Raw genomic sequence first — 115,343 nt, forward strand, 5'->3', positions numbered from 1 at the left:
TTCGAGGGTCTGCTGGAGAGAGCGGGCCAATCGCTCAGCCGCCGCGTACGGCAGGTTGTCGTACTGGACTGTCTCGGCCAGCTGATCAAAGCGTGGCTGGAGGCCCGTGCACAGGACGGCAGCCCGGGCATGGAGTGGGGGCAGCGGCGCCCCCCAGGCGACAGCGAGGCGGCCAACGCTACTGCGCCCGCTCCCGGGTTCCGGCTGCCACCACGTCGCCCCTGCACCGAGACGGGCGAGCTCCAAGTAGACCCCGGTCTCATGCTCTGTACTGCGCCACTCGGCGCCGCGCCGCACCTGAACGAGACGGGACCAGTCGGCCCCGCGCCAGCGGTACAGCCCATCCTGATTGTAGGACTCCGCGGGCTCATACTGCCTTTGCGCGGGGTTGTACCGTTCGACGGTGTGGGCGTTGCCCGGGGCTGGCGGCGCCGCTAGGGAGCCCTCGAAGAGCTCAGGCAGGAGCGAGAATGCTTGGAGGGCGGCGCACGGGGTGAAAGCGCACTCCAGCATGGCGGCAGCTTCCGGGAGGTCTTCGAAGGTGTCGTACTGGAAGAGCAGCGAGTCAGGCACCGGGATGTCCCCGTCGGCGGTCTCGTTCTCGACCCGGATGATTTCGGCCCATTCCCCGGCCGCCGCATCAACGGCCCTGTCGAACGCAGCGGTTCTGCGTCCAGCGATCAGGGCCAGGCCGTCGGAAAAGGGCAGTCTGGTGAGTACGGGGGTAGCGGCGGACCACTGCCCGCGCCGCCAGTCCACATCGAGGTGGCCGAGGGCTGAGACATCTCGTACCCATCGGCCTTCCGCGCCTCCTCGCAGCGCGAGGCCGCGGCCGCGGGCGGTGCTCAGGATCCCGGCGCGCAGGTCCGCGACTTTGCCTCCGCCGACCTCGCTGGTCCAACGGAGGAGGAGGTCCCCGATTCCGGTCACGGTCCCACCTCCTGGGCGAGGCTCACGTAGGAGTGCCAGAGCGGGTCAGCACAGGCATCGGCGGCGTCCAAGACAGCGCGGGCCCACGGCTTGTGCCGGGCAGTCGGGTGGAAGGACAGTTCAGAGGGGTAAGCGGCCTCCGCGGTCCACTTGCCGCGCCGCTTCTGCAAGATCCAGCCATCAATTCCGCGCAGCTCCACCTCGAAGCGGTAGTCCGACGGTTTCACAGGAAGGCGGGACCACCAGGACGGCGAGTCCGGTACGGCCACCTCCCAGGCCCGGCCGTCCGAGGAAACGAAGATTGTCGTCTCCGCGCCGCGTCGACACAGCACGACGCGCGGTATGGCGCCCGTTCCAGCCTCACCAAAATGCGCACCAGTGACTACCGGCGCGCCCGCTCGCTGCGCAGCAGGGTAGGCCGCGCCCTTACCTCGGGCGAGGGGGAATCCGACGACGGTGTCCGGCGTGGCGAGGCTCGGGGCGTCCTCTGCGGTGGTGAACTCGACCACCGACTCCTCGGCCTCGATCCGGTGCTTTCCCTCGGGCATCTCCCGGATCCAGAGAGGGATCGGGACTCCTCGGGCCTTGAAGGGTGGGTCCTGCGCCTGACCGTCGAGTTTGGCCTCTCCGGAAGCGCCGTCCGGGAGGACAAGGTTCGGCTCGCCCCCGACGAGGTACAGGCGCTGGTCGAGGTCGGGGGCGATCCGGAGCCCGCCCTGCAGGTACATCTTGTACTGCGGGGCCGGCTGCACTGCGAGCACGGCGCCTTGCACGCTGCGGATGGCCTGCTTGAGGGTCACAGGGTCGTCGAAGACGACCCCGTTGTACAAGGTCCATCCCTCCGGCATCCACGAGAGCCGCCCAGCCTCCTTCCGCCGTCCCGGGGAGGCAGCACGGTCGAGTACGGCCTCGACATCGGCTGCCGCCTCCGGAGCCGCAATGATCATGTGCTCCTCGCCGGGGACGAACCGGTCGACACTCGTCCGGCAGTCGAGGGAGTCGTCCTGTCGGAATACGACCAGCGACGACGCCGGACGGCTGACGACGATCCCCTCGCCTATGAGTTGGAAACCTGCACGAAGAGAGCGGTCCTCGGGCAGCTTCAGCCCGCCGACCGAGTAATAGCTCGTGTCGCCCAACTGCTGCAGCTGCACTCCGCCAGAGAGCTGGTAATCCCGTTCGCCGAACCGCGGTAGCCGTGCCAGCCACCCGAGCCGCCGGTTTTCGAAGCGCACGAGCAACTCCGCCCTGGGCGTTCCGGGCTGGACATATTCCTCCGACCCGTCCCAGACGTTCGCAAGGTTCCCAAGGAGCCGCTCGGCGATGGGACAGATCTCGGGGTCGTCGATTGCCCGCCGGAATCCGGTAGAGAACTTGTCGCCCTGGTCCCAGAGCTTGGCCCCCCGAACGAGGACAGCGCCGGGCAGGGGCCAGGCCGTGCTGTTCCGCTGGCTCATGACGTGGAAGAACTTAGGGAGGAGCATGCGGTCTGTGCCGCGCAGTACGGCCTGCGAGAGGGCGTAGCCGATGCGTGCCTGATGCTGGGGGAGGTCTTCAGGCGAAGGGATGGTGCACAGCCCTCGGTACGCACCCCACTGAAGCTGCCAGGAAGCGAGCCGCTGCCACATCCACGCGATCGGCAGGTACTTTGCCGAGGTCAGCACCCCATCCCGGCCAGTCAGGAGCTGGGAAAGGTGGTCGTGGTAGTTGTTGGCACGCCGCTGGCCGTCGTTCGCCATGCGGGTCGCAGCGATCACTGAGCAGGCAAGCAGGGGGAGAACAGCGGGGGCGCCGTCAGCGGACCTCTTCGACTCTTCGTACTTCTCGATAGCGGCATAGGGATGGGACTCGCCTGGGTCCACTCCCCGACTCACCGCATCAACGAGCGAGACGTCCAGGGCAAACCGCTTCTGCAGGGAGGCGACTTCCGCGTCATCGACGTACATCACGACCGGGTGGCCATCCCATTCCGGACTGAAAAATGCCTCCTCAAGGGCCTCCTGCCAGGCCTCATATGCTGCGAAGTCCACGTGGTATCCAGGCTCCTGCGTCTGATCCAGTCCAGTGGCACACGTCACTGGAGCCGCGTGACAGCACGGTACTCGCTGCCATAACTGCCCGTTAAGGACTATCACTGACATCGCATGGTTGTGCAGATCAAACCTGGAATTTCATGACAGGGCAGCCGACTTGGCTTCCAGGTCGAGCCACCGCTTCCCAACGATGTGAGATTCCCCAGCCGGATTGGCGAGGAGGGTCAGAGACCTACTCCGTCCCGCACAACGGTGAGCGGAAGGTCTCGTCGAGGGAGATGCATCCAGCCCTCGACCGCGGCCATGGCATGCTCCTCCTCAGTGGTCGGCGAATGGGTCATCCCACACGCTGCGGCCCGTGCGACGACCGCCGAGATCAGGGCGTCCAGGTCGTGGTCGCTGGCCACACACCGGACACGAACCCGGTCGGACAGGTCCAGGTCTAGGCCGGCCTCGAGACCGGCAAGAATCCGGGACCGCGCAGCCGTGGCGTCCTTGCCCTTATAGGTCCCCTCCGGGGCGAGTCCCCACTGGATCAGCGCGAACGCCGGGTAGACCTCGACAACTGGACCCGAGCCGTCGCGCGGTATCGCCGGACCGCCCTCGGCCAGCCGAGCCAGCAGGCCGACCGCGCGCATGGCGACGATGCCGAGCTTGTCGGCCGACACCGACAGCGGACGCTGCTTGCCCGCCCCAGTGCGCTTCCACGCCACGTCATCGGTCAGCCGGTGAGTGAAGGTATTGCCGAGTCCGGGGCGACCGTCGGCGCACGCTGCGTGGTTAGCGAGCGCAGGTAGCTCGACACCGGTCCGGTGCGCAGTGAGCAGGGCTGTGAAGGCAACCGGCCAGCCCAGGGGCGAGTCCAGCCCCGTCATGTCCGCAGACCGCATCGCTGCCAACAGGTCGTCGTCGTGCTTCGCGGGAAGCAGTTCAGCCGTAGGTCGCCGACCCCACGTCATGCGGCACACGCCTGTGGTTCCGGTGCGCCCGGCCAGATCAACGCCCACCGTCACCATGGCGCCGTCCTCCACTACATCGTCAGCCTGCGCTATCACGGGCTTCACCTGCATTTGGAACTCCCCTCCGTGTCCTGTCCGGGTTGTGCACGGATCAGTCACAGTGGCGCTGCCCCATGGCGGTGGTCGCAGCGGCACAGAGTCCGACTCGGCCTACAACGGCAGGAACGGACTAGGCCTGCCGTGCCAGGAGATGCGCAGCGCATCGCGGGCTCGGGTGGTGGCGACGAAGAGTTGGTTGCGGCTCTTCTTGAGTTCGCGTTCGTACCGTTTGGGGTCAGTCGCCTCGTATTTCTCGACGACAGCAGTGCGCGGGAGGATGCCGTCGCTCGCGCCGATAACCGCGAGCTTCTGGTACTCAAGTCCCTTGAATCGGTGCATCGTTCCGATGTGGACCTCGCCGCCACCTTGCGGCCCCTCCTTGGTGAGGGTCGCAGTGGTGATGCCATGCTTCGTCTCCAAATCGGCTGCGACGCGGCCGGCCATATCGCCGTCGGCGACGCAGACGGCCATGGTGCCGCTGGGGTCGCGTACAGTGCCGTCCTCGGTGGGCTGGGTGATGTCCGCGCGCCACTGCTTGAGGGCTGCGGCTAGCTGAGTGATCTCGTCGGTCCAGTCTGCGCAGGCGACGTACTCGGGGGCGGGGCCGTGCAGCAGGGAATGGTAGCCGTCGAGGGTGTCCGTGCCGTCATCGAGGTCGTCGTAGGTGCCCCCGCGGACGACCTTGGCGGCCTGGTCGAGGATCTCCTGGGTGGTGCGGTAGCTCAGCGTCAGTTTCGAGGAGCGGCCACCGCGGATGTTGATGCCGACGGTGGAAAGGGTGACTTGCCGGTCGTAGATCCGCTGGTGGGTGTCGCTGGCGATGAACAGGTCGCCAGGGCCGGAGGCGACCATGGCGCGCAGCATTTTCCAGTGGGCGGGGCTGAGGTCCTGGGCCTCGTCGACGACGATGTGACGGTAGCGGTGACGCAGGTAGCGCATCGCGGAGCTGTTGTCGTCGAGGTGGGCCAGGTCGCCGCCGCCGATGTCGGCCTTGCGCTCGGCCCGCGTCTGGATCTTGCGGGCGCGTTCCATCTCGTACCGCGCCGCGCGCTCGGCGGCCTGGGCCCAGGTCTCCCGGCCCATGCCGTTGAGGCGCAGGGCGAACTGTTCGAGCAGTTTCCAGACGACTGCGCGTTCGGGGCGGTTGAGGGCGCGGCCCATGCCGGCGCGACGGGCCTTGAAGTAGTCCTGGCGGGTGCCGAGGGACTGGCCTAGGACGATCTGCTCCCATTCGTCGAAGAGGAATTCGGCGTCCCAGCGCTGCTCGTCGTGTTCGAAGAGGACCTCGCGCAGCACGTCCAGCGCCCGGTCGTCTGTGATCAGGCTGCGCTGTGCGCCGGGCGCGGTGTTCTCGTTGAGGACGCTCTGGGCGAGCTGGTCGATGTGCTTGATGTCGACGCGGCCGAGCAGCGCCGGGTCCATGAGCGAGGTGAGCCGGGAGCGCAGGTCGGCGGTGAGGTTCTTGGTGTACGTGGTCAGCAGGATCGGCTTGCCGTGGCCTGGCGGCAGAGCCGCGGCGAGGCGGGCGACCCGGTGCAGGGCGACGATGGTCTTGCCGGTGCCGGGGCCGCCGCTGACCCGGCCGGGGCCGCTGTAGTTCCGTTCGACGATCTTGCGCTGGGTGGGGTGGAGGTAGACCTTCCAGGCCCGGAAGTCGCCCTCGGCCAGCACATTGCGGATGTCGTCGTCGACCGTAGTGACCGCGGTACGGGTGAGGGCCGCCGCCATGTCGTCCTCGAAGCCCGGTTCGAGCTCGGCGGAGGCAGGCTCGGTGATCTCACGCTCGACCTCGTCGACGGACATGCCGGAGCCGAGGCCCGTGAGGACCTCAGCGGTCAGGCGGGGGGCGCCGGCGATGAGCTGGTCGAATTCCTCGTCGGTCGTGACGGCGAGGGCCGGGCCGATGAGGGCGTCGGCGACACCAAGCCGGCGCAGGTCCTCGGGGGTGCAGCCGACGAGGAGCGGTTCGGCGGGGGCAGCCGGTTGTGGCGTCACGACGGGGGCGGGCGTGGGCTCGGCCGGTGCGGTGTGCTCGTCCTGGGCCGGCGTGAGTTGGAGTCCCGCGCGCTGGAGGACGCTCTGACCGACGACGCCGAGGTCGACGAACTCGATCTCGCCCGTAATCCGGTTGATGGCGACGGTGAGTTCTTCGTAGACGTCCTTGCGGTGGCGGACGGCGACGATCAGCCACTGCTGGACACCGTCGGCGCCGACCCCCGCCCGGGCCAGCAGCGCCCGGTACGAACGGTCGATCTTAGCGCGGAAGATCCGGCCGTCACCCTTGAGGGGCTTGAGGTCGAGGCTGGGGTGATCGGGGTCAAGACGGAACTGATGGCAGAAGTCGTAGAACTTCGTCTTGACCGACGAGTCCATCTTGTAGAGCTCGTTCTCGGCCTTCTGGTAGAGGCTCAGACGTGCGGTCATCGGGCGGCACTCTGTTCTTCGGAGTCGGGACGGGCGGTGGCGTCGGGGAGCACGCTCAACAGAGCATCGAGATCGGCGAGCCAGTCGTCGGCCGAGCGGATGGTGAACCCGGCGTCGCGATAAGCGCTCCAGGTCTTGTCGCTTTCCTCGTCCTCCTGGTCGTACGGATCGGCCATGACGGCGATCTGCGGGGTGCCGTGGTCCCAGACGAAGTCGGCGAGCCAACCGCGTTCGCCGAGCTCGTAGCCGTAAGCGGGGGCCTTCTTGCCGCCGTCGGCCAAGACATGGGCGAGGCGGGTGAGGGGAGCGTCGGGTTCGTCCTCGTCGAGGTATTCGAGGATCTCCTGGTCCCACAGCAGATCCCGCACCGCTGCTTCGAGAGGAGTCTCGTTGGAGGCCTCTGCGGGTACGGGCTGCGGCGCGGGTGTGCCGGTGCCGTACCGCACGACGAGGGATTCGAGTTCACCAAGGCCGCCGAAGGCTTTGAGGACCGAGATGTCGAAGCGCGCCGCGGTGGCTGTGGTGAGTTGAATGCCATCGCCGCCGTCGTGGGCGAGGAATTGCAGGATGTTGGACCACTGGAGCCAGGAGCGCCAGCGCGCCTTGTGTTCGGGCGTGCCGAGCTGGTCGTGTGCGGTGTCGTCAAGGCAGGCCAGTGCTGACCAGTGGCCGGTGGCCGCATCGACGAGGAAGGCGACGGGGAGACCGGACTGGTCGCTGGTCTGGAACAGGTTGAGCGTGCCAGTGCCCTGCACGGGGGCCGGGTCGATGCCGTCGGTGCGGCCCCAGGCGTCGAGGAGACCGCTGAGCGTCTGACGCGTCTGGTCGGGTGTGCCGTTGCCGACGAGGATCTCCTGGCCGGTCCCGAGGAGCCCGCCGACCATGGCTGATGCCCGCTTGCCCCAGGCCGCGTCGTCCGGGCTGCGCAGGTAGGCGAGGAGCATGGTCATCGGGTCGGTGAAGGCGGTGGCCACGAGGTCGTCGCCGCCACGGTCGGCGTAGAGCTGCTTGGCGAGGTCCTGGGCACTGCGCGGGTACGGCGGCCACACCGGCTCGGCCGTCTCGCGCCCCGCGCCGGACTCCGCCGTGTTCGTCTGCCGCTCGAAGGCGTCGAGGTCGTGCCAGGTGAGCTGGAAGACGATTCTCCCCTCGGCCCGGAGCCGGTTGCGTTTGTCGGCGTCGCCTGCGAGCCGGTTGTTCCGGCGAGAGGCGTGAAAGCGGTGTCCGTCGAGGTAGACGGTGATCTTCTGCTTGGGGCCGTCGACACGTTCGAAGGTGAAGTCGGTACGGGTGTAACCCTCGTTTCGTTGCGCCGTCAGACGCCAGCCGTGCACGGTGCCGATCTCGTCCAGACGCAGATAGGCGCTGTTGTCGCCGCTCTCCTCCAGCACGGCGTCACCGCGCTGTCCGGCCCACCCACGCAGGGCCTTGAGGAAGCGTGCCTCCAGATCGGACTCGACCTGTCCGTCGAGACCGATCTGATCGGTGTTGCCGACCTTCTTGGTGTTCCAGGCGTCGGTGTCGGTGCCCAGGAGTTCGTCGAGGATCTCCAAGGCGGCCTGGCGGGACACGCGCTCGATGTACTGCTCGTCGGCGTAGAGGTACAGACAGCGGTGGCAGGCCGGTCCGCCCTCCTCGTTGCAGGGGCACTCCACGAGCAGCCGGCGCGCGCCCTCCAGCACCTGACGGAAGGCCGCGGGGTCGGTGAGCCGGTCGAGATAGCCGGTGCCGTGCGGGAGGCGGTCGTAGAGGACCAGGAAGTGCCGTGTCTCCGCGGTGTCGCGGTCCGGCATGGTGGCGAGGGTGGTGGCGAGGTGTTGAGGGTCGCCGCCGAAGGCGCCGTCCACGCCCAGGCGCAGGGCCGCCTGGAAGGAGTGGACCTTCTCCTCGACGAGGACGGTCGCGGCCGGCAGCAGGATGCGCAGGGCCTCGGTCTCCAACTCGTGGGCGAGCAGGACCGGTTCCTGGGGTACGCCCTTCTTACCGCGCCGCAGCGGGCACCAGGGAGTGTGGTGCTTGAGCTCGCGCTGGCGGTTGGCGGAGTTGTCGACGGCGTCCCTGTCGTCGTCGAAGACCGGTCGTCCGTCGGCGCTCGCGGCTCCGCAGGCAGTACACACGTGGAAGGGGGCGATGCGCACCGGCTTCCCGGCGAGTTGCTCGTTCTCCTGGGCGCCGATGCTAAGCGGTCCAGCGTTAATACGGCGGATGACGGCACGGCGGGTGTAGTCGACGCCGAAGACCTCTTTGGTGTGCCGCCAGGACTTGCCCTTGGCGAAGTGGTCGGGGTGGATGTCGACCATGTCGACGACGGTGTAGAAGCGGCGGTCGCGGTCGTCGCTCTCGTCGCCGATCCTGGCGTCCTCCCGCTTGTCACGGGCCGTCACGACGCTGGGCTGGACGATCTGCCACAGGCTGCCCGAGTCGGCGATGCCCGCCTCCCCGCAGCGCGGGCAGGGCGTGATGTCGTTCTCGGCGTTCTCGGTGCGGACATAGCCGCACGAGGGACAGAAGCGCCAGTGGCGCCAGTCCTGGTCCCGGCCGGTGACGATATCGATACCGGTGATCCGGTGCTTGTAGCCCTCTGCGTAGAAGGTGTTCCCGGGGGCGAGTTCGGACAGGGCGAAGCCACGCGGACGCCCGTGGGAGAACGACTTCGACTTGTAGCGGGGCCGGCCTTCGGGTGTGGTGCCCTCGGGCCAGAAGACGGTGGCGTCGAGGGTGGTCGTGGCGTCGATGAGGGCGTAGTTGGGCAGCAGGCCGAGGTCGCACAGCACTGTCTGGGCGGGCTGACGCTGCCGTGTGGCGCCTTGCTTGGAGATGGCTCCGAGTTCGGCCTCCAACTCCGCCTTTGTGCTCGCCTGTTCATCGTCGCCGTCCTTGAGCTCGTCGATCGCGGAGCGGATCGTACGGATGCGGGTGCGCAGCTTCTGGTTCTCGCGCTCCCACTCCCGTTCGGCCTTCTCGATCGCGCTGCGGATGCCGCGGACCGCGTACTTCTCCAGCTCCGCCTTGGCGGTGTCGCTCACGCCGGTCGGGAACAGGGCGAGGAAGCGGGCGACGAGTTCCTCGCCGTGGGCGAGGGCGGCGTCGGTGAAGTCGGCGAGATAGCCGGAGGGACCGAAGAGCTCGTCGACTCGGCGCGACAGCGCGGCCAGCGGCCTGCCGTCCTCGCGCAGCAGCCGGCCGCGCGCCGCGAGATCGAGGAGGTGGGCGGTGTACTGGCGGCGCAGGATCTCGATGGCCGACAGATACGAGCCCGGCGGCACGATCCGTCCGTCGATCATGTCCCGTGGCCGGTCGAGGAAGTACAGGTCGCGGCGCTTGCGGTCGGGAATGGTCAGCAGGAAGGCGTTGCCGGTACGGCGTCCAGCCCGGCCCGCCTGCTGGGCGTAGTTGGCCGGACGGCGCGGCAGGGCGCCGAGGACGACGGCGGACAGGTCGCCGATGTCGATGCCCATCTCCAGGGTAGGCGTGCAGGACAGCACATTGGGGTCGTTGAACCCTTCGCCGTTGCGGAAGGCGTCCTCGACGCGTTCGCGCTTGCCGCGGGACAGCAGACCGGTGTGCTCGGCGGTGATGACCTGGTAGGTGCCCGCTCGCCGGTACAGGCGGCGATAGTAGTCATCGCGGTAGTCGCGGTCCCGGTCGTGCCGGTCAACGGTCTCCAGCCACCTATCACCAGCGACCAGCCGCCCCTTCGCACAGCGATACGCCTGGCAGGGCTGCCCGTGGTACTGGACCAGCAGCGAGGGATGGACGGTCTGCTCCCAGAAGCACTTCGGGCAGCGCACATACGCCTCGTTGACCTGGGCGTCGGTCAGCAACTGCAGGCGGATGGCACCCGGCTGAAGGCCGTACAGGCGGGCGGCCGTGTCGCTCGGGGTGCGCGCCGAGAGCAGCCCGGCGTCGGTGAGCCGGGGCAGCAGCCGCACCCAGAACTCGTCGGCCTGCTCACGGGTCATGTCGAGGCAACGCTGGGCCCAGGTCTGGTACCAGGACAGACGTCCGGCGGCGAAGTCGAACTCGCTGCTCGGCTTGGGCCGCGCCAGCAGGAAACTCGGTGCGGAGACCCCCTTGGGGAAGGCCTTCATACCGCGCGGGCGGCCTCCCCAGATGAAGTAGCGGCTGGTGCCCGCCTCGTCGAGAAACTTCTCCAGCCACCGGTGCCCAACCGCTCCACGCGTACGCAGCCGCTCCAACAGGCCGCGCAGGAAGGCCAGATAGCGGGCGTCATCGTGTTCGGTGAACGTCAACCCGCGGAGGGCGGCCTCCTCATGAGCGGCGCGTACGAGCGCCACGGCCGCCTGCTCGTCGGGGATGTCCACCCAGGCGGCTGAGGTACGGGTCAGTTCGAGGGTACGGCCGTTGCGGGAGCGGTGGCCGAACTCCATGACGGCCTCGAACGCGAACCGTTCACCGATCAGGTCCCAGGTCTTCTTGTCCCCGCCTCGTCCTTGGCCGGACAGCAGGCGTGCTACGCCCGTGTCGTCGTGGAGGTCCGGCGGGACTACGGCGGCGAGTGTCTCACGGTCAGTGGTGGCCGCGACGACGTCGGCGACGAGGTCGTTGAGCGCGCTGGGCCGCTGCTCGCTCAGGTGCTTGGTGAACAGGGCCCTCAAGGAGAAGGTGTACGAGCGGGAGGCGACGAAACCGGCCCGGTGCGCGGCGTCCTGCACCGAGTCGTTGAACATCAGCGTCTTCGTCTCACGCTGCTTCTTGTCCATCTCCCCGCCGGTGAACAGCTGGGTGACGGAAGCGGCGGCGAGCGCGGCAGCACCCGTACCGACGAAGCGGATCGCGTTGTGCGTGCCGCAGGCAGGGCACCAGTCGTCCTTGGCGGCGCGTTCCGCGGTGTCGCCGAGCTGTACGAGGACGAAGGCGGAGTCGGGACCGGCAGGAGCCGGGTTGCCCTCGTCGTCGTAGTCGCCCTGGGGGTCGGGCAGCCGCAGGCGCTGGGACAGGCCGTCGAGCACCATGAGCACGCCCGCGCCGCCGGTGGTCAGCGACCTCTGCGCCGCCGGGTCCATGACGGTACGGCCGTTGCCCTCGCGGGCCTCGTTGTCGGTGGCCGCCACTAGGGTGCGCACCTTGGCCTTCTCAGCGGTGACGGTGGCCCGGCGGATCTTGTGGGCCTCGAAGTTCAGCTCCTCGAAGTCCGACTCGGGGGCGAGGACCGACCAGCCGGAACGCCCGCACTCTCGGCAGTACACCGCGGGCAGAAAGATCTTGGTGTCGCGGGAGGTGGTGGTGTCCGGCGTCGTACGCGACTGGCTCTGCGCCCCGGCCGTGTCCCACGCGAACTCGGCCTTCGGCCACGGCAGTACGCCCCGCAGCATGCGGGTGACGGACCGCGCCCACTGGTGCACCTCGACCTGGACGAAGGGGCGGCTGATCGCGTCCGGCGCGTCAGGGTCACGCGCCACGGACAGCAGCGCGACGAAGCGGGCGAGTGCCAGCGCAGCGATCTGGGGCCGCGTCGTGATCGCCTCGTCCCAGCTCTTCGCCCCACTGCGGCGCATCACGTCAAGCACCTCGTCGTAGGTGCGCACCGTGCCGTCGAAGGCGTTCAGGACGGCGTAGGTGAGCCGGTTGCGCTTGAGCGCGGCGCCAAGGGCGACCGGGTCGATGATCCGGCTTCCGGTGACGGCCTCGGCGAGGTCCGCGAGTTCTTCGGGGCCGGACGCCGGATCCGGCAGGGCGGTGAGGGTCTCAGGGGGCGTGGCCTGGCCGGGGAGGAATCGCGCGTCCGGGATCGACTCGTCCTCGCCCAGGATGAACTCGTCGACCGTCAGCCGGTCCTCACCGACGATCGCGTCCTCGGTGAACTCCGCGCCGAAGACGTTGGTGGCCACGGAGAGGAGTTGGCGTACCCCGTCCTCATCAGTGCCGGAGGCGAGGGTCGCGGAGGTGGCGACGGGGGTGATCGAGCCCAGCGGCATGCCAGGCCGGTTGGCATCGACGGCGATGGCAAGACGGCGCAGCAGCATGGCGACGTCGGTGCCCTGCGCGCCGTCGTAGGTGTGGAACTCGTCGACAACCACGTAGCGGATGTCGCTGCCGTCCCACAGCGGTGCGTCGGCAGCCCGCTGGAGCAGCAGGTCGAGCATCTTGTAGTTGGTGATCAAGATGTCCGGCGGGGACAGCTGCATGTCCTGGCGGCGGGTGTAGACCCGGTCGTAGTGCGTCGCCGCCTTCTCCCCGATGTACAGGCCGGCGCGGACACCGCTCAACTCGTCGTAATCGGTGAGCAGATCGTTGATCCGGGCCGCCTGGTCGGTGGCCAGCGCGTTCATCGGGTAGAGGAAGACCGCCTTGACCCCGTTGTTCCCGGCCGCGCGTTCGCGCGCGCAGTGATCGAGCACGGGGTACAGGAACGACTCGGTCTTGCCGGAACCTGTGCCTGTGGTGACGAGGGTGGGCTGGGGTGTGTGGCCGTCCTTGGAGGTGAGCCGGGCGAAGGCGCGGGCCTGGTGGGCGTACGGCGTCCAGCCGTCAGTACGGACCCAATCCAGGTGCTGCTGCCAGCCGTCGTTCGCCGGGGTGAAGGGCGTACGCAGGCGGAGGTACGGTCCGCGGAACATGCCCGTCGTCTCGTCCCCGAGGAAGGCGTTCAGGGCCTTTCGAGCGCCCTCGTCCGCGAGGCCGTACGTCGTGGACAGGTACTGGAGCAGGCTCTCCTTGAGTCCCTGTGCTTCGAGGGTCGGCCTCACGGGGTCGGGACCTCCATTTTCTCCAGGTCCCACAGACCCTTGGCTACGGCTTCGTCGAGGCGCTGCTTGAAGTAGGCGTGGGCCCGGCGCATTTCGCGTTCGCGGTTCGCCTTGTAGAAGGGGGCGGTGTAGCCGTCGGGAGGTGTGGCGTCAGGGAGTGTGGCGTCGGGGTCGGCCGGGAGCACACCTTCGGGAGAAGGTTCACCGACCGCCTCGCGGTAGGCCTCGAACTGGGTCCAGGTCTCCTTGGTCTGACGTTGGCCGATGGTTCGGGCATTACTCGCCAGCTTCCACCCCTCGGCGTCGAACCAACTTGCCGCCTCGTACTTCTGAAGCACGGGGAATCGCCCCTTGTACGCGGCGATCAGGGCGTCCGCATCCATACCGAGCCAGACGGCGACCAAGGCGTCGATCTCGACGAGTGCGGCGCGACGGGCGTACTCGGTACGGAGGGGGGTATCCCGCTGCCAGGTCGGGGTCACGGAGTGAAGTTCCGTGTTCATGCCTGGCCAGTTGATGGCCCAGGGTTCGTACGCCGACCAGGTGGGGTCGTAGAGGTCCTGCCAGAGATCGGCGTAAGCGGAGGTGAGGCAGTTGAGGCGGAGGGTACGGAGGAGGAGAGCGGGGGCGAGGGGGTGAGCCGGTGCGGGTGCAGGAAGGGCACCCGCACGACCGACGTCGAGATGGCCCGTGCCCGTGATGCGTAGGAGGTAGTCGATCGGCACGGAGGACCACAGTCCCGAAGTGAGCACAGACAGGTGGTTGTTACGCAAGGCTGCGCTGCGAACCACGTTGGTGTGAGCGGTACCCGGGGGGACCACAGCGGGGTAGAGACTCCGCTCCGTGTTAGGAGCGATCATTTCTCGCCAAGCCACCCGATAGAACGCGGTATACCGTCGCCGCGCCCGTCCAACAAGTAGCGCGTCAACGCTTTTCGGATCGGCATCCTGGGGAGCGTTTCCCATCGCCTCGGCCACCTGAGCCCGCGCACGGGCCACAGCCTTGTCACTCACCCGAAGGCGTTCGAGCGCATGGTGGTCGATCCAGCGATCCTGAGCCTTGAGGTACTCCTGCGCACGGCCCGGCACCCTCACGTACTCCGTGTCCGGTACGAAGTCCGAAGGCAGCGAGACCAGGTCGGCGCCGAAGGGCGCGTTGGAGTTGGCGTCATGCCGCTTGAACACCGGTGTGGCAACACTGATTTGCGTGCCCTTGAGGATCACGTGGCGCCACCGGTCGGGTTCGTACGGCTCGCCCGTCTTCGGGTCCGGCCGGTTGTAGTCGATCAGGCGATCCTTCTTGGCCCCGCTCTCGTGGTAGCCGGGCGTAATCTGCGGCTTGAAAGCTGAGAGGCGCAGTGGATAGTTCGCCAGGGCCTCAATAGCGGACGCCTCGGCCGTGCTCACGGGAAACAACAGGCGCGCCTCCTCCACCGGACCCGTGTCACCGAACAGCCGCTGCCAGACCGTGAGCAGCTCCCTGTTGACGCGCACCACACGCGTCCGGTGCGGGCGCTCGTCGAACTCCCCGTTCTGATAGCGGATTCCCGGGGCCTCTCCCGAACCGTCATGGTTCGCCGACAAGCGCAGGGCATCGGCGGAGACCAGCCAGGAGAGGTGGTCGAAGTTGATCTCCTGAGGATGACCGTAGACATTCACACCGAAGTGAGTGGAGTGGCCCACGGGAAGAGGGAAGAACCGTTGCCCGGCGTTCACGAAATCCCCGTGGATCCGCAGCCTCCGATACGCCGCCCCCCGCAGCGCACCTTCCTTGTCCCCGGTGAAGTGTGTGTCCGAGTGCAGGAATCCGGTAGTGCCCCGCACAGACGCGTGGTCCCACACCTGGCACATGAAGGCCCGGTAGAGATCGGGCTGGGTTCCTCCCAACAACGGATACACCTGCGGCGCCCCGTAGAACGCGACCTGTCCGGCGTTGTCCGTGATCTCGCCCAGCACATAGGTGGCCGCGGCCGGCGCCTTCAGCAGGTCGTCCCGGCGCTCCGCCTTCACCGACGTGGAGACCCGCTCTTCCAGCTCGAACCACGGCTCGCGTTCCGCCAGCACCAGGGACTCGTTCCAGCGCGGCCGCACCCACGGCGGGTTCCCCACCTGAAGGTCAAAGCCTCCAGCCTCACTGGCGAACACGCCCGCGAAGTCCAACTCCCAGTGCAGGAAACCCTGTTCCTTCGCGATGTCGCGCACGGCACGCATCCACGGATAGCGGCTCTCGACCGCCTTTCGGGCATCGTCCATGTCCATCTCGGGCTGGGTCTGGATCAGGTCCTCAAGCTGCTTCAGCTTCTCAAGGGACTCGACGGACGACACGATGGTGCCCTGCTTCACGTCCTTGGTGCCGAGCATGGACTCGAGAAAGTCGAGCCAGTCATCGAGGGCGGCCAGCGGCACGATGTCGCGGCGTCGGGTCGGCCCCCCGCGCTTCTTCGCCCCGGCCTCGGTCACTCGCGTCTTCGTGATCTCCCGCTTCTCGACAAGGTCGCCGTCGCCTGAATCGTCACCGAAGGACAGCTGGTCACCTTCGAGGGCGAACAGCAGCCCGTTCTCGACGAAACGCGGTACGGGTTCGGGCTCCTCCTGTGACGTCCCGACCTCGCCGACGACTCCCGCCGACAACAGAGCGTCCATCGACACGATCGGCGCGGTCTCGTACTCCGCGTCCGTGCCATCCAGCAGCCCGACCTTGTCCAGCGGCCAGAACCACAGCGCGCACCATGCGTCCATGATCTGCTTGAGGCGCCAGTACGGCGACCCCTCCGCCTCGAACAGGTCCTTGAAGACCTGTTCCTTGGTCAGCGGCAGGTCGTTGTCTCCGGCGCTCTCCTTGTCACGGCGCAGGAACGCGTATTCCTCCGCGTCCTCCTCCCGGCCCGTGCCCCACACGTCGATGGTGCGGGCGATCTCGCGCTCGCTCAGTTCCATACGCTTGGCGACGAGCTGCCACAGGAACTCGACTCTTCTGGCCGCAGCCTGAAGTCGGGCCAGCTGGCTGTTCTTGCCGCCCGTCGTCCTGGGTTTGGCCTTGATGCTGTTCTTCCACGCCTTCAGCTGCTCGACCTGCGGCCCTGCAAGCTGCTCGGCAAGTTTCTTGGCGTCACCGCTCGCCCCCGCGACCGCACCCCAGCCTGGCGTCGGCAGCAGGAACTGGTGCACAGCGCCGTCCGGCAGCGGCTGCTCCACGCCGCTGCCCTTGTCCCGGAACGGCAACTTCGTCGGCGTCTGTGTGCCGATGGTCCGCTCTTTCTTGATGCGCTCGGCCTCGTATACCCAACGGCGCGCTCCGATCAGGGAGTTACCGCGTCGCAGATGCAGCCCGAACCATGGTGCCCGCATGCCGGGGTGCATGGTGTTGAGCCACAGTGACACCTCCGCCAGCTCCACGCCCGTCGCGTTGAGATCAATCCCGTACGCGTTGTGGAGGGCGATGTACGCCTTCACCTTCTGCTTGGCGTCGAGCGTCTTCGACGTGTCCAGAGAGACGCCGAGTTCTGCCTGGCGGCGCTTGAGGTACTCCTCCGCGACCTGGTTGATCGCTTCGTTGAGGAACGCGCCCGACCCCAGGGCTGGTTCGCAGATCGTGTAGCGCAGCAGCTCGCTCGCCCGCGTCTGGTCGGTGATGCGGTGCTTGAGTGCCAGCTCGACCGTCACCTTGGTGAGCGACTCCGGCGTGTAGTACGACGCCGACGTCTCCCTGTCCCGCCCCGCCAGGCGGTACACGAACGTACCTTCAGGGTATTTCTTCGGGCCGCGCAGGCCGTACTGTTCGGCGTCCTGAGACGAGTACACGACGTGCGTGTTCTCCGGGTAGGCCCGCAGCCGGTCGGCGGGGATGAGCCAGGAGCCCTTCTCGGGGTCGCCGTACTGCTTGTCGCCCTTCTTCGCGCCGGGCTTGGCGACCTCGGCAAGTTCCTCATCGGCGATGATGCCGGTGTAGGACATCAGCCCCTCGTAGACGGCGCCGAGCTGGTTGATACCAAGGTTGCGGTAGGAGATGAAGCCGCCCTGTCGGCCCTTCTGACCGGCCTCTTTCATGGTCAGCAGACGCAGCACCTGGTGCAGGGCCTCGTTGCGCAGCCGCAGGTCCAGCCAGCGCGGCTGCTCGTCGCCGTCCTCGTCCCAGTGGGGGTGGAGGAGGCGCCGGCCGATGAGATTGATCGCCTTCGGGTCGAACAGCTCGCTGCGCAGCGCCTCGAAGCGCAGGCCGCGGCCCTCGCTGCGTTCGTCGACCGGCTTGTGGTCGTCGGCTTCGGTGCCGTGCGGGCGGTGACCGTAGTTGACCTTGTTGAAGAGAACGTCGAGTGAGGAGTAGAGGTGGAGTCCGATGCGGCTGTCCTCATCGACCAGCTTCCGCTCCCGTGCGACCAGTTCACGCAGCCGGGCGATCGAGTACCCGGTCTGGTACGTCGAGTCGTCGGCGGGGAGGATGCCCAGCTCGGGGCGGGCCTCCGCGTAGAGGAGGAAGAGGATGCGGTAGAGATAGCGCAGCGATTCGCGGGTGAGTTGCTTGGCGAACGGGCCCTTCTTGAGGTCCTCAATCTCCCGCGGCTCGACCTCCGCCTCGCGCAGGCGGGCGAGCACCTCGTTCGCGATGATCTCGACCGAGTGCTGGAGTCCCTTGCGCAGCTCGGAGTTGACACCGACGGCGTTGTCACGGGAGGCCTTGAGCAAGTCGTCGAGGCGTCGGCCCTTGCCGTCGGGGCGGGGCGCGAGCATGTCATGGGAGAAGAGGACGGCGAGGAGGGCGAGTTCGCCGGCCTTCGCCGTGTCATTGCGGGCGAGGGCCGCGTCCAGGCTGGCGGCGAGATAGCGGCCTTCAGCCCAGGCTCCCCGGTCGGCGAGGATGAGCACGCCGCCGCAGAGCAGCAGGATAAAGCGGGGCGCGTCGCCGCCCGGCTCGTGCAGTTCGCTCTGGAAGAGCCAGCCCGCCAGCTTCTCGCCGACTTCGAGGAGGCCGTCGGCGGTCTTGAGGGGGTGGAGGAGCTGTCCGGCCTCATCGGGGTCGAGGGCGTCGTCGAGCTTGGCGGTCCAGCCGCAGTCGACGGCGAGGATGCCGTCTCCGTGCCAGGCGACCTGGAGTTCGTACTCCTTGCCCGCGTTGTGCACAGTGATCGGCTCGGGCCGGTCACCGCCGTAACCGAGGGCCTTGAGGACGGCGGTGTGCCAGGTGGTGAGGTGCTCGGCCCACTCGCCCGTGGGGTCGTCGTAGGTGCTGCCGAGTTCTTCCTGCTGGGCGCGGGAGGCCAGGAAGGGCCGCACGGTGGCCAGGTACTCACCTCGGAGCCGAGGGAGGAGTTCGCGCGGGGTGGGCTGCGGGTCGTGAGGGTCGGTCTCGCGGCTGGTCCACAGGGTGAACAGGCCCTCGTCGCCCGCCTTGCTCTTCTTGAGGGTGTTCTCCAGCTCCTCGCTGAAGTAGTGGGCCGAGAGATACTCGCCGCGGTTGGCGAAGGAGTCGTAGGTGTAGCTCATCGTGCGGACTCCTCGGCGTGTGCGGTGGAAATAGTGGTGGGGTGGAGGGGTTCGAGGACGGCGAGGACCCGCAGCATCGGGTCGCCGTCGGTCCGCAGACGGCGTACGAGGGCGCGGCGGCGCTTGGCGGTGTCGTACACCTGCTTGCGGCGACGCTCCTGGTTGCCGACGGCGATCAGGGCACCCTGCTCCCAGACCTGCACCCGGTCCTCGTACGGCGCCAGGTAGGAGTCGACCTGCTTGTCGTAGTCGGCGCGGCGCTCGCGCAGGTGGGTCTCGGCCGCATCGACGGCCGCGGGGACGAGTTCCTGGAGGAGGTCGCGGTCGACGGGCTGGGCGCGGCCGGGCATGTCAGGGCCCACGCCGCAAGCGGCGAGGAACGCCGAGTCCATGCGCCACACGCGAGGAGTGGCCTCGGCGAGGCCGGTGACGGCCATCCACTCCACGACCGTCGGCTTGCCCGCCTCGTTGGAGTAAACGCCCTGGAGGAGATAAACCGGGCCGGTCAGGGCCGAAGGCAGAGCAGCGTCGATCCGTTCGGCCTTGGCGGTGTCCGGCTGGTAGGCGAGGACGAACGCCTCGTCGTACTTGAGCTTGGCGAGGACCTTGTCCGTCACCCAGTCGAGCACGGGGTGGATGTCGGAGACGTAGGAGACATTGGGCCACTGGGACGTGGGCTCGTCGGTCTTGCCCTGCCTGGCGTTGCGGGCTGCTTCCAGCCGGTCGGCGGCGTACTGCTTGTCGAAGGTGATGCGCAGCGTGCCGTCGTACTTGGGCGTCGTGAGGATCTTCTCCTGCTCCAGATACGACTTCGGCAGCTCCCGGAAGCGGTACTGCAGGTCGTCGGGCGGGGTGAACTCGATGCGGCCGCCGGCCGTCTCGGGCTTCCAGTCGAGGGCCTCGCGCTCAGCCTGGGGGTAGATGAGGTCCACGGCGGTGTGGAAGTACGCCTTGGTGTCGGCGAAGACGTGGGGTACGTCGGCTTCGGGCACGGCAGCCGTGCCGAGGGTGGCCGGAGCGGCCGTCGGGTCGGCGAGCCGGGCGTTGGCACCGGCGAGGAGCCCCGCGAGGACGCCGCCGGACTCCTGCTGGGACTGCTTAATGGAGCGTTCGACGGTGCCGCCCTTGATGAGGTCGCGGGTGAGGCGGTCCTCTTCCTTCTTGTCGTTGTAGAGACCGGTGACAGCCTCGGCGCTGCCCTCGCCGGTCTCGATCTCGTGCGCCTGGGCCTCGCGGCGCAGCAGACGGGTGCCGACGAGCCGGTCGTCGAGCGTGAGCATCTCGCCTGTCTCCTCGTTGCGCCGCCAGGGCACGTCGGCGGTGAGGGTGAGAGCACGGAACTCGGGGCTGACCGCCTGCCCGTAACGGTCGATACGTCCGTTGCGCTGTTCGATACGGATGAGGGACCAGGGCAGGTCGTAGTGGATGAGGTCGTGGCACTGGTGGTGCAGGTTGACGCCCTCGGAGGCGATGTCACCGGTGAACAGCAGCCGCACCGGCTCCTCGCGCCGGCCGAAGCGGTCGACGATCTCCCGCTGTTGCTGGTCGTTAGTGGTGTCGCCGTGCATGACCTCGACGGCGCCGTCGTACGCCTTCCAGGGACGCATCTTGTCCGGCTTGGCCAGGTTCTTCTTCTTGAAACCAAGCCGGGCCGGGACCTCCTGGGCCAGCCAGTCCAGGGTGTGGACCCGCTCGGAGAAGATCACGACGCGGCGCTCGGATTGCGGGCCGACGCCGAGGTCGTCCTTCAGCGTGCGGACCAGTGCGTCGAGCTTGGCGGAGTCCTGGTCGGTGAAGTCCGCGACCAGCGCCTCCAGCTCCGCGAGGGCCTTGCTCTCGGCGGCGAGAGCGGCGCGGCGCTCGGGGGTGTCCGGCGCGGTCTTGGCCTTGCCCTTCGCCGTGACGCTCTTCGGGTTGTCCAGGTAGGCACGCCGGTTGGCCAGGGATTCACGCAGGGCAACGTGGGAGGAGAGGAACGCCTTAAGGAAGTTGTAGCCGACCAGGGGATCGGCGCAGACCGACGAACGGTTCGGGTCGCCCGGCGTCCATTCGTTCGCAAGCTTCTCCAGGACGGCTACCTCCCTCCGAGTCGCCGGAGCCGGCACCGGCAGGGAGTCGCCGCGTTCGGCCCAGGGCTTGTCCTTGAGGCCGTCGCGTACCTCGCGGTCGGACTTGGTACGCCTGATGTAGAGGTGGTCGAGGTCGGCGACCTTGTAGTTCTTGGGGTCGGCGATCGCCGCCGGGTCGAGCATCCGGATCAGCTCGGCGAACGATTCGGCGTCGCCGTTGTGCGGAGTGGCGGAGGCCAGGATCAGCGCATCGGTCTGCTCGGCGAGACGGCGGGCGAGGAGGTTGTTGCGGGTGCCCTTGTTCACGAGGTTGTGCGACTCGTCGATGACCACCGCGTCCCAGGTGATGTTCTCCAGGTGATGGGCATACGTCGCCGACTTGAGGGTGTCGACGGAGACGATGACGCGCTTGAAGTGGGCGAACGGGTTCCGGCCCGCCGGGATCTCCTGCTGAATGCGCTGGATGCCGGTGGAGTCCAGGCGCACCAGCGGCAGAGCGAAGCGGGTCCACAGCTCGCGCTGGAACTGCTCCAGCACATGGGCAGGCGTGACTACGAGAATGCGCTCGCCGCGCCCGCGCCGGATCAGCTCCGAGAGCGTGACGCCGATCTCCAGCGTCTTGCCCAGCCCGACCACGTCAGCGATCAGCAGCCGGGGTTGCGGGTTACGCATGGACAGCGCCAGCTCGGCGGGGCGCAGCTGGTGCTCCTGCCGGTCCATGAGGAAGGAGTCGGCGAGCGCGATGCCGTGCTCGGTCTGGGGCAGCGCGGTCTTGCGGATCACCGCCTCCAGGTACAGGCGGGCCTTGGCGTGCCTGGAGGTCTCGTCGGGCACGAGCCTGGTCTTGCGAGGATCGAGTACGTCGATCTGGTCAAGGCCGGAGTAGAACACCGCGTCCGTGCCCCGGACGAACGAGGACACCCCGCTGACCTCGACCATCAGTCCGTCGCGGGACTCGTCGACGGACTTCACGAGCCACTGCTCGTGGCGGATGCGCACCTGGGCGCCAGGCGCGAAGGTCGGCTTCGCACCGGCCGGATACGCCGACGCCGCATCGGCGTCGCACGCCTCAGGAACCTCGGGCTGCATCGCCGTAGTCACGTGGTGCTCCTCTTGGACTGTGTACTCGTGATGTGCGGTGTGCTGCTGCCCACCCTTTGTATCGCCCCGAACGGGCCCCGTCGGCGAAAGGTAGGGAAGAGCGGTTCAGCGCTTCGACCAGGCGAGCGCCGGGCCCATCGCGTAGCGCTTCCGCAGCTCGTCGGCGACCCGCCGGGAAGCGGGCGGACGGCCCTTCTTCGGCGCGGGTTCGGCCGGGCGTCCGCTGGGGGATTCCTGCACGGACACGAGCGAGCTTTCGACGTCGCTCTGGACATCGCCCTGGGCCGGAGCGTCTGGGCTGGATTCACCATCGGACGGCAAGGCGGGGACGCTATCCGCCGGGGCCGCCGACTCCTCGCGCAGCTGCCTCTCCAGCGAGTCGAGCCGGTCCAGCATGGGCGTATCAGGCTGAGGCAGCATCATCGTGGGATGGTTCCTTGACGTCGTCTCCTGGATCAGAGCGCGCCGTGCCCGGGCCGGACTCGTGCCCAGCAGACGCATCAAATCGGCACACTGCCGGGTCACCTCCTCCAGGGAGGGGCGGTCCTCCGCCTTGTGCGCCAGCATGGCCGACACGACGGGCGTCAGTTCGGCGGGCAGCCCGGACAGGTCAGGGCCGATCTCGGCGTTGACAACCTGCGCGGCCACCGCCTCCCACCGGGCACCGTCGTACGGATAGTGCCCAGTCGCCGCGTACAGAAGCACCGTGCCCAGCCCGTACACATCAGCCGCCTGAGTCACCTCCAGCTCACCCAGAGCCTGCTCAGGCGGCATGCAACGCACGGTGCCGATGACCACGCCGGCCTGCGTGAGCGACCCCTTGGACGCCCCGACGAAAGCGCCCAGACCGAAGTCGATGATCACCGGACCGAAGTCACCGAGGACGACGTTCTGCGCCTTCAGGTCACGGTGCACCAGCCCCGCGGCGTGCACAGCGGCAAGCCCCTCGGCCAACAGCGCGCCAAGACTCGCCACGAGTGGCGTGGACAGCAGGCCTTGATCCTTCACAACATCGGAGAGCGGGCGGCCGGGAACGTAGTCCATGGCCAGCCAGGGCTGCTCAGCGAACGGGTCTGCCTCAATGAAACGGGCCACACGACCCGTACCAGAGATCGTGCGCGCCATCGCCGCCTCGCGTTCGAATCGGGCGCGCGTATGCGGATCCGTGCGGTCGGGCCGGATCACCTTCACGGCGACCGGTTCACCCGCGACCGAGTAGGCGAGGTATACCTCCCCCATCCCGCCCGCGCCGAGCCGCCGCTCGACGAGGTACGACCCGATACGCGACGGTATAGACGCGCCGCTCACCGCACACCCCCTGACTCCCGCAGCGAAAGCACACCCTCGCTCGGGGCATGCCCCCGCTCCGCCGTAGAAGAAGCGAAGCACCAGGGGCATGGACACCGACGAAGACCGCTACAGCCTACTGATCTGCATCCCGCAGGAGAAAGTGATCACATCGGACTGGGACCAGCTCCCAGGATCTAGTCCGAAAGCTGGCCACGGCTGCAGAAAATGTCGCCCCGCTCCGTCCATGTTGCGTCGCAGCGCCAACAGACGGCGGGTGTCTGTCCTGAGAACAGGTCCGGCGGACGAAGCAGCTCAATACCCGCCCGGAATAGTCACGTGCCCGATTTCCATTGCTTCTCCTGTAGAGATCTCGCAGAGGGGGACGCCGGTGACCGACCTGAAGCTGTTCCGGCTGGATGCCGACGGCCAGGACGTCGAGCTGCGTGGCTCCACGGTGACGCTGGAGGTGGAGCTGCAGCGGCGGGTCGAGGCAGGCATGGAGGCCATGCTCGGCATCCGCTTCCTGGCGTCGGAGTACCCGACGGGGCCTTGGCACCGGGGCCGGATCGACTCGCTCGGCTTGGACGAGAACGGCACACCTGCGCTGATCGAGTACAAGAAAGGCGCCGACAGCGGTGTCCTGTCGCAGGCGGTCTCCTACCTGTCGTGGTTGGATTCCGCGCGTCACGAATTCGAGGCACTGGTCAAGGAGAAGCTAGGCTCCGAGGCCGCCGAGTCGATCGACTGGCGGAACCCTCGGATGGTCTGTATCGCCGCTGGCTTCTCGCACCACGACCGAGTCGCGGTGCACCGTCTGCGCGAGCGGGTCGACCTGGTGCGCTACCGCGTCTTCGAGGGTGGGCTGCTGAGCCTGCTGCTGATCGAGTCCACTCCCGGATCCACGAGACCGGTCTCGGATCGTCGCCAGAGCCGCGAGCGGGAGGTCACGGCTGGTGCCGCCGGCGGAGGCGGGAGGACATCCGCTCAGGCAACTGCCACCGCGGGTGCGGTTCCTGGCTGCCTGCAGGACCTGTACGCCGAGCTGGACGAGGCCCTCACCGCCTGGGGCGAGGTCGAGGTGGCTCAGCTTCGGCACTACATCGCCTACCGCCGGATGGTGAACGTCGCCTCCGTCATCTTCCGTCCGAAGCACGAGGCGATCCTGGTCTACCTCAAGGTCGACCCGGACACGGTCAAGCTCGAGGAGGGCTTCTCGCGTGACATGCGCGGTATCGGCCACCTCGGGACCGGCGACCTGGAGGTCCGTATCGCTTCGGCAGCCGACCTGGAGAAGGCGGGACCGCTGATCCAGCGGGCGTTCGAGGCAGCCTGACCTTCGAGGTGGGAACCGTGATGGCCGCTGCGGCGGGACGTTGCTATTTCACACCTCAAGGAGCTCTTCCTCAAGCTGCGCCCAACTCGGCCAGGTGCCACCGGTCTCGCGGACGACGGTGAGGAGTCGGCCCTCCAAGTGGACATCCGCCCGTTTCCCCGCCAACTCGATGCCCTCGGGACGTCGGCGGGCACGGCGCTGCCCTGATGGGTACTCGGCCAGGATGCCGATCAGGACGTCGTGACGGGCGGTGCCCAGTTCGTCGGCTGGTGCCCAGGAACCTCGTACAGGTACGCCTGCGAAACTTCCGACAGTCGGGCCGGCCGTCCGGTAGAGCGTATCGAGGACGCCCTCCACTCTCTCGTCCGTGCGGTCCCTGATGGCTACCACGTTGGTACGCGTCCTTCCGCGCCGTGGGACCGAGAGTCGCCCGTCCATACCATCATCCAGCTCGGATCTCCGCACCCGACGCGGCGGCTCAATCCACCAATCTGGCTCGTACTCCTCCTGGATCGCTCCGAGTTGCAGGCCGTCACCGCCCCACCAACCGGCTTTGGGGATGAAGATGTCAACTCCCACGCCGGTCGCGCCGATCCATACCCAGCTCATGAAGTATGGGTGATCCTTCAAGTCGGCCGACCAGGCGGCGAGTTGAAGGAGCCGCTCCTTTTGGTTCGAATCTGGGCTCTTTGGGAACAGCGTTTTCGCCTCGCGATGACGTCCACGCGCCTCTCCGGCGACGGGCCCGTTCGGCAGGTGGAACAGAAGGTCCGGCCTGACGCCGAATGTCCCGTACTTGGTCTGCAACGGGCCGGGCGGGAGGACATCGAAGCTATGGAGAGTGTCACGCCCAGGCTTCCAGGAGAACAACTTCTCACTCCCGGCTGTCATCACCCCGAGCCCAGCGCACTCGCTGATGAACCGTCGGACGTGCAGCGATGTAGCCAGCAGAGACGAGTAGTCGACCTGAAGAGCCAGACCGCTTGGGGCGGCGAGATAGCTGGTCAGCAACCGGGCCTCGTGCACACGGATGCGGTAGTCGACGACTCGCCGGAAGTCGCAGGCCAACGCGTTGATGTGAACCAGACGAGCGAGATGGACAGGTAGGGCCATCCCCCCAAGCTTCCTCGCGTGAACGCTGGGATCACCGCCCGCCCCCGGAACGATCTCGAACTGCCAGACCCTGGCGCGCACGGTGTTCATGTCGGCAGCTTACGGAGCCGCACCGACAACCGCCCAACACGGCGACGCGTCCCAGTGCGCCGGGTTCCTGGCAGTCCTTCACCGAGCGTCGACGGCTGGTGACGCGGGATGGGTGTCCGTGTGAGGTCTTGGATAGTTGGTGCTGAGTGGCGGCGCCAGGCAGATAGCCTGCTGACCTGAGGATTCTTTAGGTCAGCCCTTGCGGAACGCGTAAGGGACGGCGCTCCGGCAGTGGCCGTTTTAACTGTTCCGCACCACCCTGCGCTCCGCTCCCTGCCGCCACCTCCAGCCGGGCGTCACCGGCGGGTGCGTCGGGCTTCTCGGATGAGGTTGATGAGAGCAGCGTCCTTCTGGCACCCGCACCCGGGGGTGGGGAGCCGGTGGTCGATCATCTGGTCGGGCCGGGGGCCGAAGCGGGTGTCGTACTCGATGCGTCGTGGAGGTCCGCTGACCAGGCCCGTGCTGCGTGCGATCCAGGCGCCGACGACCAGGCAGGCGGCCTGCTGGGCCACGAACGCGGCCGAAGGACGGAACCCGTCGTCCGTTCTACCGGCCAGCTCAGCCGAGTTGATCAGTCCGCACACCGGCCGTCCGAGGAACTTCCCGACGAGCTCCCGCTGTTGATTGTCCAGGCGTTCCAGGTCCCGTTCGGTCAGCGGCTCCTGCCCGCGGGCGATTCGGGATAGCGGGAGCCCGGTCAGTTCATGCAGTCGTTGCTCCGCGCTCTTCCCGGTGTGGTTGGCCTTGAAGTAGCAGCGCAGGCAGGGGCCGGTGGGCAGTGCCTCGTGCAGGGCGACAGTGGTGCCGACCGGGCCGCCGGTGCTGCCGTCCAGGGTGAGATCGACCTGCAGCCGCTGCAGGTCGTGCCGGGCCTCGACGCTGTCCAGTCCGCCGAGGACGATTCGGGGCCACGGCAGGGTGCCCGCATCGACGGCCTCGATGGAAGCCTGGATCGTCCCGTGGAACGGGGTCACCTCGATCCGCCGTAGGCGTGCGTCGATCAACCGCACCTTCGGCAGGCCCGCAGCCGCGTCGGCCAGGGTACCGATGCTGTACGAGGTGACGTTCGGTTTCTCGAAGACCTCCCTGTCCACCACCGTCAACTCGCCGGAGACCTGCAGCAGGTCAAGGACCAGGGCGATGCCGGTGCCGATCGCACCGCCCCCGCCCAGCAGCACCCGATCCAGCGCGGGCAGCGGGGCGACGACGATCCCGGGTTGCTCACCGGGGAGGACGGGGCAGAAGTCCACCACCGGGGTCACCTGGAACTTCCGCTCCGGCAGCCCGGCAACGACCTTGAACGCCTCGCCGGCCAGCATCGCCGCAGTGAGGACCACGCCCAGCCCGGTGCCGGGCGCGTTGAGCCGAGGGAAAGGATGACCGGTGTGCCGCAGACGGACCCCGTGCCCGTCCGGCGCACCGGCCACCGCAGTACCCAGCGGTGGTGCGGTTCCCACATGCAGATGCAGCGGCGCCCTGCTCTGGGCCTCGCCGATGCGAAGCGGCCGGTCCGGATCGATCCCGGCCGCCGTTTCCACCAGCCTGCGGATGAGTTCGTCGTCGAGCCGTCCCGGTCCGCGGCCGGGGTCCAGACTCAGCCGGACCGGCCACCGGCGCAGGTCCGCCACCAGTACTTCTAGAGTCTCGGCGGCCGCGGGCAGGTGCGCGTCCCCGGTCAGGTGGATGAGGATGCCCTCCATCCGCTCCCGCAGGGTGGTGTCTTCCACGCCGGCGGCCAGGCCGCCCAGGCGTACGCTGCGGCTGTAGTCAGTACTCACGGACACCCTCCTCGTCGAACACCACCGTGCGCACCAGGGACAGCGCCGGGTCGACAACCGGAGCGGTGCAGGGCACCCAGTCCTGCTCGAAACGCCACCACCCCCACGACGCCGGGTCGGCGGGCGGCGCCGCGTAGGTCGGGACGACAGCGCTGACGAACCCCGGCACCCGCAACGAGTACGCGCGGTCGGTCCGCGACAGGAAAGCCTCCTCGGGGTGCGAGTGGATCATCGCCCGCACCCGGTAGGACCGTTCCTCGGCGAAGGTGAACAGCCGGTCGTACGCGACCGCGCTCACCGTGAACAGCCCCGGACCCCGCACGATCCCCGTCGTCCCGGCCACCGCCACGACCAGCACCTGCATGTCCGACCGCCCGGTCAGCAGCAGCGCGCCGGTTTCCTGGTCGGCCAGCCCGTGGCACCGAATCTCCTGGAGCACCGGGTCGACCGCGCCGGCCGGCAGCACCAGCTTTCTCGTGTCGGCGGTCATCCGGCACGCCTCCCGTCAACGCGATCGATGTCGTCCTGCACGTTCTCCACCACGTAAAGGAAGGGATTGCCGGTGCTCCGCCAGGAGTGCGGCCCGCTGCTCCACTCGGCGTGGAGCCTCTGGCCTTCGGCGGTGAACGGCTTACACACGTCGTTCGAGCCGTAGCGGTAGCCATCCGCTCCCGGCCAGGCACTGGGCGCTCCGACTCCGGAGACGCCGATCGACTCGACGAAGACAAGGGAGGGCGGCCGGTCCGGGTAGACCGTCCACTCGATCCGGGCGATGAACGCTGCGCGCTCACCGTTGTTCGGTTGCACCTCGGCCCAGTACAAGCCGTCGGGGTCCTGGTCGCGGTGGTGGAGGCGGCCGGCGGTCGAGGAGAGGAACTCCTCGACCGCCGGGACGTCGCCCGCCAGCCGCAGACGGCTCTCGAGATCCACGACTGACTCCCCGGCTCTAGCCGTTGGTGGTCTCGGTGCGCAGCTTCAGGTGCAGGGCCTTGGCGTGCCCGGCCAGCTCGCCCACCGTTGCCTCGGGCGGGACCTCGTGCCCGTTGTGGAACAGGTAGTAGCGGGTGGTGCCGTCGCTGGTGAAGCCGAAGGCGGTGAGGCTGTCGGACAGAACGCTCGTGGCGGTTACCTGCGGGTCGTAGTGGTGCTGGTACGGGTGCTCGGCGAGGGCGGAGGTCACCGTGATCTTGATCTCGTGGGGCTGGGGCATACCGATCTCCTAAGGCGTTCGGGGGTGGTACAGGGACACCCTGCTGATTCAGCAAAGCGTCAGTGAGTCCAGTGTGATCACCTCGTACCGATGCAGTCAAGCTTCATCGCCGTATCGCTGCGCGCTACGCTGCCCGCATGAGCCCCGACCGGAGCCAGCTCCCCCTCCCGGATCCCGAAATGACCGGACCGGACGCTGTCGAGCAGTTCGACATCGCCGAACTCGGACGCCTGCTGAAGGAACACCGCGGCCCTCTTTCTCTCCGGCAGGCCGCCGCCGAAGCGGGCGTCAGCTTCAGCACGCTCACCCGGGTCGAAGCCGGCGCTCAGCCCGACCTCGCCACCTTCACTCGCCTCTGCGCCTGGCTCGGCGTCTCCCCGAGCCGCTTCTTCACCCCGACCGCCACCCGCCAGGTGTCGCCCCTCGACCAGGCCATCACCCACCTCCACGCAGACCCTCGGCTCACCGACGACGCGGCGAACAAGATCAGCTCTGTTCTGCGCGACCTCTACGACGCCCTCGCGAAGGAGGCGGTCCCCGCCGTACCCGCCCTCGCCTGCCACCTCCGGGCTGCCCCGGTGCTGCGTCCTGGCGTCCCCCAGCGGCTCGCCGACCTACTCACCGACATGAACACCGAGCTCGAACGACTCGTCGAAGCAGGCGAACTGTGACCCTCCCCCGAGGCTTCAAGGCCAACGCCGAACGAGAAGCCCTCCGACTGCGCCGCGAACTCGACCTCAGCGACACCGATGCCCTGAACGTCGACGACCTCGCCGCCCACCTCAAGGTCAAGATCGTCAGCGCCGAGAAGCTCGTCAGCCGCACCCGCCTCGAAGAACTCGAACGAGTCCAGGCGTACGCTTTCTCCGCCGCGACCTTTCAGGTCTCCGGCAGGAACATCGTCGTCACTAACCCGCTCCGAACCCCGGGCCGCAGGGCCAGCGACGTGGCCCACGAGCTCTCCCACCTCGTCCTGAAGCATGACCTCACCGAGATCCGCGAAGTCAATGGCATGCCCTTCAGGACCTGCCGCCCCGACGAGGAAGAACAAGCCACTGCCTTTGGCGGAACACTCATGCTTCCCCGCCCCCTACTGCTCGGCGCAGTCCGCCGTCAGTGGGGGCCGGCGCAGATCGCCGAGCACTACGGAGTAACCGAGGAAATGGCCCGGTACCGGTACAACACCACTGGGGTGGCCAAACAGGTCCGAGGCCGCTGACGGCGCCGGAGACAGGCGATGTCGGTCTGCCTCTTACCGCCGGGACGTGGAGCGGGAGCGGGCAAGTACTTCGGTTGGCGGGCTCTGTGGCGTATGCCGGGCTGCCGCCAGCGATGAACAACGCGCGTACGAGCGGTGTGACGGTACGTCAACGCTCAGCGGGCGCCAGGCGGTCCCATCGGGCAGCTGCTCAAGGAGGATCGTTCTGCTGACGTGCGACAGCAGAACGATCAGCAACGTCCGACCTACTCCCGTGGGAGCGATGCTCATGCGTTCACCGTTGCCCGCGGGGCCAGCCCCGGCACCGTGGAGGCAGCGGTGCGGGCGGTGCGCTGAGTGTCAGAGCGGATGCTCAAGCGACGGGAAGGACTCCTTGCTGACCTGCAGCGATCTGCTGAGCGCTTCCAGATCGGGGCCAAGCGTTTCAGATCAGGTCCACGAACCCTCGCTCACCTGCGGCGATGGGGTTCTCTCAAAGCCCCGGTGACGCGTGTTTCACGTGCCACCAGCCGCTCGCTCTGTATCTGCGGGCCAGCCGTTCTCCGTTCCTATTCTTTATTCCTCTGGCCCCGCCAAGACGAAGTCCTCACGAGTGAGGTGCTGTTGCATTGCCTGCAACAGTCGCTCATTGGCGACGTCGGCGTAGTGCGAGGAGAGCTCGACCCCCACGAACTGCCGGCCCTCGCGGAGGGCGGCAACGCCCGTTGAGCCGCTGCCGGTGAAGGGATCGAGGACGGTGCCGCCTTCGGGGCAGATCTGCACGAGCTGCTGCATGATCTCGACCGGCTTCTGGGTGATGTGGACACGGTCCTTGCGGGGTTGGGAGGCGATGAAGTGGCCAGGCAGGTAGAGGTCCCGGTCCTTTTCGAGGCTGCCCTTGACGCCCCAGACGATGAACTCGGCCGACTGCTTGAACCCGCCCTTGCGGGGCCGGCTGGCGGGCTTGATCCAGGGGATCGTTCCGCTCCAGGTCCAGCCCGCCATCTGCAGGGCGTCGGACGTGGTGGGCTCCTGGCGCCAGTCGGAGAAGACCATGGCGACGGAGTGCTCGGTGGCGGCCCGGTACGCCTCGGTGAGCAGTGCGGTCAGCCAGCTTCGATAGCTCCGCTGGTCCCGGTTCTCGCCGGGGAAGTTCTGCAGGTCGTGCGCCGATCCGGCCGTGACGTACTTGGCGCGGGCGGTGCGGCCGGTGCGGTCCGAGCTGGTGCGTCCGCCGGAGTTGTACGGGGGGTCGGTGATGACGGCGTTGACGCTCTCGTCCGGGAGGGTCTTCAGCACGGTGAGGGCGTCGCCTCGGTGCAGCGTGTAGCTCATGTGCGGGGCCTCTTTCAGGGCACGACGGGACTGGGCCCGCCCCGGACGGCGGTCAACGGCGGCCGTTCGGAGCGGGATTGCGCCGGAGGTTAGCGGCGATTTCCGGCCGCGCCCAACGAGCCGGTGCCGTGGTTCGGCCCAGGCTCGGCGGTCGTTTGGTGCGGCCGGAATCCCGGTCTACTGTCTCGCCGTGTCACCGAGGCGGAGTCCGACTCCACCCCTGCTGACCTGTGCTGATCCGTGTTTCCGCGTCCAAAAACGCGGCCCGGAGGGCACGTTGACTCTCCGTTCCCGAAGCCGTGAGGAGACCCGGTGCACCGCCTGAGATTACGAGCGCGGCTGGCTGCCGCGCATGACCTGAGACCGACGTCCGGGAGTTAGCAACTCCCCTGACCCGGGCCCGCCCTGAGAGGCGGATTCACATCGGCGCGGTGTCGACGGCTCTGCACGAGAAGTCGGCACCGCGCCTCCTACGAACCGCGAGGAGTCGCTGCGATGCAGCACGCCCTGATACGCCCACGCCCTGACCCAGCTCCGCTGCCCGGCCGGGTTCTCCGCCCCGGCGAACGGCGGCGGCGATGAAGAAGACCACCGGAGCGGTCGTCGGTCTCTTCGCCTCCGGTCCGCTCCTGCTGGCCGTTCCGGTCCTCGCCGTCGGGGCCGGGACTGCTACGGCCTCCTGCTCGACCGGCGGCCCACAGGCTGTGGATACCTCGGCCGTTGCCGCTCAGGTGCAGGCGATCCTGGACGGCGGCAGCAAGGGCACGGTCTCCGTGCCGGGCCTGGGAGACCCGGCCGAGCAGATCCCCAACGCCAAGACCATCCAGGCCACCGGCGTCGCGATGAACATCCCGGCCCGGGGCCAGATCGTGGCCCTGGCGACCGCCCTGCAGGAGAGCGGCCTGCGAAACCTCACCTACGGCGACCGCGACTCACTGGGCTTGTTCCAGCAGCGACCGTCGCAGGGCTGGGGCACCGCGAACGAGATCCTCGACCCGGTGCACGCCTCGACGAAGTTCTACGAGGCGTTGGAAAAGGTCTCGGGCTGGCAGTCCCTGTCCATCACCCAGGCAGCCCAGGCGGTGCAGAGGTCCGGCTTCCCGGAGGCCTACGCGAAGTGGGAGCCCTTGGCCACCGCCTTGCAGCAGGCGATCGAGCCGCTGCTGTCGAAGGCCGGCGGCACGTCACCGAGCCCTTCGCCCTCCGGCTCGGACAGCACGGCCAGTGCCGCGTCGAGTACCGCAGGCGGCTGTACGGCCGGCGGGGACGGCACCGACTTCGGAACCATCCCGCCCGGCGCGGTGCCGACCGGATACAAGATCCCGGCAGACGCTCCGCCCAAGGTCCAGACGGCGATCCGCTGGGCGCTCGGCCAGCTCGGCACCCCGTACCAGTGGGGCGGCAGCTGCACCGACTCCCACGGGAGCGACCCCATGGGCCGCTGCGACTGCTCCTCCCTGATGCAGCAGGCGTACAGGGCCGCCGGGGTCACCCTCACGCGGACGACGTACACGCAGGTCAAGGAGGGCAAGCCGGTATCGGTCGACGCTCTCCGGCCCGGTGACCTCGTCTTCACCGAAGGGACCGCCGAAGTCCCGGAACACGTCGGGATCGTCGTCGGCCAGGGCCTGATCGTGCACGCCCCGCGCACCGGCGACGTGGTCCGCCTCACGACCCTCGCGTCATGGAAGCCGCAGATTCTCGCGGCCCGCCGAGTCGTCTGACCGGCGCTTCTCCCCCTCCTGCACTGGCGCTTCGCCCCCTCGGGCTTTGGCGTGCACTAAATCGAACTGGAGTTCACAACTATGTACCTCGTCGACAAGGTCGTCCAGCTCGCCTACGACCCCGGGATCAAGCCGAACGAGGGCGGGCTGCCGGGTCTGTCGGTCCTCAAGCAGGTGATGGGCTCGATCAACCTCTTCGGGATCATCGCCGTGGTCGGAGCGCTCGCCGTCAGTGCGGGCGTGTGGGCCTGGGGCCACCACTCCGGCGGCCACCAGGCCGAGGCCAACGGCAAGAAGGGCGTGCTGGTCAGCGCCGGCGCGGCCCTCCTGTTGGGTGCCGCGAACGGCGTGGTGGCGTTCTTCAGCACGCTGGGTAGCCAGGTCCGCTGATGTCTTCCCGCTCCACGAACCCCGGCGGCGCTTCTCGCGTGCGCCGCCGGGCGCTGCTCGGCACCGCTGTCCTGATGGTGCTCGTCGCCCTCGCCGGCCTGGCCGCCTACCTCACCCGCGACGGCAGGACCTCCTCCAAGGCTCCCGCACCACAGGTGAGTTCGGCTTCCCCCTCCTCCCCGACCGCTTCTGCTTCCGCTTCGTCACGACCGCACGGCAGCCGCGGCGAACTCCCCGTTCCCCCGTCCACGCACGACCCGATCGCCTACGGCAAGGCGGCAGCCGTGGCGCTGTGGTCGTACGACACCCGCGCCTACTCCCAGCGCGAGCTGCTGGCCGCCCTGCGCGGGTGGCTGACCAGCGAGAAGAAGTACGCCGACACCGCCTCGGTCGACGCGCTCGTCCCCTCGCGCGCGCTGTGGAAGGAGATGGCCGCCAACGGCCAGTTCGCCACCGCCAAGGTGAACGAGGCGCACTTCCCCGACTCGTTCACCCAGGCCCTGCAGGCGGACCCCGGGGCGATCACCGCCGCGTACATCTACGCCGTGACGGTCTCCGGCAAACAGTCGATCGCTTGGAAAGGCTCGCCGCACGGCGGCGCCGAGAACCGCGTCACCACCCTCGCGGTCCAGTGCCGCCCCTCCCAGCCCTGCGCCCTGGCCGGTGTCCTGTCGGCCGTCGCTCCCTAACCCCCAACCCAGAAAGGAGGTATCGCCATGGGAGTCTGCGACTTTCCGCTGATGGACAAGGTCTGCGGCGCCGTCGACTTCGCCACCAACCCCGCCGGGACCGTCACCGACGGCATCGGGGCCTGGATCGCGAAGTCAGCGGGTGAGCTGGCCGCCAGTGCGGCCGATCTCGCTGCCCGGGCCGTCAACGCGACCACTGCCATCGATCTCAACGCCGGTTGGTTCCGGGACAACTACGAGCTGCTGTTGCCCATCGGTCTCGCATTGACCGTCGGCACGTTCTGCATCCAGTTGATGCTCGCGGCCTGGCGACGGGACGAACGCGCACTCGCCCAAGCCGCGATCGGCACGATGACCGGCGTCCTCTTCTCCTTCTGCGCCGTAGCCTTCACCTCCGTCGCCATCACGGTGGTCGACGCCCTGTCCGACGGCCTGTTCCAAGCGGCCAACACCTCGGTGGACGACGCGATCCGCCGCGTCATCAAGGTCAACCAGTTGGGGCCCATGTACGCCCTCGGCTGGACCATCCCAGCCCTGGTCGCCTTCGGCTGCGCGATCGGCGCGTTCATGTACTGGGGCGTGATGGTCGCCCGCAAGGTCGGCGTCCTGATCATGGTCGCCCTCGCCGTCTTCGCCGGAGCCGGTGGTGGCTGGGAGGTCGCCAAGCGCTGGCGGCGGGGGTGGATCGAGGCAACGGCCACCCTGGTCGTGTCAAAACTGCTGATGACCGTGGTCTTCCTGATCGGCGTCTCGGCCATGGGCAAGTCCGACGCCACGGACGGCATGGCCGCCCTCTCCGACGCGATGGCCGGCATCGTCGTGATGGTCCTGGTCCTGCTCTGCCCGTACGCCACCTACAAGTTCGTCCACTGGGCGAGTGACGGCGGCGGACACGACGACCTGCACCGTACCGGCGTCGCCGGCATGGCGGTCACCGCAGGCGCGGCGAGGACCGCGGGCAGCCTCGCGATGCAGGCCAGCACCGGCACTCCCGCTCCGCAGGGGCCGAGCAAGGTCCCCGGCGCGGGCAGCGACGGTGTCGCCTCCGGCATCAACCCCACCGGCGGAAACCTGAGCGCGGAGGGCATCGACGCCGGACCTCCGAAGCCGCAGACCCGCTTCCGGTACGGCGAGGACCCGAACGCCTCCGGCGACAAGGGCCGCGCCCTGATCCAGCGCCCCGGCATCCCCGCGCTGATCACACGGCCTGCCGACAGCGAAGCAGGAGGCTCCGAGGGCGCTCCCTCCGCCCCTCAGCCCGCTGGCGCGTCGATTCCGGGCAGCAGCTTGACCCGCGTAGGTGCCGTTCCGCCCTCTGGTCCCGCCGCACCACCGCCGCCCTCCGCCGGTCCGTCAGCGACCGGCTCCCCGACTCCGACGAACTGGGTCTACCCCGACCATCCGCCGTCCGGGTCCTGACCCACCACCACCGAGGGGGCGGGCTGCTTCCCTCCAGCCCGCCCCCTCCCTCGACCACACGGGTGGAGTCCTGCGATGACCTCGAGAAGAGCGCCACGCCTCCGCCCCTGCCCGCCCGCTCCCACTGTCTGGAACCGCCATGTCTGACAACCGCCAGGCCGAAGCCACCACGGCCACCGTGAAGTTCCCGCACCGCAGCAGGCGCGGCATCCTGCTCGGCCTCACCGCCCCGCAACTGATCGTCGTGAGCCTCACCGGCCTTCTCCTGCTCGCCGTGATCCTCGCCCGTGGCGTGGTCGGCGCTCTCGAACTCATCCCGCTGTGGGCCGCCATCGCCGTGCTCGTCTTCGTCCGCCACCGAGGCCGGGCCCTGGCCGACTGGGCGCCGATCGTCACCCGGTACGCGCTCCGCCGGCTGCGGGGCCAGTTGATCTGGCTCGTTCGACCCTCCCGCCGCCCGGTCCGCGAAGGACTCCTCCATCTGCCCGGTACCGCCGCCAGCCTGCGCGTGGTAACCGCACCCGACCGCCGGTACGGCGCGGTCCACGACCCCCACACCGGCACGCTGACTGCCGTCGTCAAGGTGTCCTCCCGCGCCTATGCGCTGCTCGACCCGGGCACCCAGAACGCCAACGTCAGCGGCTGGGGCCGTGCCCTCGCTGCACTGGCCCGCACCGGCCAGGTCGCCCGGATCCAGGTGATCGAGCGCACCGTGCCGGACTCCGGCGACGCCCTTCGCCGGTACTGGGAGGAGCACGGCCGGCCCGATGCCCCGGTGGCCGGCCAGGTCTACAGCGAGCTGATCCAGAGCGCGGGCCCGGCCGCGGCTCCGCACGAGGCGTACGTCGCGGTCTCGCTGGACGCCAAGGCCGCGCGACGCCTGATCAACCAGGCCGGTGGTGGTCTGACCGGGTCCTTCAGCGTCTTGGCGCAGTTGACCTCGACCTTCGACCAAGCCGCGCGCACCGCCGGGCTCAACCCCACCGGCTGGCTCACCGCCCGCGAGATCGCGGCAGTCGTACGAACGGCGTACGACCCCAAGGCCCTTTCCGCACTGGACCGTTGGTCCTCCTCCGGGCGCCCCGAGGCCGACGCAGCCGCGGCCGGCCCGGTCCTGGTCGTCGAGAAGTCGGACCACATCGCGACCGACTCCGCCGTCCACTGCACGTACTGGGTGGAAAACTGGCCCCGCACCGAGACGTCGGCGGGCTTCCTGCACCAGCTGCTGTTCGCCGCCGGGGTGCGGCGGACCCTGTCGCTGTCGTACGAGCCGAAGGGGCTGGACGCCGCCCTGCGTGATGTCCAGCGCAGGAAGGCCAGTGTGATCGCGGACGCCGCCGAGCGGGCGCGGCGTGGCCAGGTCGACTCCGAGGCGGACTCCATCGAGTACCAGGACATCAAGTCCCGGGAGAGGCAGCTCATCGCGGGCCACGCGGACGTCGCCCTGACCGGCCTACTGACCGTCTCGGCCGACTCCGAGGAGGAGCTTCGTTCCGCCTGCGCGGTCGTGGAGACTGCGGCGGTCGGCGCGCAGCTCGACCTCCGGCCGCTCACCTGGCAGCAGGCCGAGGCGTTCACCGTCGCCGCCGTGCCGCTCGCCCTCGCCGTCTGATGTCGGCCCTCCTCCCCTCCGAAAGAGCACCGCCATGTCCCGCACCGCCAGCCCGACCGCGCAGGACTTCGTGCCCTTCGCCACCGCCGCGCTCGACTTCCACCGAGCGCTCAACGTGCCAGGCGGTCCTCTCGTCACCACCCGCGCCGAACTGGACGCCCTGCACGCCCACCTCGTCTCGCTGCACGGCCTGCTCGATGCCCACGCCGCCCGCACGGGCCAGCTCGTGCCGATCGAGGGCGACCAGCTCAGCGCCGCCCGCACCCGGATCTGGCAGGCCGCCGACCATGTCCACGCCGCCTACCACGCGGCCCCCCGGCCCGGTTCCGGTGAGGTCCCCGACCGCGAAGCGTGCCAGGCCGGCCTGCCAGAAGGCGCACCGGAGCTGACCATCTGCCAGCGCCACCAGCGCACCGCGCACCTGGTCCGACGCCGTACCACCCCGGCCGACCTCCACGCTCCGTTCACCGGTCTCGTCCGCCACTGACCCTGCCTTCCGTCTGGAGAATCGTTCATGCCCCGTACTCGCGCCAGCGCCTCCCCCTTGTTCGTTCCCCGCAAGTCGTCGCGGGCCGAGCAGCGCGCCGCCCGCGCCGGTTTCGCCGAGGCCCGGCGCCAGGCCCGCCTCGCAGGGACCCCGCCCAAGCGCCGCGACGAGGAGAGCCTCGCCCCGGAGCTGCGGCCGGCCTATCCGCCGTCCGGACGCCCGGGCTCCTCCTCGGCACGCGGTGGCAGGCTCCGCCTGCCCGCCCACCGGATGACCACCGCCACGGTGTCCGGGGCATATCCCTTCCTCGCCGAGGGTGGCCTGGGCGCGGAGGGCATCTTCATCGGCCGCGACGTCCACGCGGAGGCCGCGTTCTGCTACGACCCGTTCTCGCTGTACAGCAGCGGCCGGGTCGAGGGCTTCACCAACCCCAACGCGGTCCTGGCCGGGATCATCGGCATGGGCAAGTCCGCGCTGGCCAAGTCCATCGCGACCCGGGCGATCGCCCATGGTTACCGGGTCTACGTGCCCTGCGACCCCAAGGGCGAGTGGACGGCCGTCGCGCAGGCTCTCGGCGGCTACAGCATCGCGCTGGGACCGGGGCTCCCGGGCAGGCTGAACCCCCTGGATGCTCCGGCCCGGCCCGCCTCGGTGAGCGAGGACGACTGGTCGACCGAGGTCCGCAAGCGCCGTCTCCTGCTCCTGGCCAGCCTCGCGCGCACCGTGCTGAAGCGCGATCTCCAGCCGATGGAACACACGGCCCTCGATCTCGCGCTGGACCTGGTCGTCACCAAGGACGAGGCCAGCGGCACCGTGCCCCTGCTCGGCGAGATCGCGCACACCCTCGGCGCGCCCGAGCGCCTCGACCGGGCTCTCGGCGACCAGGCCGGGCGCATGAGCGCCGCAGCGCAGGACCTCGCGCATGCCCTGCGCCGTCTGGTCCACGGCGACTTGAGCGGCATGTTCGACGCGCCCTCGACCGTGACCTTCGACCCGACCACCCCGATGCTGTCCATCGACCTCTCCCGCCTCGGCGGCTCGGGCGACGACACCGCGCTGGTCCTCGCGATGACCTGCGCGAGCGCCTGGATGGAGTCCGCGCTCTCCGACCCGGACGGCGGCCGACGCTGGGTGATCTACGACGAGGCATGGCGCGTGATGAGGCACGTCGGCCTGCTGGAGCGCATGCAGAGCCAGTGGAAGCTCAGCCGAGGGCTCGGCATCGCCAACCTGATGGTCATCCACCGCCTCAGTGATTTGTTGAGCGCGGGCGACGCCGGCTCACGCGGCCGGGTGCTGGCCGAGGGCCTCCTCGCCGACTGCTCCACCCGCATCATCTACCGTCAGGAGCCCGACCAGCTCGCCGCCGCCGCGTCACTGCTCGGCCTCACCGGCATCGAAACCCAGGCCGTGTCCGCCCTGACCAAGGGCCGGGGCCTATGGAAAGTCGCAGGTCGGAGCTTCATCACCCAGCACATCCTGCATCCGGCCGAGCGCGAACTGTTCGACACGGACGCCCGGATGCATGCAGACCCCCGCGCGTTCACCGCAACTGACGAGTCCTCAGTTCCTGGATCGAGCAGGGAGGCCCGGCAGTGAGCCCCCGTGAGGTCTCGGGTTCCCGGTCCGGGCTCGCCCCCGGTCTCCGGCTCGGTGCGGTCGAGAACTCCGCCCCGCTCCAGCGCCACCCGACGACCGGCCCGGCCACGAGTCCGGACAGCGACTCACCGGCAACTGACGGGAACGACCGCCTCGCCGCAGCCCGGACCGAGGAGTTCACCGACCTGTTCCGCGAGGCCGTCACGGAGGACTTCGGCGCGGTGGCCCGCCTGCACCAGATACTCGAAACCGCCTCCGAGTGGTGCCGTACCCACGGTGCCCGAAGCAGCGCGTCCGAGTTGGACGCCATCGCCTCCCGGTTGACCGACCTCGGCGAGGAGCTGCATCTCGTCGCGGAGAACGTCGACCACGAGATCCACTCCCGGGCGCACCAAGCGGCAGCAGCAGCCCGTCTCTCGCCAGCGGCGTCGGCCCGGGGAACCTCCCCCGGCCAGCAGAGCGACGCCCCCGCTCCGGTCCCACCATTCGTCACGCGCTCGCTGCCGCGTTCGCGGTGAGGCACCCCGTACAGAAATGAGTAGCGATCATGCCCACCTCTCCCGACTCCTCCGCCACCCCTGACTGCCGGCCGCAAGATGCCGGCGAGCCGGCGGCATGGCGGGCACGTGTCCAGGCCCTGGCCTCCGCCGCCGACGGCATCAGGAAGGCTTCGGACCAGTGGGACGCGGTCTCCGACTCGTACTGCGACGAGGACGGCTGGCCCGTCGATGAAACCGGCTACGCCGACGGCAAGGTGGCCCGGGACGCCGCCGCCTGGGAGCACGTCGAGACCTTCCTGGCCCACGGCCCCGAAGTCCTCGCCAGTGTCCGGGCCGCCGCGCAACCGGCCGACTACGTGGACGGCCCGATCAGCGCCGACCTGCTGCGCCTGCAGGGAATCGACTCCGTACTGGAGCGAGCGGGCGAGATCCGCCGCGAGTGGGATCAGGTCATCGCGCTCATGGAGGGGTCCATGCCCGGGTCGCGGGAGCTCTACGAGCAACGAGCCCGCGAGATCCGCAACTCCGAAGGCTGGCACTACGCCGACGAACTCAGCTACGGCGGAGCGGCGTTGGCCAGGGCTGCCGATCACCTGACCGACCGGATCGGCGATGACCAGTCCGCGCACACCGGGCGTGTCCAGGCGGCCCTGGCCCGATCCGCCTCCGGCCAGCACGGTGCCTCTGCCGCTTCGCCGCCCGCCTCGGAGACGCCCGACCCCCCTGCCGTGCGCCGCTCGCGCTGAAGCCTCTAGCACCGACCTCCCGCGAGGCCAAACCATCCGATCGCCGGATCCTCGACGAACGCCACCACCCCTGCAGTCCCCCGCCCGGCTGCGGCTTCCCGCCGTCGACTGCTGGGGACGACCGGCTACGGAGAAGCCCACATGCGCCCCGATCAGACCATGGTCACCTTCCAACGCGAGGGCACACACGTCACTGCGCGCACCAGCGAACCCTTCATCCCGGAAGTCGCCGCTGGCACGTCGGAGCGTGAGCACCAGTACAGCCACTTGACCACGCCGCTTCGGCAGCGCGGCCTGGCCTGCACCGTCGAGTACGGCCTCAGTGACTACATCGTCCACGCCGAACTTCCCGACGGCAGCTCGCTGATCATCTCTCCGCCCCAGGAACCGCCCACCGACCACCCGCCGGGGTATCCGGAGAGCTGGTTGGTGACGCGCGGGCATCCCGACGACTCCACGCTCCACGAAGTGATCTACGACTCGGAGCTCGACGGTCCCCACGCCCGGCACGGCAGCAGCGTCCCCCGCCTGCTCGCCGCCATCGACACGCGTCTGGACCAGCTCGGCCTGCCACCCCGACCGAAATCCCAGCGAATCGCTCAGGAGAGCGCTGCCGACGCGGTGCTCCACCGTGCGGGCTTCGTCCCCGTCGTCCGGTTCCGCGAGCGCTTCCACCGACTACCCTCCGCCATGACCGAACTGGTCGAGCAACGACAAATGGTGACCCGGGCCTTCGACATGCTGCAGGCCGAGGGCTTCGACGTCTCGTGCGACCCCGACCTGCTCGACCCCAGCCGGCCGCCCCCTGGCAATCACGGGCTCAGCCTCGGCGACCGGCTCGGCCACCTGACCCAATCCATCCAGTCGGCGGCACATACGAGCGAGGCCGTCGCCGCACTGAGCGAGCTGACCGCTCCCGATGACGGCGTTCTCCAGCGCGTCGTCGAGTCCCTCAACACGACGGCCGACTGGTGGGAGGGCCTGGGTGCACCCGCCGATCCCCACTACGCGAACCGCCTGCGCTACATCACCAAGAAACTCGACTCCTACGCGCTCGAAATTCGGTCCATGCGCGGCGACCTGGCCGACCGGCACACCGACCACCCCGACAGGGTCCAGGCCCGGGTGGACCGAGTCGCCCTGGAGGAACAGGCGGCGCCCCGAGTCGCCGCCGCTCTCGCGGTCTCGCCGACCGCACGGCGCACGACCCCAGCCGCGCTGCCGTCAGCTTCAGCCGTACGTCCCGCCCTGCCTCCCGCCCGACCCTCGTCCGCACCCGGTCGCTGACCGCCGCCCACCTCGGAGAGCCCGTCATGTCCCGCACCAGCAGAACCATCCCCGCCCTCGACCGCCCCTCTTCCCGTGCCCGCACCGGATGGATCCGCCATGCCCACCCCCGAGCGCGTCCCGCTTCCCGACGTCGCGGTCGGCCGCCACCCCGACTTCGGCATCGTCGCCTCCAGTCCCAAGCGACTGGCCGCAAGGACCTGGATGTTGAAGGGATTCGACTTCCACCCCGTCCTCGATCACCCCAACCTGTACGCGCTGGCCAACCAGCAGCGTGATGGGCAGGACCGCGCCACACGGGCCGTCGCGCTGCTGCGCAAGGCCGGCTACCGGGTTGATGTGGACTCCGCGTTCGACCCCTCGCTGGTCTCCGGACCAGCGCCCGCCCGCGACCGGCACCCGCGCATTGAGCCGGACGTCGCGTTCGCCGAGCATCCGCAGCTCGGCGTGGTCGCCGCCACAGCCGACGGTGCCCCCCTCGGCGGCCAGCTCCTCGAAGAACACGGTTGGCGGCATAACGCGAACCTGGACATCTACACGCTGCCGATCACCACCGACCGTGGCCAGGCACTCGGCAAGGTAGCTCAGGCCACCGTGGCGATGCACCGCGCCGACCTCCAGGTAGCCGTACAGCCCGCCCTCGTCCGGGACATCACCGCGCACCGCCCGCCCGCACCGTCTGCGGCAGCGCGCCATGAACGCAGCCCAGACATCGCCCCCCGCAAGTTCCCCGTCATGAACGCCGCCGCGCTCGCCGCCAGTCCCGCCCACGCCGGCCTGCCCGGCAAACCTCCGGTCCCCACGCCCGCCGCCTCCGTCCCGGCTTCCCGCCCGGTGGACCCGCGCGTGGCGTTCTCCCGCACCCGCTGACACCCAACACCCGTAAGGAAAAGCTCCCATGGCCGTGAAAACCATCTGGCACATCGACTTCTTGTGCGGGCACAGCGTCGCCCGTGACCTGTCCGACCGGGCAGCCGACCGTCGCGCGAGCTTTGCCGAGTGGCTCGCCAAGCAGGAGTGCACCGATTGCTGGCGGGCCGCGAAGGAGGGCGACGAGCAGGACAAGGCCGCCTGGCTGGAGGCCAAGCGCGCCGAGGAGCAGGCCGAGTCCGATGCCTGGTCGGAGCAGTACCGGATGCCGCCCCTCGAAGGCCGCGAGCGCGCCGTCCCGTGGGGCGTGCGCTGCCGCCACCAGATCCTGGCTGCCGCCTACACCACTCTGGTCCTCGAAGGCGAGACCAGCGAGGCGGAGTGGGAGGAGATCGAGGCGACGGCTCGCACTATCACCCGCGCAGGGTGGTGGATCGACCAGCGCTCCTCCGAGCCCGGCGACCTGACCGACCTGCTCCAGGCGGCCACCGTAGCCGACCGGCCCACCGAGAACCCTCACTTCTGACCGCCCGGTGCCCCGCCCCGGCGGGGCACCGGCTCCCTCTCCTTGCCAGTGATGCTGGATACCCCATGCCCGAGCGCCCCCTGCGCTGCGACGTGCGGCGCACCGAGAGCACCACCGACCTGCTCGCCGACCTCCACCGCAGCGAGCCCGGCCTCGCCCCCTATCTACTCACCGCCTGGTCAGCGGAGTTGACCGCCCGGGACATCATCGTCCTTGCTTGTTATGTCAGCAGACACCGTGTCCCACGCAGGTCGTGTCGCTTTACAGCAGGCTTGAGTACCTCTGCCGTGTCGCACTACGGCTGGGGAGTGCCGCCTGATCGGTCGCGGGCGACGGAGCGGCTCAGGCGAGGTCAAGGCTGCTCGGGCTCGCCGCCGTTGCGTTCGGCGATGGCGCTGGCGAGGTTGTTGCGGGAGACCAGAGTGTCGGGGTGGTCCTCGCCCAGCACCCGCACCCGGTCGGCCAGAGTCTGCACGTACAACTCGATCGCCCGGCCCCGGTCCCCCGCCGACTCGTAGGCATAGGCCAAGTTGTTGCGGGAGGCCAGCGTGTCGGGGTGGTCCTCGCCCAGCACCCGCACCCGGTCGGCCAGAGTCTGCACGTACAACTCGATCGCCCGGCCCCGGTCCCCCGCCGACTCGTAGACGCCGGCGAGGTTGTTGCGGGAGGCCAGCGTGTCGGGGTGGTCCTCGCCCAGCACCCGCAGGGAGTCGGCGAGGGTCTGCTCGAACAGCGGGACGGCGCAGCCGAGGTCCCCCGTCGTGTAGTAGGCGGTGGCGAGGTTGTTGCGGGAGGCCAGCGTGCCGGGGTGGTCCTCGCCCACCACCCGCACCCGGTCCTTCAAAGTCTGCTCGTACAACTCGATCGCCCGGCCCAGGTCCCCCACCGACTTGTAGGCGGTGGCGAGGTTGTTGCGGGAGGCCAGCGTGTCGGGGTGGTCCTCGCCCAGCACCCGCACCCGGTCGGCGAGGGACTGCTCGAACAGCGGGATGGACCGGCCCAAATCCCCCGCCGTGTAGCAGGCGTAGGCGAGGTTGTTGCGGGAGGCCAGGGTGTCGGGGTGGTCCTCCCCCAGCACCCGCAGCATGTCGGTCAGGGTCTGCTCGTACAACTCGATCGCCCGGCCCAGACCCCCCGCCGACTGGTAGGCGTAGGCGAGGTTGTTGCGGGAGGCCAGCGTGTGTGGGTGGTCTTCGCCCATCACCCGCACCCGGTCGGCGAGGGTCTGCTCGTACAACTCGATCGCCCGGCCCAGGTCCCCCGCCGACTCGTAGGCGCTGGCGAGGTTGTTGCGGGAGGCCAGCGTGTGTGGGTGGTCTTCGCCCAGCACCCGCACCATGTCGGTCAGGGTCTGCTCGTACAACTCGATCGCCCGGCTCAGATCTCCCATTGTGTAGTAGGCGCCGGCGAGGTTGTTGCGGGAGACCAGAGTGTCGGGGTGGTCCTCGCCCAGCACCCGCACCCGGTCGGCCAGGATCTGCTCGTACAACTCGATCGCCCGGCCCAGGTCCCCCGCCGACTCGTAGGCGCTGGCGAGGTTGTTGCGGGAGGCCAGGGTGCCGGAGTGGTCCTCGCCCAGCACCCGCACCCGGTCCTTCAAAGTCTGCTCGTACAACTCGATCGCCCGGCCCAGCTCCCCCACCGACTTGTAGGCGTAGGCGAGGTTGTTGCGCGAGGCCAGCGTGTGTGGGTGGTCTTCGCCCAGCACCCGCACCCGGTCGGCCAGGGCGCGTTGGAGGTGGCTGGTAGCGCGGCTGAGCTGGCCCTGGTTATGCAGGAGGAGCCCGGCACGGCTGAGGATCTCTGCGGTGGTGTCGGTGTCGGTGTCGGTGGGTGCGTGGTCTGCCAGGGCGTCGATGTGGGGGAGGAGGGTGCGCCAGGTGGGCCAGGTATCGGGGGTGTCCCATGCGGCAGGTAGAGCGGTGTGAAGGTGGGTAGTGGCGTGGGTGCGGGCCTGGTCGACGAGGTGGGGGGTGCGGTGGGTGTCGTCGGGGTCGGAGGTGCGGGCGAGTGCCTGGACGAGCCGGTGGACGGCCAGGGTGCCGGCGGCGGGGTCGGGGGTGATCATGCTGTAGGCGGTCAGTAGACCGATCGCCTTGCTCCGCGCGGGCGGGTTGACGGAGGCACCGGCCAGGGCGGCGGGGATTTCGTCGGAGGCGTACCAGGCCAGGGTGCGCAGCAGGTCGGCGGCTGCGGGCTGGAGGGCGGTAATGCGGTCCAGGGTGATGTTCCAGATCCGGGCGATGGTGCGCTCCACCGGGGTGGTGACCGCGCCGTCGCGGTACATGACCGCCGGGTACTGGGCAAGCAGGTCCAGGTAGGAGCGGGGCGTGGTGAGCAGGTCCTGCGCGAGGTAGGCCGCTGCCTGGTCGATGGCCAGGGGGAGGTGGCCGAGTTCAGCGCACAGTTCGGCGGCGCCGTCCATGTCCCGGGGGCCGGTGGTCGTGGCGATGCTGGTGAGCAGGGCCAGGGATTCGGCCTCATCCAAGACGTCTAGGCGTAGCACGGTGGGGATGCCGTGCCAGGGGGTGGCGAGGCGGCTGGTGATGAGGAAGCGTCCTTGGGGCTGGGCGCGGGCCAGGAGCGGGGCGATGTCGGCGGGGTCGTTGACGTTGTCCAGAATCAGCAGCCAGCCGGTGTGGGTGGACAGCCACTGGAGGGCACGCTCGGCCAATGCCTCCGGCGGGAGTGCATTGGTCAGAGACGTTTCCAGGGCGGCGGCCAGAGCTACCAGGCCCTCCTGGACGGCGGTGGGACTGTCGGCGGTGATCCATCGGCGCGGGGTACAGCCGTGGGGGCTCGTTGCGGCCCAGTGGTTGGCCAGGGTGCTCTTGCCGATTCCGCCCAGTCCGTGCACCGCCTGCACCACCACCTTGCCCGGAGCGGCCAGTGCCCCATCCAACCGGTCCAGTTCGGCCGTGCGCCCGATGAACAGCCCCGGCCGCACCGGCAGGTTGTCCAGCCCGGCCGGAGCCGAGACCTGGGCAGGCGGCCGCAGTGCCTCGGGCGGCAGGGACACCACCCGGGAGTGGTCCCCGGTCAGCACGGGGGCGTAGTTGTTGCCCTCGATGGCGACGGCCCTCTTGGCGCTCGCCTCCACCCGTGGGCCAGGCTCGGTGGCGGGTGGTTCCGGTTGCGTCCCGGCCCGCCGCAACGGCCACCTCACGGGTGGGCACCGCCAGACTGGTCGCCGGTGGACTGCGGGCCGGAGTTGGTTCCGCCGATGGCGATCGCACGGTTCCCGGATGCGGCCACCGTGTCCGGGGCCGGTGGTAGCGGGGCGGGGTGCGGTCCGGCAGAGGGCTGAGCGGGTGCGGGCGGGGTGGGTGCGGTGTCGCCGGTGGAGATGGTGGCCCGGTTGTCGCCGCCGATGGCGACGGCGCGCTCGGCCGTGGCCCGGACCGAGCGGCCGGAGGTCCCGGTCGCCGGGGCCCGGGTGGCGAAGCCGTGGCCCCACAAGACCGCCAGCGAGCCCAGCACCGCGCCCAGCGCGGAGGCCAGCGACCAGCGGATCGCGGGATCCTTCAGCAGTGGTGGCAGCACCACCTCACCGCACAGCCATGCCGGCACGGCGAAGGCCGCGGCCGTCGCCAACCCCGCCACTGCCCACCTGAGGTTCCGTCCCATGCCGCCCCCGACCATGCCGACCGTCTGTGTCCATCACCACGATGGCAGCAGTACCCCGCCCTTGATCAGCCTTTGCATATATAGGCCGAGAAAGAGGAGAAGAGGACATTAAGGCCGCTCACGGCGGCGGGCCCACAGGGGCCGGTATCCGGCAGGTTCGAGCGCGGACTTCGCCTACTACCAGGGCCTCGACGAGCCACAGTGACCTGGGGCGTCTATCACCCATCTCCGGCCGGGCCAAATCGCGGATTCTACGGATCCTCTCTCCCTGACGGCCGGCCACCCGGGCTCCCGTTCGCCACTCCCCTTCGAGGTAGACGCCGTGATCGCCCACCTGCAGCGCGCCAGCCACACCGCCGGTCTGCTCACGTATCTGTACGGGCCGGGCGAGCGCGGCAACCACGCCAACCCCCGTCTGATCGCCAGGGACGGCCACGGCGCCCCCATCGAGATGCTCGCCCAACCCGACGCCCTGCCGTATCTTGCCCACTCCCTCGACGCACCCGTCGAGCGCCTCGGGGCCCGCGCGCCCGAGCGGCCGGTGTGGGTCTGCTCGGTCCGCTCCGATCCTCGGCACCCCGACCTGACCGACTCGCAGTGGGCCAACGTTGCCCGCCTGGTTGTGGCGGCCACCGGGATCGCCCCGGACGGCGACCCGGACGCCTGCCGGTGGATCGCCCTGCGCAACCAGCCCCACCGGGTCTACGTCGTGGCCACCCTCGCCCGCGAGGACGGCAGCCTCCACAACGCCTACCGCGACGCCTTCCGCCTGCAAACCGAGTGCCACCGTATCGCCGCCGAACTCGGCCACCTGCCCCCTGCCCCACGCCCAACACCCCGCACCCAGGAGACCCACGTGCCTGCCCCCTACATCACCATCAACATCGAGCCCAGCGGCAGCGTCTCGGCGAAGGGCGCCAGTGACGACTTGTCCGCCACGCTCCTCAAGCACGCCGGTTTCCAGCAGATCGAGGACTGGTACGGCCGCCGCCACCGCCTTCCGACCACCACCCTGGCCGCTGACCGAGCTGCCATCGCCACCCACGCAGCCGAGATGCTCCGCGCCGCCCGGTACAGCGTCGACCTGGACCCCGACCTCGACACCAGCCGGTTGACCACCCCGGCCAACCCTCTCGGGCTCTACATCGCCGGAGCCGAAGTCCTGCGGCTGACCGACCAGATCAGGGCCGCCGAGAACGGTGCCGGCCTTGCGCAGGCGGTCGATCACCTCCTTCATCCCGAGCACGGCCTCCTGGAACGCGTCCGGGAAGCGCTGGAGATGGCAGGCGAGCAGATCACCGACCTCGACGACGAGGCGTATGCGCTCGCCGACCGGTTCGGCTTCGCAGCGGAGTTCGTCAGCGCAGCGCAATCAGAACTCATTGAAGCGGGACACGAATTGCACCGTGTCGGCGACTCGCAGCAGGACCACGCCGAGGCGCAGACGCAGTCCTCCGCTCTGCCTGACTCCCGAAGCGCAGCTCTCGCCACGTCGCCCGCAGCGGACAAGGCCAAGGCGTCTTCGGCGCTCGGCACTCCGTCTCCGGGGGTCGGTACAGCCCCACGTCCGCCGCAGGTCCCCAGTCCTCGGACCCGGTGATCCCGATGCTCTCCTCCCGTACTCCCTCCGTCGGGCTGGCGCGCACCTACCTCATGCGGACCACCGACGCTCTGGCCAGCTCGTCCGCCATCAGACCGGCCAAGGGCCGAGGGGTCTATCCATCCAGGTGGGGAGCACGCAGTGCGCGTGCTCCCCACCTGGATGGCACCGATCCAGCACCACGACCGAGGAGGAACAGTGCCCGAGTCCTACCCGAGCATCGGCGAGGCCGTCGCCGCCGCGATGCAGCACAACATCCGGCTGGCCTACGACGACCCGCTGCCCGTATCTGACACCCCACTGCGGGTCCGCTCTCTGCCGCACCCGTCTGCCGACCCGCACTCCATCCCCGGGATGATCGCCCGTCTCACGGAGACGGCAACGCCCAGCGAGGTTGCCGGATTGATCGAGGAGGTCAACAGCGCCCTGGTCGGGGCCCTCCCGCAACTGACCGAACTCGTAGCTGCGGCTGCCGACTGGACCCAGGCACGCCTGACCTTCGAGAACCCGCACCACAACCCGACCTTCGATACGTGGACACGGCTGGCCGCCGCCACCCGCCTGTTGCGGGACGTCCAGGAGGAGCTGAAGGTCGCCGAGGACATGATCGCCACGTGTCCTACGGAACTCAGCGACCCCAAGTACCGCGACGAGGTGCCTGTCCTGCAGACCAGGGAACTGCTCAGCGACGTCCTCGGCAGCAACGCGGTCGCAGACACCAAACCGTCCGCCGCCCAGAACCCGGGAGCAGACCGGCAGCGAGCCGCCCGCGCCTCCTCCCCGCACGCTGCCACCCGGCGGGCCACGCCCTCCGCCGACGCGATGTCCGAACCACCGGCCACCGCGCCGCCGCCCCGGTCGCCGCGCACCCGATGACCTCGATCATCGACCCCTCCCCCGAACAGGAGCTGCCCTGATGACCAGCAGAAGAGCGCCGCGCGCCCCGCCCCGTCTTGTCCGCTCTCCCTCCTTGGATCCGCCATGCCCGCCCCGCGTAGCAGCGCGCCCTCGACCACCACCGGGTCCGACGCGCTCCTCTACCTCCTGTTCGGCGTCCTCAGCGCCACTATCGCCTTCGGCTCCCTCGCCTGGCTGACCGGCAACCTCACCAACTCCCTCGTCGGCGTCGGCCCCTGGGTGCCGTTCAAGGCCACCGACGCGCTGCTGCACCCCGACGTGCTGTGGCCGCATCTGAGCCCCACCGCCCTGCTGGTCGGCGCGCGACTCGTCCCCAGCCTGCTATCCGTCTGCCTCATCATCACCGGCCTCGTCCTGTGGCTGCGGCTGCGCGGCGGCGCGAGGAACGGCCTCGCCCGCAAGCAGGATCTCGCCCCGCTGCTAGACAAGGAGATCACCGCCAAGGCGAGGAGCCTGCGGCCGAGCCTGTCCGATCTCAAGGCGAAGGAGGTCGCTCCCGCCGACCGCGGGATCCTCGTCGGCACGCTCTCCCCGGGCCGGGCCGAGGTCCGCGCCTCCTGGGAGGACGTGATCGTCGCGATCATGGCCCCGCGTTCCGGCAAGACGTCCGGGCTGGCGATCCCCGCGATCCTCGCCGCTCCCGGCCCGGTACTGCTGACCTCGAACAAGGCGGCGAACGATGCCTTCACCGCGACGGTGGACGCCCGCGCCAGGGTCGGCACGATCTGGACACTCGACCCGCAGCAGATCGCCCACCATCCGCGCGAGATGTGGTGGGACATCCTGGCCGACGCCCGCGACCTGGCCGGGGCGAAACGTTTGGCTGGGCACTTCGTCGCCGCTTCGGTGGACGAGTCGAACGGCTCCGACTTCTGGTCCACCGCCGCATCGAACACTCTCGGTGCGCTGTTCCTGGCCGCCGCCAGCCATCGGCGCCCGATCACCGATGTCCTGGCCTGGCTCGCCTCCCCTGCTGACCGCACTCCGGTGGACCTGCTCACCGACGCCGGCCACGACGCGGTCGCCGCCCAGCTCCAGGGCACCGTCAGCGGGGCCACGGAAACGCGGGACGGCATCTATGAGACGGCGCGGCAGTACGCCAGCTGCCTGCTCGACCCGGACGTCGCCGCCTGGGTCACCCCCAGCAAGCACCTTCCCGAGTTCAAGCCCTCCGCGTTCGCCACCTCCCGGGACACGTTGTACCTGCTCAGCAAGGACGGCGGCGGCTCGGCCTCGGCGATCATCGCGGCAGCGGCCGATGCGGTGATGCGCGCGGCCGTGGTGGTCGCCGAGCGCTCCGGCGGGCGGCTCGACCCACCTGCCCTGTGTGTCCTCGACGAGGCCGCCAACGTCTGCAAAATTTCCGATCTCCCCGACCTGTACAGCCACTTGGGCTCACGGGGTGTGATCCCGATGACGATCCTGCAGTCCTACCGGCAGGGTCAGCGGTGCTGGGGCGAGGCAGGCATGGACGCCCTCTGGTCCGCCGCGACCATCAAGATCATCGGAAGTGGCATCGACGACGCTGACTTCGCCGACCGTCTGAGCAGGCAGGTCGGTGACCACGACGTGCAGACGACGTCGGTGTCGACCAGCGACAGCGGCAAGTCCACCTCGGTGAGCATGCGCACCGAGCGGGTCCTGCCCCCCGACGCGATCCGCGCGCTCCCGAAGGGCAAGGCGCTGCTGCTCGCCACCGGTATCCGGGTGGCGATGCTCGACCTGCGGCCTTGGTACAAGGAGCCCTCCGCCAAGGTGGTGGGTCCGGCCTCGGCCCGCGCGACGAAGACCATCACCGAGCGAGCCCTCGCCAAGTCCCTGGGCCACGACGACTTCGGGCTGTCGGCATGAGCGCTTCGACGCGCTGTGGGACGCCGAACTGGAGAACGGCGAGCCGGACGGGCTGCCCGCCCTGGTCCTGCCGCTCAGGCGCCCCCGTCCAGGCCGATGTCGACCTCACGGCCTGACGCTCCCCCCTCTACCTGTTCAGGAGCCCCCTCGTGTCCTCGCGCACTCCATCCTCCCCTCTGGCGCGCTCCGAACGCCTCGCCCGGTCACCGGTCGTCCGGCGTGGCGGCCAGTGGTGGCTGGTCACCGGTTCCGGCTCGATCCTCGCCACCGATCCGACGTTCACCGGCGAGCTGGACCGCTTCGCCGCCGCGATGGCCGCCGCGGACCAGGCCATCGCCAATCTCCGCTCCCAGCAGGACGATCCACCGACTTCCCACCCCGGGCGGCAGCGATGAATCCGCTGCTGAGTGTCGAGCAGGCGGTGCTCGGCTCGGTGCTGCTCGACCCCGGCCAGCTCACGCACCTCGACTGGCTCGCGCCGGATCACTTCTACCGGCCGGTCCACCAGGCGCTGTTCGCCGCCCTGCGCAAGCTCCGGACCGACGGCCACCCCGCCCTGGCGACCAAGGAACCCGTGCCGCTGTCCTGGGTGACCGATGCGGTCGACGAGGCCAGCCACCACGTCCGGGGGCTGACCGCGGCATACGCCCACATCCTCATCTCGGCCTGCCCGCGTCCCAAGCACGCCCCGGTGTACGGCCGGATGGTGCTGGAAGGAGCGATCCACCGCAGCGTGACCGAGCACGCGATCCGCCTCCACCAGGCAGCCCGTGCCGACGCCCTCCAGGGCCAGGTGGAGGGAGCCCTGCACCATGCGGACGTCCTGGCCGGGGTACTCGGCGACCTCGCGCGCCGCTGGGGGTCCGAACCGAGCCCGGTCGCCCCGGCCACGCCGCCCTCCACAGCACTCGTCGCGCCGCCGCCGGTCCGGGCGGACCAGGTCGCCGAGGACGAGCAGTTCCTGCTGGCGGTCCTGGTCGAGCGGCCGAAGGCGATGGACGAGGTCGTCGGCTGGCTGCGACCAGGCGACTTCGCCGATCCCGCCCACGGCCAGCTCTACCGCTGCGTAGGAGCGCTGCACCACCGCGGCGAACCCATCGACCGGATAACCGTGCTGTGGGAAGCCCAGCGGCGCGGTCTGCTCGCCGACGGCACGCTGACCACCGAACAGCTCACCGCCATCTGCGACGGCGTCGGCGCCGGCAGCGCCGAGTGGCTCGGCGAGCAGATCATGCGCTCCTCCGTCGCCAGTACGGCTGCTGCCTCCGCCCGCGCCATCCGCGCCCTGGCCGAGAACGAGACCCTGGCCCCCGGACGGCTCATCAGCCACGCCCTGCACGCGCTCGGGCCGCTCGACGACGTGCGCGCCCGCTGGCAGACCGCGAACGGCCACCCCGCTCCGGCGCCGCCCCCCGCGCCGTCGACCGAGGGGCCCCCGACTGCGCAGGTCCACGCCGCCCTCGCCCGCAGCACAGCGCGACCGGCCGCACAGCCCTCGGAATGCCCAGGCCCTGCCTCCACGCCATCAGCCGCACGACCGCCCTCGCGCACCCACGGCTGAACCGTCCTCACCCACCAACCCAGCCCATCCGACCGTCCCCACCTTGGAGCGCCCCGTGAACAACACCCCACTCTCCGACGCCCTGGCCTTGCGCGCCACGGCCTCCGCCTTCGACGCCCAGCGCGGCAAGCTGCCGGTGCCGGGAGATACCCACCGCTCACCCGATGTCATCGCCGTCGCACGCCAGATCTCCGACCTCGGAAAGCTGGTCACCGATCTGGGCGACGAGGTCCTCTTCCGTGCCGCCGACCAGGACCATGCGCCCCACACCGCTCGGGTGATCACCAGCTTCGCCGCCGCCGTCGAGCCCGCAGGCGAAGCGGCTTCCGCCCTGGGAGCGGTGGCCCACCAGCTCGCCTTCCTGAACCAGACCGAGAGTCTGCGCGACCAGCCCGACGCCAGGGATGCCCGGGAGGCAGCAGTACGGGTGATGGAGGAAGCACTCGCCACCGCTGGCGCGGCACTGCACGACGGGGCCAATTCCCTGTACGCCGCATCGGCAACGGTCTCTCCCCCGTCCACGCGGCTCCAGGCTGCCCGCAGCCGGTCCGCGACCACCGCGCGTTCTTCGGGTTCGCCGCCGCCCAACGTCGCCACGGCGGTGGCAGCCCCCTCGGACCGAATCGCACGTGGCCGGTGACATGGAACCCACCACCGCACGAATGCCGTTGATCGGCTCGCTCTGCTCGGGTTACGGCGGTCTGGACCTCGGGGTCCAGACCGCGCTCGGCGGCACCGTGGCCTGGCACGCCGAGATCAACCCCGACGCCGCGCGCATCCTGGCCCGGCACTGGCCCGGCGTGCCCAACCTGCGGGACATCACCTCCGTCGACTGGGCCAATGTGCCTCGGGTGTGCGTCCTGACGGCCGGTTTCCCCTGTCAAAGACGTCTCCGTCGCCGGCCGCCGGGCCGGACTCAACCCCCACACCCGCTCGGGGCTGTGGCTGCACGTCGCCCGTGCGGTCGAAGCCCTCCGCCCCTGCTTGGTGGTGATCGAGAATGTCCGAGGTCTCCTCACCTCGCCCGCCGGTTCCCCTGGCGACGTGGAATTCTGCCCGTGGTGTCTGGGAGACGACCCAACCCAGCCTCCTGTGCGGGCACTTGGTGCCGTACTCGGCTCCCTGGCCGATCTCCGGTACGACGCGAAGTGGCTCGTGCTTCGTGCCTCCGACGTCGGAGCCCCCCATCGTCGCGAGCGCACCTTCCTCGCCGCCTGGCCCGCCGAGCACCCTGCTCAAGACCCCGACGAGCAACATCGGCAAGAACGGCGGCTCCCAGCACCCGTCGAAGAGGAAGAGCGGCGGCCACGGCCCGAACCTGGCCGACGAGGTGGAGTGGCTGCTGCCCACGCCAAAGGCGTCGGACGGGATCAAGGGCTCGCCGAACCAGCGGCACGGCAACGGGGACATGACACTGCCGAGCGCGGCAGCGTCGCTGCTGCCCACCCCAAGGGCGAGCGACACCGGCACCCCGGGCCGCCGTCCGGGCAAGGGCTGGCGCCCGCCCCTGTCGGCGGTGGTCCTGCCGCTGTGGGCGGAGGCGGCCCCGGAAGCGGAGGGACCGACGGGCGATGGGGAGCGTACGCCTCCGCCATCGCCCGATGGGAGAACCTCACCCGCCCCGCGCCGGCGCCCACCGACGCCGCCGGACGCCTGCGCGCCGACTTCGTGGAGTGGATGCAGGGCCTGCCTCCTGGCTGGGTGACCGCCACTCCGGGACTCGGCCGACCGGCTCAGCTCACCGCACTCGGCAACGGCGTGATCCCCCAACAGGCCACCCGAGCCGTGCGGTTGCTGGCACCTCCCTTCCCAGGCTGCCCCCGCTGCACCGCGCCGTAGCGCCCCACTACCCGGTTTCCCCGGCCGCGCCAAATCGCGGAATCTCCGCATCCTCCTGCCCATGCCGACCTGCGAAGGGAGCACCGCCGTGACCTCCAGAAGAGCGCGCCGCACGTCGCCCCTGCCCGGCTCGCTCACTCCCTTGGATCCGCTATGTCAGACCCCAGCAAGGCCACCCCCGAGCTCGAGCCGTTCCGCGTTCCCGACGGCGACCTCGACGATCTCGCCAGCACCCTCGCCAAGACCATGGCGGAGGTACGCCAGCACGGCGTCATCCTCGACCGCCTCGGCTCCGAGCCCGTCTCCACCCCTCAGCCCACCGCGGACACCTCCACCGCAGGCGCTGCCGGTGCCGACAAGGCCGCCGCCCCGGCCTCGGTGTTCATCCTCGCCCTGGGCGGCGAGACGTACGCCGTCGAGCTGACCGCGCTCAGCGACTGGGTGAACCACCTGTTCCTGCCCGTCTACGGACGGGAGATCAGCACTACCCGCCCGTGGTGCGACCAGTGGCACGAGCACCCCGAGGCCGTTGCCCGGCTGCACGCGCTCTGGCTCGCGTGGCAGCAGCTCACCGACGCCGAGGCCGGCCTCACCGGTCCCTCGACGTGGCACCGCGACCACCTCGACCAGGCCCTGGTTCATCTCCGTGCTCCCGACGGCCCCTTCGCCGCATGCACGACGAGCCCGACTCGGCCCAACCACCGCGTGCTGGCCACCCCGGCGCCCGAGCTGACGGGAGCCACCCTGTGATCGCCGAACCCGACTTCCGCCTCGCCGACTTCGAGCCTGCCGACGCCGCCTCCGAACTCGCCGAGAGCAGCGTCTGGGCCGGAGACCTGACCGTGCTGGCCGAGCACCACACCACCCCGGAGGGGACGCACAGCTACCTCGTCGCCCACGACAGGTCGATGCCCTGGGGCGTCCCCGGTGATCCGGCGCTCGTTGCCATCAAGATCACGCGGGACCTGCGCGAGCGCACGTTCACCTTCGAGACCGCGAACCACGCCAGCCTGGCGTTCGCCCAGAACTGGCTGATCGAGCATGGCTGCCCACCCGAGCAGATCGCCCAGGCCAAGGGGGACTCCCTGAAGCCCGCCGACGATCTCACCCTCTGGATCGAGCAGCAGATCCGGGAGTCAGGCACTCGTTACAAGGTCCTCGACAGCTGGACCTCGGACTACGCCCCGTCCGAGACCTGGACGCTGACCCGTGACTCCAGCGCCGCTCAGGCACCGATTCGTGTCTTCCTCGAAGAGGGGAACCCCGACGCCCACACGTACACGATGCGCGAGGGCGCCTTCGCCGACGAGGCCGCCGCCCGCCACTGGCTGGAAGACCGCAGCAGTCCGCTGCCGCAGCCCCCGGACTACCGCGGTGAGGCCGCCGCCCGGCTGACCCGCGCCGCCCTCACCCGATCATCGGGTGCCTCCGCGATCCCGAAAGCCGGCCTCGACACGGGCAACGCGCCGTCGGCAGGAACGGGTCAGCGCCCGACCCCCCGGAGGCCGATGTGAGCCGCGCCCGCTTCGCCTTCGCCGCCCCACCCGGACGCCATCGCGGACCTGCGACAACTCCCCGACGAAGTCCGCGACCTGGCACTGCTGGAACTGCAGAACCTGGTCCACGGCAGCGACGACTGCCTGCCGCTGACCGGCCGCCTCGCGGGCTTCCACAAGGTCTACGTCGACCCGGCCGTCTCCTACCGGATGGTCATCCAGTTCCGCCCGGCCCCACCCACCTCGACCCACAAACGCGAGATCTACCTCGTCGCGGCCGGTGCCCGGGAGGACTACGCGGTCTACCGCACGGCCCAGCTCCGCACCAACCGCACCGGCCCCAACCGGCACGAGGGCACCGACGCGGCGGCCGAGGCCCGAGTCCAGGCGGCCCGGTCCCGATCCCCCCACGCGATCGACCCGACCACGTCCCTCCCGGCCACCACACCGGCGGCAGCCAGCCCCGCCGCCCCGGCCGCCTCCCGAAAGGCCTCCATCCGATGACCGCCAACCGTGCGTCCCTCGACCGCACCGAACTGGCCGGGCTACTCACCGACGCCGCGCGGAGCGTCTCGGAGGTCCTCACGACCGAGTACCCCACCTCCGCCGGCCGCTCCTACCTGCATCCCGTCCTCGGCGCGCTGTCCGCCGGTCCCCGGGTGGTCCGCGAACTGAACGACCGGCTCGAAGAGTTCGTCGTCGAAGAGCCGCTGCCTTCCACCCCCGCCGGTCTGTTCACCCTGGCGTCCTACGCTTCCGCGCTCGGCTGGCTCACCGAGTCCCTCGCCGAGCTGACCGCCTCCGTGGACCAGATCTGCACGCGCGTCGGCATCCCGGCCGAGCCGCCGGACCCGGCCTTCGTCGCGCCCTCGCCAACGGACCAGGACGACGAGTTCGACTTCGCGTTCAGCGCGCTGGAGTTGGCCGCCATCCGCACAGCCGCCGAGGCTGCCGACCTCAGCCCCGGCGACTACGTCGAGGTGCTCTCGCGGTCCCTGCTCGCCGCCTCCCGGATCACCGACGCCTGCATGGAGATCTCCAGCGGCCTGCTCGAAGACGCCGCGTACGTCCTCGGCGAGGCAACCGATCACGTCCGAATCGGCGAGGGCCCCGACAGCCTGCCCACTCTGGTGCGCTCTCTGCTCGCCCGAATGGACGCTGCCGAATGAACCCCCACGACAGGGCGAAGCGGCCCGGCGCGCACCTGGTCGCCGAGAAGTTCTGCGTCGAGGCCCCTTGGCGCTGAGCGACGACCGTCCACCCCGCGACCCGCGTTCCCCCGCCGGCCCGACCGCCAAGCCCTCCCGCTCCCGCTGAAATCCTCAGAAGGAAGACCCCATGTCCACCGTGATCTACACCCGCCACCTGGTCGAGCACCGGTACGGCCGCCCATTGGAGGACCTCCAGCGCCACAGCGCGCATGGCGGTTCGGGAGATCCCGTTCTGCCCATCGTGCTGCGGCGGCTCGACGGCCTGGCCACGACGAACGCTCATGCCCGCGCCGCGCGCCGCAATCTCGACGCGGCCTGGCAGCGCTGCCGCTCCGGCGGACTCACCCTCGACGAACTGGTGCTGCGGTACGCGGCCGAAGTCGTGGACCTCGAACGCCGGGAGCAGTCGGAAGCCGAGGCAGTCTGGGACTTGCTGGACGTCCGCCTCCTCCTGGACCAGCCTGCCGCCCGTCGGCCTTCGACCGCCCGGCGAACCGGCCCAGCTCCGGGCGATGAGGACCTCATAGCCGTAGCCCGCCAGGTCGCCGCCCGTCTCCCCCGGCTCAACCGCGAAGCCTTGCGCCAGGGCCTGCGCGCCCGCGGCATCCACGTCAGCAACCGCCGCCTCGGCACGGTGCTCCAGCGTCTCCGCGCCGAACGCGACCTTCACTGATCCGCACCCGTCCGTTCGATTCACCCTTCGTCCTAACGGAGTTACCGCCATGTCCGCCCCCGCACAACCCGCAACCTCCCAGATCGGCTTTGTCGACGCCCGGCGCGTTGAGGAGGCACTGTCCCTGATAGCGCCGAAGTGGACCACCTGGTCGGCACAGACCCTGGCCCAGCAGGGCGGCCCCATGCGTGTGCGTGATGTCGCCGCCCGCCTCCCCTTCGTCAGCGAGCAGTTCGTCGGCAAGCGGCTGGCCCAGATGCACGACGAGGGGCTGGTGACCCGGGCCAGTGATCGCCACGGTGCCCCGTACCAGCTCAGTGAGTTCGGCAACGCCCTGTCTTCGGTACACCGGGCACTGTCCGACTGGTCCCACGCGCACCTGCCGCTCGGCAAGGTGGCCGGTGCCGAGCGCGTCGAGGACGCCGTGCGCCGGCTGCACCTTCGCTACTCGACCGCCGTGATCCAGGTCCTCGACGCGGGCGGGCCCAGGCGGTTCGTCCACATCGCCCAACAGGCAGGACTGGACAACAGCTTCACCCGGCAGCGCCTGATCCGGCTTCAGCTCGACGGCCTAGTCACCCGCACCGGACCGCGCCACGGCGATCCGTACGTCCTGACCGCAGCCGGACGGGGCACTGGGCCCGGTCTACGCAGCCATCGAGCACTGGAGCAACCCCGTCGCCGCACCACGTCCCGCCCCTGTCCGGGTCGCGGCGGCCACCCGCACCCACACGGGCATCCCGCCGGGGTCGGACGGCATCCGTACCTCAGCGGCCCTGCGGCGGAGCACCGCCGCGCCCCGCTCCCTGTTCAGCCACGCCCCGCAGCCACAACCGCGGGTACCGGTGGCCGTGGCCGCTCAGTCGGCCTCCTCCCGGGGCCGGTGATCCGGGTGGCACTGAGAGCCAGCCGCTTCACGCCGTTGCCACGGCGCCCCCGTGCAGTCCAGCCGTTCGTTCCTCTGCGCACGCAGGCGCGTTCCCCTCCTACACCTCGGAGTCTCGACCGTGAACACCCAGCCCTACGACCAGCATCCCTATCAAGAGGTACTGGTCAGCCCCATGTACCTGGCCGGCTCCAACGGGACCGGGGACGCTGGCTTCGCCCCTGTCAGTCACTGGCCGCACCACTATCTCGACGAGGGCCCCTGCCAGCTCCTCGTCACCTCGCCCGACCAGCGAATACGGATCGGCTGGTTCGGCGACGACTTCGAACTGTGGAAGATCACCGCCGCCGAGGACGCCGTCTCCGCACCCCGCTGGACGGCAACCTTCAACCACGTCACCCCGGCCGAGATCGTCGCCGGGCTCACCAGCGCTCTGGCCCGCGACTACGCCGAAGCCGAGGCCACCGAAGGCAACGCGCGCTTCTTGACGAGCCCGTCGTTGTACTGGGCTGGTGCCGTCCGGCCGCTGACCAATGCCGGCTGGACCCGCGACGGGGCGGCCGAGCGCGGCACTGTCGAGATCATCGCCCCCGACGGACAAGCCGGCGTTCTGATCGACAACCGCCTCTCTGACTGGGACGACGAAACCGTCAGGCTGTGGGCCGGTCCTCCGGGTTGGGGCACGCGCGCGGAAGCGGTCTTCACAGCCCGCACCCCGACCCACCTGATCGCGGCGACCGCAGCCGCCATGTCGGACTCAGCCCCGGCGATTCGTGAGCGGCACCAGATCAACCGCAAGGTGGAGCACCTGGTCACACTGGCCCCGGTCGGCCAAGCCGCCGATCCTCAGATCTCTCGTGCTCCGACCCCACTCGACGTGCGCCGCACCGCTGTCGCCCAGGCCGTCCACCGCGCCGCACGCGCCCCGCAGACAGCAGCCGACCTCCGCGTGGTGGCCGCTCGCAGTCGCACCGCGACTTCGACACAGAATCTGTCGGGCAACCTCGCACACGCAGCCGCGGCCAGGCCGCCGGCCAGCCCGTCGGCCCCACGGCACAGCCGCTGACTCCCGCCCCCAGCCCCTCCGAGACGTCGCCTCTGACCGAAGCAGCACCTCCGAATACCGGGAGTTCCGCCATGCCCGACGCCACCGCACTCGACCAGGCCGACGCGATGATCGAGAAAGCCTGGGGCCGCCCCATCGAGGCGCTGGAAACCCTCGCGGTCCGCCGCCCCGTCGAGGATCCGCTCCTGCGCTCGGCGATGCATATCCGTTCGAGCCTCGTCGTCTCGAACAACGCGGTCGCCGTCCACCAGGACCGCCTGCACACCCTCACCCAGCCCGGTCATGTGTCGGCCTTCCACGACCTGGAGCGGATCACCAGCTCGGCGGTGGACCTGCGCGTCGCGCAGGCCGAGAGCCGCATAGCCCTGCAGGCGATCAGCCACGTGATCGAGGCCCGCGAAGCCGCCGTGACCACGGACCGGGCACCGTCGCTCAGCCTGGCCCAGGCCGCTGTCGCCCGCTCCGCGCACGCGCCGCGTGCCCTGGGCCAACCACCGGACCAGCCCGCCCCGTCGGCCGCTGTCCGCCCCACGGTGGCCACGACCGGGCCCGGAAGGTAACCGGTCAGCGGGAGTCTTCGTCGCGATGGGCCACACCGAATCGGGAGTCCATCGCGCGGGCCAGCTCCACCAACGTCAGCTCGACGCGCCGCCCGTCCGCGATCCGACGCTCCACCACGGCTTCCCCGCCACGCTGCCTCCGCGCCTGGATGCCCACGGCCCACTGCCCGTCGGCCACCATCGCTATGTCGCCCACCGTCCACGGCCGCCCAGCGCCACGGATCTTGCGCTCCAGCCCGGCACCGTCCCAGTGTCTGCTCGACTCCGCCATGGCCTGCCCCTTCTGCTCTGTACGGCCCCGCGCCGCAATCCGGTTACGACAACCGGTCGCGCCGATCCATTCCCCGGCCCGCAGGCCTCCTCCCCCCTCGGCGGCCAGTTCGCCCACGGCAGACCCCACCTTCCCCGAAACGACTACGTACTTCGGCACACCGCATGTCAACGTACGGACGTCGGGAAAACCCGCAGGTCAACGAAGGGACGCCCACTCGTGAACGCCTCCAGCACCCTCCTGCCAGCCGTCGTCCGCCCCGCCGTGGAGGAACGCGCCTGGCTCTCCAGCGACCACTGTGCGAGCCCGGTACTCGAACTGCTCGGCGGGCTCGGTTGGGCGATAGTCGACACCCCGGAGGCCAATGTGCACTGCACCAGCCCGGACGGCCGCGTCTACGTCGGCTGGCTGCCCGAGGACACCACCGCCTGGAAGCGCGGCATCGTCTGGCAGGTCCGGGTCCACCCCTCCGACGCCGAGCCCTGGATCGAGGAGTTCGGCCCCGACACCCCCTCCGAAGCCGTGGCCGGGTTCCTCGCAGCGCTCATCGCAAGCCGCTGAACCACCCAGCAGACGGTCTTGCGCGACCAACTCTGCCTTGACGTCCCTGACGCTCTATCACCACACCGCTTCACCCTCGATCCCGGAGGCTCCCCGTTGCCCCAGCACCTGACCGTCGGCCACCTGCTCCGCCAACTTCAGAACCTCGACCCCGACCTGCCGATCCGCCTGGCCGTCAACCCCGACTGGCCCTTCGCCCACTACGTCGGCACCGACGTCGTCGTGGGCGACGGCATGGCGTTCATCGCCGAAAACGGCCAAGAGGGCTACCTCCCGGCATCGGTCCGCAACGCCCTCGCCTGGGCCTGACCCTCCGTACGGACCTGTCCAGGAGGCCCCGATCTCACCGCGACCCCACCCTTCCACCACCCACCCGCTGCACGCCCTCGCCGTGCGGCCCATGCCGCCGGGAGTGCGCGGCGCACTGGTCCAGCGCGTCTCCGCCCTCCCGGAGGGACCGCTCGACATCTCCTGGCTCCCGGCGGGCACCCCTGAACTCCCGCCCGGCCGTATCTGCCTGCACTGGGAGCCCGCCTCGCACGCGGGCTGGGACGTCACCGCCCACCTCGGCCTGGCCACCACCGAGGTCCTCCTCGCCTCCTGGCCCGCCGCCCCCGACGACTGGCCGCGCCTGGTCCGCCCCACCATCCACGAGGTGACCGGCCTGTGCGCCGCCCTCGCGGTCGCCACCGTCGCCCTGGACCTCTCCAACCGCCTCGCCGAAGTCTGACCGCAACCGCAAGGCCGCCCCTCGCCGAACCGGCAGGGGCGGCCTTGCCGTACGCCCGCCCACGCTCATCACCGACGAACGATGAGGACACGATGGCCGACGAGCAGCAGCTCTGGAGGTATCCGGAGGTCGCCGCCCACGTGGGCATCAGCGTCCGGGCCACCCGCAGCCGCAAGAGCCGGGGACACTCTGGCGGAGCCCGACGACATCAGGGTGCAGGACCAGCCCTGGAGGCCCGCCACGTTGCAGGGCTGGCAGCCGGTCGGCCGAGGGTTCCGCAGCGACCTGCACGGCACCGCCTCTCCCGACGGCACCGCATCCGGCTGACCGTCAGTCGTTCCCGCCCGTAGGCTGCGGCCATGACGACCGACTCGCCGATGCCGTCACCGCCGTTCCCCTCGCCCGACAGCGCCGTGCTCCGGCTGATTGTCGGCAACGCCATCGCGTCGGTCCGCAGCGGCGAAGCCTCGGTGGAGGAGGCGATCCTCCACGCAGCCGTCCACGGCTGGTACGAGGGCCATGTCCAGGGCGAGGACGAGTGCCCCGGCTGCGACTTCCGGGGCGAGCTGCCCAGGCACAGCAACCGCGGCTGAGCAGGGAGCCACTCGCATGGGAGACGAACGGCTGAACGAGCAGTGGTGGTCCGCCGTCTGGGCAGACCTGGAAAGGCAGCGTAGGGCTCGTTCTTGGATGCCTGGTCCCTCGACTGTGATGGATGTCCTGCAAACCAGCAGGAAAGAGAGAGCTCACCAACTCTTGATCGGCTGGCTGCTCGACCCCCGCCAGCCGCACGACCTCGGAACCGCCGTCCTCACCGGAATGCTGAGGGTGCTGGGCAAGGCACACCTCGTCGAAGCCGAGGGACTCGCTCGGGTCCGGGTGGACCTGGAGGTCGTCAAACCGGGCTCACGCGCGGACATCGTCATCTCCACCTCAGCGTTCAAGCTCGTAGTCGAGCTGAAGGTGCACGCGGACGAAGGCCGTGAGCAGACGAAACGCCTTGCCGACGACCACGCTCAGCAGCAGGAACTCCTGCTGGTGTTCCTCACGCTCCACGGTGACGACCCGGCGGACGAACGCTTTACACCGATGAGTCTGCGCACCTTCGCTGGCCTGCTCCGGAGCGCTCTTGAACAGGCCCCTGCCCCGCTCACCCCCCATACGCGCCGTGGCAGGGAAACGGCAGGGGATCTTCTGGACACCTTGGAAAGGATGACCGGCATGGCCCCAACAGACCAGGCTGCGGCGCGGATCTGGCTCACCTACGGCGAGCACTTGCCCAGTGCCAAGGCCGCAGCACGCGACGTGCTCAAGCAACTGCCAACGGCTGTCGCGGCGGTGCTGAACCGACTTGACCTGAGTGAGCCCGTGAAGGTTGTCGGCCCGTTTCCCTACCAGGCAGTTGGACACAAGAAGATACGCGGAGACTTCGGCACGTACCCCGAGTTGGCGGTGCTCCTGGTCAAGCCAGGATGGTGTACTGCCGACGGCAGCCCTCGGGCCGGCGTTGGCTACGGGACCCGCGCCGAGCCTGACCCTTTCGACTTCGGTGGAGATCTGCGTCCCTTCCTGGGCATCCGTGCCGAGGATCCAAGGGTTAACGAGTACCTCTCAGCCGCCTGCGACCCGCAAGATCGGCCGTTCTGGGATCAGTGGCCGCGTTGGGAAGAGCTCGACTTGACTCCCCCTGGCGAGGAAGACGATCTCGTTGCGGCGTACTCAGATCGAGCAGCCGCGCGAATCACGGCGCTGTGGGAGCGTAATCACACCCTGATCGACCAGGCTGTGGCTCTCAGTGAAGCCAGCGGCTGACGGAGCAGCTCACCTGCAGTGGCGGACTCTCGCCGGTCAGCAGACCACAAGCACGAGGCGTGGGACACATCCGTCTCGGTCTACCGCATGTCTGCCGAACTCGGTTTCCTCGTGCGCTCCGTGTGGCGTCCCGAGCCTCCGTGCCCTACAAGGCCCGGTGGCTCACGGTGTCGTCGTCCGCCACCTCGTACAGATCAACCCTGAGCAGTTGTCGAACAGCGACCGGAACCCGCTCGGCAGCCTTTACCGACGAGGTCGGCACGATCAGGGCGTAGCGGGTGTTCAGGGACCCGTCCGTCATCCGACGCAGGAGCTGCCCGTACGCGATGTCGACGTCTATGCCCTTCTCCTTCGTGCGCCCCTTGACCTCCCCGATCAAGCGCTCATCACCGCGCAGGGCTTCGATGTCGGTCCACTTGTCGGTGGGAGTGACTGGGGTCCAGCCTTCGGCGATCAGCCAGCACCTGAAGGCATCGATCACGCGGTCTTCGTCGCTGGTCCGCGCCAGGAGGTTCCGCACTGCCTCCAGGTCAGATACTCGGGTCCTGCGCAACCGGCCTCTGCCGTCAGCATTGAGGTCAGCCGGACGGATCACCACGAGTCGAAGGCCGTGCGCGGGAATCTCGGTGTCTCGACGGGCGTCGTACAACGCGCGCTGTTCGCCGCGGTGCACACCGCTGATGGTCAGTATCTCCGGCTTGTCGAAGATCGGCACCGGCTGGTCGTGCTGGAGTTCGCGGTACTCAACTACCAGTTGGTGCCCGGGCCAGTACGAATCGACTGGCAGCTTCACTCGCCGTCCGGTGGCTCCGGGATCTCCAAGCAGCCAATCGAACCGATGCCCCTGTCGGCCGACTTCCCCGAGAACCTCGTCACACATGCCCAGTACGTACGCCTCGTCGCTGTCTTCTCTGCTCATGGCTACGGAGGATGCCACCCGCCAGTGACAGCGAGTCCGGATTCGCCAAGCAGCCCCCTCCGGGGGAAGCGGCTCGCGCTGCCCTCCTCACGGGCGAACGTCAGCACTGCTGAGCTTTCGGAGCCAACATCCATACAGGTCACAGCAGTTGATTTCGGGATTTCGAGAACTGTTGCGACGGATACAGTTCGGCGCGTTAGTCCAGGTAGGTGCCAGCGAAGGCGCCGTCGAAGCCCAGTGCGATCAGGCCCTGCTCGACACTCGGGTACGTCGTCCTATCCGGGATGGCGATCATGGCGTCGAAGTCGGCGCGGCTGATCTCGGGCTCGAGCCACTGGTTGCCGCAGCGGCAACGGACCCAGACATTGCGGCCGTGGTTGATGAGCAGCCAGTCGCGCCGGGCCCGGCAGGCCGAGCACAGCACGGGGATGCCGCGCAGGGACAGCTCCGGTGGGTGGCTGAGGCAGCGCGTCGTGCCAGGTCCGCTGGGCGGCTGTGTCTCGTAATGGAGTTGCAGCAGCGGATCGCTTCCGGCGGGGGCGGTGTACAGGACTGGGGTCGGCTCTGCGTGGTGGTCGGTCGTTCTGAGCACGAGCGTCATCTCCCGGTCGAGGGCCTTCTCTTCATCCGTAACAGCCGGTGGAATCGGTTGTCCAGGGGTTTCTCGCAGTCGGCAGGCCGGTGGCGGGCCTGCCGGACTGCTGGTCAGCGGCGCGGCGGACGGCTGTGCGGGTCCGGTGCGGCGGGCCGAGGCGAGGCCGGGGGCGCGGTCCGGACGCCGTTCCGATTGGAGGAAGGTTTGGCGCGGCCGGTGCCGACTTGGGGGCGTCGAGTGGCTTCGCCCGGGTGGGCGGGGAGCTGGGCGAGGCGGCGCAGTCGCCAGACCAGGACGTCGTTCACGTCCTCGGCCGTGTCGAGTTCGCGCATGGCGATGGCCTCCTGCAGGAGGGCCTTCGGGTCGTGGCCTGCCTGCTCCGCCTGAGCCAGGGTGGCGGCCAAGGCGTCGTTCTGCGTGCTCGTGCCGGGTCGGGTGCGGTTCTCGGGCAGGGCGGCGCGGATGGTGGTCTCGTAGGCGCGGCGCTGGGCTTCGGGCAAGGCTCGGCCCTGGTCGCGCATGGCCTGCATGGGTGCGGCGGCGGCCTGGTGGTAGGCAGCGCGAAGGTGCTCGGCGGCCTGCCTGGAGGCTTCGGCCTGCTGGGCGTGGCCGCGTGCGGAGTGCCAGCGTGCTGCGGCCAGCGCCACCAGGACGAGGGTGGAGACGAGCATGGAGGTGGTTCCGCCGTCTTCTCCTCGGCCGAGCGCGCCGCCGGCCTGGATGATGCCCCGGGCCGCCGAGCGGATCGCCCGGGTGTCGGCGCGTCCGGCTCGGACGTGGCTGCGGGTGGCGCGTTCGAAGGAGCGTGCGGCGGCGCCAAGTTCGGCGCGGGTGGCGGCCGGGGAGGTCTGGGCGACGGCGTCCAGGAGTTCGCCGACTCCGACGAGTTGGGCTGCGGCTTCGTCGTCGTCGCTGTCCAGGAGGACTGTGGCGCGCTCGGCGATCCCGGTCGCGGTGCGTCGCCCCCGTGCGGGAGGCGACCAGTTCGACCGGCCACTGTCTGCTTCCGGCAGCGGGGCCTCGTCGGGGGTTCCGTCGGCGAGGCGGCGCTGGATCTTCGGATAGGAAAGGTCGGGGGCCAGGGTCGAGCCCGCGAACCAGACCGGCTCGCGGTCGCGGTTGCGGTCTCCGGGCAGCGCGACCGTGTAGCCGAGGACGTCCCCGGAGGGGGCGTGCCGGAGCTTGACGCGCAGGCCAGCCTCGCGAAGGCGGGTGAAGAACTCGGCTTCGCTGGCGGCTCCGGCGACGGCCTGGCGGACGGCTTCGCGCAGCGTCTCGCGCGGCGTCTCGGGTCGGCCGGTCCGCTCGGCTTTGAAGCGCTCGGCGCTGGTGGGCGTCTTGGCTCCGGTGCCGTCGCCGGGCTTGAGCCGACGCAGGCCCATCTCCTGTTCGATGCGACGGCATTCGGCCTGGGCCTTCTTGAAGTCGTAGTTCATCCTCGGGCGGCGCAGGTCGCCTCGGACCATGGTGGCGAGGATGTGGATGTGGTCGTCGGCGTGGCGCACCGCGACCCAGCGGCAGCCGTCAGGATCGCCTTCGGGGGCGAGGTTGACGGCGTGGACCAGGCGGCGGGCGACGATGTTCCACTCGTCGTCGGTCAGGGTCCGGTCGCCGGGGTCGGTACGGACCGAGCAGTGCCAGACGTGCTGGGCCGGGGCCTTGTCGCCGGCCTGCTTGACCCGCAGGTCCAGGGCGGCAGCGAGCCGGGCGAGGGTGACCTTGGGGTCGGGGTCGGGGCTGGTGTCGCGACCGGGGTCGGGGGCGAAGCCGTCCCAACTGCCGACGAGGTGGGGGTCGGTGTGCTCGTCGCGCTTGCCGGGGCCGTACAGGTAGACGAGCAGGCCGTGGGTGCGCGAGCCGCGTCGGATCTTGGGGACCATCAGAGGCGCTTCTTCACCAGGGTGTCGGCCGCGTCGTCCACGCGGGTCAGGACGCGGGTCAGGGTCGTCAGGGCGCGGTCGAGTTCGCCGGGGCGGGGCTGCCCTCCGGCGTTGTAGACGAAGGCGATCTGGTTGATGTTGTTGCCGACACGGGAGATGGCGGTGCGCAGGGCGGCCAGCTCGTCGATGGCGGCGTCGAGTTGTTCGTTGGTGTGCACAGTGGTCGAACCGCGGGCGACGGCGAGGCCGGCGGCGGCGAGGAAACGGGCAACGGTGACGGCGCGCTGCTTGGCGGCGGCAGTGATCTCGGTCTTCTCGGTGTCGGACAGGCGGGTGGTCGTCTTGTGGGTGCGCTGGCTCGGGTTGCGGGTGCGTCGGCGCGGCTTGCGGTCGGGGAACGCAGGTTGGCTCGGGCTCTGCTGCGCGCGCGGGGCGCGGTCGTCTGCTTCTCCTCCCACGACCGGCGCCCCCTGGTGCCGGGAGTCCGGCTGGTCCCCGTGCGCCCTCGCTCGGGGACCAGCCGGACTCCCCCCGCCCCTCTGGGCGGGGGCAAGTGCGTACGACGGGCCGTAGGACCGTCGTACGCGACAACTTGCTCCGCCTGGAGCCGAGTTGGGGTCACGCTGCGGTCCGGACGTGGTGGCCGCCGGGTCATTGGCGGTCACCGTCCCGTCTCCGCGTCCTGCTGGCGGATGTCGCGGACGATGTCCTCGATCCAGTCCATGGCCAGGACCGGGTGGTGCAGGGTCCAGGGGCGGCTGTGTCGGCATCGTTGCACGGTCCAGGTGTTGTCGGGACCGGATTCGGCGCGGTGGAGGTGGCCACGCTTGTGCAGGACGGTCAGCCAGGTGTCCACCTCGGCAGGTGTGGCGGGGGTCGTGCGCATGGCGGTGCTCTCCGGTTCGCGGGAGGAGGTCGTGGGGTGGGGTGTCCGGGGCGGGTGACCGGCCGAGATGTCCGGCTCGGTCACCACCCCCAGGGGGTGTGCGGTCAGTTCCGGGGGGTGGTCACCGACTGTCCGTGCTGCTGGCGGAGCTGGACCATCAGGGCGGTCAGCGTGTCGCTGGACAGCGGGATCTGCTGACCGCGGATCGCCTGGGCGACCACCTTGCGGGTCAGTTTGTCCTCGGCCCTGACCGCTGACCGGGCGATCTCCAGCAGCTCCTCGGTGTCCGGGTCAGGTCGCCGGCCACCGGTTGCCCGGGGAGTGCCGTCAGTGACCGGTGGCGGAGTGACCGGCCGGTCAGTCGCCGACGGGAGGTTGTCCGGGTGGCCGTTGACCGGCTCGGTGACGGTCTGTCGGTCACTGACCGCCGGGGTGGTGTCCGGCTGTCCGCCCAGGTCAGCAGCCTTGGGCTCCCTGTCACGCTGGCTGCTGACCGGGCTGCCGCTGTCCGCCGGGGCGCTGCCCCCGGCCAGTGTCCGGGCACCCGGGGTCCGCTTGTCCAGGGACGGGCGGGGCCGGTCAGCCAGGGCGGTGGTCGACTGTCCGGCGCTGACCTGACCGGGCGGCGGCTGCTGGGGGCCGACCCGGTCAGCCCGAGTGACCGGGAGACGCTCGGACTGACCGGGGTGACCGGCCTGACCGAGGCCATCGCGGTCACTTCGGTCACTGGCCTTGACCGGCCCCCGGGCGATGAGGATGTACAGGTGCACCGCTCCGGCCAGGGCCAGCGGGGCGATGGTGGACAGCACCGCGACCACCGTGTCTCCGAGCCGCAGCCCGGTGACCGAGATGTTCTCTTCGTTGAGCCTGACTGCGTGCAACGCGTTGGCCCAGATGCTGGCGGCGGTGGCCGTGCCGAAGAGCGTCCAGACGTAGAGCCGGGCGCGCAGCGGTGCGTCGCGCAGCACCAGCAGAGCGCGGATGCCGTACGCGATGAACCCGTCGATCACCAGGGGGAAGAGGTAGGTCAGCAGCCCCCGGACGTGGATGGCGACGGCCATCTGCTGCAGGGCGTCGTACGACAGGGCGCATCCCGCACCACCGAGGGCGATGACGACCGCGCGGTCCCACCCGGTGACATGCGCCGTGCTCGGCGCGCTCGCGATGGTCACGCCGCCGTCCCGAAGTCGTCGCGGCCCAGCTGCTTGCCGTCGGTCTCAGGGGGTGGGGTGTTCTGCGTGGTCTGCTCCAGGTCTCGGTTGCGCAGGGCTCGGCGGGTTTCGCGGTAGAGCTTCTGGGCGTGCTCTTCGCTGATCTTCAGGAGCCAGGCCAGGCGCTGTTCGGTGAGGCCGTGGCGGTAGGCGGCACGGACGACCGCTCGGCGCTCGGCCTTGGTGAGGTGGACGTCGCGCCCGGCGACGGTGGCGTTGACCCGGCTGTAGTCGAGGCGGCTGGCGATGTTCTCGTGCAGCGGCTCGCGCTCCTCCTCGGTCATACCACCCCGTATGCCGTGGGTGTCGCCGCCTTCCAGGGCGGCGTCCAGGCAGGTGCGTCGGACCGGGCACTGGCCGCACAGCGACTTCGCCGCAGCGATCTTGGCGGTCTCGTCGGGCTCGGGGAAGAACATGTCGGGGTCCACCGGGTTGTACTCGGTGCTTTGGCAGACGGCCTGGTCCTGCCAGGTGTGGTCACCGAGCGACCGGTGGCGGGCAGGGCTGATCGTCGTGGTGGTCATGCGGGTTGCTCCGATCGCTCTCCGCGCGCAGGGGCGTTAGCGGAGGGGCGCGCTGGGTCGGGAGGTGCATGGGGCGGCGCGCTGGAGGCGCGGCCCGGCGGTACGGCCGGCGGTGGGTCAGGCGGCGGGACGGTGGCGTCTGCGGTCGACCGGCTCGAACTCGACCCGGGTGGTCATCTGCGCGAGTCGGGAGGTGACGCGGTCGCCGAGGTAGGCCCGGAGGTCCTTGATCGCCAGGTTGGTGGTGATCAGCGTCGGGAGCATGTGGTTGTACCGGCGGTTGATCAGCCGGTACGTCACTTCCTCGACCCACTCGGACGCCTTGGCCGCGCCGAGGTCGTCGATGATCAGCAGCGGGCACCGGCTGACGTCCGCCAGCTCCCGCTCGCTGTCCACCCCGGGGCGAGGGCGCAGGTCGGCGTACAGGTCGGCGGCCGTGGTCGCTCGCCACCGCACACCCACCCCGGTCTGCACCAGCTGTCGGACCGCCCCGTACGCCTGGTGGGTCTTGCCCGCGCCGACCACCCCGGCCATCAGCAGACTCGGGCCGGTGGTGACCTGCCGCCGGGCTCCTGGGCTGGGCGCGACGGCTTGCTGGGCGACGTCCCAGACCCAGTCCAGGACCTGCGGATGGTCGGCGACCGCACCCTGGTAGCGCGGGGGCATCGCGGCCAGCAAGGCATCCAGCGGCGAGAAGGAATCGGGCTCGTCGACCAGAGCGGCGACGGCTGCCGGGTCGATGTTGCGGGCGGCCAGGATCCGGGCCATCCGGTCCAGGGTGCCTGCGCCGCCGAGGGTCTGCGGGTCGCGGGTACGGGTACGCATCACAGCTCCTCGGCGTAGGCGGCGGCAGCGTCGACCGGGTTGGTCCACGCCTGGTGAGCGGGCACGTTAGGCCGGATTCCCGGCCGCGCCAAACCGGCCGCTCGTGCGTTCATGGCGTCGTTGACCAGGCTCGGCAGGCGGCTGGGGTGGCCCTGGATCTCCGCGAAGCGCTTCAGTCCGGCGCGGACGTGCTCCGGGGCGATCCCCTCGCCGAGGAGCTTCTTGGCGATGCGGCCGAGGTGTCCGATCACGTCGCTGGGCGGACGCTCGTCGCACGCGGCGACGTACTCGCCGATCAGGTCGTTGACCGAGACGGTGGTGGCGGGCGCTGTGCGCCCCGTAGGGAATGAAGATCCAGGATCCAAGATCCTTGATCCAGGCGCCGAGCCCTCTCCGACGCTTCGGGGAGGCTTCGGGGAGCCCTCGGCGAATGCCTCCCGACCTGCGGCTTTCTCGTCACTGCGATCAGGGGTGCCGTCGAGGCCGACCAAGGGGTCCTGCCGGGCGGCCGGGGTCCCGCTCCGGGGTATGGGAGGCGTCGGAGCGGACTGCGCGGGCAGATCGAGGGTTCGGGGAGCGTTCGGCGAAGTCTCGGCGAGTCCTCGGGTAGGGGTGGGCCACGCTTCGGGGTGCCGAGTGCAGGTCCCCTTGCAAGGACCGCACCGGGCCCCCGCGTGGTGCTGCGGGCAGGAGGGCAGTCGGGACTGGCTGGGCTTGTCGATCTTCTGGTGCTCGGACCACGTCACGACATGGAGGTAGCGGCGACCGTCGCAGCCGGTGTACCTGCAGAGCAGGCCGGCGTCGGCAAGCTGCTGGAGGTCGTCCTCGACGTGGACCGACGTGTGCTCGGCCCGCAGGGGCCAGAGCAGCCCCGCGATGATCGCGGCGTTGTCGCGATGTCGGCCGTGGTCGTCCGCCTGGGTGAGGAGGCCGAAGAACGTCCGCTCCGCCTCGACGCTCACCTCGGCGAGCGACTCGGAGAAGAACGCCTCCGGCTTGATGGTCCGGATCCGTGCCATGTCAGCGGCCCCGACCGACGAGATCGCTGCGGGTGAGGGTCGCGGTGGTGAGGTCGAGGGTGTGAGGGCGGGTCCAGTTCGCGTCCGGCCAGACCCGCATGATCCAGCGTGCCGCGACCCTGGCGGTCGTCCGGCTCAGCTCGACCGTTGCCCCGCCCGCGTCCTTGGCGACGGTGTGCGGGTGAGGCCACTTCTGCGCGGGGGCGGTGAGGCTGACGCGGATGGTGGCCGCCCCGGGGATCATGTCGGCGAGCTGGGCCGCGAGGCGGTGCTGGCGGGCCGTGTCCGGGCATGCCAGGGTGTCGCTCGGCGTGGCGAGCATGCGATACTCCGTTGTTCGTAGGAGCGCGGTGTGGCGGTTCTCGTGCAAAAGCCCCGCTGCCCGCGAGATGTGAATCGGCGCCCCTCGGGGTGCCCGCACGGCGTCCAGGAGTTGGTAGCTCCCGGGCGCCGGTGCAGTTTTCCGGGGTTACCCGGCCTGGTCGATGCCCGTCTCGTATACGTGCCTCCTTCTTGCCGTCGCTCCCCAGGCTGGCTGCCCGGCGAGCGACGACGAACATATGCGCAGGTCGCGCCAAGATCCAGCCCTATCCGGAGGCGTCACAGAGAGGCCGAAGGCGAAGATCGAGTAGGGGTGCGGCGCACCCCGTCTTTCGCTAAGCTGAAGCTATTCCGACTCAACGAAAAAGTCAACGCTCCGATGTTCTTTCGGTTTGACGAAAAACGAGGGTGAGATGTCTGCTCGTCACTTCGACCGACACCGCGTGCGCACGGTGCGGCGAGCTGCCGAGATCTCGCAGGCCGAGGTGGCTGCGGCCCTAGGAGTGGCCGACTCCACGGTCGCTGGCTGGGAATCCGGGGACGCGACCCCCGATGCGGAGAAGTTGCCTGCTCTGGCCCGCGTCTTCAACCGAGGACTGGACGACCTGTTTCCGCGTACCGGACTGCCCGATCTGACGGACCTGCGGTGCGATGCCGGCTACTACCAGTACGAGACGGCAGCGCTGATCGGCACCAAGAGCGCCGGGCCGGTGGCGGGAGCCGAACGCGGCGAGCGGCGACTCAAGGACAAGTACGTTCCGGACCTGGCGGCGGCATACCGGGTGAGCGAGGAAGAGCTCCGGCGGGCAGAGGCCCGTTCAATCGCCAAGGCTCAGGAGACCCGAGGAGGCCAATCCGCCGAGGATGCGGGGATCGTCCCGGCCTCTGCGGGGGCGCCCGGCACGCTGAGCGAGAAGATCACTTTGATCCTGGAGCGCTCGTACCCCGGGCAGCAGGGGCCGCCGACGGACTCGGAGATCGCCGACGCCGTCAATTCTCATGCCGGGTCGAAGGTCATCACCTGGGAGGGTGTCCGGGATCTCCGGATCGGCGGCGCGGAAACGGCTTCGCCCGTCGTTCTTGAGGGCTTGGCCGCCTTCTTCGGCGTGTCCCCGATGTACTTTCAGCCGGACGACGCCGTGGCCCGTCAGGTCTACGAGGGCCTCCGGCTCCTGTCAGCGTCGAGGAGCGGGGCCGTGGGCCGGGTCAGAGGTCGGGGGACGGGCACCCAGGGTTTGCCGGCGAACGTCATGGAATTCGTCAACGACCTGGTCACGGAGCTGGAGCAGAGAGAACCGGAGGCGAACGAGTAGCGCCCTGTCCGGGACTCCGAAGAGCCCCGGACGTGCTGTCACCTACGGCTGTGCGGTCGTCTCGCGCGGCTCGTGCCGCTGCCCTGCGGCCACCACCGTCCGGACCGCCTTCAACGCGGTGAGATCCTCAAGGGGATCTCCGTCGACCACCAGCAGGTCCGCCCGGAACCCGTGAGCGATTCGCCCCGTCGTATCGCCCAGCCCCAGCGCGCCAGCTGCGTCGGCGGTCGCCATATCGAGGATCTTGCTGTTCGGCAGACCCAGGTGCGCGTAGAACGCCAGGGCAGGCACCAGTCCGTCGAACCCTGCGCGCTGGACTCCGGCGTCGGTTCCGGCGATGAGCTTGGCGCCGGCCTCGGCCATCTGCCGTACGAGGTCGAACATGGCAGCCGCGCGCTCCTCGCCGAAGAAGCGGGGGAGCATCTGCCAGTGAGGACTGACGGCCGGGCAGACTGCGATGTCCCGGTCGATGATCTGCTTCAGGACGTCCTGACGCAGGTCGAAGCCGTCGTTCGTCATCCACGTGCAGTGCTCGATCGTGTCGACACCTGCTTCCACGGCCGCGGCAATGCCGTCCGTACCGTGAGCGTGGGCTGCCACCGGCACGCCGGCCTGATGGGCCTCGTCCACCAAGGCCTGAAGTTCCTCCGGGGTGAACTGGCTCTGCCAGCTCTTCGGCCCGTCCTTGGTCAGACCGCCCCCTGTAACCATTGCCTTGACCACTCCGGCACCCGCCGTGACGTTGCGCCGTACGAGGTCGCGGACCTCGGCGACGCCGGAGACCTCGCCCCCGAGGAAGTGGCAGTGCCCGCCGGGTGGGGTCGCGGGCGTACCCGCCGAGACGACCCGCGGGCCCGGAGCAATGCCGCGGGCGATCTCCTCGTCCAGGCGGAGGGCGAGGCCGTTGCGATCGCCGAGGTCCCGGGCCGTCGTCACTCCACTGTGCAGGAGCTGCTCCGCACGGCGCCGCATGTCTGTCAGCAGGGTCTCGTCGCTGGATTCGTGGAGCGTGGCCACGGGGTCCGCGCCTCCGTCGAAGGCGAGGTGGACATGCGCGTCGATGAGACCGGGCACGACCGTTCCCTTGGGGAACGCGAGGCGCGCGACGTCCTGACCTGCCTGCTCAGCGACCTGCGCGCGCGGTCCCACCGCCGTGATCGAATCACCCTCGATGAGAATGGCGCCGTCGTCCAGGTACGTCCCGGAGTCGACGAGGACTCGGCCTGCGGTGATGAGCATCTGGTCTCTCCTTGATCTTCGTTGGTCAGGCGGACAGGCGCAGTGCGTCGGACACGGCGATCAGCTGGCGGACGTCTGCTTCCCGGTTGGCCTCCTTGGGCACCGCCAGCGGTACCGCCGGACGAGGCACAAGGGCTCCCTTTCCGATCGTGTCCACAGCGCGCCGAAGGCGGTCCGCCAGCACGGCTGGGGGCAGATCGAGCACTTCGGTGTCCTCCGGCGCGTTGGCCAGGTGCGGGCTGACATCGACCAGTCCGTCACGGCACTCCACTATCCGTCGGTGGTAGCGGCGGTGCACACCGCGCGCCCGCCACCGGTCCCACAGCCCGGACGAAGCGGGCCGCAGCACGTTCTCGGGATATGCCTCGGCGAGCAGCTGCCACAGCGGAGCCAGCCGACGGTGGTCACGACGGCGCCGCATCCAGAGCCGCGCCGACGTCACCCTCGAGCGGGCCCCCGGATAGGTGACGCCCACGAAGAAGAGCAGGATGGACACCACGAGCAGGAACGCGACACCTGCCATGAGCGGCTGTGGCACGGTCCCGCCGCTCCACCGGATGGCGACGAAGACCGCTCGGACAGCGCAGGCCACCGCCATCGTGCTGAGGCCGACTGCGGCCATCCACAGACCCGTGGCGTGCGGTCGCCGTGACATGCGGGCATAGCGTCGGGTCCAGCGGCCGGCGGCGCCGAGGGCGTACATGAGGTACAGGCCGGCGCCGCCGTAGAAGAAGGCGATCTGCGGAATCGTCATGTCCGCCGTGCTGAAGGAGCCGGCGAACACGTTGTGCGGGACCGACAGCGCGGCGACCGTGATCGCCACTGCCACGGCTGCCACGAGGAGGGCTTCCCGCCTGGCGCGGAGCCGACCGGCCTGCCCGTCAGCCGAGTACAGGTAGAAGCACATCAGGAAGTAGACCGTCAGCAGAAGCAGCACGTTCTGCACCAGCTTCGCGGTGCCGTGCCCGGCCACGGTGTCGACGCCCGAGGCACCGCCAGGCATGGCCAGGGGATACGACAGCGCCGCGCTCAGCAAGCACAACGTGACGGAACGAAGCGGCGCGTCATGAGGCGCTCGCGACCACTGGTACAGCTTCCAGACGACAGCAACCGCGAGGGCCAGGAGGATCACTTCGGTCACGGGTCACAGCCACCCTCGCCGATCGCCCAACGCCGCCTGAACCCGTCGAACCGAGGGATCCTCGGAGAGCGGGGTGACGTGATCAAGCACCGACGACCACTCCAGGATGATCGTGGCCGCGAGCTCGACAGCGCACTCTTCCCCGTCGTCGTACGAACACCGGCGGGCCACGCGCCGGATCAGGGCGGGGTCAAGCACCGGGATCATCGTGGCCCAGCCTTCGACGAAGTCGTCCGGAGCTTCCTGGCCCTCCTCGACCGGCTCATCCTCGGCCACGATGATGTGGAACGCCTCGTGCAGGATGATGTGGTCCTGATGCAGGGGGGTGCTGGTAGAGGACCACGTCCATTTGCGGCATGTCGACCCACAGACCCGATGGGCCGGGCTTCTCCAGCGGGAAGGGTCGCAGGACAATCGGGCGCCCACGCCTCTCGCCGAGCGCCCGGCACAACTCCTTCACATCCAGCGGCGGCTGTATGCCGAGACTCTGAAGCTCTCGCCGTAGTCGGCGGTGCAGGTCTCGCTCCACCGTTCGCTTCGGAGCGATACGCCACCGTCCCAACCGCCTGCGGCTCACTCCGTCCTCCGCAGGAGCCTTGGGCTGAGCTGTGTCGCGGTCACTTCTTCCAGGCCACATCGGTGATCCCTCCGTACCAGCCGTTGATGACTCCGAGACGGAGCCGGGCGACGGCCGCGCCGTTTCGACCATGTCCAGTCCCCGCTGCACCACGCAGCCGAGGTGCTCCGGGGAGCGAGAGCAGTACGTCGGCCCTTGCCGCGAACGCCCCGATCCTTGGACCACACGAGTGCGCGCCCAAGACTCACCTGATGCCGAACGTCGCTAGCGTGAACAGTCGATGACACATCGCAAAGCGTCCGCAGCAGGCTTTGGGAACAGCATCGGAGACTACGCGAAGCCCACACCAAGACCTGACTGAAAAGCACCCCTCAACTGCGACCCAACAAATCGCACCAAAATAACGCACGTGACTGTAGATCATGCTTTTGAACTGGCAGTTCTCAGGGATGACACGCTCACGCCAAGTACACCGGGAGGCCTCAGGTTCGTTACCAATCCGAGATATTTTTACTGCTTACAAATCGGCCATTTAGTAATGGAAGGCAGTGAAATCCCCAGTCCACGCAGCAGACGACGAGATGTGGCCATGGCCACTTTCGGCCAGTCGGGACGTAATTCGCGATTACGCTTCCAGCCATGCGCACCGAGATGCAGAGTCAGGAAAATGGCTACGTGGAGTTCTGGAGCGAGTACCATCTGTGCACCCTGACGACGCTCCGGCCTGATGGCCGCCCCCACGTCGTGCCGGTTGGAGTCACCGTGGACGTCGACGCCGGTATCGCTCGGGTTATCACCCGCAAATCAAGCAGGAAAGTCGCCAACGTTCAGGCAGCGCTCCCCGGCAAGGCACGCGTCGCCGTCTGCCAAGTGGACGGAGGACGCTGGGCAACGCTGGAGGGCACGGCCGAAGTCCGCACGCACCCAGCCGCAGTAGAGGATGCTGTGGCGCGCTACGGGAAGCGGTACGGGCGGACGCCTTCTCCGGATCCGGAGCGCGTGGTCATCGAGATCACGATCGACCGGGCCATGGGGCAGGTGAGCTCCTCCCAACCGGGGAACTCCAGAGCTGCCGCCTAGTTCTGCCGCATGCTGCAACCCATCTCCTCACCTGCAGGTCGGAGTCCCTTCACGACCATGCACGAGCGCGCCCGTGCCCCGATGCGGGACACGGGCTGCCGTGTGTCAATGCCTGGCGTCTACGCGTCGATGCCGTTGGCTGCGTTCAGGATCTCGACGCTCTCGGGGTCCTTCGGCGCCGAGCGTCGGTACTGGGGGTGGCCGAGGTCCATCTGGAGCGCCGCGTGGAGCGGAGCGGGGTATCGGGTCCGGTCTGACCAGGAGATGGCCTGGTGGCTGAGCCGGGCCGCGGCGACGGCCAGGATTTCCCGGTCGTAGCCTTTCCGCGTGTACATGGGGGTGATCTCGCGCGTGGTCATGCTGTACCACGGCGAGTTCAGCTCGTTGTCCCTGCGCTCATCGGCGTTCTTCGACGCCTTGCCCGGGTCGGCACGCCAGCGGGTCTTCCACTGTCCGTGGCGCTTCTTGCCGTAGTTGCGGGGCACGGTGAACAGGAACCAGGGGTGGCCTTCGGGCCGGTCTTCCGGGTAATACAGGTCGCTTGAGGTCTTGAGGGTGACGGTCTTGCCGTTCTTCTGTTTCTCGGTGACGGAGACCAGTCGCGGCATCTCTGCCTGCATGCAGTTCATCCGAAGGATGCTGACGGGGTTCCAGGAAAGAGGAAGCCCGGTTCCGGGAAGCCACAGGCGAGGGTCGTCGGTGTCCTTGCTGAGGCCCTGCTTCTTGTTCTGGAGGCCAGGCCATACGCGGCGGCATGCGTGGCCGTCGATCATCAGGGCATACGGGAGTCCGTCGAGTTCGTCGTGAAGGTTTTTGAGAGCCTCTTGGACGTCTTCGCCAGCCTGTGCCCAGCGCTGGAAATCGCTGTCCCCGTCCTCCGTGTGAAGGGGGTAGTTGGCGGCGTGGAAGTTGCTCTGCGCCAAGGCGTACTGCTCCCACTCCGGGTGGATGTTGCTCCAGCCGAGCATGCGCCAGGGGCCGCCGGGTTCCCGGGAGGGGATGATCGCGCTGGCGCAGATGATCCTCTTTGGCTCTCCCTTGAACCTGCGATCGGTGGCCTGCTTGCGGATGTGGATACCGACGAACGCCATGCGGGGCAGCGGGTAGGGGTCGTCGTCAGGGTAAAGGGCTCGCTCGAAGCGGTCGTCCACGACTCCGCACGACCGGTAGAGATCCAGCAGGCCCATGTAGACGCGGTGGTCCTCAAAGGCCTTCTTGGGCCTCTTGACGATGCTGAAGGTCTTGGTGAAGGGGTCGTACACGCGGCCGACGAGGAACTGGGACGGCACCGTGACCTTGGCCAGTTCGCGCACGACCTGGTGCTTGGCGTCGCTTTCCTCAAGGGCCTTCTTCACGTCGGCGGGCTTCATTCCCTCGTGCTCTTCGCCTCGCACGGGGATCTCAGTCTCGCACCAGGCGGCGAGAAGAACGCCGGGCTCCGCGAACCGGCTGGTGATCTTTTCTGTGTCCGAGGCCCGCTGGGTAGCGGGACCGTGTGCCAGAAGCTCCTCGGCGTTGCAGAAGACGGCCTCGATGCCAGGCGCGAGGGGGACGGATTCACCCTCGATGGGGTCGAGTTCGTCCGGGTCGAGGCCGTAGGGGTGGGCCAGGCCGTGGATCATCCGCATCCGGGTCTCGTCCCGGTACCACAAGCACAGGATGCGCAGGGTCTTGTACCCGGCCGTCTCGATTGAGCGACGGATGCCCTCGGGCGAGGGCTTGCCGACGAGATCGACGTACTCGCCGCTCTCCTTCTTCCGCGTCTTGTCCCTGCCCTCGGCGGAGGTGGCCGGCTCATGGGCTCGCTTGCCGAAGATGTTCCCCTTCGACTTCAGCTCAAGGGCGGACACCTTGTCACCAAGAGCACGACCGATGTGCTCCTGGAGCAGCGCCAGGTGGTGGGTGCCTGCGCCGGTGCCGACGGCGAAGGAGTCCGTCTTCGGCATCGTGGGCCGGATCGTTCCGGGCGGTGGCGTCAGGATGTCGATCCTTTTGCCGTTCTCGTCCCTGGCGTTGAGCAGGCTTCGCTCGTGGGTGACGCGTTCCTCGATGGCGTTGAGCGAGGTCCTGTCGGCGTCCATCTTCGCCAGGATCTCCAACGCGTGCCTGTTCGTCTGACGCAGGCCACGTCCGTCCAACGACAGGGAGAGCAGCGGCCGGTCCTTCCCCTGGTCCACCAGGACGGTGCTGGAGTGGATCACGGTGTTGTTGACACGGCGGATGTGCGCGTTCAGGTTCAGGACGGGGTTGGGTTCGGCCGTGTAGGTGGCCATCTTGACCGACAGGCGGGAGAGCGCGTACTGGACCTGTGCCCGGGTGGGGTTCTCAGGCCGGGCCTTGACCGCATCACCGAGGTCCACCGGGTGGGCAAGACCGGCGAAGACCGGACCGATGGGGTTGTCCCAGGCGATCAGGTCACCGTTGCTGACAGGTCGGTAGTCCAACGATGCGACGTTCCCTGAGGGCTGCCAGTCGACGGTCCTGTGCTTGGTCTCACCGTTCTTCCCCTCGTACTCCTCAAGGACCGGCTCCATCTCCCGGTCCTGGAACGACACGGAAGCCAGCTTCTTGGCGATGTGCCACCTCACCGCCTCGTAGGCCCAGCTGTCGGGGCTGGCGGGCTTGCCGTCGTCCTTGGGCAGGATGTTGTCGGCGAGACTCAGGCGTTGGGGAGTGGTCTCCGCGATGCGCTTGGCCAGGTCGGGGACTTCCCTCAAAGGGATCTCGTCCACAGGAACCTTGCGGACGACTCCTTCCAGGTAGGCGAAGACATCCCTGAGGATCTCGGGCTTCACGGGGTTGAGCGTCACCATGAACGCCAGGTTCTTGTCCAGGTAGACGTAGCCGTCAGTGATCTGCTGGAGAACGGTGACGGCGATGGAGTACGGAACGAGAAACGGGTCGGATTCCTGTTCGTTCTTGATCCATTTGCTGTTCTGCGCGGCTGTACCCCTCAGCTCCCTCCATGCCTTGCGTGTAGGCGAGTGGTAGTCCCCGAAGTCCCAGACCATGGCAGTCATGCCGTCCAGGAGTTCCCTGGTGCACCTGATCGAGGTGGTGCGCGCGGTGAGATCCCGCTGGTTGTTGCTTCGCCCCATTGGGCGTTACCTCGTCTTTCTGGTCTTTCTCCCCGGGCAGAGGGAAGCGGTCGCAACTCCGTCTCGAAAAGGCGGAGACTGGCAGTGGGTGGTTCAAATCATGTCGCGGTCGAGTCCCGCATAGGTCAGGAATGCCTGAAGCGCTTGACCGTAGAGCTCGTTCATGATCTCGCGCTGCTCCGGATTCCAGTCGGCGTAGATCTGTTTGATGATCGTGGCCAGGTCCGAACTGAACTTCTTGTCGTGGATGGAGTGGTCCACGATGTGGAGGGTCATGTCGGTCTCGCCGCGGCGGGCTCGGCCTGCGAGTTGGATGAGCAGCACGAGCATGCCTGCCACGAGTTCCTTGCGGAGGTCGTGGTCCATGTTGGAGAACCGGGCCGGCGAACGAAGGATCTTGGAGAGCTGCTTCCATGAGGCTTCGCTGGCCTTCCGCAGGACTGGAAGGGGCTCATCGCTACCGTCTACGGGAAGGGTGTTGACTCCGGCGGCGTTGACGCTCGCATGCATCCAGTCGGTGTCCTCGATGCTTAGGACGGGGCGGACGCACAGGTAGATGTCGCGGACCGCCGAACGGGTACCGACCACGATGTTCAGGCCTCGCCCGATGACGGCGAGAGGGGCGATCAGGATCTCGCCGCGGTGGGGGAACTCCTTCAGCTCCTCCCGGACCATCCTGTCCACGTGGGCGGGGAGATGCTCCTCGTAGTTCTGCTTCTCCGGTTTCTTCACCAGCAGGCAGACCCGGTGGTTCAGGCCGTCGGCCTGCGCCACCCCCGAGGCGAGGTAGGCGGCCTGCTCATAGGAGTTGACGGCGAGGATGACGCGGGCCCGTTCCGGTTCCTGCTTCTCCAGTCGGGCTAGGCGCTTGGCGAGTTGCTGCTCGTACAGGCCCCTGCCGAGGTCGCGGAGAGCGTTGGGTTTCAGCTCGGGCGGGAGTCCTCCGATCCTCATGGCGTCGCCGTTGCGGCCTCGAACCGGGGTGGGGACGGTGACGATGGACTCGGGGCGGGTGTCGGGCAGCCACCAGCGCACGGGGGCGTGGATGTGCTCCTGCACGGCCTGGGGGAGGTAGGCGGTGGCGGACAGGCCCATGACCGGTCGCTGCACTCCGGCGGTCAGCAGGGCGGTGAGGCCGCCGAGTTCGGAGACGAAGGTGTGCGGGTCGCCACCGAAGGAACGGGAGAGGAGTTCCGCCTCCTTCTCCTTGTTGTCCATTCCCTTCACCTGGTAGCCGTGGATGGACCGGCCCAGCATCGCCAGAGGGTAGAGGGTGGCGACCGTACTGCTGCGCATGGTTTCGAGGATCTTGCGGACTGACCCGAGGTCCAGGTAACGCAGGGTCTGTGCCCGCTCGCGCAGACTGTCCAGCGCAGCGTCGAGTTCCCGGAGCACAGTACGAGTGACCAGTAGGTTCACCACCGCTGACCGCTTGTACGCATCCGGCACGATGCCTGCCAGGAGCTTACGCATCTCCTCGCGCGTGTCGGTGAGATGGTCTTGGCCCCGCTGGGCGGTAAGCACTGTCAGGGCTGTCTGGACGGCCTCCCAGTCGGCTCCCTCGGGGAGTTCGTTCTCCTCATAAAACTCGGACTCATGCCGGTGGGCGGGCATGACCTCTTCGAGAAGGGCGAAGAGGTCCGGGGGGATGTCCTCGCCGGCCGTCTGGTCGGGGAAGAGGAGCTGGAGGATTTCGCGGTCCCGGGAACGGGCCAGGCGCCAGCCGGTGTTGTCACGGCTGGCTCCGTCGGGGCTGTCCGTCTCGTTGCCCGGGTTCAGCTTCAATCCGCTGCCGGAACAGAGCCACAGCAGCAGCATCTCGGCCATCAGGCGGGCGTGGCTGACCGGAGACACCAGGTCCATCTCGTGGACGATGGGAAGGTTCTTGGCGTCCTGGTCGATCTCCCGAAGCGCGGTCGTCCGCTTCCGGGACGCCAGGGTGATCTCCGAGGTGCAGCGGCTGACGGCTGCCGTCTGGAAGGCGTCGATCTCGTCGATCAGCATCACGTCGCAGGCCCGCAGCGTCATCTCCAGCACGCTCATGCCCCTCGTACCGCGCGCCTTGCCACGGAACTCCTGCCCGTCCAGCACGACGCCGATGCGGGTCCGGCCTTCCAGCAGGTTCGCGTGGTTGGTGACGATCACGGCCGCGTCAGCGGCACGGTAGAACTGCTGGAACTTGCCGCACACCGGGGCGAAGGAGCAGGTGTGCCGGGTGGACCCGGTGACGGCGGAGGTCAGCGACGTGCAGTTCTCCTCGCCGTACGGGTACAGGCTCGGTGGGTCCATGAGGGCCCGCTGTGCGCAGCCGGCCGACAGGAGCCCGATGTCGGTCCTGGCACGACGATCCCACTGGTCGATCTGGGTGGAGGGGCTGAGGGCCGCGTAGTCCATGGCCCGTCGGTGCATGCTCGTCGGCGACATCAGAGGAGTGCAGTGAGCAGGCTCGGGGAGATGTCTCTCCCTGTGCAGGTAGGCCAGGTCGTTGTTGATGTCCCAGGCCATGTCGAGGGTTGCGCGGACGTCGGTGACCGCCAAGGCGATACGGACGTCGTTGAGCGCCGCCCAGGACGCCATGACCCGCACCAGGACCGTCTTGCCGCTTCCCGTGGGGGCGTTGAGGACCTGGAGGTCCCCCGAGGTCAGATCGAGTTCTGTCAGCTCGCCGTCGGTGGTCTTCATGCCCTTGAAGAAGCGCTTCAGGGTCCTGTGGAGGTAGGCGACGCTCTTGTCCTGGCCGCTGAGGATCTTGGCGACCTTCAGAAGCTCCTTCACCGTCGGCGCCACACGGTCGCGCTGTGGACGGGTCCTCACCTGTGGCAGAGCTTCGTGGCCAGGCGCCTCCCGGAAGCCGGGGGTTTCCTGGATATGGATGTCACGGCTGGTCGTGCCGTGCTCCTTGCCCAGGTAGGCGGTTCTTGTCCTGTGCGTTCCCGGCCCGGCGAACGCCTGCGCCTTGGGGCGCTTGCCGAAGGTGAAGAAAGGGCCGGTGATGCGCTGGGCGTAGCCGAGACAGTCTCCTCCCACCCGGGGAATCACGGCGTCGGCCGTTTCGGGTTCTCTGGCCGGCAGTCGCAGCGAACCACCTGTCCTGTCGGCCATGTCGGGATCGGGAGCGAAGGCTCCGAGCAACGCAAGGGCCGCCGACTTGAGCTTCTTCGGGTCCGTCCACTCCGGCGACATCAGGACCATCACCTGACGGATGACGTTCCTCTCGGCCACCGGCAGGCCCGCCCATTCCGACCACGCCCGCGGCTTGCGGTGGGCGAAGAAGGAAGCCTCTTCGAAACCGGCCAGCACCCGGCCCTCGTCGTCCTTACGCGGAAAGTAGTGCGCCGCCAGTGCGAGTGCCCCCGCCAGACCGGCTTCCCGCCCTGTCATCTCCCCGCTCACACCCGGCCCTCCTTGACTCCCGTGATGACCATCTCGACGTAGTCGGTGGCGGTCATCGCCGCCTTCATCCCGTACGTGCGGCACACCATGTCGAGTTGGGCCACCTGCTCCTGGCGGTGGTCAGGCACGACCAGGTAATCCGCTCCTCCTCGGTCGCCACCGTCCATGTGGAGTTTGCTGACCAGATGGTTCACCCACGTGTAGTCCTTGAAGTCGGCGGGGAACGCCGGCTTCCCGCTGTTCGGGTGGGTGATCCAGTGATCGCACTGGTCTCCGTTGGGCCACAGGTGTGACGTCCAAGCCGTGCCCTCAAGGTCCGCTGAGACAGCCCGGTGAAGAGCCAGTTCGGGGAGGCCGGGGACCACGGTGTAGCGCCACACCGGCCGCACCAACGCCACGTACTCCTCGACGGGCTTGGCCTCCGGCACCTGCGGTAGGGCCCCGGTCCACAGTGCCGCGAAGCGTCCGGACGGGACTCTGCACCCAAACGTCGGGCTCAGGGTGGGTGCCGACTTCTTCCGAGCGGTCACGACGAACTCGTAGGACGCGCCGGTCTCCTCGTGCCAGGGATACAGGCACCGCACCCTGCCCTGGATGCGTGCACCAGAACGAGTGGCTGCCACCTTCATCGGCCACTGGCAGGCGGGACAAGGCCACCACCAACCGTTGTACTGCGCGTACTGGGAGATCGGCTTGTAGAAGTCGTTCGCCCGGGACGGCAGCTTGAGGTCGGGGAGACCGCCCTTCAGGACCGTCGGGTTCTCCACCAGCGTGGTGCGGTGCCTCTCGTAGAAGGGGCCTTTGATCGCGCTGAAGACGGCTTCCTGGCTGTACTCGTCATCCAGCTTGGGTTTCGTCACCTGGCCGCTGAACTTGCCGACCTTCTGCGCGGCCCGCATGACGCGCTGGGCTTCGTGCCGGAAGTCGAACCCGTCCTCGGTGGCGACCCCCTCACTGTCCATCAACCGCACGCCGGCGAGAGCCTGAGTGTCGATCCAGTCAGGCAGCAGCCCCTCCAGGGAGCCTGCCCGGTCACCGGTGAGCCTCCCCAGCAGTTCCTCGAAGCGGATCAGATGCCCGGGGCCGCACGCCGCCATCAGGATCCCGTGGGCCTCGATGAGCCGGTCCAGACGCTTCGGGCCGTCCAGCTCCTCGCTGGCCATCGCGTGCTCACACACGGCGAACGCCTTGACGATTTCCAGCAGGGCATGTGTCTGCTGAATGCCTGTCGTGTCATCAGCTTGCTTCACGAGCCGGAACCCTACGACAGGGCACTGACAGTGGCCCTTCCCCCGAAGACCTTAATCGAAAACATCTTCGAGCCCCTGGGTGTCGATACCGGGATACAGGGCACGGTAGGCGTCGAGGTGGTCGGTGATGTGGCGCCGACCGGAGTCGGTGAGAAGCCACCGGTACGGCCCGTGGGCCACTCCGTCCGGATGCCGAAGGACGATGAAGCCCCTGCTCGGGGTACGCCCGTCGGGGCTCTGCCCCACCGCGAGGTAGTGCGGTCCACGTCCGGCGAGACTGCCGTCCACTCCCTGCACCCCGGCGCGTGCGACACGGACCATGATCTTCCACAACCACGGCGACAGGAGCGGCGCGGGCGGTCCCGCTTCGCGGGAGACACCGAGCGCCACGCGGGTCACCGCCCTGCCACGCCGGGTCATCTCAACCCTGGTGCGTGGCACGTCCCCTAGTCCGTCGAGATGCACCCGGTCCCGGTACACGCGGATCAGGCCGCGTCGCTCCAGAGCAGCCACGGAAGACCCGGCTCCCGGATCATGCACCCCGGCCTCGCGCAGCCGCTCCTGAATGCGGGTGTAGCCGACAACGTCGGACGGGACGGAGAGGGCAAGCGTCATACGCCGCCACTCGACTGCCGGCTGGCGCCGTGCTCCCACGTAGCGGTTCTGCCGCTGCTCCTCCTCGGCCTCTTGGTCCTGATGGAAGATGCAGGTCAGGTAGGTGCGCTGCCGGTCGTTGAGACCCTGCCAGGCGGTCATCGATTCCTCGGACGGCCTTCGTGCCTGCCGCGCGGGAAGTACCGGGAGGGGGTCATCCGGGCGGCTGCGGTGCCAGGCGTCCATCACCACCCGGACGGGAACCCCGTAGACCTGGGCCAACATGCGCGCCACCTGCCCCAGGGTTTCGGGAGAGCGCCACATCCAGCCGCGTACGTGCCGGCCGCGTTCCAGGTCCCGGATCTTCTCCGCGCTGAGATGCAGACCCTGTGCGCCCCGCTTGCGCCGCAGAACTGAGGCGGCCTCTTCCGTGCTGATGCCCGCGACGCGGCGCAGGTCCGCGAGGGTCTCGGTGCCTGGCTCGTTGCCCGTCAACTCCCGAGCATCACAGCGCAACACCTCCAGCAGCCGTCCGAAAGCCCGATCGCCAACGGCCCGTGCTCCCGTCTCCCAGTGGCGCACGGCACGTGACGTGACACCGACGGCCGCAGCGAGCTCCTCCACGCTCATGTCCCTGAACAGTCGCTGGCGTACCAGGGCCTGGGGAGAGATTGACTGCGCCATGCTCCTAGCAAATCTCAGTGAACAGTTCACTGCAACTGTCTTCTCGTCCGGGCCGCCAACGGCGCCGCGGCACTGTGTGCTCGAAGACGTATGCGCCCGCCGTCGGCCAACCCGATCTCGCGGAACTCCCTATCCGCACCGCCTGCTCAGAACAGGGCAGACTGATTTGGCTCGACGTGCTGGTCGGAGTTGGTCGGGGCGGGTACGCGCCCGGTGCGCTCGTTCTGCAGATCCCACAGTTCGCGGAACAAGCCTTCCTTCTGGGCCAGCAGCTCCTCGGGGGTGCCGTGTTGGATGACGCGGCCTTTGTCCAGAACGACGATGCGGTCGGCGATGGTCACGTTGGTGAGTCTGTGGGTGACCAGGACGACCGCGCGGTCGGCGGCAAGCCGACGCAGCCCGGTGAAGATGCGGTGCTCGGCCCTTGGGTCGAGGGCGGCGGTCGGCTCGTCCAGGACGAGCAGTCCGGCCGGCCGATGGAATGCGCGGGCGAGCGCGATCCTCTGCCACTGTCCGCCGGACAGTTCCTGCCCACCCCACCATTCCTTGGCCAGCAGGGTGTTCAGCCCGCTGCGCAACCCGTCGATGACCTCGTCGGCGCCTGCGGCATGGGCCGCGGCGAGCACTGCGGCGTCTCCGTCCTCGGTGGCCTGGCCGAGGGTGATGTTCTCCCTCGCTGACAGGGGCCAGTTCGCGTAGGACTGCGGTACGACGGCGACACGCTCCCAGGTGGCATGCGCGTCCAGGCCCCTGGTGTCAATGCCGTCCCAGGAGACGGCTCCCTGATCGGGCAGGTACAGAGCCGAAAGGATCTTGCTGAGGGTGGTCTTACCGGAGCCGTTCTCGCCCACCAGCGCGACGACTTCGCCGCGCCGGACCTCCAAGGAGACGTCCTCGAGGGGCGGGACGGTCGGCGCTCGGGTACTGAAAGGTGATGTTCTCGGCGCGTACGACGGCGGGGGCGGCCGGCGCCTGAGAGCCACGGTCGATGCGATGCCCACCGGCTTCGTCGATGAAGTCCGCCCAGTCGTCCAAGTACATTCCGGTACGGAAGAGTTGGGCTCCGTAGCCGACGACCCCGTCCAGTCCCGCGCTGACGCGGCCCAATGCGAGGAACGCGGTGCCGAGGGCGGCGACCGAGATCTGCCCGGCGGACACCAGCAGCGCCAGGGCCACCCACACCACCGCGTGGGCGAGACCTCCCGCTGCCCCGCCCACAAGGGAGATCCTGGCCGAGCGCCAGGTGGCCTGGTCGGTGGTCCTGTCGATCCGCGCCCCGGCCGTGCGGTACTTGTCGAGCAGGAACGGCGCCATGGTGCCGGACCGGACCTGGTCGGCGATCTGCTTGTCGACCAGGTACCAGCGCAGCATGCCCAGCAGCCGCCGGTCCTTGGTCGTGGCGAGCGAGGCGATGTAGCTGATGCGCGCCGCACGTACGCTGGCCACGCCTTTCGGCAAGGCCGCCAGGAGGAGCAGCGGCAGAAGGACCGGGTGTACGGCGGTCAGGACAAAAGCCGAGGCGATCAGCGATGCCGAGGCGGCGAGGATGTACTGCGCTTGGGTGAGGAGGTCCCTGGAGACTTCCACTCCCCGGTCGGCCGCGTCCCAGCGGTCGTTGTATCCGGGGTTGTCGTACGCGGCGAGTTCCGCCTTGGTCGCCGCGTCGAGGAGCTCGAGTTCGGCCTCCCGGGCGATACGCGGGGCCAGCCGTGCCGACAGCGCGGTGGAGGCGATACCCAGCAGGGCGCGCAGACCGATGGCCCCCGACAGGACGACAAGGGAAGGTACGGCGGAGCGGAGCTGGTCGCCGCTGATGTGCTGGGAGGCGATCAGCGGCTTGATCACCCCGGTGGTGGCCATCAGCCCGAACGCTTCAAGTACTCCCGAAAGGAGCTGCACGCCGAGCAGGGCGATGACTGCGGCGCGGTCGACCTGCCAGCCCAGTGCGAGGGACCGGCGGATCAGTTGGGGCAGACGCCGGGCCATCGCACGGGTCGTGATCGCGTTGGCGGCCTCGATACGGCGGTCGCCGGGGATGACGAACTTCAGTTCCTCATCCGAGACCTCCGCCTCGTCGGTCGGCGCGGTTGTCGCGGTGGGCTTCGGGATGGTTGTCATCGGCTCCGGCCCTCCGCCGAAACGCGGTGCCCGGCCAGGGAGGTCGTACGGAATCCCAGCGGATCACGCTGTTCGCGGATGAGTGCAAGGTGCAGACCGGTCGCGGTTTGATACGCCAAGACGTCCCCCTGTATGCCGTGTGTGGTTGAGGCTGTCGCTCGTCAGCCGTTTCGTTCAGCGCAGTCGGAAGGTGCTGGATAGTCAGGACGTGTCTCCGTTCGCCTCAAGGCCAGTGAGCTCGTCTTCGATGCCCTCAAGGTCACTGAGCAGGCGGCGGATGGTGATCTGACGCTCGCGCCAGTGCCGCTTCAGATCCGCCGCCGCGTCCCCCGGCAGGTCGTACTCGGCGGTCGTGGCGCCGTAGAAGCTGAACAGCATGTACAGCAGCGCGATCCGGGCGCATGCCCGCACCTCCCGCATCGGGAGGCTGGGGTGCTCCGAGCGGTAGGCCCTGGCCATCGCCAGTGCGCAAGCGGCCCAATCAGTGCTGGTGGCGACGGTGCGCGGGTCGAACGCCGCCCGCCCCAACTCCCAGGCCGGCATAGCGCTGGCGCAGCGGAAGTCGATGACGCCAGTGACAGCGTCGGCGAGGGTGATCAGGTTGGTGCGGCTGAGATCCGCATGCAGTGCCTGTTCCGCCAGCCTCTCGGGCAGATGTTCCCGCAACAGGTGGACGTGGGCCCGCAGGTCCCCACGCCGCTGGTCGAGGTCAACGCGTAGGTGGTCGAGACGGTCGTGGCCTTGGCGCGTGGCTCTGGCCATCACGGCGTCGCACTTCGCTACGGCGTCCTCGACGGGCTCGGTCCGCCAGCGGGTCTGCTGCACGCGCTTCGGCAGCGGGTACGCGGCGAGCACACGGTGCATGCGTCCCATGACGACGCCAATGTGCTCGGCGAGGGGGACCGTCATCGCCGAGGGGTTCACCCGTCCGGGAGCCTCGTCGACCACGGCCCATGCGCTGCCTCCCGCGATGGTGACCAGGTTGTCGTTGGTGTCGGGCCACACCCGCGGAACGGGGAGCTTCGCGGCCCGGCAGTATTCCGACATGTCCCACGCGTTGCGCGCCTCGTCCAGGTCGGCCATCAAGGGGTACTGCTTGACGTACAGCCGCAGCCCGTCGTCCGTCAGGACTCGCCGGTTGATGGTGTCCGTACCCATGTGCACCGGTTCGACGATGTCGACGACCAGCCCGTACCGGTCTTCCAGCACGTCAGCGGTCAACGTCTCGCCCCAGCCTGCTTCGTCCACAAAGATCACAGGCCTTCGCGTGCAGAGGCACAGTGGGCGGTGAGGACGGTGAAGGCATCGCGACGATCGCCGAACAGGTGCGGAGCCGCGGACGTTCGAGCGAAGACGTTCACGTACGCCACCCGCCCCACACCCTCTTGCGGGTCTCCAGGCGCAGGTTCTCCAGCATGATGTGCGCCTCGTCGACCAGGCCGCCGTCGCGGTGCTTGATCCCCCAGTTCAGCGAGTCCAGAGCATCCAGTGCCCCGTACGCCCGGCATGCGACGAGTTCCTCCGTGGTGAGGGGGCGGCCGTATCCGTGGTGGAAGGCGGCGTTGAGGTCGGGGCGGTGGCTCAGGATCCGGTAGCGCAGTCGGCTCAGGTCCCGGTAGGCGGCGGGCCGAAGCTCGGCCCTTTCGAAGTCGATGACCCGCAGACGCTGCTCGGTCTCGTCCCACATCCAGTTCTTGGGCATGTAGTCGCCGTGTTGGGATACCTGGGGCAGGCTCGGAGGAACTTCCTCGGCGAGCGTGCGCACAATCGCGAGGTCGTACTCCGGCACGTACGCCGCCGTACGGTCCAGCAGTTGGGCGACCGCCTCGTCCCACGCCTCCTCCGTCGCTGTCGGCGTCGGCTCGTCGGCTGCCGCGGTGTGGAACCGGGCGAGCAGTTCGCCCGCCTGCTCGTAGGCCGCCCGTTCCTGCTCGGCCGGCAGGCGCAGCGTGTCGAGACCGCCTCCGGGCACGGCGGCGATCAGGACGGTGCGCGTCTGCGTGTCCGCGGCGACCAGCTCGGGTGCCCGGCCGGCGCCCATGGCCACGGTCCACTTCTGGTACGCGGTCACCTCGCGGTGGTGGAGCTTCGCGCCCGCGTGGAGCTTCCCGAACCACCTCTCGCCGTCAGGCCCGTTGACCTCCCAGACGGAAGGCCGGATGTCGCCGGGCCTGGGGTGCTCGGCGACCACCGTGTACGCGTCGGTCACCGACTCCACCAGGTGGTGGAGTGCGCTGGGCATGTCGGTCACGGTGCGCCCTTCCGCTCGCCGAGCCCTCCGACCGCGACACGATGGGTGACGGGTCGAATGCACTCAGTGTCCTGTCGTGGGTGGGTAGCTTGCCAGGGGGCACTGACATTGCGGCCTGAGCTGGTCATCTGGGGGTGGGAACGCGGAGGACGGTCCCGGAGGCCATCTCGGTCAGGGACTCGTCGAGCACCTCACAGCTCCAGCCGAGCGTCACGAGGTGCGGGTCGTTCTCGGCCTTGACGCGCTCCCGCAGGGCCCTGACCCGCGCCAGCGCGCTGTCACGGCTGATGCGGGCCCGGTCCGCGAACTCCTGTGACGTCGCACCGGTCGCGACCATCCGCCATGTCTCGATCTCCGTTTCCGAGAGGGCCTCCGGGGAGGTGGCCGTCTCGGGACGCTGGAGTTGCCCGGTGACGAAGCAGGCGTGGACGACGGCGGCCCGGCCTCTCACGCCGAGCTTCTGTCCGCAGTGCTTCAGCTGCACGTTGATCGTGCCGACGGTGATGGACAGCTTGGAGGCGATCGCGTGGGTGCTCTCGCCCTCCGCGATCTTCTGGGCGATCCGAAGTTGTGCGGGTGTCAGCGGAAGCGTCGCGTGCGGGCGGGTCGGGCGGGCACTCACGGTTGTGCGTCCTTTCTGTGAGGCGGGCTTGTTAGGCGCGGGCCAGCCATCGCTGCCGCTCGGTGTCGGTGACGAGGCGCTCGTCGTGGGTGAGTTCCAGGCGGGAGAGGCGGGCATAGTGCTCGACCACCCCGGCGCCGAAGGCTTCTTGCGCGAAGACGCTGTTCTGGAAGGCGGTCAGCGCCGGTCCGAGGGTGGAGGGCACGGGGATTCCGCCTGCGCGGTAGGCGTTGCCGGTCGTTTCGGGACCAAGGGTGAGCTTCCGCTCGAGACCGTGGTCGATGGCCGCCAGTACCGCCGACAGCGCCAGGTAGGGGTTGGCATCCGCGCCCGGCACGCGGATCTCCAGGTGCAGCCCTTCACCGCGGCCGACGACGCGGACCGCGCAGGTGCGGTTGTCGCGGCCCCAGGTGAACGTGGTCGGCGCGAACGAGCCGGGCGTGAACCGCTTGTAGGAGTTGACGTTGGGTGCGTAGAACGGGCCCAACTCGGGCAGGCCGGCGAGGAGACCTGCGATGGCGTGCTGACCAATCTGGGACAGTCCGTACTCGCTGCCGGGCTCGTTGAGTTGGCTGATGGCCTTCGACCACAGCGAAACGTGCAGGTGCAGGCCGTTGGCTCGGCCGGTTTCCGGGGCTGCCATGAACGTGGGTGCCAGACCGGCGCGCAGCCCCAGGGTGCGCACGGCGTGCTTGAAGAGTGGGTGCCGGTCGCAGGCGGTGAGCGCGCCACCGTACGGGAAGGTCACCTCGACCTGGCCGGGACCGGCCTCGGTCTTGATCGCTTCCACGGGCATCCCGGCGCCGGCGAGCGCCCGCTGAAGACGGCGCAGGAACCGGTCGGATACGGGGTCGTGGTCGAGGGCGTAGTCCAGGTTCTCCGTCGTCAACGGCCGCAGGCCCTGATAGTTGGCCTGTTCCGCGTCCGCGTACGTGCCCTTGTAGAGGACGAACTCGGTCTCGATCCCCGCCTTGGGGTGCAGACCGTGCCGCGACAGCCGGGTCAGCTGCTGGTGGAGGATCTGGCGGGGTGCGATGTCGATCGGCGTTCCGTCGTGGTGGACGGCATCGCCGAGTACGACAACGGTGCGTGGCAGCCACGGCACGATGCTCAGGGTCGACAGGTCCGGTTGCACGGACAGGTCCTGGTAGCCGGTCTCCCACGAGGTCAGGGCGAAGCCGTCCGCCGGGCTCATGTCGATGTCGGTGGCCAGGACGTAGGCGCACACCTCGGCGGCGTGATGCGCGACGCGCTTGAGGAAGTGGTCCGCGTCGTAACGCTTCCCCTTCAGCCTCCCCTGCAGATCGGGGACGGCGAGCAGCACCGTGTCGATGGCACCCGCCTTGACGAGGTTCCGCAGGTCGGACAGGGAGAAGGCCTTCTCGGAGCGCCCGCCCTGCTCGGGGACGGACGCGGCAGCCAGGCGTGCCACGGTGCCGTTGCCGCTCGCGGTTCTGGTCATCAGACGACCTCGTTTTCGTACGTGGCCGCCGAGCGGTCGAAGTTCTGGGCCGGCACTTCGTACGAGCTGCCCTGCTTGCGCCACCACGCCCAGGCCAGCGCGAGGACGACGAGCAGAGCGATCGGCGCGTAGTTGAAGGTCTCCACGGACACCAGGCCGCCGCCGGCTGGGCGGGTCTGCGGCAGACAGAACAGCACCGTCACGAACACCACCCAGACAACGGCGATCGTGCCGACGGCCACGCCCCAGTTGCCGAGGTTCCACGGGCCGGGCCGGAAGCGGTCCCGGTTCTTGATGCGCAGGTAGATCGGGATCGCGTACGCCGGGGTGATGCCGACTACGTTGATACTGGTGATCGCCGCGTACGCGACCGGGCTGTACAGGCTCGGCAGGGCCAGCACGGCGGCGCACACGACCGCCAGCAGCACGGCCATGCGCGGAGTGCCGGTACGGCGGTCGACCTGCCGCCACAGGTGCGAGCCCGGCAGGGCCCCGTCGCGCGAGAACGCGAACACCATCCGGCTGGCCGCGGCGGTCTCGGCATTGCCACAGCACAACTGCGCGATGATCACCACCAGGAGCAGTGCCTTCGCCCCCGCCACGCCCAGGGCATCCAGGAAGATCTGCGCCGGCGGCACCCCCGTCGCCGTGCCCACGGTGCCCGCGTAGTCCTGGATCGCGAACGTGAGCCCTGCCAGCAGGACGAACCCGGCCAGCCACGACCAGCCGATCGCGTGGATGATCCCGCGGGACGCGGACACCTGGGCGTCGGTCGTCTCCTCCGACAGGTGCGCGGAGGCGTCGTACCCGCAGAACGTGTACTGGGCCAGCAGCAGACCGAGCACCGCCGCGTAGAGGGGGCTCCAGCCGGTGTTGTTGACGAACTCACCGAACACGAAGCCCGAGGACTGGTGGTGGGAGGGGACAATCGCCAGAGCGCCGACGATCACCGTGACGCCGCCGAGGTGCCACCAGACGCTGATGCTGTTGAGGATGCTGACCAGCCGGACCCCGAACAGGTTCAGGACCAGGTGCAGGGCGAGGATGCACAGGAAGATCACCATGATCTTGCCCGGCGTTGGCACGAATCCCCACTGCAGGTTGAACAGGGCGCCCGCGAACAGCGCGGCCCCATAGTCGATGCCGGCGATCGCGCCGAGCAGGCCCAGCAGGTTCAGCCAGCCCGTGTACCAGCCCCATTTCCGCCCGCCGAGCTGCTCTGCCTGGTAGTACAAGGCCCCCGAGGTCGGATAGGCCGAGGTCACCTCGGCCAGCGCGGCACCGATGAACATCACCATCGCGCCCACCACGACCCAGCCCCACAACATCACCGACGGACCGCCGGTGTTCAGGCCGAATCCGTACAGGGTCATGCAGCCGGACAGAACGCTGATGACGCTGAACGAGATCGCGAAATTCCCGAACGGACCCATCCGCCGGGTCAGTACCGGCTCGTAGCCAAGCTCCCGCAAGTACGCGTCGTCGGACTTACGAAACGACGCGCGATGACTGGCGCCCACACGAGACACAGGACCACCTCCATAAACTCAGTGAAAAACAAGGCAGGGCAGGTTCATGCCAATCCGGGTTGGACGGGCACCCATCAGGGATGCGGTCCGGCACGCTGCCCGTGAGAGCGGGCGTAAGAGAAGGACTCGGCACGTGCTCGGAGCAGCAGAGCCTCTCCTGGGTCCGGACTGGTGACACCCTCGTGTACTGAGACCCACGGCTCCCGAGCCGCGTACGGGCCCATCGCTGCGAACACTTCGGCCGCCTCCAGATACTGGCTCCCTGCCCACAACGCATATGCGAGACAGCTCAGATCGGCGACCGAACACAGTTCAGCGGGAATCTTGCGGAACCACTCGTAAAAGGCGCTCAGTGTGTAGCCGAGCGTCGAGTCCTGTGCCCACTGCTGACGCCACAACGGTTCAGCCCGGGATCGACGTCGCTGCTCGATCTGCGCGTACGCGGGCAGAAGCAGCAGCGGCGATCCCACTGGCCGCTGCGACGCCACCCATCTTGCGAAGTCGAAAACCGCGGCCAAGGAAGCACCCCCGGGTCTTTCAACGTCGAGCAGAAACTGCAGCACCCGGTGATAGGCCTCACGGTTGTACGGATCTCGCTGGTTGACCTCGTACAGCAAGCTCCACGGACCGTGCGGCAGCATGGGCTCGGCCGGCACGATGCGATGCTCGGAACGGACCTGTCGGGTGTCGATCTGCGCCAACGTCACGAGGCACACCCAAGGCAGGGGGTCGTACGGTGCACGGTTGGCGGCGAGCAGTGACTCACGTCTCGCCTTGGCCTCGAACTCCCAAGCATGGACGTGCTGTTGGCGATGCGCACGCAACGCGCGCTCGACGGCCACGCGCGCGCTCATCAGTTGCGCGTCGTAGCTGCCGGGCTCTTCGCTCAACCACACGCTGACCACGTCCGACCGAGCGGCAGCAACGGCCAACATTTGAGTACGCGACGTCCGCAGCGCCCAGTGAGCGTTTTCAGAGTGGCCACTGGTCGGGTGACGGTGCGGTGTGAGGTCGGGGTGCGCAACGGACAGGGCTCCCGTGCCGTTGAGGGAGGTGTTCGAAGTCTCAACTCAGCAGCACAGGAGCCCTGTTGGTTCCCCATCCTGTCGCACTCGACCTCCCGCATGCCCTGGTCGAGTGGGTCACGATGCTCATCGTCACCCGTGAGGGTGACCGGCGGTGCAAACTCCCGCCGCACCGCCGTGCGCTGGTCGCACTCGTGTACCTGCGCCGCCACGACACCCTCGCCCGTATCGCCACAGGCTTCGGGATATCCGTCGGTACCGCCCACGCCTACGTCACCGCGGTCACCGCTCTGCTCGCCGAGCAGGCGCCGGGCCTGCTGAAGACGCTGCGCACGCACGACCCGGACTTCGTCCTCCTGGACGGCACGCTCGCCGAGTGCGACCGCGTCGGCGACGGCAGGGCCGACTACTCCTCGAAGCACAAGCGGCATGGGGTGAACGTGCAGGTCGTCACGGACCCGGCTGGCGAGATCCTGTGGCTGTCGCCGGCACTGCCGGGCCGGACCCACGATCTGACGGCCGCCCGCACCCACAAGATCCTCCGGATCTGCGCGCGCCAAGGCGTCCCGATCCTCGCCGACATGGCCTACATCGGTGCGGGCGACTGGGTCACCACCGCCAAGCGCCGCCCGCCCAAAGGCGAACTCACCCTCACCGAGCGGACCAAGAACCGGGCCCTGTCCGCGGCCCGGGCACCTGTCGAACGAGGCATCGCACGGCTGAAGTCCTGGCAGATCTTCCGCAGATCCCGCATCAGCCCCAACCGCATGAGCGTCATCACCAAAGCTGTCCTCACCCTGGAGAGGCAACGCTGAAAACGCTCAGTGAGTACCCGTGTCCAGCAGCAGCTTCTTGGCCGTTCGCCAGCGGCCCGCCTCAAGTTCCTCCAGAGCCACCCGCAGGGCATCGTCGTGACCAGCCGGGTGATACACAAGAGGCATCAAGAGCCCTCAAATCGCAAATGGTCACACCTCGAAGACCGGAAACCGCCGCCAATACTCGCCTCAAGGACGCGTGCAGCGCGATACAACCTGCGTTTTCGTTTAGGGGTCAATGTCATCAGAGAGCCTCGGGAGAATGAGGGAGGAACGGCACTCAATGGAAGAGGTTTGAGCCTTCAGCGCAACGCGGATTCGATGCGCGACCACAGAACGGGCCGACCTCAAAAACTAATCTGGCTGATCATCTCGGCAATTCCGGTGACGAAACGACTGATACTCGGGGCCATCGACGTACTCGCCAGGAAGAATCCGAACAGACTGCACACGATGGCGTGCGCTGCATTCAGTCCACTCTTCTTGACGAAAATGAAGACGAGAATGCCCAGGAGCACGACGGCGGAGATGCTAATGGCCACCGCACACCACCCAACGGCAGGGCGTTCCTGCCAGATAAGGTTCATGAGGTCGACCGTGGGGGGACAGCAGCGGGCTCGAGGACAGCGCTGTTCGTGTGGCGGAGGACAACGTGGACTCCGGGGGGGGATCAACGACAGGTTCACGTTCCCCGTAGCGCGATGAGCATCAGGTAGACCGAATGATCACGCTCTCGGTCGGTTCGTCTCTACATCGCGCTGCGGGATCCCCACACTGGCGGCAAAACGTCCCACGTACACATTCCCAGGGTGATATCACTTGCGTGATTGCGGCTCCACCAGGGGTAATTGGGGCTGCAGTCGCTCACCACGGGGAGGCATGACGTGCGTCAGCAGTCGCTGCGAAACTGCGACCGTTGCGGCGGCCAGCTGAGCAGCTACAACACCGACACCCTCTGCTTCGCATGCGCTCGCTATCGGGTCCTAGAACAACACACCCCTCTTGTGCCGGAATACGTTTGGTTCGACCCAGACGTCCGCAACGCGCTCGCCGCATGGGACTTCGGCCAAGCCAGCCGCCTCGTCCGCGAGAAGGCCGGCCTCCGGCAAGACGACATGGCCCAACTCACCGGCCTGAGCCAGGCGTTCCTGTCCATGCTGGAGGCAGGCGGCCGCCGCCTCACCAACATCGACAAAATCGTCGAGTTCCTGACGGGCCTGGACGTGCCTTCTGAACTCGTCCCACTCCCCCTTCCTCGGACCACAGCCCAAGCGTCGCAACCGTCCCCGCCCCAGTTCGCTGGTGACGCTGATCCGATCCTGCCCTGGACCACGGCCCGTATGGTGGCAGCACTGGAGACTGCGGTAGGAGGTAGCGCGATGGACCGTCGACGATTCCTCACCGCGAGCGGCATAGCGCTCACGGCCTTCGTGAATCAGTGGGACGCAGCCGAAGCCGAACCTCTTTACCGCGCGGCCGGGGGAAGCCGTCTCTCTCCCAGTCTGCTCAACGGACTCCAACGGACCACGGACAGCCTGCGGACCATGGACGCGAGCGATGGCAGTGGCACCCTCACCGCGCTGGGCGATAAGCACCTTCAGTTCCTCCAGCACCTCGTGGAGCAAACTTCGTACGACGAGGTGAGTGGACGGCAGCTCGCAGCGATCATCGCCGACACCGCCACCCAGGTGGGTTGGTTCGTCTTCGACTCCGGCCAACATGACCAGACGCTCGGGTACCTGTATGCCGCGCTCCGCGCGGCCAAGGCCTCGGGAGACATCCGACTCGGCGCCGGCGCCTTGTCCTACATCGCCATCCATGGCTACTCCACCGGAGCGCCGCATCACGCCGTCACAGCAGTACAACGAGCCCGGGAGAAGGTCAAGAATCTCGGCGTACCCGCCCTCGAAGCGATGCTGCTGACCCGGCAGGCCCGCGGCCACGCGAAACTCGGCGAGCGGCAAGCGGCCCTCGCCGCACTCGGACGAGCCGCCGAGCTCTGTGCTCAAGGACGCTCAGAGCACGATCCCCAGTGGCTGTACTGGATCAACGAGGGCGAGATCCAAGGACAGGCAGGCAGCTGCTATCTCGACCTCGGCGACCCCCGCAATGCCGTCGACAGCTTCACGAGGGCCCGGGAGGCACTCAACCCAGCGGACCACCGCACCAGGGGCCTGTTCCTCTCCCGCGCCGCAACCGCCCACGTCGAGCAGGGCGACATCGAAGCCGGCTGCGCCACGGCACACGAGGTCCTCGACCTCGCCGAGAAGCTTCAGTCGGCACGGTTCGACAGCCACGTCACGAGCATGATCCAACAACTCCAGCCCGTCGCCCACAGCCCGTACGCTCAGGACGTACTGGAGCGACGCGCCGCTGTGACGGCAGGAGGGAGCCGAACTTGACCAACGCCAGGCAGATCCTCGTTCTGTGGGACATCGACCGCACTCTGCTGTACGTCGGTGACATCGACCGGCAGGTGTACCGGGAGACCTTCGCCGAGATCGTCGGCCGCCCCGCGGAACGCCTTCCGGCCCGCGGCACCGGTGTCACCATGCCCCTAGCCATTCGATCCCTGCTCCTGGACAACGGCGTCCCCGAGGCAGACGTCCCCGGCCTGGTGCCGCGCATGGTGGAACTCCTGCCGCGGCGCCTCGCCGCACACACCGACGATCTGCGAGAGCAAGGCGTCCTCCTGCCTGGCGCCGTGGACGCCCTCAAAGCCGTGCACGCACTACCGGGCTGCGTTCCTACCGTCGTCACGGGAAACCTCAAGCCCAACGCGCTGCTGAAGCTCGAAGCCTTCCACCTCGACGAGTTCCTTGACACGGAAATCGGCGGATACTCCTCGGACGACGACCACCGCCCGGCTCTCGTCTCCGTCGCACAGGAGCGAGCCCAGGCCAAGTACGGAACCACCGCCTTCAGCCGCTCCAACACGGTCATCATCGGAGATTCCCTCGAAGACGTCCGTACTGGGCTTGAGGGTGGCGCTCCTGTGATTGGAGTCGCGTCCGGCAAGACCACTGCCGACGAACTCTCCACAGCCGGAGCCGACGTGGTCCTCGACAGTCTCGAAAACGTCCCACGGCTCCTGGACGCGATCGCCAGAACGGCCCTCGGCCGCGCCTGATCGCGGCTGCCCGCCAGCGCGCCTCAACTGCCCCTATTACATGAGTGATACCGGCATGCTCGCACCCCGCCTACGCTGTCGGGCGCGGACGAGAAACGGGGGTGCGATGCCAAGGCACGCTCGCGTATGCGCTGACTGCGGATGCCGCTTAAGCCAGTACAACGATGAGGACCGGTGTTCCGCGTGCGCGCGCGGCAGGCGTCTCGACACCCGCCTTCAGCCCCGCGTTCCAGACGCCGTCTGGCAGCATCCGGAAGTCCAGTCCGCCATCGCTGCCTGGGACTTCGGGCGGGCCAGCCGTCTCATCCGCGAGCGGGCAAAGCTCCGCCAGGGCGACATGGCCCACATGACGGGGCTCAGCCAGGGTTTCCTGTCCATGCTCGAAGCAGGAGCCCGCCGGCTGACGAACCTCGACAAGGTCGCGAGGTTCCTCAACGGCATCGAGACACCCGACGCCTTGCTCCCCCCACCGTTCCGTGAGCATCACGCAGCCCTTACGCCACTGCCGTTGCCGCACGCGGGACCACCCGCCGTCGATCTCCAGCTCGCAACCGGCGAGCAGGTAACAGACCTCCACGAGCTCGCGACACAAGCTGCGGCCCAGTCACTGCAGTTCGCGGAAGTGACCACGAAGAGCAACGTGAGCGACGTCGAGCTTGAGGGGCTGGAATCCAGGATCACCCGGATCGCGACGGACTACGTCCATGCTCCGCTGTACCCCCTCTTCCACGACCTGCTGACGACGAGAGACCAACTCTTCTCGCTGCTGAGCGGCCACCAACCCCCGCGCCAAACCCGCGAGCTGTACCTCCTCGCCGGCACGAGTTGCCTGCTCCTCGCCCACGCGTCACAGAATCTCGGCGACCAGGACTCCGCTGTCGCCCAACTCCAGACGGCCGGGACCCTCGCCGAGCATGCCGACCACGACGATCTCCGGGCGTGGGTCAAGGGCACAGCGGCACTGATCGCAGAGTGGTCGACGCACCGGCACACCGCCCTCGAGTACACACAGCAGGCGATCCGGTTCGCCCCCGTCGGCGAGACCCGGGTCAGAACCGCAGCGATCGGGGCCAGGGCCGCGGCACGCGTCGGAGACCGGAACACGGCCCTGGCAGCGCTCAAGGAACTTGAGCATGCCCGCGAGCAGCAGACAGACCCCAACGGACTCACCAGATTCGGGGGGTTGCTCACTTTCCCGGAAGCCAAGCAGGAGTACTACATCGGCGGAACGTACGCTCTCCTCGGCGAACACGAGAGGGCCGAGCAGCACGCTGCCGCCGCGATCGATCTGTACGAGATGGGCCCGAAGGAACAGCGGTCGTACGGTGACGAAGCACTGGCACGCCTCGACATCGTCACAGCGCGCATCACCGCTGGGGAGATCGAGGGAGCCGGCGAGCAACTCCAGCCCATCCTGGAGCTGCCGGTCGACCGCCGTATCCGACAGCTCGGCGACGCCGTGCAGGGAGTAGCTAGGCTTCTTGAAGAACCACGGTTCGCCCGGAGCCGGGTTGGTCGCGAGCTCGCCGACGCCACTCGCGGCTATCAGGTGATCGACACGAGAGCGAAGGCCCTCACCTCATGACAATGACGGTCTCTCCCGAGTCCGCCGCCCGCAAGGCCTGCCAGGCGTCAGGTCTGACAGACCGCTCCCTCGTCTCGCTTCACCACCACGCCACTTCCGTGTTCCTTCTTGCCACGGAAGGCGTTGTGGTGCGCGTCAGTCCCGCCTCACAGCAGCAGCGCCTCGCGACCGCTGTCTCCCTGACGCGCTGGCTCGTCGCGAACGACTTCCCGGCGACAGAGCCTGTGGATGTACCCCAGCCTGTGGCATACGACCCATATGTCGTCACGTTCTGGCGTCACTACCCGCAACCTGAACACGGCGCACCTCCGCCCGGGCGGTTGGGCGATCTACTGAGAACGCTGCACTCCCTACCGTCCCCGCCGGTGTCACTGCCGCGGCACCAACCGCTTGCCTCACTCAAGACCACCGTGGAAGCCAGTACCTACCTGGCGTCGAACGAACGGGCGTGGCTCATGGAGCGCAGGCAGGAACTCCTCCACGCATACGAACAGCTGGATTTTCCCTTGGGGCACGGGCACATCCACGGCGACGCGTATCCGGGCAACACGCTCTGGGACGGCGAGGACGTCAGGCTCGGAGACTGGGACGAGGCGGCAATCGGCCCGCGAGAGATCGACTTGGCCAATACGTTCCAGGGAGTCCGCTTCGGGCGAAGCGTCGGTCAACTGGATGATTTCAGCGAACGGTACGGCTACGACATCCGGCAGTGGTCTGGTCAATCGGTTCTCTGTGAAATCCGAGACCTTCACACACTCGGGTCCTTCATTCGACGTGCGGATCAAGGAGATACTGCTGCTGCCCAGCAGTTGTCGTATCGCATAGAGACGCTCAGAAACATGGATGCCCAAGCTCAATGGGGTGCCGCCTGAAAGAGCACAGAACTCTCGAAGGTCAGGCACCAATTCACGGCGCATTCATCGTGGCCACCATACCGACGATCTCGCGTGCGCAGCCCCACGACAGCGTGACGCCGCTTCCGCCGTGTCCGTAGTTGTGAAGCACGGTGATCCTTGTCCCGTAGTTCTCTGCCTCGACGCGCACTTCGGGACGAGTCGGCCTGGCCCCCATTCGGTGGGCGATGACGGGTGCTTTCGCCAGTTCCGGCCTGATCGAAGCACAGCGGTCCACAATGGCTCGAGCAGCTTCGGCATCGTCCTGCAGACCCGCCTCACCGTCGAGCGCGGTTCCGCCAAGTACCACGGTGTCGCCGTGCGGGTAGATACAGAGGAGATCGGAAGACAGACCCGTGTCTTCGGAGAAGAACTCCGTGATGCCGGGGTTCTCCACGACCACGTGCTGACCCCGGATCGGTCGGACATCGAGGTCTCCAGCGAGATCCCCGCCTCGCAGACCGGCACAGTTAACGATCACGGAAGCATCTTCGACTTCGTCCAGTGAACAGACCGTCGCGTGCTGCACCGTCCCTCCTGCCTTCCTGAAGCGGCGGAGCAGGTACTCCAGGTAGACCGGCATATCGATGAGAGGCACTGTGAACCGGTAGCCGCTTGCGAAACCGGTGGGCAACTCGTCCGGTTCGCACATGCGGAAGTCGGGCAGCATCGTGCTCCACTCAGGCGCCGGCGTGGAATTGCGAGCCGCCTCGATCCCGCTGACCATGCGCACGCCGGTCGTGGGGTCGCCTGCGAGGCTTCGGAATTCGCTGAGGGAGGTGAGACTCCACTCGCGTACTCGTGCCCACGGTTCGACCAGGTACGGCCCCCACATCGCCCCAGCAGCGAGGGACGTAGGGCCGGGGACCTCCGCCGCCATCAGGCGTACGGACAACCCGGCTTCGAGGAGGGCAACACCTGTGGTCAGGCCAGAGACGCCCCCACCGACAACAGCGATTCTCGCGCCCACAGACATAGATCGACCGTAGCCTGCCCCGCCAGGTGCGGGCCCATCTGAGGCGGGGTGGACCGACACTCAGGCCCGTTCCGCCTCTTCCGGTACGAGTCGGCTCGTGAAGCCGTCGCTACGCAACCGTTCGAAAGCCGCCGCCACGTCGTCGGGAATCTCCTGCTCGATCATGAACCCTTGTTGCGGGTACACCATGAGCCGCTGCTGGGCCCCCACGAGCATGTCGATGACCAGGCGGGCATCCTGGATCGAATCGACGTACTCGGAGAGCGCCATGGGTGTGGAAGCGCTCACCCACTCGACATCCGGCCAGAGCTTTCGCGCCGTCGCGTAGGCCCGTCGCTCCTCGTACGGCTTGCTGACCAGCAGGACCGACGAGACGGGAACACGCAGTGCTTCGAGCAGAGCGCGGGAGAAGCGGATGTTCTGGCCCGTGTTCCGGGCCTTCGGTTCGACGATGATGGCGCTCTCAGGAACTCCGAGCGCCACCGCACGGTCCCTATAGTGTTCGGCCTCACCTCGGGGCATCCGCTCACGCGTCGTACGGCTGGTTGCTCCGGTGAAGACGATGAGCGGCGCCATGCCACGGTGGTAGAGGTCCGCGGTCGTGTCGGCCACTCCCAGGTCGTGGCTGCCGAGTCCGATCGCCACGGAGCAAGGTCGCAGCTCGTGACCCATCTGCTGGAAGTCCCACAGCCGCCGGGCATCCGCCCATGTCTGCGTTGAGATCACTTGCTCTCGCCCTCCATGTTCGCCGAGGACCTGCTCCCCGCCGTTGCCCTCCGATGGGATCAGCCTACGTTCCAGATAACAGGCGCCCTCAGATGACGGTTCTCCTGTCCCGCGCGCTCACGCCGTGTGAAACTCGATCGGGCAGGCTGAGGGGAGCACGTCAATGCGGGGAATGACCGACCATCTTCCGTTCGGCAAGCGAGTCCGGTTCTACCGGAAACGCCGGGGCCTGAGCCAGCGGCAGCTCGGCGAACTTCTGGGACGCTCCGAGGACTGGGTGTACCGGATTGAGTCCGACCGCATACCAGTGAACAACGTGAAGATGCTCGCGGACCTGGCACACGCTCTGCGAGTGCACGTTGAGGATCTTCAGGGCACGCCGACGCTCTTGGACGACCGCGGTCGTCACGCGGCCAGCATCCCGGCGATACGCACCGCACTCATGCAGTCGCGACGGCTGGCGGGCTCGCTGTACGACGGCCGTGAAACCGTGCGCCTCGAACGTCTCTCCTTCGCAGTCGACGAAGCCTGGCGGCTCTTTCAGAATTGCCAGTTCGCACGCCTTGGAGAGTGCTTGCCCGGACTACTCGCGGACGCCCGGCTGGCCACGCAGGAGCGCACAGCTGGCGCCGAACACGTCGAAGCACTCCGGTTGTTCGCACTGACCTGCCACGTGGCAGCGGTACTTCTACGAAAGCTGGGTGAGACCAACCTGGCCTGGACCGCTGTAGACCAAGGCGACATGGCGGCCGCAGAGTCGGAAGACCCCGCCACAATGCTCGCTCTGCGGCGAGGTGTCGCGCATGTTCAACTCGGCGCCGGCATGCCGGCAGAGGCAGTGAACGTCACCCTCGACGCGGCAGACGACCTCGAACCCGGTTGGTGGCGCTCCACGCCGGCTTCTCTCTCCTTGTACGGGACCCTGTTCCTCAACGGAGCCGTCGCAGCGGCCCGGATGCGGAACCGGGCGCTGGCAGATCACATGATGGGGAAGGCCCAAGAAGCAGCGGACCTGCTCGGCGGCGACTCCAACGCGATGTGGACCTCCTTCGGTCCCGGCAACGTAGAGATCCACCGGCTGGCGCTCGCCCTGGAATTCGAGGACGTCCAACTGGCCGTGGACGTAGCGCCGAGAGCCAGAGCGGCAGGATTGCCGGTAGAGCGACGGGGTCGGGCCCGACTGGATGTTGCCCGTGCCTATGCTGAGGCAGGGCGGACAGATAAGGCGATAGACCATCTCAAGCACGCCTACCGAACCGCTCCCGAGCAGATCAAGGCACACGAGTTCGCTCGGGACCTAGCTCGTCGGCTCCACAAGCGATCCCGCCGTCAGGATGTCCAGGACCTGGCCATGCGGCTCGGCGCCATCAGGTAGAGCCCGCTGTAGAGAGGTTCGTTGGCAGACCCGGAAAATTCCTCCGGGTCCGCCTCCCCATCGGCTCCTACGGTCGTTGCGACCAAGCCACTTGTACGGGGAGGCATCGGAGTGCCTGTGATCTATCGGCCGGATGATGGCGTCGGTCCCAAGAACAGCAGTGCGGTGGTGCTCCGCTGGAGTCGCCATCCGCGCTGCGTCGGTCTTGCGCGTCGTGAACTCCGTAAAGCGCTTGGCGGTTGGGGCCTCTCAAGTATTGAAGACTCAGCTGTCCTCGTTCTCGCGGAGCTCTTAACCGACGCGGTACGCCACGGCAGTGTGCGCCCGGGCGCAGAGATCGAGACGCGGTATCTGCGAGTACGAAGTGGCCTGCGAATCGAGGTGTCGGACACAGTCCACGAATTCCGCCAGTTGACGGCAAGTTCCTCGGAGCCAGACAGAGATCCCCGACTACGGCTCATAGACGCACTGGCCGACCGGTGGAAGATGAACGACACTTTCACGATCGGCACATCGGCGTGGGCAGAGCTCGACTTCCCGTCACAGACTGGTGCCCCCGATGTCGAATGATGCCGGCCATCGCTTTCCGCTCGCCTTAGCAGTTGACGAGGACACCCGCAGGATCCCGATACGCGCAGGCGCAACGGCGGTCGAAACGAGGGGCCGGGAGAGCAGCCCTTCGCCCTCATCCGCGACGGACACCGCTGAGCGGCATGCCCGCCTGTGTCGATGGTGTCGACGGCCTCTGAGCCGATACAACAACGAACCGTACTGCAGCGCTTGTTCGCGACACGTATCAGCTACCCCTTCGCCACCGCCCCAGGTGGTACCAGAGGTTTGGAAGCGAGTGGACGTCCGGGAAGCTCTCTGGGCCCGTGACTTTGGCCGAGTGTGCCACCTTGTGCGAATCGGCAGCTCACTACGCCAGAGTGATATGGCAGAGCTCACGGGTCTGAGCCAAGCCTTCCTGTCAATGCTGGAGTCAGGAGTACGAAGACTCACCAACATCGACAAGATCGTCGAACTACTCGCAGGACTCAACACTCCGGCGGAACTCACAGGCCCCATGCTCCAACCGTCGACAGCGGCAGGCCGACCGTGCGACCCATCACTCACAGGGAAGAAAGCGGGATGGCCAGCGTGACGCTCGGCCCGGTAGACCACTCCCAGCGACATCGAGATGGTGCTGTTCGCGTAGAAGGAAAGAAGGGCCTTTTGGTCACTTGCGTGGCCATGCCCGTCGGAAGGCGGCGCAGTTGGCTATTGCGCCCGACACCCGAGGGTTCAAACGAGATCGGCGAAGATAGTCGATAAGCCCGTTTTCCAGTTCGCAGCGTCTTACGGCTCGCCGAGCCAGGCATCGATACCTTGCAAACCCATGTGAGGGACGTGGTCGGGCGCCCCGGACGACTGGATCGAAGCGCGGGGAGTGCGTGTCAGCGTCGAAGGATTTCAACTTAGCGTACTCACGTGATCCCGCGAATATCACGGCCGTGATATCACCCCCGAGATGTGCTCGCCCCGCGAATGCGGAGCACCCTCATCAGGGGCCCGAACTTCAGGCCTGCACAGCACGACGTTCAGATCCGAAATGCGCCGCGCCAGCGACAGGAGATGAGTGCCATGCCGACACCACGACGAAACAAGAACGATCACCTGCTCTACGCCGACGTCGTCGATTCCAAGCAGAAGGCCGGAGTCTGGATGGGCGAGCGTGACGCCTTCCAGGCCAAGCAGGCCGAGATCCTGGAAGCGGTGAAGGATCAAGCGGACTGGGTCCCGGTCGAGAACGCCATCCTGGTGGTCAGCACCGAGCCCGCCGGCATCACGATCATCGCCCCGAACCCGACCCTCCCCGGCGTGATCGTCCTCGCCGACGGAGGCTCGCCGGAGGCCTCAGCACAGCTGCAGGCCGCCGGCGAGGAGCTCGTCCGCAAGGTCATGGCCGAGCGCGGCATCCTCGAAGAGGAAGCCGCGTAACACAGGTGGTCACCTCACAGCTCCTGTGGGGGAAGTACATCCAGTACGTCCGGGATGGCGAGGGCGCCCTCCTCGACCCGGTCACGCTGGACAGTGTGTACCTCGACCGCGGGGAGGTCACCGACCTCTCCGCGGTTCCCCCGACCGCGACCCACAAAGCTCTCGCCGAGCTCGGCTTCACGCCCGACAGCCCTCGCGCTGATCAGCGTGAAGCACTCCATAACCGGCTCCACCAACTCGACCTGGATCCCGTCCCCGAACGGATCAGCGGCCTGCGCGTCGTCCTTACCGACGCCTGCAACATGAAGTGCAGCTACTGCTTCGTCGAGACCAACACCGGCAAGCCGGACATGACCGAGCAGGAAATCGCCGACGGCCTGACCTACCTCTTCGAGACGAACGCCGGTCGCGACGAGGTAGCCATCCAGTGGTTCGGCGGCGAACCGACGACCCGGTTCGACCTGATGCAGTACGGGGACACCCTCGCGGACTCCCTCGCCGCGCAGTACGACGTCAAGCGGGTCCGCCGAACGGTCGTCACCAACGGGGCCCGCATCACCGAGGCCATGATCGACCACTTCGCCCGCTACGAGTACGGCGTCGGGATCTCCATCGACGGACCGCCCGCCATCAACTCCGAGAACCGCCGCCTCCTGGGCGGACAAGCGGCCGACGACCGGATCCGGCGCAACGTCCGCTGGCTGCTCGACGCAGACGGCATCCACGTGGGCTGCAACCTCACGCCCACATCCGCGAACATCGGCCGCCTGGCTGAGACCGTCACCTGGATCATCGACGACCTCGGGTTGAAATTCATCTACGCCAACACCCCGATACCCACCAGCGGTCGCTGGACTGTCAAGGGCAAGAAGCTGGCCAAGGAGCTGTACCAGGCGCGTCTCGTCGCCCTTGGGCGTGGCGGCATGATGTTCTCCGTCCTCGACCGGGCGTTCCAGGCCCTCGACCGGCGCCGCCCCATGCTCTTCGACCACATCCAGAGCGACCGGACCCTGAACGTCGCCCTGCTGCCCGGCAACCGAGTCAGCCTCTGCGACATCAACTTCACCGCACCCTCCTTCCTGCACACCCTCGACGAACTGCGTGCGGACCCGAACCTGCTGGGCGGCATCGCCAAGCACGTCGCCCCCATCGCCGAGTGTGGCCAGTGCCCGGCTCTGGCGATCTGCGGGGGCCCCTCACGCAACGAACAACTCCTCATCGGCGGTGACCGGCCGGACCCACAGATGTGCGATTTCTACACGAGCACCGTGGAGATCGCCGTATGGGACAGCACGGGGGTGCAGTGAACACCGTCACCCACCCCGAGAGCCCACCCGCACGAGCCCGGCAGCAGTTCCGTTCCGCGCTCATCAGCACCTCCGGCCACTGCAAGATCGCCTGCGGATTCTGCTTCCGAGCCGACCGGGCCCACGGCTTCCTCGACATCGCCACCTACACCCGGGCACTGTCCCGGCTGAAGGAGACCGGCGTCGAGGCGATCTGCCTGACCGGCGGCGAACCCACGCACCACCCCGAACTACGCCAGCTCGTACGGCTCGCCCACCAGTTCGGGATTCCCGTGTCGATCGTCACCTCGGCCCGAGACCCCGAAGACGTAGACCGGTTGGCCGACAGCGCGCGCTTACTCGCGAACGTCACCGTGTCCGCCGACTCGGCCGGTGCCATGGAACTCGGGCGCACCACCCGTTCCGTGGCATCGGCGATCGCGACGCTCGATCAAGTCCCTACGGCAGAGAGAGTTCTCCACCTCACGTACTGGAAGCTCACAGCCCAGGAGTGCCAGGACATCTACGAGCGCGTCGACAAGTCAGGAGTCCAGATCCAGCTCAGCCCGGTGGCGCTCGACGTCACGGCACGCCAGCGTGCTGGCTCCACCTTCTACAACTACCTGGCCCAGCAGCGGGAGGACACCGACCTTCTCGGACGCTACTTCCAGCTCACCCCGCGGTTCCAGGAGTACCTCACCGCCCTGCGAGCCATGCACCTGTACCCCGAGCGACGGCCCTCCTGCGCGTCCGCGACGCTGTACGTGTCCGCAAGCGGCGAGATCCGCCGCTGCCCCTACGGCAAAACGGGGGTGAGCGTGCGCGCGCCTCGCGCGGAGATCAGTCGCTTTCTCCACGCCGAACCGCAGGACCGGACCACCCCAGAGTGCGCGGCCATCTGCCGCGCCGACGACACCCCGTGAGTGGACGATGACGACCCCAGTCACCACACCAGAAGAGTTCATCGAACGGTGGCGGACCCCTCCCAACAAGCGCGTCAGCAACGTCCTCACCGCCACCGGCTTCAGCTTTCCGCCCGCCCTTGACGTCCTCGACGCCGTCCGGCAGGACGAGGAAGTGCGCTTCACCATCCTCGGAGACGAGGACTGGTCCGTACGCATGGACCGTACGTCGGCCTTCCGCACAGCCCCGGTCGAAGAAGTGGCCACCTGGACGTTCCGCCTCGTCCACTTCAACCTCACCCGCTTCTACGACGGACTCCTCAGCGGATTCCAAGAGCAGGTCATGGTCCCCTGGCGAACCCGGCTGTCGAGCTGGGGGTTCACGTGGCAACGGTGCGCGCCGCTGCTGTTCATCTCCACGGGCGGTGCCTCCTCGACGTACCACAACGACAACTCGCACGGGCTCGTGTGGCAGATCGAGGGCACGAAGACGTTCCACAGCTACAGGGACCCCGACCAGCACCTCACGGCCGAGGCCGCTGTGGTGGGCGAGACCACCGCAGAGGAACCGCCCGAACACGACCCGGCCGACCGCGAGTCCTTACGGATGGGGCCCGGTGACCGACTGTGGAGCCACGCCCTGACCCCGCACTGGGTGACCACCGAGTCCTCGCTCGCGATGAGCGTCACCCTCTCCCACGGCGGCCTGTGCCACCAAGGCCGCTTCGCCGACCGTGAATTGGCACTCCGCGCTTACTGGGACCAGCACCCCGACGAGGCGTGGAAGCTCGATCTGCGAAACGTTCGCTACTGACCAGGCCTGGGCCGCTGCACCCTCCAAAGGGTGCAGCGGCCCAGGCTCTTGGCGTGACTACGGGGTGAGCCGGTTCGGGCCACGGAACAGGAACGTGGCCTCCCGAATCGAGTCGAGGCCGAGCATCACCATCAGAACCCGCCCGAGCCCCATGCCCAGACCACCGTGCGGCGGGCATCCGTACCGGAAGGCGTTCAGGTAGTCCTGCATCGGCTCGGTGCTCATCCCCTTCTCCGCAGCCTGCTTCAAGAGCACGTCGTAGCGGTGCTCACGCTGCGCACCGGTGGTGACCTCCAGCCCCTTCCACAGCAGGTCGAAGCTGAGCGTCACACCCGGGTCGTCCGTCGGCCGCATGTGGTAGAAGGGCCGGATGCTCGTCGGATAGTGGGTGACGAACACCCACTCATGCCCTGTCTGTTCCTTGATGTACGAGGCGATCCCACGCTCGCCCTCTGGGTCCAGGTCCTCCTTCACGCCCGCCGGGTCCCAGCCCTTGGCCCGCAGGATCTCCTGTGTCTCGGCCATCGTGATCCGCTGGAACGGCGTCGTCGGTACCGTCACTTCGACACCGAACGTCTCCTGGATCGCCTCACCGTGTGCATCGGCGACTTTGGCGATGGCATGCGCGAGCATCTGCTCCTCGAAGGCCATCACGTCCTCGACTCCGTCGATCCACGCCAACTCCACGTCCACACCAGTGAATTCGGTGGCGTGCCGGGAGGTGAACGACGGCTCAGCGCGGAAGACCGGCCCGATCTCGAAGACCTTGTCTACACCCGCCGAGATCGCCATCTGCTTGAAGAACTGCGGCGACTGAGCCAGGTAGGCGGAGCGGTCGAAGTAGCCGAGCTTGAACACCTCAGCGCCTGACTCCGAGGCGGTGCCCATCAGCTTCGGAGTGTGCATCTCCGTGCACCCCTGCCGATAGGCGTACTCGCGCATCCCTTGCTCGAGTGTGGTCTGTACAGCGAAAAGCAGCTGCGCCTGGGGCCGGCGCCGCACGTCGAGGAACCGCCAGTCCAGGCGGTGTTCGAGTCCGGTCTGCTCGTCGATGGGAAGTGGAGTCTCTGCCCGGTTCAGCACCTCGACCGATTCGGGGATGATCTCCAGGCCACCGAGCTTCACGATCGGGTTGTCGACCACGCGACCGGTGATCCGGACTGCGGATTCCGGCGTCAGCCCCTCCAGCGCGGTCTCAACCTCGTCGCCTTCGCCGCCGCGTTTGTGAGTGACCTGCACCATGCCGGTGTGGTCGCGCACGACGACGAACTGCATCTTGCGTTGCAGGCGGAGCGTGTTCACCCAGCCCGACACAGAAACGGTCTGCCCGACATGTTCTCGCAGGCCAGACACCAGTACACGGCTAGTCATGTGGATCATCGCAGCCCTCCAAGGGGCGTCGTCATGATCCCTTGGGGGCGCGGACGAGAAGGGTACTCGCGGTGCCACCGCGCCTTTACCGCAGCTCAGAGAGCCACGGCCTCATTCATGCCCGATGACGGGGGCCGGCCGGCGGGGCATTGGGCCTTCAACGAGGCCGTTCCTCCCCGCGCTCAGGAGGGTCTTCACCTTGGGACGCAAGACCGCCTTCCCAGCTACCGGCGGCTCTCTCTGCTCGCGTGATCCCGCGGCTACTCGTCTCCTTCAACGCGTTGCTGTTGAGCATAGCGGGGTGGGCAGGGATGCGACAGCAAGATCGTGCCAACGAGCGGCCTGTCGAAGCGGCGTGCGGCCGTAATGACGGTCAGCCGCCATCCAGAACTTCAGAGTCCCCTGTCCCAAGGCGTCGTCACGTATCAGATCCGGACACCCTCAACGAGATACCCGGCAGGCCACTCTCTCTCCGCAGAGCCGACTACGCGAGAGGATTCGCCTCCATTTCATCATCGTATTTCTTGGGTGATATCACGGCGGTGATTTTTGGTCGACGCGATCGTGTTTTACGCTGCTTTGGCCAGGTCTTCGCATCGATTCGGCCCACGCAAAGAATAGAAGAATTTTCGTCGACTGCTTTCGCGATAGAGAGTCCATGCATTCACGAGCAATCGACGCATGTGAACACCAGTCACGAAATATCGTCCCGTTTCCCACCGACCCTGCACGAGTAACTCAGGGAAAGGAACTCCTTCAATGGAAGGAATATCCACGCCCGGAATTTCGGTCGAGGTCGTCTCAACTCTGCCATCGAAAGCACCCGACCGCAGCATCAAGCACGTCTTCAAAACGTCAGACATGGCTACCTTCGAAGCCGTGCAACTCTGGGAGGGAGAGCACCAAGCCTATTCTGTGTGCATGTCGGCCCAGGCGGGTTGCAGGTATGGCTGCGCACATTGCGCTACCACCTTCGCACGGACTCCCTTCGTTCGAAATCTGCACGCGGAAGAGATTGCCTCTGCAGTAGGGCAGCTGAAGCAACAGGTAGGTCCTCAGCAAGGCCCCCTCATCTGGGTCGACTTCGCTGGAGTCGGTGACGCTGCCGCCAACTGGAACCACGTCACCACCGCCGCGAAAACGATCGTCGACCAGAGAATGGCTCGACAGGTGAAGGTAACCAGCATCGCCCCGCAGGCCTGGGTGCGAAATCTCCTGAAACCCAATTCCTGGCTGCCGGATCGCCTCATGTTCTCGCTGCACGGCGCCAACGCCGCTCAGCGCAGGGTGGTCATCCCCCGAGCGGACGACCCTTCGACCGTCTTGCCACTGTGGGCAGCTGTTGCTGAAATGCGCCCGGTGGTGCTGAACTACGTTCTCTGCGAGCACAACACGCGGCCCGATGACGAAGCGGCGCTGACCGAGCTGCTCGCTCCCTACGCCGGGCGCTTTCTCATACTGAGGCTCTCCAGCTTCAATCCCGTGCACGGCAGCCCGCTGCTCCCAAGCGCGAGGGAAGAGGAATTCATCGCCGCTCTCTCCCGAGATTTGACCGGCTGGACGGTGTCCCACCACTTGTCTGCTGGCAGGGAGACGGCCGCTGCGTGCGGGCAACTTCGGGCCGAAATCCTGGATCTCGCTCCGCCGACCAAACGCCCAGGCATCTGACGACGACACACGAGCACCTGGGCGAACTCCCCAGCAGCCACACCCAGGCCTGCCGTAGCCGGCCCTGGTGAAGAGCTGCCCTGTCCTCCGACCTCCCCGTAGCCGGAGGACAGGGCTTCACCACGGCATGCGTCAGGATGCTTCTGGCTCAACGTTGCGGGACGGCGCTGCCAGGAAACCGCCCGGGATCCACTCCCGCAGAACCTCGGGTACCGCCACGGTGCCGTCGGCCTGCTGATGTTGCTCAAGAAGCGCAGGCACGAGACGGCTCGTGGCCAGGCCGTAGGCGTTCAGCGTGTGTACGAACGCCTACCGACCCGACCGGGGCCGGTAGCAGATGTTGCCGCGCCGGGCCTGGTAGTCGCCGGCGTTCGACACCGGGCTGGCCTCGGCATACATCCCGATGCTGGGCAATCACACCTCTGGAGGCCAGCGTGTAGAAGACCGGCCGCCGACCCTCCACACGCTTCGCCGTCGCCTTGTGAGGCAGAGACGGCATGGTGAATCTCGCTGGCGGCCACGTGGCCGTTGGCCTCACGCTTGCGGAATGCCGATCGTCATCACCCCGAGGCCGCCGTACCACTCCACTGCCGTACGCCCTCAGTGGAACGACCTGCCCCAGCGTGTCCGCGAACTCATCGCCCGACGACTCGGGGGCAGCGTGGCCGCCCGACCGAGTGCCGGAAGCGGCTTCACCCAAGGCTTCGCCAGCGTGATCACCGGAACGGGCGGCACCCAGTTCGTCAAAGCCGTCAACAGCGCAGACTCTGCACACATCGCCGACTGCTACCGGCGAGAAGCCAAGGTCAACCAGGCCCTCCCCCAGGCGGTACCAGCGCCTCGACACCGGTGGAGTGAGGAACTGGATGGATGGGTGATCCTCGGGTTCGACGCCGTTGAAAGCGGCCGTATGCCCAGCTCGCCGTGGAGGACCCACGAGCTCGCAACCAGCCTCGACGCATACGCGACCGCAGCCGAGGCACTGTCCACACCACCCGCTGCATTCCAGCAGGTCGGCCTGAAACCACTCGGCGAAGATGGTGACTTCGACGACTGGCGGCTGCTTGCCGCCGGCACCACAAGCGCCACAGTCCTCCCCACATGGGTCCCGACAGGCCGACTGGACACCCTGGCCGAGCTGGAATCCCGGTGGCGGCAGGCCGTCGCTGGCGACGCAGTCCTCCACCACGACCTCCGCCAAGACAATATCCTCGTCGACGCCAATGGCAGTGCGTGGATCTGCGACTGGAACTGGCCTTGCCTTGGCGCTAGTTGGTTCGACCTCGTACTCCTCCTGGCCACAGCACACGCTGATGGCCACGACGCCACCACTGTGTTCAGGAAACACCCCACAGCTCGCGGAGTCGACAGCGATCAACTCGATGCCGCTCTGGCCGCGCTCTCGGGCTTCTTCCTGGTCTCCGGCGCACAGCCCCCAGCCGATTGGTCGCCGCACCTGCGTCAGCACCAAACATGGTGCGGAGAGGTCACGCTGCGATGGCTGGCGGCCCGGCGCAAGTGGCTGCTATGACCCCACCAACTGATCAACCTGGCACACCAATCGGCTGACGAAAGCGGGGGTCGAGTCAGCACCAGAGCCCATCCCACTGCCGCCCATGCCGAACACGGCCGACGACGTGCTCCCGGAGGACGATTGACGGCAGCAGATGGTGCCCGATCTTGTTGGAATGGCCTCACGCGACAGCCGCATATGGGACCTGCGGCCACGTGGTTCCGCGAGTTTTGTTCCCGAAGAGGGGTTCTTCGATTATGCCGGGTATCACGGTTGCGATGTGCACAGGGAATGGCGGGAAGTATCGTACAGCCCAAGAGCATCTTGCGCCTTGGGGTGTTGAAGTGGAACAGGTGGCTTTGGAGCTGGATGAGATCCAGACCACGTCAGTTGCGAAAATCGCGGAGCACAAGGCCCGGCAGGCTTACGCGATTCTCGGACAGCCGTTGTTCGTCGAGGATTCAGGCTTCTACATTGAGGAGTTCGGTGGTTGGCCGGGACCGATGGTGAAACAGGCTCTGGAGGCTTTCGGCCCCGCCGGATTCACCCATCTCGCGGACCTCACCGAGAAGCGGACCTGCCGTTTCGCGAGTGCCGCGGTCTACGCGGACGCCGACGGCGAGTTGCACACCTTCGCGGACGACACCCGCGAGCCGGGAACGATCGCGATGGCACCAGATCGTGGGCACGGTTCACGATCCTGGTCCGATCTGTGGTCAATCTTCGTGCCGAAAGGAGCCACCGCGACACTGGCCGCTTTGCCGGAGGCTGAGCAGAACCGCGTGTTCGCCGAGTGGGGAAAGCGCTCGGTCGTCGCAGCCCTGGGCAAGTGGCTGGCACAGTCACAGCGGCATTACTGAGGTGATATCACTTCAGGGATAGGGAGCCAGGCTGCCTGTGGTCCATGGTGGACGTCCGCCGCCTGCCGGGCTCTTACTGGATTTCCCGGTTGCTCTGCCGGGCTGCTTGGTGAAGTCGGCGAGCGATCCATTCACTTGCGAGATCGCGTTGACACACTAGCTTCTGCCCACCGAGAGGTCCCAGCTATGTCGCGCCCGTTCGAAGAATCGCCCTACGCGTTTACCGTCCC

The 115,343-nt window shown here is 68.3% G+C and carries 94 protein-coding genes and 5 pseudogenes (2 of these 99 cut by a window edge); 53 read left to right on the forward strand and 46 right to left on the reverse strand.

Annotation, left to right across the window (positions count from 1 at the left end; all coding sequences use genetic code 11):
- From H4687_RS13545 to H4687_RS13580, 9 genes and pseudogenes are all read right to left on the reverse strand, one after another.
- Nucleotides 1-930, reverse strand: partial view of a hypothetical protein gene (locus tag H4687_RS13545; protein WP_046913969.1) — the 5' portion only. 39 nt of this gene lie to the left of the window's left edge; the window shows 930 of its 969 coding nt (coding positions 1-930); its start codon is at nucleotides 928-930; the stop codon falls past the left edge of the window.
- Nucleotides 927-2,960: a hypothetical protein gene (locus H4687_RS13550; RefSeq protein ID WP_046913968.1), complete on the reverse strand. Its 2,034-nt coding sequence runs from the start codon at nucleotides 2,958-2,960 to the stop codon at nucleotides 927-929. Before H4687_RS13550 ends, H4687_RS13545 begins: the two co-directional genes overlap by 4 nt.
- A gap of 227 nt (nucleotides 2,961-3,187) precedes the next feature.
- Nucleotides 3,188-4,033 carry a DUF429 domain-containing protein gene (locus H4687_RS13555; protein ID WP_179860133.1) on the reverse strand — a complete coding sequence of 282 codons (846 nt, stop codon included), beginning with the start codon at nucleotides 4,031-4,033 and terminating at the stop codon, nucleotides 3,188-3,190.
- 99 nt (nucleotides 4,034-4,132) lie between these two features.
- Nucleotides 4,133-6,445: a UvrD-helicase domain-containing protein gene (locus tag H4687_RS13560; RefSeq protein ID WP_046913967.1), complete on the reverse strand. Its 2,313-nt coding sequence runs from the start codon at nucleotides 6,443-6,445 to the stop codon at nucleotides 4,133-4,135.
- Nucleotides 6,442-11,964, reverse strand: a complete 5,523-nt coding sequence (locus H4687_RS13565; protein ID WP_404819310.1) for a DUF1998 domain-containing protein — start codon at nucleotides 11,962-11,964, stop codon at nucleotides 6,442-6,444. Before H4687_RS13565 ends, H4687_RS13560 begins: the two co-directional genes overlap by 4 nt.
- A 381-nt stretch (nucleotides 11,965-12,345) precedes the next feature.
- A pseudogene (locus H4687_RS48470) lies at nucleotides 12,346-13,026 on the reverse strand (DEAD/DEAH box helicase); the annotation flags it as partial.
- Nucleotides 13,027-13,151: 125 nt separating this feature from the next.
- Complete coding sequence (locus H4687_RS13570; RefSeq protein WP_046913965.1) at nucleotides 13,152-18,635, reverse strand: hypothetical protein; 5,484 nt, start codon at nucleotides 18,633-18,635, stop codon at nucleotides 13,152-13,154.
- The gene (locus tag H4687_RS13575) at nucleotides 18,632-21,805 is read right to left on the reverse strand and encodes a DEAD/DEAH box helicase (protein ID WP_046913964.1); all 3,174 of its coding nucleotides are present in this window, start codon (nucleotides 21,803-21,805) and stop codon (nucleotides 18,632-18,634) included. Before H4687_RS13575 ends, H4687_RS13570 begins: the two co-directional genes overlap by 4 nt.
- 105 nt (nucleotides 21,806-21,910) lie before the next feature.
- Nucleotides 21,911-23,113: a serine/threonine-protein kinase gene (locus H4687_RS13580; protein ID WP_046913963.1), complete on the reverse strand. Its 1,203-nt coding sequence runs from the start codon at nucleotides 23,111-23,113 to the stop codon at nucleotides 21,911-21,913.
- 370 nt (nucleotides 23,114-23,483) lie between these two features.
- Between H4687_RS13580 and H4687_RS13585 the strand changes: the two genes are divergently transcribed.
- Entirely contained in the window at nucleotides 23,484-24,428 is a 945-nt protein-coding gene (locus H4687_RS13585; RefSeq protein ID WP_046913962.1) for a DUF5655 domain-containing protein, read from the forward strand.
- Nucleotides 24,429-24,476: 48 nt separating this feature from the next.
- Here the strand turns inward: H4687_RS13585 and H4687_RS13590 are convergent, their stop codons facing one another.
- The 5 genes from H4687_RS13590 to H4687_RS13610 all read right to left on the reverse strand — a co-directional run bounded on the left by H4687_RS13590 (nucleotide 24,477) and on the right by H4687_RS13610 (nucleotide 28,619).
- Complete coding sequence (locus tag H4687_RS13590; RefSeq protein ID WP_046913961.1) at nucleotides 24,477-25,631, reverse strand: hypothetical protein; 1,155 nt, start codon at nucleotides 25,629-25,631, stop codon at nucleotides 24,477-24,479.
- A 296-nt stretch (nucleotides 25,632-25,927) separates the two neighbouring features.
- Entirely contained in the window at nucleotides 25,928-27,409 is a 1,482-nt protein-coding gene (locus H4687_RS13595; protein WP_046913960.1) for a ThiF family adenylyltransferase, read from the reverse strand.
- Nucleotides 27,399-27,899, reverse strand: coding sequence for an MPN domain-containing protein (locus H4687_RS13600; RefSeq protein ID WP_046913959.1), 501 nt, complete (start codon nucleotides 27,897-27,899; stop codon nucleotides 27,399-27,401). The genes H4687_RS13595 and H4687_RS13600 overlap by 11 nt, the downstream gene beginning before the upstream one ends.
- Nucleotides 27,896-28,339, reverse strand: coding sequence for a hypothetical protein (locus H4687_RS13605; RefSeq protein ID WP_046913958.1), 444 nt, complete (start codon nucleotides 28,337-28,339; stop codon nucleotides 27,896-27,898). The genes H4687_RS13600 and H4687_RS13605 overlap by 4 nt, the downstream gene beginning before the upstream one ends.
- Nucleotides 28,340-28,355: 16 nt before the next feature.
- Nucleotides 28,356-28,619, reverse strand: coding sequence for a hypothetical protein (locus tag H4687_RS13610; protein WP_046913957.1), 264 nt, complete (start codon nucleotides 28,617-28,619; stop codon nucleotides 28,356-28,358).
- Nucleotides 28,620-28,756: 137 nt separating this feature from the next.
- On the opposite strand from H4687_RS13610, the gene H4687_RS13615 reads away from it, so the two are divergent.
- A complete protein-coding gene (locus H4687_RS13615; protein ID WP_199813394.1) occupies nucleotides 28,757-29,290 on the forward strand; it encodes a helix-turn-helix domain-containing protein in 534 nt (177 codons plus the stop codon).
- On the forward strand, nucleotides 29,287-29,838 hold the full coding sequence (locus H4687_RS13620; protein WP_046913955.1) for an ImmA/IrrE family metallo-endopeptidase: 552 nt from the start codon (nucleotides 29,287-29,289) through the stop codon (nucleotides 29,836-29,838). Before H4687_RS13615 ends, H4687_RS13620 begins: the two co-directional genes overlap by 4 nt.
- Before the next feature lie 555 nt (nucleotides 29,839-30,393).
- On the opposite strand, the gene H4687_RS13625 is transcribed toward H4687_RS13620, so the two are convergent.
- Nucleotides 30,394-31,152, reverse strand: a complete 759-nt coding sequence (locus H4687_RS13625) for a DNA-methyltransferase (protein WP_046913954.1) — start codon at nucleotides 31,150-31,152, stop codon at nucleotides 30,394-30,396.
- 578 nt (nucleotides 31,153-31,730) lie between these two features.
- Here H4687_RS13625 and H4687_RS13630 point away from each other — a divergent pair.
- The 12 genes from H4687_RS13630 to H4687_RS13685 all read left to right on the forward strand — a co-directional run bounded on the left by H4687_RS13630 (nucleotide 31,731) and on the right by H4687_RS13685 (nucleotide 43,001).
- On the forward strand, nucleotides 31,731-32,876 hold the full coding sequence (locus H4687_RS13630) for a C40 family peptidase (RefSeq protein WP_046913953.1): 1,146 nt from the start codon (nucleotides 31,731-31,733) through the stop codon (nucleotides 32,874-32,876).
- Nucleotides 32,877-32,957: 81 nt separating this feature from the next.
- Nucleotides 32,958-33,266, forward strand: a complete 309-nt coding sequence (locus H4687_RS13635) for a DUF6112 family protein (protein WP_046913952.1) — start codon at nucleotides 32,958-32,960, stop codon at nucleotides 33,264-33,266.
- Complete coding sequence (locus tag H4687_RS13640) at nucleotides 33,266-33,955, forward strand: hypothetical protein (RefSeq protein ID WP_046913951.1); 690 nt, start codon at nucleotides 33,266-33,268, stop codon at nucleotides 33,953-33,955. The genes H4687_RS13635 and H4687_RS13640 overlap by 1 nt, the downstream gene beginning before the upstream one ends.
- A gap of 27 nt (nucleotides 33,956-33,982) precedes the next feature.
- On the forward strand, nucleotides 33,983-35,374 hold the full coding sequence (locus H4687_RS13645) for an SCO6881 family protein (RefSeq protein ID WP_046913950.1): 1,392 nt from the start codon (nucleotides 33,983-33,985) through the stop codon (nucleotides 35,372-35,374).
- A gap of 139 nt (nucleotides 35,375-35,513) precedes the next feature.
- Nucleotides 35,514-36,986 (forward strand): SCO6880 family protein, encoded by a 1,473-nt coding sequence (locus H4687_RS13650; RefSeq protein ID WP_046913949.1) that lies wholly within the window; start codon nucleotides 35,514-35,516, stop codon nucleotides 36,984-36,986.
- A 34-nt stretch (nucleotides 36,987-37,020) separates the two neighbouring features.
- Nucleotides 37,021-37,473, forward strand: a complete 453-nt coding sequence (locus H4687_RS13655) for a DUF6238 family protein (RefSeq protein ID WP_046913948.1) — start codon at nucleotides 37,021-37,023, stop codon at nucleotides 37,471-37,473.
- A 27-nt stretch (nucleotides 37,474-37,500) separates the two neighbouring features.
- Nucleotides 37,501-39,072: a P-loop NTPase family protein gene (locus H4687_RS13660; RefSeq protein WP_046913947.1), complete on the forward strand. Its 1,572-nt coding sequence runs from the start codon at nucleotides 37,501-37,503 to the stop codon at nucleotides 39,070-39,072.
- Nucleotides 39,069-39,590 carry a hypothetical protein gene (locus H4687_RS13665; RefSeq protein WP_046913946.1) on the forward strand — a complete coding sequence of 174 codons (522 nt, stop codon included), beginning with the start codon at nucleotides 39,069-39,071 and terminating at the stop codon, nucleotides 39,588-39,590. Before H4687_RS13660 ends, H4687_RS13665 begins: the two co-directional genes overlap by 4 nt.
- A gap of 29 nt (nucleotides 39,591-39,619) precedes the next feature.
- Nucleotides 39,620-40,318 (forward strand): hypothetical protein, encoded by a 699-nt coding sequence (locus H4687_RS13670; RefSeq protein ID WP_046913945.1) that lies wholly within the window; start codon nucleotides 39,620-39,622, stop codon nucleotides 40,316-40,318.
- Nucleotides 40,319-40,459: 141 nt separating this feature from the next.
- On the forward strand, nucleotides 40,460-41,605 hold the full coding sequence (locus H4687_RS46345; RefSeq protein ID WP_225966676.1) for a hypothetical protein: 1,146 nt from the start codon (nucleotides 40,460-40,462) through the stop codon (nucleotides 41,603-41,605).
- 99 nt (nucleotides 41,606-41,704) lie between these two features.
- The gene (locus tag H4687_RS13680; protein ID WP_050398456.1) at nucleotides 41,705-42,475 is read left to right on the forward strand and encodes a hypothetical protein; all 771 of its coding nucleotides are present in this window, start codon (nucleotides 41,705-41,707) and stop codon (nucleotides 42,473-42,475) included.
- A 28-nt stretch (nucleotides 42,476-42,503) separates the two neighbouring features.
- Nucleotides 42,504-43,001 carry a hypothetical protein gene (locus H4687_RS13685; RefSeq protein ID WP_046918459.1) on the forward strand — a complete coding sequence of 166 codons (498 nt, stop codon included), beginning with the start codon at nucleotides 42,504-42,506 and terminating at the stop codon, nucleotides 42,999-43,001.
- A gap of 352 nt (nucleotides 43,002-43,353) precedes the next feature.
- Here the strand turns inward: H4687_RS13685 and H4687_RS48020 are convergent, their stop codons facing one another.
- The gene (locus H4687_RS48020) at nucleotides 43,354-46,101 is read right to left on the reverse strand and encodes a tetratricopeptide repeat protein (protein ID WP_050398455.1); all 2,748 of its coding nucleotides are present in this window, start codon (nucleotides 46,099-46,101) and stop codon (nucleotides 43,354-43,356) included.
- 62 nt (nucleotides 46,102-46,163) lie between these two features.
- The gene (locus tag H4687_RS13695; protein ID WP_159392196.1) at nucleotides 46,164-46,628 is read right to left on the reverse strand and encodes a hypothetical protein; all 465 of its coding nucleotides are present in this window, start codon (nucleotides 46,626-46,628) and stop codon (nucleotides 46,164-46,166) included.
- Nucleotides 46,629-46,950: 322 nt separating this feature from the next.
- On the opposite strand from H4687_RS13695, the gene H4687_RS46355 reads away from it, so the two are divergent.
- From H4687_RS46355 to H4687_RS13770, 16 genes and pseudogenes are all read left to right on the forward strand, one after another.
- Nucleotides 46,951-48,228, forward strand: a complete 1,278-nt coding sequence (locus tag H4687_RS46355) for a hypothetical protein (protein ID WP_225966677.1) — start codon at nucleotides 46,951-46,953, stop codon at nucleotides 48,226-48,228.
- A gap of 198 nt (nucleotides 48,229-48,426) precedes the next feature.
- Nucleotides 48,427-49,104, forward strand: coding sequence for a hypothetical protein (locus tag H4687_RS13705; RefSeq protein WP_046915976.1), 678 nt, complete (start codon nucleotides 48,427-48,429; stop codon nucleotides 49,102-49,104).
- A 105-nt stretch (nucleotides 49,105-49,209) separates the two neighbouring features.
- Nucleotides 49,210-50,997, forward strand: coding sequence for a type IV secretory system conjugative DNA transfer family protein (locus tag H4687_RS13710; RefSeq protein ID WP_046915975.1), 1,788 nt, complete (start codon nucleotides 49,210-49,212; stop codon nucleotides 50,995-50,997).
- A gap of 149 nt (nucleotides 50,998-51,146) precedes the next feature.
- Nucleotides 51,147-51,392, forward strand: coding sequence for a hypothetical protein (locus H4687_RS13715; protein WP_046915974.1), 246 nt, complete (start codon nucleotides 51,147-51,149; stop codon nucleotides 51,390-51,392).
- Nucleotides 51,389-52,558, forward strand: coding sequence for a DnaB-like helicase N-terminal domain-containing protein (locus H4687_RS13720; RefSeq protein ID WP_046915973.1), 1,170 nt, complete (start codon nucleotides 51,389-51,391; stop codon nucleotides 52,556-52,558). Before H4687_RS13715 ends, H4687_RS13720 begins: the two co-directional genes overlap by 4 nt.
- Before the next feature lie 55 nt (nucleotides 52,559-52,613).
- Nucleotides 52,614-53,198 carry a hypothetical protein gene (locus tag H4687_RS13725; protein WP_046915972.1) on the forward strand — a complete coding sequence of 195 codons (585 nt, stop codon included), beginning with the start codon at nucleotides 52,614-52,616 and terminating at the stop codon, nucleotides 53,196-53,198.
- Between the two features lie 22 nt (nucleotides 53,199-53,220).
- A pseudogene (locus H4687_RS47485) lies at nucleotides 53,221-53,379 on the forward strand (DNA cytosine methyltransferase); the annotation flags it as partial.
- A 118-nt stretch (nucleotides 53,380-53,497) separates the two neighbouring features.
- Entirely contained in the window at nucleotides 53,498-54,397 is a 900-nt protein-coding gene (locus H4687_RS13730) for a DNA cytosine methyltransferase (protein WP_233443440.1), read from the forward strand.
- 153 nt (nucleotides 54,398-54,550) lie between these two features.
- On the forward strand, nucleotides 54,551-55,147 hold the full coding sequence (locus H4687_RS13735; RefSeq protein WP_046915971.1) for a DUF4913 domain-containing protein: 597 nt from the start codon (nucleotides 54,551-54,553) through the stop codon (nucleotides 55,145-55,147).
- On the forward strand, nucleotides 55,144-55,911 hold the full coding sequence (locus H4687_RS13740; protein WP_046915970.1) for a glycosyl hydrolase: 768 nt from the start codon (nucleotides 55,144-55,146) through the stop codon (nucleotides 55,909-55,911). Before H4687_RS13735 ends, H4687_RS13740 begins: the two co-directional genes overlap by 4 nt.
- A pseudogene (locus H4687_RS13745) lies at nucleotides 55,908-56,397 on the forward strand (hypothetical protein). Before H4687_RS13740 ends, H4687_RS13745 begins: the two are co-directional and overlap by 4 nt.
- Nucleotides 56,394-57,062 carry a hypothetical protein gene (locus H4687_RS13750; protein ID WP_046915968.1) on the forward strand — a complete coding sequence of 223 codons (669 nt, stop codon included), beginning with the start codon at nucleotides 56,394-56,396 and terminating at the stop codon, nucleotides 57,060-57,062. The pseudogene H4687_RS13745 and the gene H4687_RS13750 overlap by 4 nt, the downstream one beginning before the upstream one ends.
- Nucleotides 57,063-57,231: 169 nt before the next feature.
- Nucleotides 57,232-57,777, forward strand: coding sequence for a hypothetical protein (locus tag H4687_RS13755; RefSeq protein ID WP_046915967.1), 546 nt, complete (start codon nucleotides 57,232-57,234; stop codon nucleotides 57,775-57,777).
- A 184-nt stretch (nucleotides 57,778-57,961) separates the two neighbouring features.
- Nucleotides 57,962-58,099, forward strand: a pseudogene (locus tag H4687_RS47490) (winged helix-turn-helix transcriptional regulator); the annotation flags it as partial.
- Nucleotides 58,100-58,838: 739 nt separating this feature from the next.
- Complete coding sequence (locus H4687_RS13765) at nucleotides 58,839-59,729, forward strand: DUF317 domain-containing protein (RefSeq protein WP_225967469.1); 891 nt, start codon at nucleotides 58,839-58,841, stop codon at nucleotides 59,727-59,729.
- Between the two features lie 71 nt (nucleotides 59,730-59,800).
- Nucleotides 59,801-60,289 (forward strand): hypothetical protein, encoded by a 489-nt coding sequence (locus H4687_RS13770; protein ID WP_046915965.1) that lies wholly within the window; start codon nucleotides 59,801-59,803, stop codon nucleotides 60,287-60,289.
- Between the two features lie 4 nt (nucleotides 60,290-60,293).
- On the opposite strand, the gene H4687_RS13775 is transcribed toward H4687_RS13770, so the two are convergent.
- Nucleotides 60,294-60,560: a hypothetical protein gene (locus tag H4687_RS13775; RefSeq protein ID WP_046915978.1), complete on the reverse strand. Its 267-nt coding sequence runs from the start codon at nucleotides 60,558-60,560 to the stop codon at nucleotides 60,294-60,296.
- A 219-nt stretch (nucleotides 60,561-60,779) separates the two neighbouring features.
- Between H4687_RS13775 and H4687_RS13780 the strand changes: the two genes are divergently transcribed.
- The 5 genes from H4687_RS13780 (at nucleotide 60,780) to H4687_RS13800 (ending at nucleotide 63,663) form a co-directional block, all read left to right on the forward strand.
- Nucleotides 60,780-61,121, forward strand: a complete 342-nt coding sequence (locus H4687_RS13780; RefSeq protein ID WP_046915964.1) for a DUF317 domain-containing protein — start codon at nucleotides 60,780-60,782, stop codon at nucleotides 61,119-61,121.
- Between the two features lie 96 nt (nucleotides 61,122-61,217).
- Nucleotides 61,218-61,430 carry a hypothetical protein gene (locus tag H4687_RS13785; protein ID WP_046915963.1) on the forward strand — a complete coding sequence of 71 codons (213 nt, stop codon included), beginning with the start codon at nucleotides 61,218-61,220 and terminating at the stop codon, nucleotides 61,428-61,430.
- Nucleotides 61,431-61,533: 103 nt separating this feature from the next.
- Complete coding sequence (locus tag H4687_RS13790; protein ID WP_404819275.1) at nucleotides 61,534-61,851, forward strand: esterase; 318 nt, start codon at nucleotides 61,534-61,536, stop codon at nucleotides 61,849-61,851.
- Between the two features lie 359 nt (nucleotides 61,852-62,210).
- Complete coding sequence (locus tag H4687_RS13795; protein WP_046915961.1) at nucleotides 62,211-62,444, forward strand: hypothetical protein; 234 nt, start codon at nucleotides 62,211-62,213, stop codon at nucleotides 62,442-62,444.
- Nucleotides 62,445-62,460: 16 nt separating this feature from the next.
- Nucleotides 62,461-63,663, forward strand: a complete 1,203-nt coding sequence (locus H4687_RS13800) for a PD-(D/E)XK nuclease family protein (RefSeq protein ID WP_159026166.1) — start codon at nucleotides 62,461-62,463, stop codon at nucleotides 63,661-63,663.
- 145 nt (nucleotides 63,664-63,808) lie between these two features.
- Here H4687_RS13800 and H4687_RS13805 read toward each other — a convergent pair whose 3' ends face one another.
- The 10 genes from H4687_RS13805 to H4687_RS13850 form a co-directional block, all read right to left on the reverse strand.
- The gene (locus H4687_RS13805; RefSeq protein ID WP_046915959.1) at nucleotides 63,809-64,582 is read right to left on the reverse strand and encodes a hypothetical protein; all 774 of its coding nucleotides are present in this window, start codon (nucleotides 64,580-64,582) and stop codon (nucleotides 63,809-63,811) included.
- Between the two features lie 196 nt (nucleotides 64,583-64,778).
- Nucleotides 64,779-65,183: a hypothetical protein gene (locus tag H4687_RS13810; protein WP_046915958.1), complete on the reverse strand. Its 405-nt coding sequence runs from the start codon at nucleotides 65,181-65,183 to the stop codon at nucleotides 64,779-64,781.
- 104 nt (nucleotides 65,184-65,287) lie between these two features.
- Nucleotides 65,288-67,057 (reverse strand): relaxase/mobilization nuclease domain-containing protein, encoded by a 1,770-nt coding sequence (locus H4687_RS13815; RefSeq protein WP_050398452.1) that lies wholly within the window; start codon nucleotides 67,055-67,057, stop codon nucleotides 65,288-65,290.
- Nucleotides 67,057-67,515: a plasmid mobilization protein gene (locus H4687_RS48025; RefSeq protein ID WP_233443426.1), complete on the reverse strand. Its 459-nt coding sequence runs from the start codon at nucleotides 67,513-67,515 to the stop codon at nucleotides 67,057-67,059. The genes H4687_RS13815 and H4687_RS48025 overlap by 1 nt, the downstream gene beginning before the upstream one ends.
- A gap of 203 nt (nucleotides 67,516-67,718) precedes the next feature.
- Nucleotides 67,719-67,943 (reverse strand): hypothetical protein, encoded by a 225-nt coding sequence (locus H4687_RS13825; RefSeq protein ID WP_046918527.1) that lies wholly within the window; start codon nucleotides 67,941-67,943, stop codon nucleotides 67,719-67,721.
- 104 nt (nucleotides 67,944-68,047) lie between these two features.
- Complete coding sequence (locus tag H4687_RS13830; RefSeq protein ID WP_046918512.1) at nucleotides 68,048-69,115, reverse strand: DUF2637 domain-containing protein; 1,068 nt, start codon at nucleotides 69,113-69,115, stop codon at nucleotides 68,048-68,050.
- Complete coding sequence (locus H4687_RS13835; RefSeq protein WP_046918513.1) at nucleotides 69,112-69,678, reverse strand: WhiB family transcriptional regulator; 567 nt, start codon at nucleotides 69,676-69,678, stop codon at nucleotides 69,112-69,114. The genes H4687_RS13830 and H4687_RS13835 overlap by 4 nt, the downstream gene beginning before the upstream one ends.
- Nucleotides 69,679-69,795: 117 nt before the next feature.
- Nucleotides 69,796-70,503 carry an ATP-binding protein gene (locus H4687_RS13840; RefSeq protein ID WP_046918514.1) on the reverse strand — a complete coding sequence of 236 codons (708 nt, stop codon included), beginning with the start codon at nucleotides 70,501-70,503 and terminating at the stop codon, nucleotides 69,796-69,798.
- Nucleotides 70,503-71,522, reverse strand: a complete 1,020-nt coding sequence (locus H4687_RS13845) for a hypothetical protein (RefSeq protein ID WP_046918515.1) — start codon at nucleotides 71,520-71,522, stop codon at nucleotides 70,503-70,505. The genes H4687_RS13840 and H4687_RS13845 overlap by 1 nt, the downstream gene beginning before the upstream one ends.
- Before the next feature lies 1 nt (nucleotide 71,523).
- Nucleotides 71,524-71,844 (reverse strand): hypothetical protein, encoded by a 321-nt coding sequence (locus H4687_RS13850; protein ID WP_046918516.1) that lies wholly within the window; start codon nucleotides 71,842-71,844, stop codon nucleotides 71,524-71,526.
- A gap of 412 nt (nucleotides 71,845-72,256) precedes the next feature.
- Between H4687_RS13850 and H4687_RS13855 the strand changes: the two genes are divergently transcribed.
- Nucleotides 72,257-73,156, forward strand: a complete 900-nt coding sequence (locus tag H4687_RS13855; RefSeq protein ID WP_046918517.1) for a helix-turn-helix transcriptional regulator — start codon at nucleotides 72,257-72,259, stop codon at nucleotides 73,154-73,156.
- 42 nt (nucleotides 73,157-73,198) lie between these two features.
- On the opposite strand, the gene H4687_RS13860 is transcribed toward H4687_RS13855, so the two are convergent.
- The 3 genes from H4687_RS13860 to H4687_RS46365 are packed head-to-tail and all read right to left on the reverse strand — an operon-like array spanning nucleotide 73,199 to nucleotide 75,812.
- Nucleotides 73,199-74,395, reverse strand: coding sequence for an amidohydrolase family protein (locus tag H4687_RS13860; RefSeq protein ID WP_046918518.1), 1,197 nt, complete (start codon nucleotides 74,393-74,395; stop codon nucleotides 73,199-73,201).
- 25 nt (nucleotides 74,396-74,420) lie between these two features.
- Nucleotides 74,421-75,536 carry an MAB_1171c family putative transporter gene (locus H4687_RS13865; protein WP_046918519.1) on the reverse strand — a complete coding sequence of 372 codons (1,116 nt, stop codon included), beginning with the start codon at nucleotides 75,534-75,536 and terminating at the stop codon, nucleotides 74,421-74,423.
- 3 nt (nucleotides 75,537-75,539) lie between these two features.
- The gene (locus tag H4687_RS46365) at nucleotides 75,540-75,812 is read right to left on the reverse strand and encodes a hypothetical protein (RefSeq protein WP_225966680.1); all 273 of its coding nucleotides are present in this window, start codon (nucleotides 75,810-75,812) and stop codon (nucleotides 75,540-75,542) included.
- A 940-nt stretch (nucleotides 75,813-76,752) separates the two neighbouring features.
- Between H4687_RS46365 and H4687_RS13875 the strand changes: the two genes are divergently transcribed.
- A complete protein-coding gene (locus H4687_RS13875; protein WP_046918520.1) occupies nucleotides 76,753-77,193 on the forward strand; it encodes a pyridoxamine 5'-phosphate oxidase family protein in 441 nt (146 codons plus the stop codon).
- Nucleotides 77,194-77,312: 119 nt separating this feature from the next.
- On the opposite strand, the gene H4687_RS13880 is transcribed toward H4687_RS13875, so the two are convergent.
- The 11 genes and pseudogenes from H4687_RS13880 to H4687_RS13930 form a co-directional block, all read right to left on the reverse strand.
- Nucleotides 77,313-80,291 (reverse strand): RNaseH domain-containing protein, encoded by a 2,979-nt coding sequence (locus tag H4687_RS13880; RefSeq protein WP_046918521.1) that lies wholly within the window; start codon nucleotides 80,289-80,291, stop codon nucleotides 77,313-77,315.
- A 93-nt stretch (nucleotides 80,292-80,384) separates the two neighbouring features.
- Nucleotides 80,385-83,684: a hypothetical protein gene (locus H4687_RS13885; protein WP_046918522.1), complete on the reverse strand. Its 3,300-nt coding sequence runs from the start codon at nucleotides 83,682-83,684 to the stop codon at nucleotides 80,385-80,387.
- Nucleotides 83,681-84,934, reverse strand: a complete 1,254-nt coding sequence (locus H4687_RS13890; RefSeq protein WP_233443424.1) for a restriction endonuclease-related protein — start codon at nucleotides 84,932-84,934, stop codon at nucleotides 83,681-83,683. The genes H4687_RS13885 and H4687_RS13890 overlap by 4 nt, the downstream gene beginning before the upstream one ends.
- 51 nt (nucleotides 84,935-84,985) lie before the next feature.
- Nucleotides 84,986-86,212 carry an XRE family transcriptional regulator gene (locus tag H4687_RS13895; RefSeq protein WP_046918523.1) on the reverse strand — a complete coding sequence of 409 codons (1,227 nt, stop codon included), beginning with the start codon at nucleotides 86,210-86,212 and terminating at the stop codon, nucleotides 84,986-84,988.
- Between the two features lie 146 nt (nucleotides 86,213-86,358).
- Nucleotides 86,359-88,330 (reverse strand): annotated as a pseudogene (locus H4687_RS13900) (ATP-binding cassette domain-containing protein).
- A gap of 201 nt (nucleotides 88,331-88,531) precedes the next feature.
- Nucleotides 88,532-89,587, reverse strand: coding sequence for a phosphotransferase enzyme family protein (locus H4687_RS13905; RefSeq protein WP_046918524.1), 1,056 nt, complete (start codon nucleotides 89,585-89,587; stop codon nucleotides 88,532-88,534).
- A 100-nt stretch (nucleotides 89,588-89,687) separates the two neighbouring features.
- On the reverse strand, nucleotides 89,688-90,572 hold the full coding sequence (locus H4687_RS13910) for a phosphotransferase enzyme family protein (protein WP_078907258.1): 885 nt from the start codon (nucleotides 90,570-90,572) through the stop codon (nucleotides 89,688-89,690).
- 133 nt (nucleotides 90,573-90,705) lie between these two features.
- Nucleotides 90,706-91,203 (reverse strand): LuxR C-terminal-related transcriptional regulator, encoded by a 498-nt coding sequence (locus tag H4687_RS13915; RefSeq protein ID WP_050398450.1) that lies wholly within the window; start codon nucleotides 91,201-91,203, stop codon nucleotides 90,706-90,708.
- A 31-nt stretch (nucleotides 91,204-91,234) separates the two neighbouring features.
- Nucleotides 91,235-92,665 carry a glutamine synthetase family protein gene (locus tag H4687_RS13920; protein WP_167358636.1) on the reverse strand — a complete coding sequence of 477 codons (1,431 nt, stop codon included), beginning with the start codon at nucleotides 92,663-92,665 and terminating at the stop codon, nucleotides 91,235-91,237.
- Nucleotides 92,665-94,194 (reverse strand): amino acid permease, encoded by a 1,530-nt coding sequence (locus H4687_RS13925; protein ID WP_046914007.1) that lies wholly within the window; start codon nucleotides 94,192-94,194, stop codon nucleotides 92,665-92,667. Before H4687_RS13925 ends, H4687_RS13920 begins: the two co-directional genes overlap by 1 nt.
- 74 nt (nucleotides 94,195-94,268) lie before the next feature.
- Nucleotides 94,269-95,129, reverse strand: coding sequence for a hypothetical protein (locus H4687_RS13930; protein WP_225966684.1), 861 nt, complete (start codon nucleotides 95,127-95,129; stop codon nucleotides 94,269-94,271).
- A 155-nt stretch (nucleotides 95,130-95,284) separates the two neighbouring features.
- Between H4687_RS13930 and H4687_RS13935 the strand changes: the two genes are divergently transcribed.
- The gene (locus H4687_RS13935; RefSeq protein ID WP_046914005.1) at nucleotides 95,285-96,034 is read left to right on the forward strand and encodes an IS5/IS1182 family transposase; all 750 of its coding nucleotides are present in this window, start codon (nucleotides 95,285-95,287) and stop codon (nucleotides 96,032-96,034) included.
- Nucleotides 96,035-96,381: 347 nt separating this feature from the next.
- Here the strand turns inward: H4687_RS13935 and H4687_RS13940 are convergent, their stop codons facing one another.
- Nucleotides 96,382-96,576 (reverse strand): hypothetical protein, encoded by a 195-nt coding sequence (locus H4687_RS13940; protein WP_046914004.1) that lies wholly within the window; start codon nucleotides 96,574-96,576, stop codon nucleotides 96,382-96,384.
- Between the two features lie 342 nt (nucleotides 96,577-96,918).
- Between H4687_RS13940 and H4687_RS13945 the strand changes: the two genes are divergently transcribed.
- From H4687_RS13945 to H4687_RS13960, 4 genes are all read left to right on the forward strand, one after another.
- Nucleotides 96,919-98,436, forward strand: a complete 1,518-nt coding sequence (locus H4687_RS13945; protein WP_063778511.1) for a helix-turn-helix domain-containing protein — start codon at nucleotides 96,919-96,921, stop codon at nucleotides 98,434-98,436.
- The gene (locus H4687_RS13950) at nucleotides 98,433-99,164 is read left to right on the forward strand and encodes an HAD family hydrolase (protein WP_078907244.1); all 732 of its coding nucleotides are present in this window, start codon (nucleotides 98,433-98,435) and stop codon (nucleotides 99,162-99,164) included. The genes H4687_RS13945 and H4687_RS13950 overlap by 4 nt, the downstream gene beginning before the upstream one ends.
- 106 nt (nucleotides 99,165-99,270) lie before the next feature.
- On the forward strand, nucleotides 99,271-100,749 hold the full coding sequence (locus H4687_RS13955) for a helix-turn-helix domain-containing protein (RefSeq protein ID WP_046914003.1): 1,479 nt from the start codon (nucleotides 99,271-99,273) through the stop codon (nucleotides 100,747-100,749).
- 2 nt (nucleotides 100,750-100,751) lie between these two features.
- Nucleotides 100,752-101,621, forward strand: a complete 870-nt coding sequence (locus H4687_RS13960) for a phosphotransferase family protein (RefSeq protein WP_225966687.1) — start codon at nucleotides 100,752-100,754, stop codon at nucleotides 101,619-101,621.
- A 34-nt stretch (nucleotides 101,622-101,655) separates the two neighbouring features.
- Here H4687_RS13960 and H4687_RS13965 read toward each other — a convergent pair whose 3' ends face one another.
- Together H4687_RS13965 and H4687_RS13970 are read right to left on the reverse strand one after the other, a co-directional pair.
- Nucleotides 101,656-102,618: an FAD-dependent oxidoreductase gene (locus tag H4687_RS13965; RefSeq protein WP_046914001.1), complete on the reverse strand. Its 963-nt coding sequence runs from the start codon at nucleotides 102,616-102,618 to the stop codon at nucleotides 101,656-101,658.
- Nucleotides 102,619-102,678: 60 nt separating this feature from the next.
- Entirely contained in the window at nucleotides 102,679-103,344 is a 666-nt protein-coding gene (locus H4687_RS13970; protein WP_046914000.1) for a YdcF family protein, read from the reverse strand.
- A 172-nt stretch (nucleotides 103,345-103,516) separates the two neighbouring features.
- Between H4687_RS13970 and H4687_RS13975 the strand changes: the two genes are divergently transcribed.
- The 6 genes from H4687_RS13975 to H4687_RS14000 all read left to right on the forward strand — a co-directional run bounded on the left by H4687_RS13975 (nucleotide 103,517) and on the right by H4687_RS14000 (nucleotide 109,701).
- On the forward strand, nucleotides 103,517-104,719 hold the full coding sequence (locus H4687_RS13975; RefSeq protein ID WP_192781670.1) for a helix-turn-helix domain-containing protein: 1,203 nt from the start codon (nucleotides 103,517-103,519) through the stop codon (nucleotides 104,717-104,719).
- A 559-nt stretch (nucleotides 104,720-105,278) separates the two neighbouring features.
- The gene (locus H4687_RS13980) at nucleotides 105,279-105,863 is read left to right on the forward strand and encodes a helix-turn-helix domain-containing protein (RefSeq protein WP_078907242.1); all 585 of its coding nucleotides are present in this window, start codon (nucleotides 105,279-105,281) and stop codon (nucleotides 105,861-105,863) included.
- 479 nt (nucleotides 105,864-106,342) lie between these two features.
- Nucleotides 106,343-106,699, forward strand: coding sequence for a hypothetical protein (locus H4687_RS13985; RefSeq protein ID WP_046913998.1), 357 nt, complete (start codon nucleotides 106,343-106,345; stop codon nucleotides 106,697-106,699).
- Nucleotides 106,700-106,704: 5 nt separating this feature from the next.
- The gene (locus tag H4687_RS13990; RefSeq protein WP_233443423.1) at nucleotides 106,705-108,006 is read left to right on the forward strand and encodes a radical SAM protein; all 1,302 of its coding nucleotides are present in this window, start codon (nucleotides 106,705-106,707) and stop codon (nucleotides 108,004-108,006) included.
- Entirely contained in the window at nucleotides 107,982-108,908 is a 927-nt protein-coding gene (locus H4687_RS13995) for a radical SAM protein (RefSeq protein ID WP_078907241.1), read from the forward strand. The genes H4687_RS13990 and H4687_RS13995 overlap by 25 nt, the downstream gene beginning before the upstream one ends.
- 7 nt (nucleotides 108,909-108,915) lie before the next feature.
- Nucleotides 108,916-109,701: a hypothetical protein gene (locus H4687_RS14000; protein WP_046913996.1), complete on the forward strand. Its 786-nt coding sequence runs from the start codon at nucleotides 108,916-108,918 to the stop codon at nucleotides 109,699-109,701.
- A gap of 57 nt (nucleotides 109,702-109,758) precedes the next feature.
- Here the strand turns inward: H4687_RS14000 and aspS are convergent, their stop codons facing one another.
- On the reverse strand, nucleotides 109,759-111,081 hold the full coding sequence (aspS, locus tag H4687_RS14005; RefSeq protein ID WP_046913995.1) for an aspartate--tRNA(Asn) ligase: 1,323 nt from the start codon (nucleotides 111,079-111,081) through the stop codon (nucleotides 109,759-109,761).
- A gap of 750 nt (nucleotides 111,082-111,831) precedes the next feature.
- Here aspS and H4687_RS14010 point away from each other — a divergent pair.
- The 4 genes from H4687_RS14010 to H4687_RS48475 all read left to right on the forward strand — a co-directional run.
- A complete protein-coding gene (locus H4687_RS14010) occupies nucleotides 111,832-112,740 on the forward strand; it encodes a hypothetical protein (protein WP_159026105.1) in 909 nt (302 codons plus the stop codon).
- A gap of 547 nt (nucleotides 112,741-113,287) precedes the next feature.
- A complete protein-coding gene (locus tag H4687_RS14015) occupies nucleotides 113,288-114,271 on the forward strand; it encodes a phosphotransferase family protein (RefSeq protein WP_046913993.1) in 984 nt (327 codons plus the stop codon).
- Between the two features lie 260 nt (nucleotides 114,272-114,531).
- Nucleotides 114,532-115,113 carry a non-canonical purine NTP pyrophosphatase gene (locus tag H4687_RS14020; protein WP_225967477.1) on the forward strand — a complete coding sequence of 194 codons (582 nt, stop codon included), beginning with the start codon at nucleotides 114,532-114,534 and terminating at the stop codon, nucleotides 115,111-115,113.
- A 186-nt stretch (nucleotides 115,114-115,299) separates the two neighbouring features.
- Nucleotides 115,300-115,343, forward strand: partial view of an ATP-binding protein gene (locus H4687_RS48475; protein ID WP_078907240.1) — the beginning only. It continues 508 nt past the right edge of the window; the window shows 44 of its 552 coding nt (coding positions 1-44); its start codon is at nucleotides 115,300-115,302; its stop codon lies off the right edge, out of view.

Origin of the sequence: Streptomyces stelliscabiei, from assembly GCF_014873495.1 — a bacterium.
Lineage (GTDB): Bacteria > Actinomycetota > Actinomycetes > Streptomycetales > Streptomycetaceae > Streptomyces > Streptomyces bottropensis.

Bases quoted from the DNA above. Each gene is read 5' to 3' on its own strand.
- H4687_RS13555 (WP_179860133.1), bottom strand. From the start codon at position 4,033: ATGCAGGTGAAGCCCGTGATAGCGCAGGCTGACGATGTAGTGGAGGAC.
- H4687_RS13560 (WP_046913967.1), bottom strand. From the start codon at position 6,445: ATGACCGCACGTCTGAGCCTCTACCAGAAGGCCGAGAACGAGCTCTAC.
- H4687_RS13565 (WP_404819310.1), bottom strand. From the start codon at position 11,964: ATGCGCCGCAGTGGGGCGAAGAGCTGGGACGAGGCGATCACGACGCGG.
- H4687_RS13570 (WP_046913965.1), bottom strand. From the start codon at position 18,635: ATGAGCTACACCTACGACTCCTTCGCCAACCGCGGCGAGTATCTCTCG.
- H4687_RS13590 (WP_046913961.1), bottom strand. From the start codon at position 25,631: ATGAACACCGTGCGCGCCAGGGTCTGGCAGTTCGAGATCGTTCCGGGG.
- H4687_RS13600 (WP_046913959.1), bottom strand. From the start codon at position 27,899: ATGACCGCCGACACGAGAAAGCTGGTGCTGCCGGCCGGCGCGGTCGAC.
- H4687_RS13610 (WP_046913957.1), bottom strand. From the start codon at position 28,619: ATGCCCCAGCCCCACGAGATCAAGATCACGGTGACCTCCGCCCTCGCC.
- H4687_RS13615 (WP_199813394.1), top strand. From the start codon at position 28,757: ATGAGCCCCGACCGGAGCCAGCTCCCCCTCCCGGATCCCGAAATGACC.
- H4687_RS13625 (WP_046913954.1), bottom strand. From the start codon at position 31,152: ATGAGCTACACGCTGCACCGAGGCGACGCCCTCACCGTGCTGAAGACC.
- H4687_RS13630 (WP_046913953.1), top strand. From the start codon at position 31,731: ATGAAGAAGACCACCGGAGCGGTCGTCGGTCTCTTCGCCTCCGGTCCG.
- H4687_RS13635 (WP_046913952.1), top strand. From the start codon at position 32,958: ATGTACCTCGTCGACAAGGTCGTCCAGCTCGCCTACGACCCCGGGATC.
- H4687_RS13640 (WP_046913951.1), top strand. From the start codon at position 33,266: ATGTCTTCCCGCTCCACGAACCCCGGCGGCGCTTCTCGCGTGCGCCGC.
- H4687_RS13645 (WP_046913950.1), top strand. From the start codon at position 33,983: ATGGGAGTCTGCGACTTTCCGCTGATGGACAAGGTCTGCGGCGCCGTC.
- H4687_RS13650 (WP_046913949.1), top strand. From the start codon at position 35,514: ATGTCTGACAACCGCCAGGCCGAAGCCACCACGGCCACCGTGAAGTTC.
- H4687_RS13655 (WP_046913948.1), top strand. From the start codon at position 37,021: ATGTCCCGCACCGCCAGCCCGACCGCGCAGGACTTCGTGCCCTTCGCC.
- H4687_RS13660 (WP_046913947.1), top strand. From the start codon at position 37,501: ATGCCCCGTACTCGCGCCAGCGCCTCCCCCTTGTTCGTTCCCCGCAAG.
- H4687_RS13670 (WP_046913945.1), top strand. From the start codon at position 39,620: ATGCCCACCTCTCCCGACTCCTCCGCCACCCCTGACTGCCGGCCGCAA.
- H4687_RS46345 (WP_225966676.1), top strand. From the start codon at position 40,460: ATGCGCCCCGATCAGACCATGGTCACCTTCCAACGCGAGGGCACACAC.
- H4687_RS13680 (WP_050398456.1), top strand. From the start codon at position 41,705: ATGCCCACCCCCGAGCGCGTCCCGCTTCCCGACGTCGCGGTCGGCCGC.
- H4687_RS13685 (WP_046918459.1), top strand. From the start codon at position 42,504: ATGGCCGTGAAAACCATCTGGCACATCGACTTCTTGTGCGGGCACAGC.
- H4687_RS13695 (WP_159392196.1), bottom strand. From the start codon at position 46,628: ATGGGACGGAACCTCAGGTGGGCAGTGGCGGGGTTGGCGACGGCCGCG.
- H4687_RS13710 (WP_046915975.1), top strand. From the start codon at position 49,210: ATGCCCGCCCCGCGTAGCAGCGCGCCCTCGACCACCACCGGGTCCGAC.
- H4687_RS13720 (WP_046915973.1), top strand. From the start codon at position 51,389: ATGAATCCGCTGCTGAGTGTCGAGCAGGCGGTGCTCGGCTCGGTGCTG.
- H4687_RS13735 (WP_046915971.1), top strand. From the start codon at position 54,551: ATGTCAGACCCCAGCAAGGCCACCCCCGAGCTCGAGCCGTTCCGCGTT.
- H4687_RS13750 (WP_046915968.1), top strand. From the start codon at position 56,394: ATGACCGCCAACCGTGCGTCCCTCGACCGCACCGAACTGGCCGGGCTA.
- H4687_RS13755 (WP_046915967.1), top strand. From the start codon at position 57,232: ATGTCCACCGTGATCTACACCCGCCACCTGGTCGAGCACCGGTACGGC.
- H4687_RS13765 (WP_225967469.1), top strand. From the start codon at position 58,839: ATGTACCTGGCCGGCTCCAACGGGACCGGGGACGCTGGCTTCGCCCCT.
- H4687_RS13770 (WP_046915965.1), top strand. From the start codon at position 59,801: ATGCCCGACGCCACCGCACTCGACCAGGCCGACGCGATGATCGAGAAA.
- H4687_RS13775 (WP_046915978.1), bottom strand. From the start codon at position 60,560: ATGGCGGAGTCGAGCAGACACTGGGACGGTGCCGGGCTGGAGCGCAAG.
- H4687_RS13795 (WP_046915961.1), top strand. From the start codon at position 62,211: ATGACGACCGACTCGCCGATGCCGTCACCGCCGTTCCCCTCGCCCGAC.
- H4687_RS13800 (WP_159026166.1), top strand. From the start codon at position 62,461: ATGGGAGACGAACGGCTGAACGAGCAGTGGTGGTCCGCCGTCTGGGCA.
- H4687_RS13805 (WP_046915959.1), bottom strand. From the start codon at position 64,582: ATGAGCAGAGAAGACAGCGACGAGGCGTACGTACTGGGCATGTGTGAC.
- H4687_RS13810 (WP_046915958.1), bottom strand. From the start codon at position 65,183: ATGACGCTCGTGCTCAGAACGACCGACCACCACGCAGAGCCGACCCCA.
- H4687_RS13815 (WP_050398452.1), bottom strand. From the start codon at position 67,057: ATGGTCCCCAAGATCCGACGCGGCTCGCGCACCCACGGCCTGCTCGTC.
- H4687_RS13825 (WP_046918527.1), bottom strand. From the start codon at position 67,943: ATGCGCACGACCCCCGCCACACCTGCCGAGGTGGACACCTGGCTGACC.
- H4687_RS13835 (WP_046918513.1), bottom strand. From the start codon at position 69,678: ATGACCACCACGACGATCAGCCCTGCCCGCCACCGGTCGCTCGGTGAC.
- H4687_RS13840 (WP_046918514.1), bottom strand. From the start codon at position 70,503: ATGCGTACCCGTACCCGCGACCCGCAGACCCTCGGCGGCGCAGGCACC.
- H4687_RS13845 (WP_046918515.1), bottom strand. From the start codon at position 71,522: ATGGCACGGATCCGGACCATCAAGCCGGAGGCGTTCTTCTCCGAGTCG.
- H4687_RS13850 (WP_046918516.1), bottom strand. From the start codon at position 71,844: ATGCTCGCCACGCCGAGCGACACCCTGGCATGCCCGGACACGGCCCGC.
- H4687_RS13855 (WP_046918517.1), top strand. From the start codon at position 72,257: ATGTCTGCTCGTCACTTCGACCGACACCGCGTGCGCACGGTGCGGCGA.
- H4687_RS13860 (WP_046918518.1), bottom strand. From the start codon at position 74,395: ATGCTCATCACCGCAGGCCGAGTCCTCGTCGACTCCGGGACGTACCTG.
- H4687_RS13875 (WP_046918520.1), top strand. From the start codon at position 76,753: ATGCGCACCGAGATGCAGAGTCAGGAAAATGGCTACGTGGAGTTCTGG.
- H4687_RS13880 (WP_046918521.1), bottom strand. From the start codon at position 80,291: ATGGGGCGAAGCAACAACCAGCGGGATCTCACCGCGCGCACCACCTCG.
- H4687_RS13895 (WP_046918523.1), bottom strand. From the start codon at position 86,212: ATGGCGCAGTCAATCTCTCCCCAGGCCCTGGTACGCCAGCGACTGTTC.
- H4687_RS13910 (WP_078907258.1), bottom strand. From the start codon at position 90,572: ATGCCCAGCGCACTCCACCACCTGGTGGAGTCGGTGACCGACGCGTAC.
- H4687_RS13920 (WP_167358636.1), bottom strand. From the start codon at position 92,665: ATGACCAGAACCGCGAGCGGCAACGGCACCGTGGCACGCCTGGCTGCC.
- H4687_RS13930 (WP_225966684.1), bottom strand. From the start codon at position 95,129: ATGTTGGCCGTTGCTGCCGCTCGGTCGGACGTGGTCAGCGTGTGGTTG.
- H4687_RS13955 (WP_046914003.1), top strand. From the start codon at position 99,271: ATGCCAAGGCACGCTCGCGTATGCGCTGACTGCGGATGCCGCTTAAGC.
- H4687_RS13960 (WP_225966687.1), top strand. From the start codon at position 100,752: ATGACGGTCTCTCCCGAGTCCGCCGCCCGCAAGGCCTGCCAGGCGTCA.
- H4687_RS13965 (WP_046914001.1), bottom strand. From the start codon at position 102,618: ATGTCTGTGGGCGCGAGAATCGCTGTTGTCGGTGGGGGCGTCTCTGGC.
- H4687_RS13975 (WP_192781670.1), top strand. From the start codon at position 103,517: ATGACCGACCATCTTCCGTTCGGCAAGCGAGTCCGGTTCTACCGGAAA.
- H4687_RS13980 (WP_078907242.1), top strand. From the start codon at position 105,279: ATGTCGAATGATGCCGGCCATCGCTTTCCGCTCGCCTTAGCAGTTGAC.
- H4687_RS13985 (WP_046913998.1), top strand. From the start codon at position 106,343: ATGCCGACACCACGACGAAACAAGAACGATCACCTGCTCTACGCCGAC.
- H4687_RS13995 (WP_078907241.1), top strand. From the start codon at position 107,982: ATGGGACAGCACGGGGGTGCAGTGAACACCGTCACCCACCCCGAGAGC.
- H4687_RS14000 (WP_046913996.1), top strand. From the start codon at position 108,916: ATGACGACCCCAGTCACCACACCAGAAGAGTTCATCGAACGGTGGCGG.
- aspS (WP_046913995.1), bottom strand. From the start codon at position 111,081: ATGATCCACATGACTAGCCGTGTACTGGTGTCTGGCCTGCGAGAACAT.
- H4687_RS14010 (WP_159026105.1), top strand. From the start codon at position 111,832: ATGGAAGGAATATCCACGCCCGGAATTTCGGTCGAGGTCGTCTCAACT.
- H4687_RS14015 (WP_046913993.1), top strand. From the start codon at position 113,288: ATGCCGATCGTCATCACCCCGAGGCCGCCGTACCACTCCACTGCCGTA.
- H4687_RS14020 (WP_225967477.1), top strand. From the start codon at position 114,532: ATGTGCACAGGGAATGGCGGGAAGTATCGTACAGCCCAAGAGCATCTT.